The following is a 112,757-nucleotide window of genomic DNA, read 5'->3' as shown; positions in this document are numbered from 1 at the left end:
GGCGCCGACCCAGGTGGTGGTGGCCAACATTACCGACGCCCAGGCCGACTACGTCTCGGGCGTGACCAAAACCCTTGCGGAGCAAGGCTTCCGCGTCAGCTCGGATTTGCGTAACGAGAAGATCGGCTATAAAATCCGCGAGCATACGTTGCAGCGCGTGCCCTACCTGCTGGTCATTGGTGACCGCGAGAAGGAAAATGGGGCTGTGGCGGTGCGTACGCGTTCTGGCGAAGACCTGGGCAGCATGAGCCTGCAGGCCTTCATCGAGCGGCTCCAGGCCGAGGGCGCGTAAGCAAAGGTCCGGTCCGGGGGCACAGGCACCCGGACCGGTTCGATACCCTTGGGAGAACGTAATATCAGCACCCCTGACAACAAACAGAACCGCAAGAATCAGGAAATCCGTGTGCCGCGCGTCCGCGTGATCGGCAGTGACGGAGAAATGATCGGCGTGTTGTCGCGCGACGAAGCGCTGTCCATGGCCGAAGATGAAGGCCTGGACCTGGTCGAAATCCAGCCGCAGGCCGATCCGCCGGTCTGCAAGATCATGGACTTCGGCAAGTTCAAGTTCGAAGCGCAGAAGAAGGCCAGCGAGGCCAAGAAGAAGACCAAGCAGGTCGAGATCAAGGAAGTGAAGTTCCGTCCGGTCACGGACGAGGGCGACTACCAGATCAAGCTGCGCAAGATGCGCGGGTTCCTTGAAGAAGGCGACAAGATCAAGGTCAACATCCGTTTCCGTGGCCGTGAAATGAGCCACCAGGAACTGGGTCGCGAAATGGCCAACCGGATCGAGACCGATCTGGGCGAGGACATCGTCATTGAATCCCGTCCGCGCCTGGAAGGGCGTCAGATGGTCATGATGATCGCGCCGAAGAAGAAGACCTGAGGCCTGACGGGCCGCCTTCCGGGGCGCCTGGCTGAATGGTTCAGGGTAAAGGGACGCCACTGGCGTCCCTTTGCTTTTGCAGGATGCCGGTGAAATGCCGGCGCAAGGGGGGGGTGGGGCTGGTGGCAGGGCGGTTTTGCCTGTATCATGCCCGGCTCGACCCACCCAGGACGGGTCGTACGCCGATCATGGCAGGACGGAAAGAGCGGCCCAGGCCGCCGCCAGATCAGTCAGAAACCAGGGTCAAATCCCATCAAGGACATTGCAATGCCCAAGATCAAGACCAACCGGGCAGCGGCCAAGCGTTTCCGCAAGACCGCCTCGGGCAAGTACAAGTGCGGCCACGCCAACCGTAGCCACATCCTCACGAAGAAAGCGACCAAGCGTAAGCGTAATCTGCGTCAGACGGGCCATGTCCGTGCAGAAGACGCAGGCCGTCTGGACCGCATGCTCCCTTACCTCTGAGGAACTGAAAAATGGCACGAGTTAAGCGTGGCGTACAGGCGCGTCGCCGCCACAAGAAGATTCTGGATCTCGCCAAGGGCTATTACAACGCCCGCCGCAAGGTCTTCCGCGTCGCCAAGCAGGCGGTCATCAAGGCACAGCAGTACGCCTACATCGGCCGTAAGCAGAAGAAGCGCAACTTCCGTTCGCTGTGGATCACCCGCATCAATGCGGCTGCCCGCATCAATGGTCTGAGCTACAGCCGCTTCATGAACGGCCTGCTGAAGGCCGGCATCACCCTGGACCGTAAGGTCCTGGCTGACATCGCCGTGCACGACGCAGCCGGCTTTGCCGCGCTGGCCGAAAAGGCCAAGGGCGCGCTGGCGGCATAAGTCCTTCCCGATGCCGTTGCCGTTCATCCGGAACGGTGTCAGGTCAAGGCAATGCATGGGGAAGGGCGCAAGTCCTTCCCCATTCTTTTTTGGGTCCCGGCGTGGCCACGGCGACGCGGGGACGGCGGTGGCGACAGGGGTCGGCCCTTCGCCTGCCGCGATGGCAGATCGACTGGAGTTCCGGCCCCCCATGAGCGACATCCAATCCCTCACCACCCAGGCGCTGGCCGAGGTGGCTGCTGCACAGAGCCCCGACGTGCTGGAGCAACTGCGCGTGGCCCTGCTCGGCAAGAGCGGCAGCATCACTGCGCAGCTCAAGCAGCTCGGCGCCCTGCCGGCCGACGAGCGCAAGGCCGCCGGTGAAGCGATCAACCAGGCCCGCGACGCACTGACCCGCGCGCTGGGCGAGCGCAAGGCGCTGCTGGAGGATGCGGCACTGGATGCGCGCCTGGCCGCCGAAGCCATCGACATCACCCTGCCGGGCCGCAATGGCGAACGCGCCGGCCTGCACCCGATCACCCGTACCCTGGAGCGCATCACCGGCATCTTCGGCCGACTGGGCTACGAGTTGTCGGAAGGGCCGGAGATCGAGGATGACTGGCACAACTTCGAGGCGCTGAATTTCCCGCCGCACCACCCGGCGCGCGCCATGCATGACACCTTCTACTTCGGTGACGGCCGCCTGCTGCGCACTCATACCTCCGGTGTGCAGGTGCGCTACATGGGCGACCATGCGCCGCCGTTGCGCATGATCGCCGCCGGCAAGGTGTACCGCAGCGACAGCGACCAGACCCATTCGCCGATGTTCCATCAGGTGGAAGGCCTGCTGGTGGACGAGCACTCGACCTTCGCCGACCTGAAGGGCACGCTTGCCGAATTCGTCCGTGCCTTCTTCGAGCGCGACTTCGAGATGCGCTTCCGTCCCAGCTACTTCCCGTTCGTCGAGCCCGGTGCGGAAGTGGACATCGCCTGGCAGCAGCCCGATGGCAGCACCCGCTGGCTGGAAGTGCTCGGCTGCGGCATGGTCCATCCGAACGTGCTGCGCAGCGTCGGCATCGATCCTGAGCGCTACACCGGTTTCGCCTTCGGCATGGGCGTGGAGCGTTTCGCGATGCTGCGCTACGGCGTCAACGATCTGCGCGCGTTCTTCGAGAACGATGTGCGCTTCCTGAAGCAGTTCGCGTAACGCATTCGGCAACGCCGGGCCCAGCCTGGCGGACTCAAACATTCGACGGCCCAGGCGCCTGCGCCGGGTCCACCAGGGTGACAACATGAAATTCTCCGAAAACTGGCTGCGCAGCCACGTCCCCACCCGCGCGTCGCGCGATGAGCTGAGTGCGGTGCTGACCGCGATCGGCCTGGAAGTGGAAGACGTGACCGCGTTGGGCGAGGGCCTGCAGCACGTGGTGGTGGCGCGCATCGTCGAGGCCGTGCGCCATCCCGAAGCGGACCGCCTGCAGGTCTGCCGGGTCGATGCCGGGCAGGACGAGCTGCTGCAGATCGTCTGCGGCGCACCGAACGCGCGTCCGGGCCTGGTCGCGCCGCTGGCGATGGTCGGTGCGCAGATCGGCGAACTGAAGATCAAGCCGGCCAAGCTGCGGGGTGTCGAGTCCAACGGCATGCTGTGCTCGGCGAAGGAGCTGGGCCTGGACAACGATGCTTCCGGCCTGCTGGAACTGCCCGCGGATGCCCCGGTCGGCCAGACCCTGGTCGACTACCTGGGCCTGCCCGATGCCAGCATCGAGATCAAGCTGACCCCGAACCGTGCCGACTGTTTCAGCGTGCGCGGCATCGCCTACGACGTAGCGGCCGCCACCCGCAGCCAGGTGCTGGACTTCGCTGCAGCACCGGTCGCCGCCGTCGGCAGCCGCGAGCTGTCGATCCGGCTCGACGCCGGCGCCGAGGCGCCGCGTTACCTGGGGCGCGTCATCGAGGGCCTGAACCCTGCGGCGAAGACCCCGCTGTGGATGGCCGAGCGCCTGCGCCGCAGTGGCGTGCGTCCGGTGTCGCTGCTGGTCGACATCACCCAGTACGTGATGCTGGAACTGGGTCAGCCGATGCATGCCTATGACCTGGGCACCCTGCAGGGCAGCATCGCCGTGCGACGCGCACGCGCAGGCGAGAACCTGAAGCTGCTCGATGGCCGCGATGCCGTGCTGGACGACAGTTTCCTGGTCGTGACCGATGCTGATCGAGCGGTGGGCCTGGCGGGTCTGATGGGGGGCTTCGATTCCCGTGTGACCGACGCGACCACCAGCGTGTTCCTGGAGGCTGCGCACTTCGCACCGGCAGCGATCATGGGCCGTGGCCGCAAGCTGGGCCTGCACACCGATGCCGGCCACCGCTTCGAGCGCGGCGTCGATCCGGCGCTGCCGCGCATCGCCATCGAGTACGCCACCCGCCTGGTGCTGGACCTGGCCGGCGGCGCCCCGGCACCGGTCACCGAGGCCGTGCGCGAGGCTGACCTGCCCCAGCCGGCCACCATCGCGCTGCGCCGCGCGCGCATTACCCGCGTACTCGGCATCACCATCGAGGATGCCGAAGTGGAGCGCATCCTGCGCGCGCTGGGCATGGAGGTGGTGGCCACGGCCGACGGCTGGCAGGTCACCGCACCGAGCCGCCGTTTCGATATCGCCATCGAAGAGGACCTGATCGAAGAGCTGGCCCGCATCCATGGCTACGAGCAGATTCCCACCACCCTGCCGGGCGGGGCCGCGCGCGTGGCGATGCCGAGCGAGACCCAGCTCGACACCCTCAGCGTGCGTCGCCAGCTGATCGCGCGCGACCTGCAGGAAACCCTCAATTTCGCCTTCGTCGACGATGCGCTGCTGACCCAGTGGCAGCTGCGCGACGATCTGGTGCCGCTGGCCAATCCACTGTCGGCCGAACTGGCGGTGATGCGCCCGTCGCTGCTGCCGGGCCTGGTGGCCACGCTGGGCCGCAACGCCGCGCGCCAGCTGGGCCGGGTGCGCCTGTTCGAGATCGGCCGCGTGTTCGCCCGCCAGGCCGGGGAGGGCCAGCCGGCGCCGCTGGAAACTCCGCGTGTTGCTGCCGCGGTGTGCGGCGATGCGCAGGCGGTGCAGTGGGGTCTGCCTTCCCGCAAGGTCGATTTCCATGACCTGAAGGGTGATCTGGAGTCCCTGGCTGCTGCCAGTGGTGCCTCGCTGGAGTTCCGCCCGTCGAGCCGTGCGCATGGCCACCCGGCGCGCTCGGCCGAGGTGTTCCGCGACGGCGTTGCGATCGGCTGGATCGGCCAGATCCACCCGCGCCTGGCCAAGGCGATGGACATCGAGGCCGACGTCTACGCCTTCGAGCTGGACCTGGAGCCGCTGTCGGCGCGCCGCCTGCCGCGTGCCGGCGAGCTGTCGCGCTTCCCGGCGGTGCGCCGCGACCTGGCGTTCCTGGTGCCGGAGCAGGTGGCCTGGAGCGATCTGGCCGCCACGGTCCGCCAGGCTGCCGGCCCGCTCCTGCGCGAGCTGAACCTGTTCGACCGCTATGTGGGCCAGGGGGTCGAGCCGGGATTCAAGAGTCTCGCTATGGGCTTGATTTTGCAGGACAAGTCGCGCACTCTGACGGACCGCGACGTGGATGCGGTGGTGGCCGAGGCGGTCACCGCCATCGAGCGTGAACACCACGCCCGGATCCGCGGCTGAGCGGGCAGCACTCGGGGGTAGCAGGCAATGGCATTGACCAAGGCGGAGATGGCGGAAAAGCTGTTCGACGAAGTCGGTCTGAACAAGCGTGAAGCCAAGGAATTCGTCGACGCGTTTTTCGATGTGCTGCGTGAAGCATTGGAACAGGGACGTCAGGTGAAGCTGTCGGGCTTCGGCAATTTCGACCTGCGGCGCAAGAACCAGCGTCCGGGCCGCAATCCGAAGACCGGCGAGGAAATTCCGATTTCCGCCCGTACGGTGGTCACCTTCCGTCCGGGCCAGAAGCTCAAGGAAAGGGTGGAAGCTTATGCTGGATCCGGGCAGTAACCGCGAACTACCGCCGATCCCGGCCAAGCGCTACTTCACCATCGGTGAGGTGAGCGAGCTGTGCGACGTCAAGCCGCACGTGCTGCGCTACTGGGAAACCGAGTTTCCCAGCCTTGAGCCGGCCAAGCGCCGCGGCAACCGCCGCTACTACCAGCGCCATGACGTGCTGATGGTGCGGCAGATCCGCAGCCTGCTGTACGAACAGGGCTACACGATCGGCGGTGCCCGCCTGCGTCTGGAGGGCCCCGATGCCCGCGAGGAATCGGCGCTGAGCAACCAGATCATCAAGCAGGTGCGGATGGAGCTGGAAGAAGTGCTGCAATTGCTTCGCCGGTGACCCAAATCCCGCGTGATCCGCTATACTTCACGCCCCGCCGCACTGGCGGGAACATCGCAGCATCAGTCGGGGCGTAGCGCAGCCTGGTAGCGCATCTGCCTGGGGGGCAGAGGGTCGTCGGTTCGAATCCGGCCGTCCCGACCACTGTGATGGAACAGAAGGCCCGCGCAGCGATGCGTGGGCTTTTTTGTGGGTGAACCGATGGGCGATGCGGCCGCGTACGCCGGCCCATGCGTGACCGACATCCCGTATCATCGCTGCACATCCGATCGCATCGGTTTCTCCTTCCGTCTCTCTTCCGCGTCCGCTGGCGCAGCATGTGGCTGCGGTCATGGGCGTGCAGCGGGTCCGTGGAGGTGGATGCGCGGACCACGACGACCACAGGGGGTTGCGTTGATCAGCAGTACCGTCATTCATCGCTCGGCTGAGGCAGGTGCCGCCGAGGTGCAGGTCCTGGACACCACGTTCAAGGGCAAGCACGTCTTTGTCAGCTGGGGCCTGCGTGGGCCCGAGTTGACCCGCAGTGCCGACCCGGCCGCAACGGTGGCCGCGCGCCGCGCATTGCAGACCGTTTCCCGGCACAACGAGGGGCCGCGCAGCCCCGAGGTGTTCATCGCCAACCAGTCGGCGGTGGCGATCACGGTCTATCGCTTGTTGACCGAGGCCCGGTCCGGCGATGCGATCTTCTTTCTGTGCGACTCGCAGGCGGTGGTGGATTGGCTGGTCACGGCGCTGGAAGTGCAGGGGGCGGAGTGATCGCGTCCATGCCGGCCGTCTATCCCGCCAGCGCGGCGTCAACCGCTGCCTGGGCGTGCAGGCTGGTGGTGTCGAACAGCGGCACCGCACTGTCCTGCGGACGTACCAGCAGCATGATTTCGGTACAGCCGAGAATGATCGCTTCGGCACCACGCGCCACCAGCCGCGCGATCACGTCTGCGTAGACCTGTCGCGAGCGCTCGCTGACCACGCCGGCGATCAGCTCCTGGTAGATGATGTCGTGGACCTGCTGGCGATCTTCGGCCTCGGGTACCAGCACTTCCAGCCCGAAGCGACCGGCAAGGCGTCCCCGGTAGAAGTCCTGCTCCATGGTGAAGGCCGTACCGAGCAGGCCCACCCTGCGCCAACCGGCCGCCACGATGGCGGTGGCAGTCGGGTCGGCGATGTGCAGCAGCGGCAACGGGCAGGCTGCTTCGATCTGCGTGGTCAGCGCGTGCATCGTATTGGTGCAGATCAGCAGTACATCGGCGCCACCCGCCTGCAACCGCTCTGCCGCATCCACCATGTGCCGCGCAAGCGCGTCCCAGTCGCCGTCGTGCTGCAACTGCTTGATCGGAGCGAAATCCACCGACCACATCAGCAGCTGCGCCGAGTGCGCGGCCCCCAGGCGACGGCGCACCTCTTCGTTGATGAGGCGGTAGTACTGCGCCGAACTCTCCCAGCTCATGCCGCCGATCAGGCCCAGGGTCTTCATGTGCCGCTCCAGATGGGGAGGCGCCATTGCAGCACAGGCGGGCGGCGATGTCGCCGCGACCGCTGACAGGCGCGATAATGCGGCCATCGATGATCGAGGGCAGGGTGATGGGCGAATGCTGTGGCTGCGGCAGGACGATGGACCTGGCGGCGATGCAGGCGCGTCACCGCCGCGTGCTGCGGATCGTGCTGCTGGTCAACCTTGCCACGTTCGCGATGATGGTGCTGGCTGCCTGGTACAGCCATTCTTCGTCACTGCTGTCCGGTGCGCTGGATAATCTGGGCGACGCGGCCACCTATGCGCTCAGCCTCGCGGTGGTGGGTGCGGGCATCGTCGCCAAGGCACGTGTGGCGCTGTTCAAGGGGCTGCTGATCCTTGCCGCAGCGGTGGCCGTGGCGGTGCAGATCGGTTGGCGCCTGCTGCATCCGGAGTTGCCGCTGTTCGCCAGCATGGGCTTGGCCGCCCTGCTCAATCTGGCAGCCAATGCACTGTGCCTGTGGCTGCTCACACCCTATCGCAACGATGACGTCAACCTGGCGTCCGCCTGGGAGTGCTCGCGCAACGATCTGTACGAGGGCTCGGCGGTGCTGCTGGCTGCAGGGCTGGTGGCGCTGTTCGGTGCGGGCTGGCCCGATCTGCTGGTGGCGGCCGCACTGCTGGTGCTGTTTCTGCGGTCGGCGATGCGTGTGCTGGGTACGGCGTGGTCGGAGCTGCGCGCGGCACGGCAGGTTCATGCGTGAGTGGCCGCCTGTAACCGTCGCATCGGCATCGCGCTGTATGTGACGTCGCGGTGAGCCACCGCCTATGCTGGGACGGTTCTCTTTCGTGGATGGCCGAATGTCCCTGCAGACCTGGTGGTGGTTCCTGGCTACGGTGTTCGTGCTGTGTGGCACCCCTGGACCGAACATGCTGCATATCCTCGGACGCAGCGTCGGCCTGGGATTCCGCGCCAGCCTCCCGGCCATGGCCGGCTGCCTTCTGGCCATGCTGGCGGTACTGGCGGCCTCCGCCGCCGGGTTGAGCGCACTGCTGCACTCCTCACCCATGCTGTTTGAAGTGCTGCGCTATCTGGGCGTGGCCTACCTGGCCTGGCTGGGCCTGAAAGCGTGGCGCGACAGCAGCCGGCCGGCAGCGCCGGTGGACGTTGAGGCCCCGGCGACGGTGCTGCCAGCGGACGGAGCCTGGGCGGTATTCCGCGGCGGCCTGCTGGTGGGCCTGAGCAATCCCAAGCTGCTGCTGTTCGCCACGGCGTTCCTGCCGCAGTTCGTCGATCCCGCGCGGGGGCAGGCCGTGCAGTACAGCGTACTGGTGGCAACCTTCGCCAGCTGCGAGCTGTTCTGGTACGTGATGTATGCCGCCGGTGGCCATGGCCTGCGCCGTTGGCTCGGCCGGCCGTTCGCCCGGCGCTGGTTCGAGCGGCTGGTGGGCAGCGTGTTCCTGGCGTTCGCGGTGGCCCTGCTGCGCTTCCGGCCCCGTTGATCCGTATGCGGCTTCACGCCGCACGCGCGGCTCCCTCACGAGGCTGGCATCGGCTGCAGCCTAGGCTGATCGCACTGCTTTCAGTCCCTGTGGGGAAAGGATCGACATGATCAAGTGGGCCATCATCTTCGCCATCATCGGTGTGATCGCCGGCGTGCTCGGCTTCGGCGGCATCGCGGGTGCCGCGGTGGGTATCGCCAAGTTCCTGTTCTGGGCCGGCATCATCATTGCCGTGGTGCTGTTCCTGCTGGGCATGACCGTCGCGAAGAAGGTCAGCTAGCGGCTGCCTGCGTGGCAGCGCGCGCAGGCGTGCGCTGCCACGCGACACGCGCAGTCTCACGCGACACGCGCAGTCTTCAGTCTTCGATACGTGCGAAACGAGGCTGTGGGCCAAGTGCGCCCGGTACCTGTTCTACGAACATGGCGTACGGTCGCACCCACAATCCGCCTTCGCCATACAGTGCGCGGTACAGCACCATCGGCTGCAGGGTCTCGCTGCTGCGCACGATGTCGATCACTTCATACTCGCCGCCCTTGAAATGGCGATAGCGGCCGCGCGCAAGCGTGGGCAGGGGACTGAGCGCCGTCATGGGTGCGGCACTCATCTGCGCGCCGGCTGTGCCGGCATCGCGCAGTAGGCGTCGATCGCCTCGGCGGTGTTGGCCAGGCCCTGCGCCTGGGCCAGTTCCCAGGGGCGCTCGCAGCGCTGGCTGCGCTCGCACCACTGGTAGCCAGCCGAGCCGATGCAGCCATGGGCATCGCGATCACCGCCGACTACGGGGGCGGAAGTGGCTGCCGCTTCGCGCACGGGCGTCTGTTGCGGTGCCGCGCAGGCGGCCAGGGCCAGCAGCATCGGCGCCAGCATGAGGGCTTTCATCGAGGACACTCCGTGGCCTAAACCATCAGTGTGCGGCGGGCCAGCAGCAGCGGCAAGCGCTCAACTCATCGACGCGCGGATCAGTTCCTCGATCAGGACCAGGTAGCAGGCTGCGAAGTAGAACTTCAGCAGCGTCGAGCGCTGCGGCGGTTGGAAGGTGCGCATGTGGAAGGGGCCCCTGTTGGTGACGATAGTGTGAAGCCAAGCTGACTTCGTGACAAGAATCACGAAAGTCATGGGGTGAACGGGCTCAGGGATGTGACGAAGCGCGAATTCCGATCCGCCGGCGGGGATTTTTCGGACAAATCTGATAGGCCCTGCCTGAAGCGCTCGCTAGCCTGAACAGGTATCGGCGCTCTCACCTCCCGGCGCCGCGTCCATTCCCTCCGTTGGAGTCGATCATGGTGTTTACCGTCCACTGCAATGCCCAGCACTGGTTCGTGCTGGACCCCGAGGCGCGCACCACCGCCTCGTTCGCCCGCGGCGCCGATGCGTTCGATGTCGCCACCGAACTGGCCCAGGAACATCACCGCCGCACGGGCCAGCACTGCATCGTGCGTGTGGAGGCACTGGGGGGGGCAGTGGATGTACTGCGGGTCGGTGCCTAGCGGCCGACCCTGCGGCGCAGTCAGCCGCGGTTGAGCTGTTTGAATGGGGAAAGAACCGACGGTGCGTTGCCCTCTGTGCGCCGCGCCGCGAATCCCGGATGCTTGCCGCCACGCATTCATCTGGAGATCTCGATGGGCAACGCACTCACCTGGCGCACCCTGGCCTGCGCACTGCTGCCGATGCTGGCCGCCGCCGGGGGCGCGCAGGCGCAGAACTATGGTTATGACGACGATCGCCATGGCGGCCGCGACGGAGGCGGCATCGTGCGATGCGAATCGGTCAAGAACCGCAGCAATGAGTGCCGCCTGGAAGGACGGCCCCGGCTGATCCGCCAGCTGTCCGGCTCGCCGTGCGTGGAGGGCGAGACCTGGGGCCAGTCGCGCTCCGGCGTGTGGGTGACCCGGGGCTGCCGGGCCGAGTTCGTCGGCGAGTCGCGTCGTGGCGGCGGCTGGGGTGGTGGATGGGGCAACGGCAATGGCCGCGGTGGCGAAGTCATCGCCTGTCATTCCAATGGCCATCGACAGGAATACTGTGACACCCGCGTCCGCCGCAGCGTACGCCTGATCCGGCAGGACTCCCGCAGTGCCTGTATCGAGGGCCGGACCTGGGGCTGGGACCGCCGCGGCATCTGGGTCAGCGATGGGTGCCGCGCCCAGTTCCAGGTGAACTGATCCTTCTGGCCATCTGCGTCAAAATCAGAAAAATCTGATATTGCTCACAGTTTGAACGCCGTATCGTCTGCAATCAGGGCACGGGTGCCCTGATCGCATCGGCAGTCCGTGCCGGCACCGATGCACGCCTTCCGCCATCATCGATACGCTGCCTCAAGGAGTGAGCTGCATGTTGATCCGCCTTCAGTGCGAACAGCGCCAATGGCGCGTTCTGCACCCGGATAGACCGGAGCCGATCGAGTTCCGCGACGGCGCCCGGGCCTTCGATTTCGCCCAGGCCCTGGCCAGGCTGCACTTCGTGGACACCGGGCAGCGCGCCGCCGTGCGCGTGGAAGCCAGCGGCGCGTTCGTGGAAGCGATCAGCTACGGTTGAACAGGGACCGCGCGTCGTTCCGCAGCAGGCGTGGGAAACCGGGCGCCTGCCCGGTTCCACCCGGGGCGGTCAGCCCGCCGCGCTCAGCGGCGGAGTGGTGGCAGCCAGCTGCGGCCAGCGCTTGAGCACGGCCGCGCGGATCCCGGCGGCATCGATGCCGGCTTCAGCCAGCAGGTCCTCGCGGCTGGCATGATGCTGGTAGGCGTCGGGCAGGCCGAGATGCAGGATCGGTCGCAGCACCGCTTCGGCGTTGAGCAGCTCGGCCACGCCGGAACCGGCGCCACCGGCCACCACGTTGTCTTCGATGGTCACCAGGCCTTCGTGCTGGGCGGCCATTGCCAGCACCAGGTCGCGGTCCAGCGGCTTGATGAAGCGCATGTTGACCACGCTCAGGCCCAACTCGCGGCCCACCTGTTCGGCGGCGGCAACGGTGCTGCCGAACGCCAGCAGGGCGATGTGGCTGCCCTGCACGCGCAGCTCGCCCTTGCCGATCGGCAGCGTGGACAGGTCGCTGCCGGCGGCGACGCCGGTACCGCTGCCACGCGGGTAACGCACCGCAGCCGGACCAGCGTACTGCAGACCGGTGCTGAGCATCTGCCTGCACTCTGCCTCGTTCGACGGGGCCATCACCACCATGTTCGGCACGCAGCGCAGGAAGCTCAGGTCGAGGTTGCCGGCATGGGTCGCCCCATCCGGTCCGACCACGCCGGCGCGATCAATCGCGAACAGCACGTCGAGGTCCTGGATGGCCACGTCATGCACCAGCTGGTCGTACGCGCGCTGCAGGAAGGTGGAATAGATCGCCACCACCGGCTTGCCGCCCTGGGTGGCCATGCCGGCGGCCAGGGTGACCGCGTGCTGCTCGGCGATCGCCACGTCGAAGTAGCGCTGCGGGTATTCCTTGCTGAAGCGCACCAGGCCGGAGCCTTCGCGCATCGCCGGGGTGATGCCGTACAGGCGTGGCTCCGCGGCGGCAGCGTCGCACAGCCAGTCGCCGAACACGTCGGTGTAGGTCGGCTTCTTGGCGCCGGTCTTGGCCACCAGGCCCTTGTCGGGATCGAACGGGCCCACTGCGTGATAACCGATCTGGTCGCCTTCGGCAGGCTCGTAGCCCTTGCCCTTGGTGGTCATCACGTGCAGCAGCTTGGGGCCCTTGGAGGCGCGCAGCGTCTTCAGCGTGGACAGCAGGGCGGGCAGGTCATGGCCGTCGATCGGGCCGGTGTAGTGGAAGCCCATCTCCTCGAACATCGTGGAGGGCACGAACATGCCTTTCCAGTGCTCTTCCCAGCGCTTCACGAAGCGCGCCGGATTGTTCTTCTTGTCGCCCAGGATCTTCTTGCCGCCTTCGCGCAGTGCATTGAGCGTGCGGCTGCCGGTGGCGCGGCCGAGCATCTTGGTCAGCCCGCCGACGGCCTCGGAGATCGACATGTTGTTGTCGTTGAGGATCACCAGCAGATTCGGCTCCGGCTCCATGCCGCCCGCGTGCATCAGCGCCTCGAAGGCCATGCCGGCGGTCATCGCGCCGTCACCGATCACTGCCACGATCTTGCGGTCGTCGCCCTGTGACTGGCGGGCGATGGCCATGCCCAGTGCGGCGGAGATCGAGGTCGAGGAGTGACCGACCCCAAAGGTGTCGAACTCGCTTTCCTCGCGCTTGGGGAACGGCGCCACGCCGTCCTTCTGCTTGACGGTGTGGATCTCGTCACGGCGGCCGGTGAGGATCTTGTGCGGGTAGGTCTGATGGCCCACATCCCAGACCAGCTGGTCATGCGGGGTCTGGTACAGGTAGTGAAGGGCGACGGTGAGTTCGATCACGCCCAGGCCGGCGGCGAAATGTCCGCCGCTCTTGCCCACCGATTCGATGAGGTAGGCGCGCAGTTCGTCGGCGACCGCCCTCAGCTCGGATTCGTCGAACGTGCGCAGGTCATCCGGCGTCTGGATGTGCGCGAGGCGGGGATAGCGGGCAGAGTCGATCATCATGTTCGCACGTGTTCTGAACGACCATTTTCGCCCTCAAACGGGGGTGGGGCAAGCAAACGCCGCCGTCCGTGACAGGACGGTGAGGGTTGCCGGCCGGCAGGTTCAGGTGCTGAGCTTGGAACGCTTGGGCAGCTGCGCTTTCAGGAACGCCATCTGGTCGGCCAGGATGTTGCGGTTGGACAGGATCAGGTGCTCGATCCAGCTGGGCCGGTAGGGCACCGCCAGCAGCGGCATGCCGGCCTGCTGGGGGGTACGGTCACTCTTGCGCGAGTTGCAGTGGAAGCATGCGGTGACCACGTTTTCCCAGCAGTCCAGCCCGCCCTTGGACAGCGGCATGACGTGGTCGCGGGTCAGCGAGGGACGGTTGAACTGCTGGCCGCAATACAGGCACAGGTGCGAATCGCGGGCGAACAGGGCCGGGTTGGTCAGGTTCGGGGTAGGGTCGATGGCACGGGATCGCGCGTGGCCGCGCGCGGCGATGATCGGATGCAGGTCCAGGCCACTCTGCAGGCCGCTGAACCGGTTGGTTCCGCCGTGGATGTGCAGGCAGGGGTCGCCAAGGGTCCAGGCGACGGCCTCGCGGGCGTAGAGGCAAGCGGCATCCTGCCAGGTGATCCAGTCCAGTACGCGTCCGTGGGCGTCGAGCGAGAGCAGCCGGACCGAACCGGGGCGGTGCAACGTCGTGACGTTGGGCGATGCTTCGACGCCCGGAGCAGAAAGCGGGGCTCCGGCTTCGATCAGACCCAAGCGTGTAGTGTCTGTCTCCATCGGGAGAACAGCTTATACCTGAATGTTGACGATTTGTGTATCGCCCGTCGGCGATACGCAAATCGCAAGATTCAGGTCCGCGCATTCCTCCTGTCTCCCGCGCCGTTGGCGCGCCCCCCTTAACAAAGGGGGGCTTTTCTCCAGAAGGATGATCGAGGGCGGTCAGGCCGGGGTCGGATCCCTTTCCGAGGGAAAGGACTCTGACCCCTCATCCACGCATGGCGTGGATCTACCGGCGGGATGGGCTCAGGCGCCGAAGCGCTCGTCGTCCATCGCCATCAGCGGCGCGGCACCGGCCTGGATCGCGGCAGCATGGCTGAGCGTACGCGGCAGCACACGGGCGAAGTAGAAGCGCGCGGTTTCGCGCTTGCCCTGCGCGAATGCCGCGCCGTGCGCACTGGCGTCGGCGGCGGCGACACTGCGTGCCCACCAGTACGCCAGCACCACGTAGCCGGAATAGAACAGGTAGTCGTAGCTGGCCGCACCCAGCTCGTCCGGGTTGCCGGCGGCGCGCTGCAGCACGTCCATGGTCAGCTTGCCCCATTCGGCGGCCTTGGCGCGCAGCGGACCGATGAACTCGGCCAGCGCTTCGTTGCCCTCGTGTTCCCTGGCGAAGGCCTCGATCTCGGCCAGCATCAGCTTGAGGCCGGCCCCCTGGCTGGAGGCGGTCTTGCGGCCGATCAGGTCCAGCGCCTGGATGCCGGTGGTGCCTTCATACAGCGTGGTGATGCGTGCATCGCGCGCCAGCTGCTCCATGCCGTGTTCGCGGATGTAGCCGTGGCCACCGAAGCACTGCAGGGCGTTGTAGGTGTTCTCGATGCCCCATTCGGTCTGGCAGGCCTTGGAGATCGGGGTCAGGAAGCTCACCAGGGTGTCGGCGCGCTCGCGCTCGGCGGCGTCGTCGGCGCGGTGGGCGATGTCGATCAGGGTGGCCGCGTGCAGGGCCAGCAGGCGGCTGCCTTCCACCAGTGACTTCACCGTCAGCAGCATGCGGCGCACGTCCGGATGGACCAGGATCGGGTCGGCCGGCCTGTCCGGGAACTTCGCGCCGCTCAGGGCGCGCGACTGCAGACGCTCACGGCTGTACTTGAGCGCGTTCTGATAGGCGCGTTCGGACAGGCCGATGCCCTGCAGGCCGACGCCCAGGCGCGCAGTGTTCATCATGGTGAACATTGCCTGCAGGCCCTTGTGCGGCTGGCCGACCAGATAGCCCTGCGCGCCGTCGAAGTTCATCACGCAGGTGACCGAGCCCTTGATGCCCATCTTGTGCTCGATGGAGCCGCAGCGCAGCGCGTTGCGCTCGCCGACGTTGCCCTCGCGGTCGACCTTGAACTTCGGGGTGACGAACAGCGAGATTCCCTTTGCACCCGGAGGCGCGTCGGGCAGCTTGGCCAGCACCAGGTGCACGATGTTGCCGGTCAGGTCGTGCTCGCCGGCAGTGATGAAGATCTTGGTGCCGGTGATCGCGTAGCTGCCATCGGCGTTCGGCTCGGCCTTGGTCTTGAGCAGGCCCAGGTCGGTACCGCAGTGCGGTTCGGTCAGGCACATGGTGCCGGTCCAGCGGCCTTCGATCAGGGGCTTAAGGAAGGCGTCGTGCTGCCACGCTTCGCCGTGCTGCTTGAGCGCTTCAATGGCGCCGTGCGAGAGCAGCGGGAAATTGCCCCACGCCAGATTGGCAGCGTTGATCATTTCATTCAGCGGCACGCCCAGGGTGTGCGGCAGTCCCTGGCCGCCCAGCTCGGGTGCGGCGGTCAGGCCGGTCCAGCCGCCGTCGACGAACTGGTCATAGGCCTGCTTGAAGCCAGGCGGGGTGGTGACTTCGCCGGTGGCCTGGTCGAGCACGCAGCCGATTTCATCGCCCACGCTGTTGAGCGGGGCCAGCACGCTCGCGCTGAAACGGCCGGCTTCCTCCAGCACGGCATCGACCACGTCGGCGGTGGCGTCGGTGAAGCCCAGGCGGGCGAACAGCGGTTCGACCTTGAGCACGTCGTGCAGGGCGAAACGGAGGTCGGAAAGCGGGGCGGTGTAGCTGCTCATCGGATACGTCTCGATCAGGGACAGGGAGAACGGCGCGGTGCGCCGCGATGGAAAGCGGTGTTCAGCGCAGCACGCCCGGCAGGCCCGGCGCCTGGTTCAACGTGCTGCGGCTGCTGACGTCGAAGCTGCGCTGCTTCTTTTCCTGCGGCGTGGCTGTCACCGAACCTTTCAGGCCATAGGCCAGGGTGCGGTTGCCGGCCAGCGCATCGGCCACCACCAGGCGTGCGGCCGAGCTGGGCACCAGGTCGACCGTGATGACGTCGGCGGAGGTGCCGCCGATGGAGATGCCGGGACGGGCCTGCAGGGTGCCGGCTTCGCTGTCGCCGACGCTCAGCGCCAGGGACACATCGTCGAAGGTCATCGGCATCGAGCTGTAGTTCTGCAGGCGCAGCGCCACGGTCCAGTTGCCGTCGGCGCGGACGGTCAGCTGCTGCAGGCTGGCGGCCGGTTCCGAGACGCGCTTGACGATGCCGTCGCTGCAGGCGGCGAGGGCGAGGGTGCACAGGACGATCAAGACGGTACGGAAACGGTGCAACATGGGCGCAAGTCCTCTGAAGGGGGTGCGTTGGCGTAAGCATACTACGGCGTATGGTTCAGTGGATCGCCTGTGGCGACCCGCCGCAGAGGGTAGCGCGTGAAGATGGCGGCCGGGCACGCACAGCGCCGGAGCGGGCGCGTTGCGCGCAGCTGGAGGGCGGCTCAGTCGGCCGGTGCGTCGCGTATCGGCGCCATCAGGCGCAGCGGCGCCAGGTCGTAGCCCATCGCCTCGGCCTTGGCCTTCAGCTGTTCGAATCGTGCGCGGTCCATCTCCGGCAGGCGCGACAGGATCCACAGATACTTGCGGTCAGGGCCGCCGACCATCGCCCACTGGTAGTCCGGATCCAGCGCCAGCACCCAGTAGTCGGCCCAGACCAGCGGCACCCAGCTCAGCCAGTCGGGGACAAAGCGCACCTGCAACTGGCCGGGATGTCCGGCCACGGGCCGGGCCACGCCTTCAGCCACCACGCGTTCGCCGTCGCCATTGCGGCAGGCATTGGTGACGCTGATGCGGCCATCGCGGCGCAATGCATAGTGTGCGGTGATGTCGCCGACGCAGCGCTTCTGGAACGACACGGGCAGGTGGGCGATCTCGTGCCACTGGCCGGCATAGCGGTCGATGTCCAGTGCATCGACGGCACGCACGGGTTCGCTGGCGGTCGCGGACAGCGAAGCCAGCAGCAGGCAGGCGAACAGGGCAGGGCGCAGATGCATCGGCAGACTCCGGCAGGACACTGGAGCGTAGGGGGCGTGCTGTGTGCCGGTGTGAATGTTTCGTCAACCGCCTGCATGGCGCGCCGGAAACAAAAAAAGACCCGCATTTCTGCAGGTCTTCAAGCATGGTGGCCGAGGACGGAATCGAACCGCCGACACGGGGATTTTCAATCCCCTGCTCTACCAACTGAGCTACTCGGCCAGATTGTGCGGCAGACCGCGATCGACAGCGGTGGCCGGAAAAAAAAGACCTGCATTTCTGCAGGCCTTCGAACGTGGTGGCCGAGGACGGAATCGAACCGCCGACACGGGGATTTTCAATCCCCTGCTCTACCAACTGAGCTACTCGGCCACGTGTTTCGTTGCAGCGACGTCGCTGCCAAGGACGCGCATATTACGGAGGTCGGCTGTCTTCGGCAAGCATTTTGGAAAAAAACCTTCACATTGCCGTCTGCGCGGGCGCAAGTGGTTGATCCTGCGTCGTGCCGAGGTGGCGGCGCAGGTCGATGGCGGACGAGACGGGTGGTCGCGGCGGCTGCGAGGATCGTCGCCTGCAGCGGAAATCAGCGGGCCGCCCGCATCGGCAAACACGCAGGGGCAAGGCATGCGGCCGCGGTTGCATCAGGCAGGCGATGGAACGCTGTTTTCGCCGCCGCACGCGCCGATCGTCGCGGCGTATTGTCGCCCCTCCTGTCCAATGCTGTCCGCAGCAGAGTCCATCCCATGGCTGATCAACCGACCACCACCCGCATCGTGCTCGCCTCGCGGCCGCAGGGTGCGCCGATCGCTGCCAATTTCCGCCTGGAGCAGTCGCCGCTGCCGGCGCCGGCAGCAGGACAGGTGCTGCTGCGCAACCGCTATCTGTCGCTGGATCCGTATATGCGCGGGCGCATGGACGAGGGACCTTCCTATGCGCCTCCCGTTGCCGTGGGTGCGGTGATGGAAGGGCAGACCGTCGCCGAAGTGCTGCAGTCGAATGCGGCGGGAATCGCGGTGGGCGAGCTGTTCCTGGCGCCGGGTGGATGGCAGACCCATGCGGTGCTGGATGCGCAGGTGCTGGGGCGTCGGCTGGACCCGGCGGGCCTGCCGCTGAGCACGGCACTCGGCGTGTATGGCATGCCGGGATTCACCGCGTATTCCAGCCTGCATGAAATCGCCCGGCTGCAGCCGGGCGAGACGCTGGTGGTCGCCGCTGCGACCGGGCCGGTGGGGGCAACCGTCGCCCAGCTGGCCAAACTGCAGGGCGCCCGCGTGGTCGCCATTGCCGGCGGCGATGGCAAGCGTGCCTACCTGCAATCGCTTGGCGTGGATGTGGCGCTGGACCATCGCGCGGCTGATTTCGCCGCGCAGCTGCGCGCCGCCGTGCCGGACGGCATCGACGTCTACTTCGAGAATGTCGGCGGCCACGTACTCGACGCGGTGCTGCCACTGCTCAATGATTTCGCCCGCATTCCGGTCTGCGGCACCATCGCCACCTACAACGCGCGCGGCGTCGAGCATCCCGGGCCCGATCGCCTGCCGGCATTGTTCAGCCAGATCCTGCGGCAGCGGCTGACGATGCGCGGCTTCATCGTGCACGACTTCAGCCACCTGTGGCCGCAGTTCGAGCGCGAGATGGCGCACTGGCTTCGGGAAGGGCGCATCCAGTACCGCGAGGACGTGGTCGAAGGGCTGCAGAACGCACCGGATGCCTTCTTCGGGCTGCTGCAGGGGCGCAACTTCGGCAAGCTGGTGGTGAAGCTGGACTGAGCCCTCGCCGGTGTCCGCAGGGCATGGCCCGGCGCTGCCACGGCGCGAGAGCCGGCCACGGTCGGCATCCACCGGTCCTGATGGGGCGGCATCAGCCGTTGGCGGCGTTCTCCCGGCGCAGCAGTTCGCGCTTGCGGGCCACACCCCAGGCATAGCCGGACAGATCGCCATCGCGGCGCACCACGCGATGGCATGGCACTGCCACCGCCAGTGGATTGCTGGCGCAGGCACGCGCGACCGCGCGGCTGGAGCGCGGTGCGCCGATGCGCGCGGCAATGTCGGCATACGATGCGGTCTGCCCTTGGGGAATCTGCTGCAGCGCCTGCCAGACGCGCTGCTGGAAGGCGGTACCGCGGATGTCCAGTGGCAGTGTCGCGCCACGTGCCGGATCCTCGACCAGGCCGATCACCTGCGCCACCAGCTGCTCGTAGCCGCTGTCGGCGCCGACCAGCTCAGCCTGGCGGAAGCGTTGCTGCAACGACTGCAGCAGCGCTTCCGGATCGTCGCCGAGCAGGATCGCCACCACGCCGATGCTGCTGCTGGCCACCAGTACGCTGCCCAGCGAGCTTTCGGCGATGGCGAAATGGATCACCTCACCGCGTCCACCGCTGCGCCATTGCCGGGGCGTCATTCCCAGCAGGCGCGGCGCGTTCTCGTAGAAGCGGCCGCTGGAGCCGAAGCCGGCGTCGTGGAAGGCATCGGTGATGCGCGCCTGCTGTTGCAGTCCTGTGCGCAGCCGATCGGCACGCAGGGCCGCCGCATACTGCTTCGGGGTCAGTCCGGTGGCCTGCTTGAACAGGCGATGCAGCCGGGTCGGGCTGCAGCCCGCCAGTTCGGCAAGCTCCTGCAGCGAGGGTTCGTCGAGACGGGCCTGCAGGTGGCGGCAGACGCGTTCGACGCGGGCATCGGTAGTTGCGATGGCAGTGTCCATGCGTCGATTCTGGCACGTGCCCCGCTGGCGGAAACTCCGTTTCCTGCACGCGCCGGCAGGGCCCGGAAACGGAGTGTCAACGGGGCAGGGGCGCGACATCGTAGGGTCCACTTCACTGCCTGGACCCCGAACATGCGCCTGCACGACAAGATCGCCCTCATCACCGGTGCCAGCGCCGGCATCGGCCGCGCCTGCGCGCTGCGTTTCGCCGCCGAGGGCGCAAGGCTGGTGCTCAACGCGCGGCAGCCGGAGCCGTTGCAGGCGCTGGCCGATCAGATCCGTGCTGCCGGCGGCGAGGCGGTGGTGCATGCCGCCGATGTCGCCGGGCCGGACACTGCACAGGTGCTGGTCGACCTGGCGAAGCGGGCCTTCGGAGGCCTGGACATCGCGATCAACAATGCCGGGATGCTGGGGCCGGGCGTGCCCGCTGCGGAGTTTCCGGTGGACGCCTGGAGGCAGGTGATGGCCACCAACCTCGATGCAGCCTTCCACGCCGCGCGTGCGCAGTTGCCAGCCCTGCTGGCGCGGGGCGGCGGCTCGCTGGTGTTCGTCGGCACCATCGTCGGCCATACCGTCGGCTTGCCCGGCATGGCCGCCTACGCCTCGAGCAAGGCCGGGCTGATCGGCCTGAGCCAGGTGATCGCCGCCGAGTACGGCGTACGGGGCGTGCGTTGCAACGTGCTGCTGCCCGGCGGCACCGACACCGAGATGGGCCGGCAGGCTGCGCCAGACGAGGATGCGCTGGACTTCGTACGGTCGCTGCATGCGCTCAAGCGCCTGGCCGGGCCGGAAGAGATCGCCAACGCTGCGCTGTTCCTGGCCAGCGATGAAGGCAGCTTCGTGACCGGTAGTGCGATGCGCGTGGACGGCGGGATATCCATCAATCGCACCTGAGGGGACGGCCGGCGGCTGCACATGGCGTTCGCGCCGGACTGACCCGTCCGTTACCCGGCGACCTCTAGCGTGGCACCAGCGCCGGCCTCCGCCGGCGGCGGAGCCACGCATGAGCAGACACGAAAAGGACACGCCCGATCCACGCCAGGGGGTGCAGGAAAGCCGCCAGGGCCGGAAGCAGGACGACGTCGCCAAGCAGCGTCCGGGACAGCGCGACCAGCAGGTACGTGACACCCACTCGCGCAGTCCACGGCGCAAGGATGGTGGGCAGGAGCCTGCCTGACGCGTCATTGCTGCAAGCGCCCTCGGCCCGAGCCAGCGGCTGCCCGATGCTGGGTTTGTCGCCACCGGGCTCGGTCATGCGCAGGTCGCGCGTCTCATCGGCCCGTTAGCCCGGGGCGCGCAACGAAAAAGGCCGGACCCTGGGTGTCAGGAGTTCCGGCCTTTTTCATGCCCTGGTGGGCATGTGGATGGTGGAGCCAAGGAGGATCGAACTCCTGACCTCGTCATTGCGAACGACGCGCTCTCCCAGCTGAGCTATGGCCCCGTAGTGCGCTGTCATTGTATCGCTGGCGGTCGGCCTTGCCAAGCGACGCGCCCGGCCGTGGCCATAGGCAACTGTGCCGAGTCCGCCGGCTTTCGTGCGATTCCGTTGCGCGAAACGAAATCGTAACAATTTGGAGGATAATCCCCAGTCTGCGCAGCAGTTCCCCTTCTCGCCGCCCGGCCCGCGCAGGCCGCCCGGACGTCTCCTCAGAGCTTTCGATGCCTTCCCATACCGATTCCCGCCGTCTGTCGGGCATGTCGTCTTCCCTCGTTTCCTTCCGTCGCCATCCGCTCGCGCTGGCCTGCGCAGGCCTGGCGCTGGTCGGCAGCTTCGGCGCCGCGGCGCAGGACAGTGCGCCGACCCCCACCGGGCTGGATACCATCACCGTGACCGCCGAACACCGTGAGCAGAACCTGCAGGAGGTGCCGGTGTCGGTGGGCGTCGTGCAGGGCGAGCGCATGCGCGACTTCACCGCCGGCGGCGACGACACCCTGCTGGCGCTGTCCGGCCGCGTGCCGAGCCTGTATGCGGAAACCACCACCGGTCGTATCTTCCCGCGCTTCTACATCCGCGGGCTGGGCAACATCGATTTCTATCTGGGTGCTTCCCAGCCGGTGTCGATCATCCAGGATGACGTGGTGCTGGAGCACGTGGTGCTCAAGTCCAATCCGGTCTACGACGTGGACCAGGTGGAAGTGCTGCGCGGCCCGCAGGGTTCGCTGTTCGGCCGCAACACCACGGCCGGCATCGTCAAGTTCGACACGCTCAAGCCGACGCAGGACTACACCGGCCGCGTCAGCGCCAGCTACGCCAGTTACAACAGCGTGTCGATCGATGGCGGCTTTGGCGGTCCGATCAACGATATCGCCTCGTTCCGCGTGTCGGCCCTGTACCAGCATCGCGACGACTATGTCGACAACACCTACAGCGGCCCGAGTGCGGATGGCACCGTCAGCCCGAAGAAGAACGCCATGGGCGGTTTCGATGACCGCAACGTCCGCGCCCAGCTGCTGCTGACGCCGAGCGAGCAGTTCTCGATCCTGGCCTCGGCACACGCGCGCGATTACGAAGGCACCTCGACCCTGTTCCTGCGCGGTGCGCTGACCAAGGGTTCCAACCGCACCGACGTGCCGCGCGACCAGGTCGCCTACGACGAAGCCGACAACAACCCGCAGGCCTACAAGACCTACGGTGGCTCGGTGAAGGCGCGCTATGATTTCGGCGTGATCGACTTCACTTCGATCACCGCGTATGAAACCACCTCCGGTTACAGCCGTGGCGATACCGATGGCGGTGCTGCGGTGAACTATCCGGTCAACGGCGTGCCCAACGGCTACGGCCAGTCGATGGGCCGGATCCGCGACCTGGACCAGTGGACCCAGGAATTCCGTCTGGCCAGCCATGACGACAGCGCGTTGCAGTGGCAGGCCGGCGCGTTCTATTTCAACGGCAGCGACACCACCGACTTCTACCAGCGTGCCTGGTTCCTGCAGGGCGCTGCGCGCAATCCGAACAACTGGGTACGCCTGCGCAACAAGAACACCTCCTGGGCCGGTTTCGGCCAGCTCAGCTACGCCTTCACCGACAGGTTCACGGTGACCGCCGGCCTGCGCCAGACCCGCGACGAGAAGCACACCCGGCTGCTGAAGACCGCCGACACCGCTGCCGGGGTGGTGACCTACAAGGGCCGCACCGACGTCAGGATGTCCGATACCACGCCCAGCTGGGACCTGAGTGCGATGTACCAGATCACGCCGGACGTCAGCGTCTATGCGAAGGTGGCGCGCGGTTTCCGCGGGCCGACCATCCAGGGCCGTTCGGCCGTGTTCAATGCCGACTTCACCACCGCCGACTCGGAGACCATCCTGTCCTGGGAGGCCGGCGTGAAGAGCAGCCTGTGGGACAACCGCCTGCGCCTGAACGCCACCGCGTTCACCTACACCGTCAACGATATCCAGCTCAACGGCAACGATTCGGACGGCAACGGCGTGCTGTTCAACGCAGACAAGGCCAAGGCGTATGGTTTCGAAGCGGACATGGAACTGCGTCCGGTTCCCAACCTGACCCTGAGCGCCGGTGTCAGCCTGCTGCACAGCGAAATCAAGGACAAGCGCGTGTACGCGCAGGTCTGCGGCCTGAATGGCCAGGTGGTGTGCACGGTGGATGATCCGACCATCAAGGTGGGTGCGAACACCTTCGCGCAGATCGACGGCAACCCGTTGCCGAACGCACCGAAGTACAACGTCAACCTGGCCGCACGCTACGATTTCCCGGTCAGCGACGCGGCCACGATGTTCGTGTCCACCGACTGGAACAAGCAGGGCTATACCAGCTTCGTGCTGTATGACAGCAAGGAGTTCAACTCCAAGGGGGACTTCGAGGGCGGCCTGAAGATCGGTTACTCCGGCAACTACGGTGCCTATGAAGTCGCGCTGTTCGCACGCAACATCACCAACGAGAAGAATCTCAAGGGCGTGATCGAGAACTACATGGCCGCGGTGTACAACGAGCCGCGTACCGTGGGCGTGTCGCTGAACATGAACTGGTAATCGAACGGTTGCGGGAAGGGGCGGCCCGGTGATCCTGGCCGCCCCTTTCCGTTGCTGCAGCGGGTTGTCAGCGCACCGGCAACAATGGCTGCAGGCGCGATTCCAGCGCCTGCTGGCGCCATCCGGCCAGCGCCGACGGCCACTGGCGGTGCTCCAGGTAGCTTTCCAGGTGCTTGCGCGAGGCCAGTACGCCGTCCGCCAGGCCCAGCTCGCGGCTGCATTCGGCCACGGCGTCCTGCATTTTCTTCAGCGTCTTCTTGCTGCTGTCGGTGGGCTGGGTTGCCAGCGGCGCGTCCTGCTCATCGGCCAGCGGAGTGTCCAGGGCCTGCCACACGGCGGCTGTCAGCTTGCGCGGCGCCTTCGGGAACGGCTCGAACAGCTTGGCGAGCGCGTCGACATCGGCCGGTGGCGAGCGCGCCAGCAGGGCGGCAAGTTCGTTGTCCAGGATCCAGCTGCGCGGCCGGTCGCTCTGGCGTGCCTGCACATCGCGCCAGCGCAGCAGGCGCAGCAGGCGTCGCTGTGCCTCGGCATCGAGGAACTGGGCCGAGCGCATGGACAGGTGCGGCCAGCGGTCCTCATCGTTGGCGACGCTGGCCAACAGGCGTTCAGCGTCGTCGTGCAGCCACTGCTGGCGTCCCATCGCCTGCAGTCTCGCGTCGATCGCGTCATGCAGCGCGAACAGGTGCTCGACGTCATCGGCGGCATACTGCAGCTGCGACTCGGAGAGCGGGCGGCGCATCCAGTCCGAGCGGGTCTCGCCCTTGGCCAGGGTCACGCCGGTGATCTCCTGCACCAGCTTCTGGTAGCCCATCCCGGCACCGATGCCGGCCAGCGCCGCGCCGATCTGGGTATCGAACAGCGGTCGTGGCAGCACGCCGCAGGTCCATTTGAAGGCCACCAGATCCTCGCTGGCGCTGTGCATCACCTTGATGATCGACGTATCGGTCAGCCAGGGGGCCAGTGCTTCGGGCATGCCGGGAATCAGCGGATCGATCAGCAGGATGTCCTCGCCGACCGCCATCTGCACCAGCGCCAGTTGCGGCCAGAAGGTGCGTTCACGGATGAATTCGGTGTCCAGACCGATGCGGGTGGGACGCTGCTGGTAGTACGCATCCAGCTCGGCGGGGGTGGTGATCCAGATTGCCACGGGTCAGGGCCTGCTACTCGGGTTTGCTCAGGCAGGGGAGAATAGCCTAACGTCGGTCCGCGTCCGTGCCGAAGGAGGCTCTGCTTGCGTTTTCCGCTGTCGTCCGCGCTGTGCGCCAGCCTGGCCCTGGCTCTGGTCGCCTGCACCCCGTCACCGCCGACACCGGCAGGCAAGGCCGGCGAGGGTTCCGGCCAGGCGGCATCGCCGCCGGCGCCAGAGGATCGGCCGGCGGTGCAGGGCAGCGTGACCATCGCCGGTCAGGATGCCGCCGAAGACGTGCAGCAGTGGACGCCGCCCCGTGTCGATCGGGAGGGGCGCAGCCTGGCGCAGCTGCGCAGGGCCGCCGAGCAGGCGTTTGCCCAGGATCGGCTGTACGAGGATGGCGATGCCGCCATCCCGCTGTGGCTGGCGGTGCAGGAGGAGGTGCCTGACGACCGCCAGGCCCGTGCTGGTCTGCAGCGTGCCCGCCAGCGCCTGCTGCAGCAGACCGATGCCTTGCTGGTGCGGCCGCTGCAGCAGCGCGAGGCGCTGGCCGAAGCGGGACGCCAGGCGCTGGTGTTGCTGACCCTGGCCCCTGACGATGAAAAGGTGCGTGCCCTGCAGGCGCGGGTGGAGACCGCGCAACGCGTGGTGGCCTACAACCGGGCCGGCGAGGAGGACCTGCGCGCGGACCGGATCGGCGAGGACGGTGACGGCGCGATCGGCAGTTTCCGCGAGGCGTTGGCGCTTGACGAGGGCAACCGCCGCGCACGCCAGGGCCTTGCTGCGGCGGAGAGCGGCCTGATCCGGCGTGCCGAGGAGGCCGCCCGCCGCCGTGACTTCGCCAGTGCCGGCACCTGGCTGGCCGAAGCCAGCAAGGTCCGTGATTCCTCTCCGACCATCGCCGACGCCTTCGAGCGCATCGAGCAGATCCGGGCCAACACCCTGGCGCAGCTGCGCGACGAGGGCCTGCGCGACCTGGCGACGCCGCAGGGCCTGAAACCTGCACGCGAGAAGCTGGCCGAAGCACTGCGCATCGCGCTGCCCGGCGACGCGGTCGTGGCGCAGCTGCGCGAGCGCATCGATCTGGCAACCCATTACGGCAGCTTCCGTCCCGGCCAGGTGTTCAGCGACGCGATGCGCGATGGCGGGCGTGGCCCGCAGATGGTGGTGGTGCCGCATGGCGGCTTCCAGATGGGCGCAGGGGATGCCGAGCCCGGCGCCACCGATGCCGAGCGCCCTTCGCATTACGTGCGGTTTGACCGCGGTTTCGCGATGGCCATCACCGAGGTGACTGTCAGCGATTTCGAGCGCTACGTCAAAGCCACCAATGCCCGCCCACGCGCGACCCGTCGCGGTCATTCGGTGGTCTATGACGAGCGCAGCGGCAACTTCATCCGCCGCAGCGGTGTCGACTGGCGCTCGGATTACGACGGCGCGCGCGCGCTGGGCAATGCGCCAGTGATGCATGTGAGCGTGCGCGACGCGGAAAACTATGCCGCGTGGCTGTCCGAGCAGACCGGCTACAGCTACCGGCTGCCCAGCGAGGCCGAGTTCGAGTATGCGCTGCGCGCCGGCAGCAGCGGCCGTTATCCCTGGGGGGATACAGGCACGCCCCCGCCGGGCAGCGGCAACTTCACCGGCAGCAAGGATGTCTCGCCGTCTGGCCGGCATTGGCACAACGCGTTCATCGGCTATGGCGATGGCTGGTGGGGCCCGGCGCCGGTGGCGAACTTCCGGGCCAACGCGTTCGGCCTGCACGACATGGCCGGCAATCTCAGCGAATGGGTGGCCGACTGCTGGCATTCCAGCTACCGGCGTGCGCCCTCCGACGGCGTGGCCTGGTTCAACCCGGGTTGCCGGGCGCGGGTGATCCGCGGAGGCAACTGGGCGAACTCTCCCGAGCAGACCCGGGCGGCCTGGCGGCAGTCGCAGGACTCGGACACCACCAACGCCCGCATCGGGTTCCGCCTGGTACGCGGCATCTGAGCGGCCGGCTTCACCCGGCGCGGGCTCCGGCACACTAAGATTGCGCCGTGCCCGCCGGCCGGCGGGGCCAGCCGGAAGACCACTGCATGCGCAACGACCCATTTTCCCGCTCGCCGCAGGGCCCGCAGCGGCGTGGCCTGTTCGGCAACATCCGCTGGTGGGTACTGCTGCTGGCGGCGGGTTACGCGGCCTTTTACTGGTTTTCGAACCGGACGGTCGATCCCTATACCGGCGAGAAGGTCATGATCGACAGCAGCCTGGATGCCCAGCAGGAAACCGCGCTGGGCCTGCAGGCCTACCAGCAGATCCTGGCGCAGGAGCGGCCACTGGACCCGAACGCGCAGATCTCGCGTGACGTGCGTGCGATTGCCGAGCGGTTGATCGCCAAGGTCGATGTGGTGGAGACCGCATTGGCGCGGGAGCATGGCGTGGAGCCGGCCCATTTCGCGCGCAGCTTCCAGTGGGAGGTGAACGTGATCCCCTCCGAGCAGGCCAACGCCTTCTGCCTGCCGGGCGGGAAGATGGCGGTCTATACCGGTCTGGTGCCGGTGGCGCGGACCAAGGATGCGATGGCGGTGGTGATGGGGCATGAGATCGCCCATGCGCTGCTGCGCCATGGAGCGCAGCGCATGGCACAGCAGAAGCTGACCCAGATCGGGCAGATGGCCGGGGCTGCCAGTGGCATGGATGCGCAGCAGCAGCAGATGGTGATGTCGGCGATGGGTTATGGCTATCTGCTGCCCTACGCACGCAGCCACGAGACCCAGGCCGATGAGGTGGGGCTGATGCTGGCTGCGGCTGCCTGTTTCGATCCGCGCGAAGCGGTGCCGCTGTGGCAGCGGATGGGCCAGGCCAGTGGTGGTCAGTCGCCGCCGGAGTTTGCCTCCACCCATCCCAACCCGGGAACCCGGATCCAGAATCTGCAGGCCCTGATGCCGAAGGCGCTGGAGTACCGGAAGCAGTTCTGCGAGGCGGCCAGGTAGGAAGGCGCACGCCGGGCTGCGCCTTGGCCCCCGCTTACCTGACCGAGGTGACCTGCACGTCGATGACGCCGTCGCCCACGCGTGCCTGCAGTGCGTCGCCGGGCTGGACCTGTTCAACCTGTCGTACCAGTGCACCATCATCGGCACGGGTCACGATGCTGTAACCGCGTGCCACCGTGGCCAATGGGCTGACCGCCTCCAGGGACCGGGCCAGGCCGCGCAGGCGCAGCGCATCGCGTTGCAGCAGCCGCTGCATCGCTGCATGGGGGCGTCCGCGCAGGGCCGACAGGCGACGCTGCATCGCGTCCAGCTGGCGCTGCGGATGATGGCCGCGTAGCACCGCGGCGGCGTGGCGCAGGCGCGCGGCACGGCGCTCCTGCTGCTGGTTGAAGGCCGCGTGCAGCCGCCGGCCCAGCTCCAGCTGGCGGCGCCGCAACAGGTCCAGCCGGGCCTGCGGACTCTGCGCATTCAATCGCAACAGCGCACGGTCGGCGCGCTGCATGGCCTGTCCTACCGCGTGGCGCTGCAGCTGTGCCAGCCGCGCGGCATTGCGGCGCAGGCGCAGGGCCAGGTCACGCTGGTCGGGGACCAGCAGCTCGGCCGCCACCGACGGTGTCGGCGCGCGCAGGTCGGCGGCAAAATCACTCAGGCTGAAGTCGGTCTCGTGGCCGACGGCCGACACGACCGGCGTATCGCTGGCGGCGATCGCGCGCGCCAGCGCTTCGTCGTTGAACGCCCATAGATCTTCCAGTGAACCGCCGCCGCGGGTCAGCAGGATCACGTCGTAGCGACCACTGGCATCGGCTGCCTGCAGCAGGCGGGTGATCTGCGCGGCGGCGCTGGAGCCCTGCACCAGGGTCGGCAGCAGGTCCACCTCCAGCAGCGGGAAACGACGGCCCAGTACGCTCAGCACATCGCGCACGGCGGCGCCGGTCGGCGAGGTGATCACCGCCAGCCGCCGCACATGCGCGGGCAGCGCCCGCTTGCGTGCAGGATCGAACAGGCCTTCGGCGTCCAAGCGCGCCTTCAGCTCCTCGAACGCCCGCCGCAGCGCGCCTTCACCGGCTTCCTCCATGTGGTCGAGCACCATCTGGTACTCGCCGCGTGCGTCGTACAGGGTCACCCGGCCACGCACCAGCACGCGCATGCCCTCGCGCGGTACGAACTTCAGGTACTGCGCCTTCATCCGGAACATCGCCGCACGCAGCTGTGCCCGTGCGTCCTTCAGGGTGAAGTACAGGTGCCCGGACGCAGGGCGGGCCACGCTGCCCAGTTCGGCTTCGACCCAGATCGCCGGGAAGCTGCCTTCCAGCAGGTCGCGTGCCAGCGTGTTGAGCTGGCTGGGAGTGAGAATGTCGTTGTTACGTGGCTGCATGGGTACGGCGCGCTGCGGGTGGAGCGGGCACTCAGGATCGCACGTTGGCGCGCGCCGGGCACGCCCGGCTCAGGTCGTGCGGTGCTGTGCCAGTGCCCACTGCACGTGCTCGCGCACCAGCGGCGAGGGATCATCGATGCGGGTCTGCAGTGCGGCCAGGGTCTGCGGCGCTGTCGGCGCGTTGCCCAGTGCCACGGCGATGTTGCGCAGCCAGCGCTCATGGCCGCTGCGACGGATCGGGCTGCCCTCGGTGCGGCGCAGGAATTCCGCCTCGTCCCAGGCGAACAGCTGATCCAGGCGCGCGGTGTCCAGGTTGTTGCGTGCGCGGAAATCGGCTTCATCGGTGCGCTTGGCAAACTTGTTCCACGGGCAGACCAGCTGGCAGTCGTCGCAGCCGTAGATGCGATTGCCGATCAGTGGCCGCATGTCCTCGGGGATCGCGCCGTCATGCTCGATGGTCAGATAGGAAATGCAGCGGCGCGCATCCAGCCGGTGCGGGCCGGTGATGGCGCGCGTGGGGCAGATGTCGATGCAGCGCGTGCAGGTGCCGCAGTGCGCAGTGGCGGGCGCGTCGACCGGCAACGGCAGGTCGATGTAGATCTCGCCGATGAAGAACCATGAGCCCCCCTGGCGATCGATCAGGCAGGTGTGCTTGCCGATCCAGCCGAGCCCGGCGTTGCGGGCCAGGGCCCGTTCCAGCACCGGTGCCGAATCGACGAAAACGCGGTAGCCCAGTGGCGCGACTTCATCGTTGATCCGCGCAGCGAGCTTCTGCAGGCGGTTGCGCATCAGCTTGTGGTAGTCGCGCCCCAGCGCGTAGCGCGCTACGTAGGCGCGGCCGGGATCGGCCAGGGTCGCCCAGGCTTCGGTATCGTCGCGGTGGCTGTAGTCCATGCCCACGGAAATGACCCGCACCGTGCCCGGCAGCAGTTCGGCCGGGCGTGCGCGCAGCGTGCCGTGGCGTGCCATCCAGTCCATGGTCCCGTACAGGCCCTGGCCCAGCCAGTCGGCCAGGTGTGCCTCGTCCTCGCCCAGCTCGATGCCGGCAATGCCGCAGCGCTGGAAACCGTGTGCACGGGCCAGTTCGCGGATGCGCTGCACGGCCTGGACCGGGTCGGCTGGGGCAGGGGCGGGGACGGAGGACATGTGCACCAGTATAAAATCCCGGCATGCCCGATCTCTCTCTTCTGTTCGACACCGCTGCTGCGCGCGCGCTGGACGCCCGCGCGTCGGCGCTTGCCGGTGATGGTGGCTGGAGCCTGATGGCGCAGGCTGGCCTGGCGGGCTGGCAGTGCCTGCTGCAGCAATGGCCGGATGCCCGCAGTCTGTATGTGGTGGCTGGCGCCGGTAACAACGGCGGCGATGGCTACGTACTGGCGACCCATGCGCTGCAGGCGGGCCGCCAGGTGCAGGTGATCACCCTGCCGGGCAGGCTGCCCGCCACGCCGCTGGCGCAGCAGGCAGCGGCGGAATTCGCTGCCGCCGGCGGCAGCAGCATCGAATTCGACGGCCAGCTGCCGGTCGCCGACGTCGGCGTGGATGCGCTGTTCGGTCTCGGCCTGGATCGGGCCCCGGCCGGCATGGCGCAGGCGCTGATCGAAGCACTCAACGCCTCTCCGGCGCCGGTGCTGGCACTGGATGTACCCAGCGGTGTCGATGCCGATCAGGGCGGCGTGCCCGGCGTTGCGGTGCGCGCGGCGGTCACCCTGCAGTTCATTGTCTGCCACCGGGGCCTGTACACCGGCGACGCGCTGGATCATGTCGGCCAGCGTCGGCTGGCGCCGTTGGACCTGCCGCAGGCGGCGCGTGAAGGCATCGCGGCCAGCGCGGAACGCTGGGTCGGCGACCGTCTGCGGGCGCTGCTGCCGCCGCGCCGGGCCAATACCCACAAGGGCGAGTCCGGGCATGTGCTGTGTGTGGGCGGCAACCACGGCAGTGGCGGCGCAGCGGTGATGGCGGCCGAGGCCGCACTGCGTGCCGGTGCCGGACTGCTCAGTGTCGGCACCCGTCGTGAGCATGTGGGGGCGATGCTTGCGCGCCTGCCCGAGGCGATGGCGCATGCGCTGGAAGATGGCGCGGCGTTGCCTGCGCTGCTGGACCGCGCACGGGTCGTTGCGATCGGGCCGGGCCTTGGCCAGGACGACTGGGCGCGTGCGCTGCATGCCAGCGTGCTCGCCTGCGGGCGTCCGCTGGTGATAGACGCCGATGCCCTGAATCTGCTGGCGCAGAACCCGCACGCGGTGCCTGATGCCATCCTGACGCCGCATCCGGGAGAGGCTGCACGCCTGCTGGGCTGCAGTACCGCCGAGGTACAGGCCGATCGCTTCGGCAGCGCGCAGGCGCTGGCCGAGCGCTATCACGCCACGGTGGTGCTGAAGGGTGCCGGCAGTGTAGTCGCGGCACCTGCGCGGCTGCCGCGGCTGATCGCGGCCGGCAATCCGGGCATGGCGGTCGGCGGCATGGGAGATCTGCTGACCGGCGTCATTGCTGGACTGCGCGCGCAGGGATTGGACGCATTCGATGCCGCAGCAGGCGGCGCCCTGTTGCACGCGCTTGCCGGCGACGCCGCTGCCATCGACGGCGCGCGTGGTCTGCTTCCCACCGACCTGCTGGCGCCCCTGCGGCGGCTGGCCAATCCGGAACGCTCCCCATGAACGAATACTTCCTTGCCGACAGCGATGCCACCGAACGTCTCGGGCAGTGGCTGGCGGCCACGCGTCCGCCGCAGGCGTTGATCGAGCTGCGCGGCGACCTCGGCGCCGGCAAATCCACCACCGCGCGTGCGCTGCTGCGTGCGCTGGGCGTGCAGGGTGCGATCCGCAGCCCGACCTACACCCTGGTCGAGCGCTATCCGCTGGCCAGTGGTGGCGAGGCGTGGCATCTGGACCTGTACCGCATCGGCCAGGCCGGGGAACTGGATTTCCTGGGCCTGGACGAGGGCAGTGCGGTGCTGTGGCTGGTCGAGTGGCCGGAACGGGGGGCGGGCGCATTGCCGCCGACGGACCTGGTCGTGGCGCTGGAGATCGAGGGCCAGGGGCGCCGGGCGCGTCTCAGTGGGCTCAGCGACGCTGGCCGGGAATGGCTGCAGCGGCTGGCCGAAGGTGGGGACTTGCGGCCTGTTTCTGTCGCCTGACGAGAACAAAGATCGGCAGGTTACGGATTATTAAGGAAAAAGGTATTGCATTCCGTTCAGCGCGGTGATTGAATCCTGAGCCATGCGCCTGGGGAACCGTCTCATCGCCATCTGTGCCGCCGTCGGACTGGGTCTGGCGAGCCTCAGTGCGTGGGCGGGTGAAGTCCGTCAGGTACAGCTGAATACAGGCTCCACCGGCACCCGCGCGGAAATCTCGCTGGTCGGCAGTGGCGGCTACAAGACGCTGTCACTGGCCAACCCGAACCGGCTGGTGGTCGATTTCCCGGATTCCACTGCCGTGCGCAACCTGAAGATGCCGGCTGCGCAGGGCGTGGTGACGGCAGTGCGCACCGGACAACCGGTTCCGGGCACCTTCCGTGTTGTTTTCGATCTTGCGGAATCCGTGGCGCCGTTCCGCCCGCAGATGCAGCGCGAAGGAGAGGCGTCAAAGCTGGTGATCGAATGGCCGGGTGACAGCCCGGGCGTGGCCGCTGCGGCGCCGGCGCCGGCTCCGGTTGCCACGACCACGCAGACGACGGCACCCAGCATGCAGACGCGCAGCGACGCCGCCCGCGCTACCGCGTTGTTGACCGCGCAGGTGCAGCAGCAGGCCAGTGCCACGGCTGCCGCCCCGGCCGCGCCCACGCCGGCGCCGTCCACCGCGCCCGTGCAGGTGGCCGCTGCGGGCACCAGCGCCAGCAGCACCCCGCCGGCATCGTCGCCCGCGGCGATCCTGGCCGGCCAGCGCACCGCTGCGGTGGTGAGCAATCCGCCAGCGCCGGTACCGGCATCGCCGCCGCCCGAACCGCCGCGTCCGGCGATGCCCAGCGACGCTTCGCGCATCCGCATGCAGCCTGGCATGCGGCACCTGGTGGTGGCGATCGATCCCGGCCACGGCGGACAGGATCCGGGCGCGATCGGGCCCACCGGCAAGCGCGAGAAAGACGTCACCCTGGCGGTGGCGCGTGAGCTGGCCCGTCAGGTCAATGCCACGCCGGGCCTGAAAGCCTATCTGACCCGCGACAGCGACGTGTTCATCCCGCTGCCGATGCGCGCACAGAAGGCCCGCGCGAACAAGGCTGACATCTTCATCTCGATTCATGCGGACGCCGCCGAGAACCGCTCGGCGACCGGTTCATCGGTGTACGTGCTGTCCACCAAGGGTGCCTCGTCGCAGCGTGCGCGCTGGCTGGCGGACAAGGAAAACGCCGCCGATCTGGTCGGTGGTGTGCGCCTGCAGCAGACTGAAGGCACGCTGGCCAACGTTCTGCTCGATCTGGCGCAGAGCGGTTACATGAAAGCGTCCGAAGATGCGGCCGGTCATGTGCTGGGTGGACTGAAGCGGATCGGCAACAACCACAAGCCAAACATCGAGCGCGCCAACTTCGCGGTGCTGCGCACCTCGGACATGCCGGCGATGCTGGTGGAAACCGCCTTCATCTCCAATCCGGACGAGGAGCGCCGCCTGATCGACCCGGGCTACCAGCGCAAGATCGCCGGTGCGGTGCTCGATGGCGTGCACACGTTCTTCAGCCGGCAGCCGCCGCCGGGGACGCTCTACGCGGCCCGCGCACAGGCCGAGATCGACGCGGCTGCCACCATGGCCGGCGGCAGCAAGTAGGCCGCACCCTGTTGGACCGGCCATGCCTGGGGCGTGGCGCATCATCGGCATCGCACAGGTGATCCGGCTCGACTCTCCACGCGGTACCTCCGCTATCATCGGCGCATGAAGTCTGCTGCCTACCTTGCCCCATGAGCGCGCCCGGCCCGCGCCCGATCCGGCCTTTGCCGGACATCCTGATCAACCAGATCGCCGCCGGCGAGGTGGTCGAGCGCCCCGCGTCAGTGGTCAAGGAACTGGTCGAGAATGCGATCGATGCCGGCGCCAGCCGTGTCGACATCGACCTGGAAGAAGGCGGCGTGCGCCTGATCCGCATCCGCGACAACGGCAGTGGCATCGCAGCGGAGCAGCTGCCATTGGCCGTCTCGCGGCATGCCACCAGCAAGATCGCCAACCTGGACGATCTGGAGTCGGTGGCCACGCTCGGGTTCCGCGGCGAAGCGCTGCCATCGATCGCGTCGGTCAGTCGTTTCACCCTGGCGTCGCGCCGCGCAGATGACGAGCACGGTTCCGCGCTGCAGATCGATGGCGGCAAGATCGGCGAGGTCACGCCGCGCGCGCACGCACCGGGTACCACGGTGGAAGTGCGCGAGCTGTTCTACAACGTGCCCGCGCGACGCAAGTTCCTGCGCGCCGAGCGCACCGAACTGGGGCACATCGAAGAATGGCTGCGCTCGCTGGCGCTGGCGCGGCCGGACGTCGAGCTGCGGGTCTCGCACAATGGCAAGGCATCACGCCGCTACAAGCCGGGTGACCTGTATTCGGACGCGCGGCTGTCCGAGACACTGGGCGATGATTTCGCGCTGCAGGCGGTGCGCGTGGACCACAGCGGCGCGGGCCTGCGCCTGCACGGCTGGATCGCGCAGCCGCATTATTCGCGGGCCAGTACCGACCAGCAGTACCTGTACGTCAACGGCCGTTCGGTGCGCGACCGCAGCGTTGCCCACGCGGTGAAGATGGCCTACGGCGATGTGCTGTTCCATGGCCGGCAGCCGGCCTACGTGCTGTTCCTGGAACTCGACCCCACGCGCGTTGACGTCAACGTGCATCCGGCCAAGCACGAAGTGCGTTTCCGTGATGCGCGGCTGGTCCATGATTTCGTCTACCGCACGCTGAAGGACGCGCTGGCCGATACCCGAGCCGGCGTGTCGGCGCAGGAGATCGGTGCAGGTGCCGGGCAGGCAGCGGACGCCGGGGCAGCAGCGGCGGCATCGACCGTGGGCGCGTCCGGATTCGGTCTGGTCCGTGGTCCTGCTTCGGGGGCGGGCGGCGGTGGCGGATATCAGGGATGGCGCCCGCAGCAGCCGCTGGGCCTGCAGGTTGCCGATGCGCCGGCCGCCTACGCTGCGCTCTATGCCACGCCTGCTGCAGGCGAAGGCGGCACCGCGCAGCCTGCGATGCCGAGCGGAAACGGCCTGCCGGACACCCGTGCAGACGCGGGCGTGCCGCCCCTGGGGTATGCGATCGCGCAGCTGCATGGCATCTACATCCTGGCCGAGAATGCCGAAGGCCTGATCGTGGTCGACATGCACGCGGCGCACGAACGCATCGGCTACGAGCGGCTGAAGAACGCGCACGATGGTATCGGCCTGCAGTCGCAGCCGTTGCTCGTGCCGATCACGCTGGCGGTGGGCGAACGCGAAGCGGATACCGCAGAGAGCGAGGCCGCGACGCTGGCCTCGCTTGGTTTCGAGGTGACGCGGGCCGGCCCGGGCTCGCTGCATGTGCGCAGCATTCCCGCGCTGCTGGCCCACGCCGAGCCGGAGGGGCTGCTGCGCGATGTGCTGACCGACCTGCGTGAGCACGGCCAGAGCCGCCGCGTAGCGAGCGCGCGCGATGAACTGCTGTCGACCATGGCCTGCCATGGCGCTGTGCGAGCCAATCGCCGGCTGACGGTGCCGGAAATGAACGCCCTGCTGCGCGACATGGAGATCACCGAGCGATCCGGCCAGTGCAACCACGGCCGGCCGACCTGGGCCCGTTTTTCGCTGGCGGAGATCGACCGCTGGTTCCTGCGCGGACGTTGAGGGGAGCATCGATGGCGTATCGGGGAATGGGCGGCCTGCTGGCTGTCTTGTTGCTGGCAGCCTGCAGCCCGGCGCCGCCGCCGGCGCCTGCGATGGTGGAAGACCCGGCATACGCCGCCGCGCAGCAGCAATGGCGCGTGGCGCGTTATCAGGATCTGACGCGGCCTGATGGCTGGACGGCGCTGGTCGGGCTGCACTGGCTGCAGAACAGTTCGCACTTCGTTGGCAGCGGTGCAACCAATGGCATCCGCCTGGCAGTGGGGCCGGACAAGCTCGGCCTGCTGCGGCGCGAGGGCCGGCAATGGTGGTTCACGCCGGAAGCCGGGGCGGAGCTCACCCACAACGGCCAGCCGGTAAGGGGGCGCATCCGCATGGATACCGACAAGGATCCGCAGCCTACCCTGCTTGCCTTCGACGGTGGCAAGGGCCAGCTCAGCCTGATCCGGCGTGGTCCGCGCGATGCGCTGAGGGTCAAGCATGCCGACGCGCCTGCACGCCGGGACTTCGCCGGCCTGCAGTACTGGCCGGGAGGGCCCGACTGGCAGGTGCAGGCGCGCTTCGTTGCGCACGCACCGGGCAAGACCTTGCCGATCGTCGACATCACCGGACTGACCACCGACATGCCCAATGCCGGTGCGGTCGAGTTTGAGCGTGATGGCCGGACCTGGCGGCTGGAGGCGATCGGTGCCCCCGGCGAGCCCCTGTTCCTGATTTTCGCGGACCGCACCAGCGGCCGCGGCAGTTATCCCGCTGGCCGCTATCTGGATACCGGCACCCCCGGCGCCGATGGCCGCGTGCTCATCGATTTCAACCACGCCTACAACCCGCCCTGCGCGTTCACGCCCTACGCGACCTGCCCGTTGGCGCCGCCGGAGAACCGGCTGGACCTTCGCGTGGACGCGGGTGAAAAGGCCTACCACCTGCCTGAAGGAGAAGGCTGACATGATGATCAGACACCTGTTACACGCCGCCCTGTTGCTGCTGGCCTGCGCGGTGGCGCCACTGGCGCAGGCCCGCAATGCCCCGGCCGCTGAAGGTGCGTCGGTCAAGCCGCCGGTACCGCTGCTGTGGAAGGTCACCGGCCCCGGCGATTCACGGCTGTATCTGCTGGGCTCGTTCCATCTGTTGAAGCCGCAGGACTATCCGCTGTCGGCCGACGTGGAGCAGGCCTTCGGGGCCTCGCAGCGCGTGTTGTTCGAACTCTCGCCGGAAGACATGCAGTCGCCGCAGCTGGCCAGCCGCATGGTGCAGGCCGCCGTTCGCACCGACGGCAGCGAACTGAAGCGTGATCTCGATGCAGCGACCTGGCAGAAGCTGCAGGCCTTCGCCGCCGTGAACAAGCTGCCGCTGGCGCAGATGCAGGGCATGAAGCCCTGGTTTGTCGGCCTGAGCATTTCGGTGGGGCAGATGCAGAAGATGGGCCTGGACCCGGCGCTCGGTCTGGACCGTCACTTCATGGAGCGCGCACAGGCGACCGGGCGCAGCACCGGTGGTCTGGAGGACATCGATACGCAGATCGGCATGCTTGATGGGATGTCGGTGCAGGAGCAGCGGCAGATGCTGTCCGAAGCCCTCGATCAGGCCGACAAGGGTGATGAACAGGCGCGCATGCTGCACGACGCATGGCGCCGCGGTGACGAGCGCCTGCTGTGGACGAAAATGGCTGCCGAGATGCGCCAGCAGTATCCGCAGCTGTATCAGCGCATCAATACCGGCCGCAATGATGCCTGGGTGCCGAAGCTGGTGCCCTATCTGCAGGCGGGGCAGGGTGGCACGCTGGTGGTGGTTGGCACGCTGCATCTGCTCGGCAGCGATGGCGTGGTCGAGAAGCTCAGGGCGAAGGGCTACAAGGTCGAGCGCGTCTGCACGGCGTGCAAGGCGAAGCGCTGACGTCTGCCTGCGGATGACCCGCAGACGAAAACGGCGCGCCACTGGCGCGCCGTTTTCATGTCAGTCCCTGCCGTAGCTCAGCGGCGGGTCTTGCCGCCGGTGCCGGTGCCCGGTTCGTTCGGCTTGCTGCCGGTTCCGGTTCCCGGGCCGGTTCCGCCGGGGCGGGGGCCGCCGAAGCCGGTGCCCATGCTGCGCTGGAATTCCTGCCACAGCTCCAGGTTGCGTTCGGTCAGCTGGTTCATCATCGCCCACGGCGTCTGGCCCAGCAGGTTGCCCATCTGCTGGCGGAACTGCTGCTGCTGGTCCAGGAACACCTGCATGCTGCGTTCCAGGTAGTTGCCCATGAATCCCTGCAGGGAGTCGCCGTAGAAGCGGATCAGCTGGCTCAGCAACTGGGTGGAGAGCATCGGCTCGCCGTCCTGCTCCTGGTCGGCGATGATCTGCAGCAGGACCGAACGGGTAAGGTCGTCACCGCTCTTGGCGTCGCGGACCTCGAAGTCTTCACCGTCCAGTATCAGCTGGCGGACGTCCTCGATGGTGATGTAGCTGGAAATCTCGGTGTCGTAGAGACGGCGGTTCGGATACTTCTTGATGATGCGGGTCGCAGCCATGAAGCGGTCACTCGTCACAGTAGACGCGCAGCATGGCGCAGTGCAGCAGCCGTTGCAACCGCCCCAGCCCCCGCCAGGCTTGGCTTTCACGGCGGATCATGTTGCGCAACAAGGGTTTGCGTGTTGCGCAGCATGACCGCAGGCAGGTGCGGTCCGGCACGTGACCGGCCGCGCCCGCGCGGATCACCAGCCCATGTGGTGGCCGCCGTTGATGTCCAGGTTGCTGCCGGTGATCCACGAGGCCTCTTCGGCCACCAGGAAGGACACGCCGTAGGCGATCTCCTCCGGCTTGCCCAGGCGCCCGGTCGGAATGTCGGCGATGATCTTGGCCCGCACTTCCTCCGGCACGGCCATGACCATGTCCGTGGCGACGTAGCCCGGCGAAATGGTGTTGACGGTGATGCCGAAGCCCGCGTTCTCGCGCGCCAGTGAGATGGTGAAACCGTGCATGCCGGCCTTGGCGGCGGCGTAGTTGGCCTGGCCGTACTGGCCCTTCAGACCGTTGATCGAGCTGATCTGGATGACCCGGCCCCAGCCGCGGCGACGCATGCCTTCGATGACCGGGCGGGTGACGTTGAACACCGAGTTGAGGTTGGTGTTGATCACGTCATGCCACTGGTCCGCACGCATCCGGTGGAAGGTCGTATCGCGGGTGATGCCGGCGTTGTTGACCAGGATCTCGACCGGGCCCAGTTCGTTTTCGACGGCGCGCACCAGCGCTTCGGCACTGTCCGGATCGGACACGTCGCCGGCGAAGATGGACACGTTGAAGCCGCGTTCGGTCATCGCCTGCTGCCAGGCGCGGGCCTTGGTTTCATCGCGATAGTTGGTGGCGACCCGGTGGCCCTGGTCGGCCAGGCGTTGGCAGATGGCGGTACCGATGCCGCCGGTTCCGCCGGTGACCAGTGCGACGCGAGATGTCATGGAATGCAGTCCGGGTTTCAGGTGGGGGAAGGGGGATTCTGCAACATCGGCGCGGAAAGTGCGCCCGTCGGCAACAGGATGTCCGTGCGTGGCAGGCGGGCCGGATCGAATGCCTGCCGGGCCGCCGCGAGCAGGTCGTGCAGATCGTCGTGACCCTCGAGTGCGGCGGGCGACTGGCCGAGCAGGCCCCACAACTGACGCAGCACCGGCACCGGGCGGGCGCTGTCGACCGGCAGCGCGGCCAGCGACTTGGACAGCTTGTGCCCGGGCGCGTCCAGCAGCAGGGGCAGGTGCCAGTATCGCGGCACTGCCAGTCCGAGTGCCTGCTGCAGCAGGATCTGCCGCGCGGTGGAGTCGAGCAGGTCGGCGCCGCGCACCACGTCGGTGACGCCCTGCGCGGCATCGTCGACCACCACCGCCAGCTGGTAGGCCCAGCACCCGTCGGCGCGGCGCAGCACGAAATCACCCACCTCGGCGTGGACGTCCTGCACCTGACGGCCGCGCAGGCCATCGTCGAACTGCACCACGCTGCCGGCCGGTACGCGGAAGCGGACGGCAGGGTCCGGTCGGGGCTGCCGCGCGACGCAGCGATGGTGGATGCCCCCCCGGGCTGCCAGTTCGCTGCGGCTGCAGTGGCAGATGAAGGCCAGCCCGCTGGCCAGCAGCCTGTCCAGAGCCTGCTGGTAAGCATCGCCACGTTCGCTCTGCCACAGCACCGGACCATCGTGGGCCAGGCCGAATGCCGCCAGTGCCTGCAACTGCGCGTGCGCAGCCCCGGGCACGGTGCGTGGGGGATCGATGTCCTCGATGCGCAGCCGCCACAGGCCATGGTGATGGCGCGCGAGCAGCCAGCTGCCGAATGCAGCCAGCAGGGAGCCGGGGTGTAGCAGGCCGGTAGGCGAGGGCGCGAAGCGGCCGCAGGAAAGGGGGAGGTCATGCTGGCTGAATCGTCGGTCAGGTTGGTGCTTGAATTCAAGCTGACCGCACCGCAAATTGGCGGATATCGACCCCTTCCGAGCCGGAATTTCCCATGTTTACCCGCATCGCACTCTTTCTAGCCACCAACTTTGCAGTGCTGATCCTGGCCGGCATCGTGATGTCGCTGCTGGGGGTCAATCCGAACCAGATGAGCGGCCTGCTGGTGATGGCTGCGATTTTCGGCTTCGGCGGTTCCCTCATCTCGCTGCTGTTGTCCAAGTGGATGGCCAAGCGCTCCACCGGCGCGGTGGTGATCACCGAGCCACGCAACCAGACCGAGCGCTGGCTGCTGGCTACCGTCGAGCGCCAGGCCAAGGCGGCCGGCATCGGCATGCCCGAAGTGGCGGTCTACGATGGCCCGGAGATCAACGCATTCGCCACCGGCGCCAACCGCAACAACGCGCTGGTGGCGGTGTCCACCGGTCTGCTGCAGAACATGAGCGAAGATGAGGCCGAAGCCGTACTGGGCCACGAGATCGCCCACGTGGCGAATGGTGACATGATCACCATGGCGCTGCTGCAGGGTGTGCTGAATACCTTCGTGATCGTGCTGGCGCGCGTGGTCGGCGGCGTCATCGACAGCGCGCTGTCGGGCAACCGCGAAGGCGGCGGCCGCGGGTTCGCCTACTACATCATCGTGTTCGTGCTGGAGATGGTGTTCGGCCTGTTCGCGACCATGATCTCGATGTGGTTCTCGCGCCATCGCGAGTTCCGCGCCGATGCCGGTGGTGCCTCGCTGGCGGGTCGCCATAAGATGATCGCCGCGCTGGAGCGCCTGCAGCTCAACCACGGCCAGAGCACGCTGCCGACCCAGATCGCCGCCTTCGGCATCGCCGGTTCGACCGCGAAGAAGCTGTTCATGAGCCACCCGCCGCTGGAAGAGCGCATCGCCGCGCTGCGGGCCTCGACGGTGGTGTAAGCCTCCGGTTGCAACGCACTGCTACAGGAACGCCCGGCCCCGTGCCGGGCGTTTCTGTTTGCGCGTCGGCAGCATCGACGCGCGCCCGCAGGATCGTTTCCGCGACTGCGGAGGGGTGTCACTTTCAAGGTCGAAGGCGAAGCGGCCGCTTCGCTCGCCGGGCATGGCCCGGCGCTACCCGTCATCGTCGTGCAGCTGTGGTTCTTGACCTTGGGTCCGCCTTGAGCGAGCCGAGCACCGCAGGTCCGGCGAGGGCGAAGAGGTGCGGGTGTCTGAGCGCAGCGAGTTCCCGCACCGTCCCTCGACGGACCGAGGAGCGCAGGGAACCGGCGTGCACAGCACGTCGGCTCGCGTCCTGGCGGCGTGTTTCTTTGGTTACTTTCTTTGCACGAGCAAAGAAAGTGACAAGCACGATCACTGCGGATACGAAAACGGCACCTTCACAGGTGCCGTCTCCATGAACCGCTTTACAGGGAAGCTCAGAACTTCGCGTCGAACTCGGCCGCATAGCCCGTGTTGACCAGCACCTTCTGCAGCGACTCGGCCACCTTCAGGTTGCCCGCCACCACCTGCTGGGTTTCCGGACCGCGGTTGTCCATGCGTGCAAGCGGCGCTCCCTTGAAATCGCACACCTTGCCACCGGCCTCACGCACCAGCAGCACGCCGGCCGCGATGTCCCAGGCCTTCACCCCGGCCTCGAAGTAGGCGTCGGCGCGACCGCAGGCGACATAGGCCAGGTCCAGCGCAGCGGAACCGGTACGGCGGATGTCCTCGGCCTGCACCAGCAGGGCATCGACCGCCTTCAACTGGGCGCCGGCACGGGCGCGCTCGCGCGGAGCGAAGCCGGTCTGGATCATGGTGCCGCCCAGGTCCTTGCGATCCGCCACGCGGATGCGACGGTCGTTCAGCACGGCGCCCGCGCCACGGCTGGCGGTGAACAGCTCGTTGCGCAGCGGATCGAAGATGACCGCGTCGGTCGGCTCGCCGTTCTCGACCAGGGCGATCGATACACAGTAGTGGGGGACGCCGCGCAGGTAGTTGCTGGTGCCGTCCAGCGGATCGATGACCCACATGTGGCGATGTTCGCCCTGCACGCCGCCTTCCTCGCCAAACACGCCGTACTCGGGATACGCGCGCTTGAGCTCCTTGACGATGACCTTTTCCGCGTCCGCATCGACTTCGCTGGCGTAGTCCATCCGCCCCTTCTGCACCACGTTCAGTGCCTCGAGCTTGTTGATGTTGCGCAACAGGACGTTGCCGGCGAGGCGGGCGGCCTTGACCATGACGGTGACGGCGGGTTTCTGCATGGCGTGGGCTCCCGGAAAGGCAGAAGGGTAGGACTGGCGGGGGAAAAGAGCGGGTCCGGCGCAGTGGCCGGCCGCACAGTTTACCATTGGTCATCGTCCAGCTCGACCTTTTCCCTGTTCATGTCCCAGTTCCCCGCCGCCACCCGCCTCCGATTCGTCCTGGTCGGAACCCAGCATCCCGGCAACATGGGCGCCGCCGCCCGCGCCCTGAAGACCATGGGCCTGGCCCGCCTGGTACTGGTGGCCCCGGAAAAACCGCTGGACGAGGAGGCATTCCGCCGCTCGGCCGGCGCCGAGGACGTGCTCGGCGATGCGCCCGTGGTGGCCACCCTGGCCGAGGCCGTCGCCGACTGCCGTCTGGTGCTGGGGTGTACGGCCCGCGCACGCCGGGTCCAGCTGGAGGAGTACCTGCCCGCCGACGCAGCGGCCCGTGCGGTCGCCAAGGCCGGTGAGGGTGCCGAGGTGGCGCTGGTGTTTGGCCGGGAACGGACCGGCCTGACCAACGAGGAGCTGCAGCTGTGCCACGCGGCGGTGCACATTCCGTCCGATCCGGCGTTCAGTTCGCTCAACCTCGCCGCCGCCGTGCAGGTGTTGGCCTACGAGGTGCGCATGCAGCTGCTCGGCGCCCAGCCTGCCGTTGGCGCCGAACCGGGCTTTCGTGAGCAGGTGGCCAGCCACGAACAGATGGAGAGCTTCTTCGCCCAGCTTGGCGACACCCTGGACGAGATCGATTTCCACAAGGGCCGTGCGCCGGAGTCGGCGATGCGCAAGCTGCGCCGCCTGTTCCTGCGCAGCGAGCCGAGCGAGCAGGAAGTGCGGTTGCTGCGCGGCATCCTGGCTGATGCCCAGCGCATGGCGCGTCTGGCCAAGCCGGGCAGTCACAACGGCTGACGACGTTCTCATTTTTTCGGGTAGTCTGTCCGGATACCCAGGGGGGGATGAAACCGGTGTCGGGTCTGCGAACGGCAATGCAGGGGGCGCTGCTGAGCCTGGCCATGGTCCTGCTGGCCGGAACGGTGCGCGCTGCGCCGGATCCGGTGCTGGTGCTGGGCCGGATCAGCGACGATCCCAAGGCCCATTACCAGCAGCTGCAGCCGCTGCTGGACTACGTGGTGGCACGCATGCACGACGTCGGCATCCAGGAGGGGAGGATACTGATGGCGCGTGATCCGCAGCAGATGGCCAGCTATCTGCGGCGGGGGCAGGTCGACTGGGTCACGGAAACCGCCGGAACCGCAGTGGCGCTGGGTCAGCGCAGCGGTGCGCGGCCGTTGCTGCTGACCGAGCGCAATGGCGTGCGTGAGTACCAGACCGTATTCTTCGTGCGCCGCGACAGCCCGTTCCAGCGGCTGGAGGACCTGCGGGGCCACCGCCTTGCGCTGCAGAACACCGCATCCACCAGCGCCTACCTGGTGCCGGTGATGACGTTGCTGGGCCACGGGTTGTCCCCACAGATCCTCGCGGGTACGTGGGACGCTCCGGGCACGGACAGCGTCGGCTATGTGTTCGCCCGCAGCGAGCTGAACATCGCCACCTACGTGCACAAGGGCGTGGCCGATGGGGGTGCGGTGAGCAGCGTGGACTGGAACGATGAACGGCGCATGCCGCGGGCGTTCCGGCGCGACTTCCGCGAACTGTTGCGCACGGAGCCCTATCCTCGCTCCGTGGAGGTGGTGCGCGCCGACCTGGATGCACGCGTCCGTGACCGCCTGCAGGAGGTCCTGCTGCAGGCGGCCAGTGATCCACAGGCACAGGCGGCGCTTCACCGTTTTTTTGGTACTTCCGGTTTCCACCGCGTCGACGCGCATGCGCAGCAGCGGCTGGATGAATTGAAACAAGGATTGACGCGCGTGCGGATGGAAGTGGAATGAAGTGGCTCGGCTCGGGAATGCAGGCGCGGTTCCTGCTCGCGATGGGCGGGGCGATGCTTGTGGTGGTGGCGATCCTGGCGGTGCTGCTGGGGCGGCAGGCGGCGATGCAGAGCGAGGTGCGCAACCTCAGCGGCGGCGTCATCCATGAACTGTTCGACCGCAGCGTGCGCAGCCGCGGCGAAGCGATCGCCCGTGAGCTTTCCGATGCGCTGGCCAACCCGCTGTACTACCACGATCTGGACCAGGTCGGCGCACTGGTGCGCAGCACGTCGCGGCAGCCCGTGGTGCGCTATGTGCTGGTGTTCGACGAACGTGGCCGGCTGGTGCACGACGGTTCGGTGGAGGTCGCCGCCTTCGGTCAGCCGATGGGAGACCCCCTTGCACCGGGCGCGATCGCCGCGCGGACGCTGGTGGTGCAGCAGTCGCCAAAGGTGCTCGACAACACGATGCCGATCATGGTCGGCAACCAGCGCATCGGCGGCGTCCGCGTCGGCATGGCGCTGGACGAAGTTCAGCAGCGCGAGCAGGCCGCCAACGCAACGCTGGGCGAGCGCCTGCAGCAGGTCGGCAGCCGTCATCTGGGCTGGCTGCTGCTGATGCTCGGCCTGCTGGTGGTGATCGGCGTGGCGGTGATCTTCTACGTGCAGCGCACCCTGGTCGCGCCGATCCGCGACCTGGCGGTGGCGGCTCGTCGCATCGAAGCCGGCGACTACCAGGCGCCACTGCTGGAGAATACCCGCGACGACGAGGTCGGCGAGCTGGTGCGGGGGTTCGCCCGCATGCGTGATGCCATCGCCCGCCACGACCGCGAGGTGCGGCATATGGCCTACACCGACGCACTGACCGGCCTGACCAACCGGTTGGCGTTCCGCGAAGCCCTGGACCACCGGCTGATGGCCGCGCGTGCGTCCAAGCAGCGGTTGGGCCTGTTGTTTGCGGACATCGACGATTTCAAGCGGGTCAACGATACCCTCGGGCATGAAGCGGGCGACGAAGCACTGCTGCAGTTTGCCCAGCGGATCGGCCGCGCCGTCGCCGAGGCCGGGGGCGATGAGGCGCTGCTGGCCCGTTTTGGCGGCGACGAGTTCGTGATCCTGGTCGGCGACGGCGATGTCGCTGCCAATGCGCGGCTGCTGGCCGAGGTGCTGGTGCGCGAACTGGGCAAGCCGTTGGTGGTGCAGGGCAGGGAGCTGTTCCTGGGCACCTCCATCGGCGTGACCCTGTTCCCGGACGATGCCGCAGACGCGACCACACTGCTGAAGAACGGCGACATCGCCATGTACCAGGCGAAGATGGCCGGCAAGAATTGCTACCGGTATTACAGCCGGGCGATGGACCATGCTGTCGAGCGCCGCGTGCACATGGAACAGGAACTGCGCGGCGCCTGGGAGCGCGGCGAGCTGCGCCTGGCCTACCAGCCGATCTTCCGCACCCGCGACCGGCGGATGGTCGGCGTCGAGGTGCTGCTGCGCTGGCAGCACCCCACTCTGGGCACGATCCCGCCGTCGGTGTTCATCGAAGTGGCCGAGCAGAGCGGGCTGATCGAGGTGATCGGGCCGAAGGTGCTGCGCGCGGCCTGCATGGAAGCGTCGCAGTGGCCGCGCAGTGCGGGCGGCGATGATCTGTTCGTGTCGGTGAACGTGTCGCCCCGGCAGCTGCGTGGCGGCGAGCTGCCGTCACTGGTCGCACAGTGCCTGCATGAGTCGGGGCTGCCGGCTTCGCGCCTGCATCTGGAACTGACCGAGACCGCCGTGATCGGTGATGAGATGGTGGCCGCGCAGTTGCTGGACAAGCTGCATCGCACCGGCGTCAAGGTGTGGCTGGACGACTTCGGCACCGGCTTCTCGGGCTTGAGCCACCTGCGCCAGGTGCCCGTGGACGGCGTGAAGATCGACAAGAGTTTCATTGCCGACATGCAGCGTGATCCGGACGACCTGGCGCTGACCACGGCGATCATCGCCATGGCCCACGCGCTGGGCATCACGGTGGTTGCCGAGGGCATCGAGCAGCAGGCGCAATTCGAGCTGCTGGCCCAGCGCGGCTGCGATCTTGGCCAGGGCTACTGGCTGAGCCACCCGGTCACCGCGACCGAAGTGGTGCGGATGATCGAGTCCGGCGTCTGAATCCTGGTTCAGGGGTCAGATCCCTTTCTGCAGGAAACGGCTCTGACCCCGGCGGGATCGCTACAGCGGGCGCTTGCTCGGGTCGCCGGGGAGTTCCCGCACCAGCTTGGGAACCAGGTAGCCGGACAGGCGCGCGGTCAGGCCGGCGATCAGCTCCCTGGCGCGGGTGTCATCCACCTCGAAGTGGGCCACGCCCTCGACCCGGTCCAGCTGGTGCAGGTAATAGGGCAGCACGCCGGCGGCAAAGCTGCGTTCGCTCAGCTCCTGCAGCGCCTGCACGCTGTCGTTGACGCCACGCAGCAGCACTGCCTGGTTCAGAAGCTGTGCGCCGGTCCCACGCAGGCGCGCCATTGCCGCGTCCACGCTGGCATCGAACTCGTTGCGATGGTTGGCATGGACCACGATCGCCAGCGGCCACGGCAGGCTGCCCAGCCAGGCCAGCAGCTCGTCGTCGACCCGTTCCGGCAGCACGATCGGCAGCCGGGTGTGGATGCGCAGGCGACGGATGTGCGGAATCCGCCGCAGCGCGTCGGTCAGTTCGACCAGCTTGTGGGTGGCCAGCGACAGCGGATCCCCCCCGGACAGGATCACTTCGTCGATATCCGGATCGGCGGCGATGGCGTCCACCGCTTCCCACCAGCCGCCCTTGGCGGCATTCTCAGCGGCGTAGTCGAAGTGCCGGCGGAAACAGTAGCGGCAATTGATTGCACAGCTGCCGGTGGCGATCAGCAGCGCCCGGCCCCGGTACTTCTGGATGACCCCGGTCGCCTTCCTGGCCGCACCATCGCCCACCGCGTCGAAGCTGAACCCGGGAACGACCTGCATCTCGTCATCGACCGGCAGTACCTGGCGCAGCAGCGGGTCGGTCGCATCGCCCTTGCGCATGCGGGCCACGAATCCCTCCGGTACGCGCAGCGCGAACTGGGCCATGGCCGCCTCGGACACGCCCAGTGCGACCGGATCCAGCTCCAGCCGCGCCAGCAGTGCGTGCGGGTCGCGCAGCGCCTGGCGCCAGAGTTCCTGCCAGCGTGCGGGTGCACCCGGCGACGACGGGCGGGGAAAGGCGGAAAGCTGCATGGAGAGGGGGCCTGCGGTTATCATGGGGGCAGAAAAACAGTCGCCCACCGGCATCCGGTGGGCTTTCCATTCTACCGGCTCGCCGCACCCGCGGCGGTTTTGCCATTTGAGGAGCTTGAGCATGGCCACTGTGGGCATGAATGACGTCAAGAACGGGATGAAGATCCTGGTCAACAATGAACCGGCGGTCATCACCGATACCGAATACGTCAAGCCGGGCAAGGGCCAGGCGTTCACCCGCGTCAAGTACCGCTTCATCCGTTCGGGCCGCGTGGTCGAACTGACCATGAAGGCGACCGACGACCTGGAAGTGGCCGACGTGGTCGACACCGACATGAACTACATGTACAGCGATGGCGAGTATTGGCACTTCATGGATCCGGAGACCTTCGAGCAGGTCCAGGCCGACAAGGCCGGCATGGGCGGCGCCGAAAAGTGGCTGAAGGGCGAGGAAGCCTGCATCGTGACCCTGTTCAACGGTGCGCCGATCTTCGTGCAGCCGCCGAACTTCGTCGAGCTGAAGATCACCGAAACCGATCCGGGCGTCCGCGGTGACACCTCCGGCGGTGGCGGCAAGCCGGCCACGCTGGAAACCGGTGCCGTGGTCCGCGTGCCGCTGTTCGTCAACCAGGATGAAGTCATCCGGGTCGACACCCGTTCGGGCGAGTACTCCTCGCGCGTGAAGTAATCCGGCGCAGCCGGATGACCTGTGAGCCGGGCCCAGGCCCGGCTTTCCGGGCATCGCCCGGAACCCGTTGCCGGCGTCCACGGCGCCGCAACGGACAGCCGCCGGGCGTGGCCCGGCGCTACCGCCTCCCGTGAGGTTCTCCCCCCAGCCAAGTGAGCCTGCATGAGCGACAGCCCGCACCTCCCCGAAGCCTGCGACCTGCTCATCGAAGCCGGCTACGTCGTTCCGATCGAACCGCATGCCGTGGTGCTGGAAGACCATGCCGTAGCCGTGCGTGGCGGCGAGATCGTGGCCGTGCTGCCGCGTGCCGAAGCGCGGGCGCGCTTCCGTGCCGCGCAGGTGGTCAGCCGTCCGGACGCCGCGCTGATGCCGGGCCTGGTCAACGCGCACACGCACAACCCGATGACCCTGCTGCGCGGCGTTGCGGATGACCTGCCGCTGATGACCTGGCTGCAGGAGCACATCTGGCCGGTGGAAGCGGCGGTGATCGGCCCCGAGTTCGTCGCCGACGGCACCACGCTGGCGATTGCCGAGATGCTGCGCGGCGGCACCACCTGCGCCAACGAGAACTACTTCTTCGGCGACGTGCAGGCGGCGGTCTACAAGAAGCATGGTTTCCGCGCGCTGGTGGGGGCGGTCATCATCGATTTCCCGACCGCTTGGGCGAAGAGCGACGACGAGTACTTCGCCAAGGCCGGGGAACTGCACGACCAGTGGCGCAACGACAGTCTGATCGGCGTCGCGTTCGCACCACATGCGCCCTACACGGTCAGCGATGCCAATTTCGAGCGGGTGCGGATGCTGTCCGACCAGCTCGACATGCAGGTGCACCTGCATACCCATGAGACCGCGCAGGAAGTCAGCGACTCGATCAGGCTGCATGGCCAGCGTCCGCTGGCGCGACTCGATCGCCTCGGCCTGGTCAATGACCGGTTGATCGCGGTGCACATGACCCAGCTGACCGACGCGGAGATCCACCTGTGCGCCGAGCGTGGCGTCAGCGTGGTGCACTGCCCGGAATCGAACCTGAAACTGGCCTCCGGCTTCTGCCCCGCCTGCGCCCTGCAGCGCGCAGGCGTGAACCTGGCCATCGGTACCGATGGCTGTGCCAGCAACAACGACCTGGACATGTTCAGCGAGAACCGCACCGCGGCGATCCTGGCCAAGGCTGTCGCCAACGACGCCACTGCGCTGGACGCGGCCACCACGTTGCGCGCTTCCACGCTCGGTGGTGCCCGTGCGCTGGGCTTCGGCGAGCGGATCGGCTCGATCGAGGTGGGCAAGCAGGCCGATCTGGTCTGCGTGGACCTGTCCGCGCTGGAAACCCAGCCGCTGCACAACGTGCTTTCGCAACTGGTGTACGCCACCGGCCGGCAGCAGGTGAGCGACGTCTGGATTGCCGGCAAGCCCAAGCTGGTGCAGCGCGAGCTGGTCGGCATGGACCTGCCGGGCATCATCGCCAACGCGCGCCAGTGGCGCGAGCGCATCCGCCATATCCGCGCCTGAACCCCGGCGCTGCAAGGATTCCCCATGACTGCCCCGCATGCTTCCTCCAATTTCGATCAGGCCGAGCTGGACAAGTTCGCCGCACTGGCCAACCGCTGGTGGGACGCCGATGGTCCGCAGAAGCCGCTGCATGCACTGAACCCGGTGCGCCTGAAGTACGTGGCCGACCGCGTGCCGCTGCGCGGCGCACGCGTGCTCGACATCGGCTGCGGTGGCGGCCTGCTGAGCGAAGCACTGGCCCAGGCCGGCGCCGATGTCACCGCCATCGATCTGGCCCCGGAGCTGGTCAAGGTCGCGCGGCTGCACGCACTGGAAAGTGGTGCCAAGGTCGACTACCGGGTGCAGGCCGCCGAGGACCTGGCCGCTGAACAGCCGGGCAGCTTCGATGTGGTGACCTGCATGGAGATGCTCGAGCACGTGCCGGACCCCGGCGCGATCATCGAGGCCTGCAGGCGGCTGCTGAAGCCGGGGGGGCACCTGTTCCTGTCGACCATCAACCGCACGGCCGCCGCATTCGCGGTGGCCATTGTCGGTGCCGAATACGTGGCGCGCCTGTTGCCGAAGGGCACCCACCACTACCAGGAATTCATCAGGCCGGCCGAACTGGCACGCTGGTTGCGCGAGGCTGATCTGCAGCTGGCCGATGTCAGCGGCATGGCATACGAGCCGTGGCGCAACCGTGCCCGCCTCAGCACCCGCACCGACATCAACTACCTGGCCTACGCGGTCAAGCCGGCATGACCGCCACGCACTTCCCGCGCGCGGTGCTGTTCGACCTGGACGGCACCCTGCTGGACAGTGCGCCGGACTTCGTTGCCACCTGCGACGCCATGCTGGCCGAGCGTGGACGCGCGCCGATCGATCCGGCGCAGCTGCGCCCGGTGGTGTCCAAGGGCTCGCGGGCGATGATCGCGGCGGCCTTCCCGGACCTGGATGCGCATGCGCGCGACGCGCTGATCCCGGAGTTCCTGCAGCGCTATGAAGCGTTGATCGGCCAGCACGCGGTGCTGTTCGATGGCGTCGCCGGCATGCTCGCCGCGCTCGATGCTGCTGGAACGGTATGGGGCATCGTTACCAACAAGCCCGAGTACCTGGCGCGGTTGATCCTGCCGCAGCACGGTTGGCAGCAGCGCTGCGCCGTGCTGGTCGGCGGCGACAGCCTGGCCGAGCGCAAGCCGCACCCGCTGCCGCTGCTGCACGCTGCGCAGGCGATCGGTGTCGCGGCAAGCGACTGCGTGTATGTCGGCGACGACGAGCGCGACATCATCGCGGCGCGCGCCGCGGCCATGCCATCGGTGGCAGCGCTGTGGGGCTACCGCCTGCACAGCGACGACCCGTTGGCCTGGCAGGCCGATGTACTGGTCGAGAACGCCGCACTTCTGCAACTGGCCAGCCTGTGGCCAACCCGGCCGGCACGCCCGGCCCACCCGTAAGGACGATCGTAGTGAGCAGCACCGCGCTGGAAAGCTTCCTCGACAAATGGCGCAGCCGTTGGCCGGAATGGTCGGTGGCCGCGCCGTTCGTGGCCGAATCGCACCGTGAGTTGGCCGTAGCGTGGTTCGCGCTGCTGCAGGAATTCGACGACATGCTCAATACCAGCGGCGATCCGTTGCCGGCCGATGCCAAGCTGGCATGGTGGGGCGAGGAGCTGCGCAGCTGGGAAGGACAGCGTTCGCGCCATCCGTTGGGTCGTGTGCTGGAACCGGTGCGTGCGCCGTGGGCGCGGTTGGCGGAAACGCTGCCGGATCTGGTGGAGGCACGCACCGTCGCGCCGGATGCGGCCAGTGCCGAAGCCGCGCTGGCCCGCTACGCTGAAGCGGTCGCGGCCGTGGAAGTGGTGTTGTTCGATGACAGGCCGCGGACCGGTGCGGGCCGGGCCGTGCAGTTGCAGACGCTGGCCCAGCGCCTGCAGGACGCAGGCGTGGCCGGCGTGCCGCGCAGCCTGCTGGACGAGGACACCCGCTCCGCCGCGCAGCGCTGGGCGCAGCAACTGTTGAAGGGGTGGGGCACGCGCGTGCCCGGGCCGCGCCCGCGCCGCGTGTGGTCCAGCCTGGCCCGTGCACGCCTGACGGCCCAGGCGGCCGGCAAGCCGATCGAGGCGACCCCGCTGCGCACCCTGCTGCGGGTGTGGTGGGCCGCACGCGGCTGATTCCGTTGCCGCTGCGCTCGCCGGGCATGGCCCGGCGCTACCGGGTTGCAGGTTGTTGATTCCGTTGCCGCTGCGCCGCCGGGCATGGCCCGGCGCCACCGGGTCGCGTGTCGCTGATTCCGTTGCCGCTGCGCTCGCCGGGCATGGCCCGGCGCTACCGGGTTGCGCGTCGCTGATTCCGTTGCCGCTGCGCTCGCCGGGCATGGCCCGGCGCTACCGGGTTGCGCGTCGCTGATTCCGTCGCCGCTGCGCTCGCCGGGCATGGCCCGGCGCTACCGGGTTGCCGGTTGTTGATTCCGTTGCCGCTGCGCTCGCCGGGCATGGCCCGGCGCTACCGGGTTGCAGGTTGTTGATTCCGTTGCCGCTGCGCTCGCCGGGCATGGCCCGGCGCTACCGTTTGGTGGCTCTGGTAGCGCCGGGCCATGCCCGGCGAGGGGCGCGCGCGGGTTACTTCCGCTCCAGCACCAGCAGAGGATCGATGCGGGTGTCGAACCAGTTCATGCCCCAGTGCAGGTGTGGGCCGGTGGCACGGCCGGTGGCGCCGACTGCGGCGATCACCTGGCCTTGTTCCACACGGTCGCCAACTTTTACGTCGATGCGCGACAGATGCAGGAAGTTCGAGCTGACGCCGTAGCCATGGTCGATCAGCAGCGTGCCACCGGTCAGGTACAGGTCGGGGCCGGCAAAGGTGACCACCCCGGCGGCGGGTGCCTTCACCGGGGTGCCGGTGGGTACCGCGATGTCCATGCCGGAATGGCCGGCACCGGGCTGGCCGTTGTAGACGCGGGCATTGCCGAAGCGGCCGCTGATGCGGCCCTGCACCGGCCAGATGAAGGTCTGGGTGAAGTCGGTGCGGTCATCGTCGCGGGCACGCGCAGCGGTTACCTGTGCCTGCTCGCGCTTGATCCGTTCGGCAATGGCGGGCGGAGGATTGACCGTCTTCGGCGGTACACCGTTGACCCGTTCGGTCGGCCAGTCACGCGGCGTCACCGAGATGGTGGCCGTTTCGCTGCCGCCGTCCGGGCGCTGCACCTGCACGCGCAGCGGTCCCTTTTCATCACGGCCGATACCGAATACCACGCTGCCGTAACCGCTCACGCGCAGCGAGCGGCCGGCATACTGCACCCGGCTGCCGGCGGGAACCTTGCCGATCACCAGCGCGCCTTGCGACGCACTGGCAGGAAACACCACGCGGCTGTCGATCAGGCTGCCGATGCCATCCTGGGCCTGTGCCGCAGATACGGCCCAGAGGGGGGCGGCAACCAGCACCCCCAACATGAGGAACCCACGCATCAGCGGTCGTAGGTCAAGCGCTGGCCGGCCGGCTCGCCCACCAGCGTGCTGCCGTCCCACACCCGCTGGCCGTTGACCCAGGTGGAGGCGATGCGCGACCGGAAGGTCGTGCCTTCAAACGGCGACCAGCCGCACTTGGAGAGCACGTCCTCGCGCTTGACCGTGAACGGCACGTCTTCCACCAGCACGAGATCGGCGAAGTAGCCTTCGCGCAGGAAGCCGCGCTGCTCCACGTCGAACAGCTGGGCCGGGGCATGCGCGAATTTCTGCACCACCTGCTCACGGGTCAGTTTGCCCTCGTGCACGCGCTCCAGTGCGGCCACCAGCGCGTACTGCACCAGCGGCAGGCCGGACGGCGCCTGCGCATAGGGCTTCTGCTTCTCCTCCCAGGTGTGCGGGGCATGGTCGGTGGCCAGCACGTCCAGCACGTCGTCGGCCAGCGCGGCGGTGATCGCCTCGCGGTCGGCCACGTCCTTGAGGGCCGGATTGCACTTGATCAGGTTGCCCTTGGTGGCGTAATCCGGGCGGGCGAAGTGCAGGAAGTGCACGCAGGTTTCGGCGGTGATCTGCTTGCGGCTGCCATCGGCCCGGATCAGCGGGCCCTTCTCGAACAGTGCCAGTTCGTCGGCGGTGGAGATATGCAGGACGTGCAGGCGGGTGCCGTGCTTGCGTGCCAGCGACAGCGCCAGCCGCGTCGACTTGATGCAGGCTTCGCGCGAACGGATGTCCGGGTGCATGTCCGGGGTCAGCGCGTCGCCGTATTTTTCCTGGAAGGCTTTCAGGTTGGCATCGATCATCGGCGTGTCTTCACAGTGCGTGATGATCGGGGTCGGACACTCGCGGAAGATCGCGTCCAGTGTTTCCGGGTTGTCCACCAGCATGTTGCCGGTGGACGCGCCCATGAACACTTTCACGCCCGGCGCCTTCTTCGGATCGAGCTGGCGGATGGCCTCAAGATTGTCGTTGCTGGCCCCGTGGTAGAAGCCGTAGTTGGCCCAGGCGCGGCCACGCGCCAGTTCGTACTTGGCTTCCAGGATGGTGGAGTCCAGCGTCGGCGGATTGGTGTTGGGCATGTCCATGAAGCTGGTCAGGCCACCGGCCACGGCCGCTGCCGATTCACTGGCGATATCGCCCTTGTGGGTCAGGCCCGGCTCGCGGAAGTGCACCTGGTCGTCGATCATGCCGGGCAACAGCCAGCGGCCGGCGGCGTCCACCACCTGCTCGCCCTCGCGCGGCGCCAGCCCGGTGCCGATCTGCGCGATGCGACCGTTCTCGATGCGCAGGTCGCCGTCGAAGGTGCGGCCTTCATTGACCATGCGGGCATTGGTGATGAGCGTGGAGGACATGTCAGTGTTTTCCTGTGCAACGGCATGAAGGGGTGTCGGTGCGTTCGGGCACGAGGTCGACACCGCCGGGGTGGAAGGGGTGGCAGCGGCCGAGCCGGCGCGCGGCCAGCCAGCTGCCGCGTAGCGGGCCATGCAGGGAGATGGCTTCCATCGCGTATTCAGAACAGCTGGGCACGAAACGGCAGCGTGGCCCCAGCAGGGGGCTGATGAAGCGCTTGTAGAAGCGCAGCAGGGCAATGAGCAGGCGCGAGATCACCCAGTCATCTTATGCCAGTTGGCATGAAGGCCGCATTTGTGCAGGATGGGCCGTTGGTCGCATGTCGCCGATGGCCTGCGACCGGTACCGGCACCTTCGGGTGCCGGCCAGGTTCCGTACCGCGCGAGGCGGTCCGTGTTCGTCGGACTGCCCCTTGGGGGCCTTGACTCCAGGACTGAATGGAGTGGGGCTGTCGAGGTTGCTGCTGCGGGTCGGGTAGGCTATAAAGGCCCGCTTTCCCGGGCCCCGGGGAATCCAAGGAAGAGCGTTTCGTGGCTGCTAAAAAAACTGCAAAGAAGGCCGCAAAGGCCGCCAAGAAAACCGCCAAGCCTGTTGTGAAGAAGTTGGCGGCAAAGCCCGTTGTCAAGAAGCCGGCGGCCAAGCCGGCGACCAAGGCAGCGTCCTCGCAACCGGCGGCCAGGAAGGCCACCGCGAAAAAAACGCCGGCCAAGGCAAGCAAAGCGGCCGTCAAGAAGGCCGCTGCGCCGGTCAAGGCCAAACCTGCTGCTGCCAGCAAGAAGGCGCCGGCAGTGAAAAAGGCCGCCAGCAAGGCGGTGCCGGTGAAGAAGGCTGCTGCCAAACCGGCTGCGAAGAAGCCGGCAGCCAAGCCGGCGCCGAAGGCGGCGGTGAAAAAGCCGGTTGCATCGCCAGCGGCAAAGAAGGCCGCGGCGCTCAAGCCGGCGGCCAAGCCTGCCGCTGTAAAGAAGGTCACCAAGAATATCGCCACGCCGGCTGCCAAGCCGGCACCGGCCCCCGTAGTGAAGTCCGCACCGAAGCCTGCCGCAACGCAGGCTCCGGCCAAGCCTGTCCCGGCCAAGACCGCGGCAGGTGCTGCAGCCAAACCGGCATCCAAGCCGGCCTCGGCCGCTGCACCTTCCGCGTCGACCGCCCCGCAATCCAAGAATCCCGTGCCCGTTTCGAAATCGCCTGCCAAAACCGCCGTGAAATCCGATCCCGCTCCGAAGACCGTGTCGCGCCCTGTCGGCAAGGTCGCCGTGGCCGTCGCCGCCCGCTCGGCCGCCCCGGCCCCGCGCAGCAAGTACAAGGTCGTCGAGTACAAGACCGACGAGGCCACCGGCCGCCCGATCCTGCCGGCCGGTTACAAGCCGTCGTCGGAAGAGGAATACATGAGCCCGCTGCAGCAGGAGTACTTCCGCCAGCGCCTGCAGAACTGGCGCGCGGACCTGGTGGAGGAGTCCAAGCAGACCATCGAGAATCTGCGCGAGGAAGTGCGTGACATCGGCGACGAGGCCGAGCGTGCGACCCGTGAGACCGAGAACTCGCTGGAGCTGCGCACCCGCGACCGCTACCGCAAGCTGATCGGCAAGATCGACAGCACGCTCAAGCGCCTGGAAGCCGGTGATTACGGCTACTGTGTGGACACGGGTGAAGAGATCGGTCTGGAGCGCCTGGAAGCCCGTCTCACGGCCGAGCGCACCATCGACGCCCAGGAGCGTTGGGAGCACCTGCAGAAGCAGCAGGGCGACTGATTCCCGGTCGTTGTCTGGTCATGCAGAAAACCCGGCCTTGGCCGGGTTTTTTGTTGGGTTCACGTTGGCTGTGTAGAGCAGCGCCTTCCGGGTATCAGGTGGAGCCCGCGGGTGTAAGCTCGGCCGCGGTATCCATGCCGCGGACGGTCCTGCCCGGCCCCACCGACAGGCTCTCGACGCATCCCTGCGTGCGCGGCCGATGTAGAGCCGAGCCCACGCTCGGCTCAGGCCGAAGCCGGAGGGCAAGGAATAGCAAAAGCAAAAGCAAAAGCAGCCAAGCATGGCTTGGCTCTACCAGGAGCGGTCATGCGTGCGCTCGCGGCTGTTGGGTCCGCCTTGTAGCGAGCCGAGCACCGCAGGGCACTGGCGCGCAGCGCCGGCTCGCGGATGGCGGCGTGTTTCTTTGGTGACTTTCTTTGCACGAGCAAAGAAAGTTACACCCCGCCGCGGTCGCGGAAGAAGCCCGCCGGGCGCGGCCCGGCGCAACCGCTGCTTGGGCGCACGGAAATGCGCAGCCGAGCATGGGCTCGGCTCTACAGGTTCACTGCAGGTCGCGAAGATTCAACTTCCGCAGCGTCGGGTTCTTCCATGCCGTGATGCCGGCCACGCTCAGCACCGCGAAGCCCCCCAGCACCACTGCCGGTACCAGGCCCAGCAGTCGTGCCATCGTGCCGGCATAGAAGGCGCCCAGTTCGTTGGACGAACTGATGAAGATGCCGTTGATCGACGATACCCGCCCACGCATTTCCTCGGGCGTCGCCAGCTGCAGGATGGTCGAGCGGACCACCACCGACACGCCATCGAAGGCGCCGTAGAACAGCAGGATCAGCGCTGACAGCCAGAAGTGCTGCGACAGCCCGAAACCGATCACGCACAGCCCGAAGCCCGCGACCGCAGACAACAGCACCCAGCCGGCGTTGCGGTGCAGGGGGTGCCGGGCAAGCCACAGGCCCACGCCGATCGAGCCCAGAGCGGGCGCAGCGCGCAGGATGCCCAGCCCTTCGGGTCCATGGTGCAGGATCTCATGCAGGAAGGCGGGCAGCATTGCCACCACACCGCCCAGCAGCACCGAGAACATGTCCAGCGCCATCGCGCCGACCATGATGCGGTTGCCGACCACGAAGCGCGCACCTTCAGCGATGCTCTGGAAGATCGGTGCTGCGGGGCCGCTGTGCACCGGTTCCTCCACCTTCAGCGTGGCCAGGCAGGCCACTGCCACCAGCGCGAAGGCCGTCGCCACGCCATAGGACAGCCCCTTGCCTCCCAGGCCGACCAGTACGCCGCCCAGCGCCGGACCCACCACCATGCCGGCCTGGAACACCACGGCGCCCAGTCCCGCACCGCGTGCGAACTGCTCGCGCGCCAGCACGCGGGCGAACAATGCATTGTAGATCGGCGAAAGAAAGGCACGGACCATGCCGGTCAGTGCGATCGCCGCATAGATCGGCCATACGCCGTGGAACGGCAGCCAGCCCTTGGCCACGCTGGTCAGTACCAGTGCGGTGGCGATCAGGCCGGAGCAGGCGACCATTCCCAGCTTGCGCCGTGGTAGATGGTCGACCAGATAGCCGGCGAACGGGGCCACGCAGAAGAACGGCAGCACTTCGGCCAGACCGATCAGGCCCAGCGAGAACGGATTGCGGGTAACTTCGTAGATGTGCCAGCCGACGGTGACGGCCACCACCTGGTAGGACAACATGGCGAAGATGCGGTAGGCCAGCAGCTTGGCGAAGCCCGGCCGGGCCAGCAGGCCCAGCGCCGTGTCTTCGGCCGGGGCGGTCCCGCTCACGGGTGTCCGCGCTGCAGCTGGGCCTGCGCCGTCTCGCGGATGAAGGCCAGCATCGCTGCGACGCCGTTGCTGCGGGTCGGCGAAAGATGGCGGGCCAGGCCGATGTCCTGGATGTAGCTCGGCTGCGTGTCCAGGATTTCCTGTGCCGAGCGCCCGGAATAGACACGCAGGGCCAGGAAGATCAGGCCGGAGACGATCGCCGAATCACTGATGGCGTGGAAGCGCAGCGACTGCGCATTGCCTTCCGGAACGATCCAGACCATCGACTGGCAGCCGAGCAGGCGGTGTTCTTCGGTCTTCCACTCTTCGGGGAAGGCCGGCAGCTTGCGGCCGAGGTCGATCAGGTACTGGTAGCGCTCGGACCAGTCGCCGAAGAAGCCGAATTCCTCGGCGATGGCGGCCTGGGCCTCGGCGGTGGTGGGTTCAAGCGGAAACGGGGAGTCGATCACTGCAATCTCTTCGGTGGGGGCGTGGCGGGCGCGGATCAGCCGCGCTTGCGCGACCAGCGCACGCCCTGCGGGGTGTCTTCCAGCACGATGCCTTCGGCGGCCAGCTGGTCGCGGATGGCGTCGGAGCGGGCGAAGTCACGCGCCTTCTTGGCGGCGGCGCGTTCATCGATGAGGCCCTGGATGCGCGCATCCTCGCCATCATCGTGGGCAACGGTGCCGAACCACTGCGCCGGGTCGGCCTGCAGCAGGCCCAGCGCCAGACCCGCACCGAGCAGCTCGCCTTTCAGGCGCGCCTGTTCGGCCGGCTCGATGGCGCGGCGTGCTTCGGCGGCGATGCGCGCCAGTTCGGCCAGTGCCTGCGGCGTGTTGAGGTCGTCATCCAGGGTTGCCTCGATCGTGGCCGGGATCACCGCCACGGCCGGAACCGCGGCGAGCTCGCGCAGGGTGCCGTAGAGGCGGTCCAGCGTGCGCACCGACTGTTCGATCAGCGCGTCGGACCAGTCCAGCGGCTGCCGGTAGTGGGCCGACAGCAGGGCCAGGCGCAGCGCTTCCGGCGGGTGCTGGCGCACCAGGTCGTGCACGCGTTCGATGTTGCCCAGCGACTTGCTCATCTTGGCACCGCCGAAATTGAGCATGCCGTTGTGCAGCCAGAAGCGGGCGAAGATCTTTCCGCCATGGGCGCATTCGCTCTGCGCGATTTCGTTCTCGTGGTGCGGGAACTGCAGGTCGACACCACCGGCATGGATGTCGATGGTCTCGCCCAGATGGGCGGCAGCCATCGCCGAGCATTCGATGTGCCAGCCGGGGCGGCCACGGCCCCACGGCGACGCCCAGCCCGGCAGGTCGTCGGTGGACGGCTTCCACAGCACGAAATCGCCTGGATCGCGCTTGTACGGCGCGACATCGACGCGGGCGCCGGCCAGCATTTCTTCCGGGTCGCGGCGGGAGAGCTTGCCGTAGCCATCGAAGCTGGCAACGGCGAACAGCACGTGGCCCTCGGCGGCATAGGCATGACCGTTGGCGATGAGCTGCTCGATCATGGTGATGATCTGCGGCATGTGCGCGGTCACTTCCGGTTCGATGTCCGGCGGCACCACGCCCAGCGCGGCCATGTCCTCGCGGTAGGCGGCGGCGAAACGGTCGGTGATGGTGCTGATCGGCACCCCCTGTTCGCGCGCGGCCGTGTTGATCTTGTCATCCACGTCGGTGATGTTGCGGGCGTAGCGCAGGGCGCCGAAACGCCGCCGCAGCAGGTCGGCCAGCACGCCGAACACCACCGGACCACGAGCGTTGCCGATGTGCACGTAGTTGTAGACCGTCGGGCCGCACACATACAGGGTCGGACAGGCCGGGTCGAGCGGAATGAACGGTTCGAGCTGGCGTGTCAGGTTGTTGTGCAGGCGCAGGGTCATGGGGGTGTGGCTGGGGGACAAGCCTGCGATTTTAGAACGTGTCGGCCCCCTTTGGGGCGACCGCCTGCCACCGGTGGACCCAGGGGCCACCCAGGTGGGGTGGGCAGGAGCGGCGCGGACGGGTAATGTTCAGCCCCTTGCGCTCGTCACTGCCTACACTATTGCCGTGTCCTTGCTCCCGTCGCCAATGAAATCCACCGCGTTGCTGACCCTGGCCTGGCTGTCGGCGTTGCCGGCCGTGGCTCTGGCCCAGGAGGGGGAGCCCCGCAACCGGGTGGTGATCGTGGAGAACGTGAAGTTCGACTACGCCCAGGTGCTGAACGTCGAGCCGGTGTTCCAGACCCTGCGCGCGACCCGGACCGAGGAGCACTGCGAGCCGGTGTCGACCCGGACCCTGGCCCCGGTGAATGTCACCGGCGAGGAGCCGACGGAGGACAAGGGCCGGATCAGCCGCTTCTGGGACTCGGTGCGCTCGATGTTCAAGCGCAGCGACGAGGAGGCGGTGGACGAGACCGCAGCCGAGACGCCGGCCGCGCCCACCGGTCCCACCAACAACGGGCCGATGCTGACCCGCGACTGCCGGATCGTTCCCGTCGGGCGCGAGTTCCGTCGGCCCATCGCCTACGACGTGGATTACGTCTACAGGGGCACCAAGTACCGCTCGCGCCTGCCGGAAGACCCTGGCAACCGGCTCAAGGTCCGGGTCTCGATCACGCCCTGGGTCGGCCCGGAGCAGGGCACCGCCAGCAATCCCTGATTCTGGGACCCCGGCCCCTTGCGCCGGCGCCGGCCGCGTGCAAAGATGCCCGGCCATGAAGCTCACCGACTTCCAGCACGACAGCAGCGCAGCCCGACAGGCGTCGGGCATGACCTCGCGTGCCCGTCGACCGGAACCCCACATTCTCGCTGGGTAACCGGAGCTTTTTGCTGTTCGTCCGATAGAAACCCAGCCCGCCGGCTGGGTTTTTTCGTTTCCGCTTCCTGAAAGCTTCAACTGCAACGATTTCACCCCACCTTTGGTCTCCGCATTTCCCTTCCACCGCGTCGAACCTGACGCCGCCACGCAAGGAAAGATGATGTCCCCCAAGCACTTCCTGAACACCCAGGACTGGAGCCGCAGCGAGCTTGATGCGCTGCTGACCCAGGCAGCGCTGTTCAAGCGCAACAAGCTCGGCGACCAGCTCAAGGGCAAGTCGATCGCGCTGGTGTTCTTCAATCCGTCGATGCGCACCCGCACCAGCTTCGAGCTGGGCGCGTTCCAGCTGGGTGCGCACGCGGTGGTGCTGCAACCGGGCAAGGATGCGTGGCCGATCGAGTTCAACCTCGGTACGGTGATGGACGGCGATACCGAAGAACATATCGCCGAAGTGGCCAAGGTGCTGGGCCGCTACTGCGACATCATCGCCGTGCGCGCGTTCCCGAAGTTCGTGGACTGGGCCTATGACCGCCAGGACATCGTGCTCAACAGCTTCGCCAGGTATTCGCCGGTGCCGGTGATCAACATGGAGACCATCACCCACCCGTGCCAGGAACTGGCTCACGTGATGGCGCTGCAGGAGCACTTCGGCACCCAGGACCTGCGCGGCAAGAAGTACGTGCTGACCTGGACCTATCATCCCAAGCCGCTGAATACCGCCGTGGCCAACTCGGCGCTGACCATCGCCACCCGCATGGGCATGGACGTGACCCTGCTGTGCCCGACCGCCGACTACATTCTCGACGACCGCTACATGGGCTGGGCCGAGCAGAACGTGGCCGAGAGCGGCGGTTCGCTGAAGATCAGCCATGACATCGACAGCGCCTACGCCGGTGCCGATGTGGTCTACGCCAAGAGCTGGGGCGCGCTGCCGTTCTTCGGCAACTGGGAGCCGGAAAAGCCGATCCGCGACCAGTTCAAGCACTTCATCGTCGACGAACGCAAGATGGCACTGACCAACAACGGTGTCTTCAGCCACTGCCTGCCGCTGCGTCGCAACGTGAAGGCGACCGACGCGGTGATGGACTCGCCGCAGTGCATCGCCATCAACGAGGCCGAGAACCGCCTGCACGTACAGAAGGCGATCATGGCGGCGGTTGCCGGGCGCTGATTCTTCCCCAATTCAAAAACCCCGCCGGGCATGGCCCGGCGCTACCAGGACATTACCCCCATGAGCAACAAAGACGTCGTCCTCGCCTTCTCCGGTGGCCTCGATACCAGCTTCTGCGTGCCGTACCTGCAGGAGCGCGGCTACAACGTGCATACCGTGTTCGCCGACACCGGCGGCGTGGATGATGAAGAGCGTGATTTCATCGAGAAGCGTGCCGCCGAGCTGGGCGTGACCAGCCATGTCACCGTCAACGGTGGCCCGGCCATCTGGGAGGGCTTCGTCAAGCCGTTCGTGTGGGCGGGCGAGGGCTACCAGGGCCAGTACCCGCTGCTGGTCTCGGACCGCTACCTGATCGTCGATGCCGCGCTGAAGCGCGCCGCCGAGCTGGGCACCAACATCATCGCCCACGGCTGCACCGGCATGGGCAACGACCAGGTCCGCTTCGATCTGGCGGTGAAGGCGCTGGGCGACTACCAGATCATCGCGCCGATCCGCGAGATCCAGAAGGAGCACACCCAGACCCGCGCCTACGAACAGAAGTACCTGGAAGAGCGTGGTTTCGGCGTGCGCGCCAAGCAGCAGGCCTACACCATCAATGAGAACCTGCTGGGCGTGACCATGTCCGGTGGCGAGATCGACCGCTGGGAAGCTCCGGGCGAGGGTGCACGTGGCTGGTGCTCGCCGCGCAGTGAATGGCCGGAACAGGCGCTGACCGTCACCCTGAAGTTCGTCGAAGGCGAAGCGGTCGAGCTCGACGGCAAGGCATTGCCGGGCGACCAGATCCTGGCCCAGCTCAACAAGCTGTTCGCTCCCTACGGCGTGGGCCGTGGCGTGTACACCGGCGACACCGTGATCGGCCTGAAGGGCCGCATCGTGTTCGAGGCCCCCGGCCTGGTTTCGCTGCTGGCCGCCCACCGCGCGCTGGAAGACGCGGTGTTGACCAAGCAGCAGAACCGCTTCAAGCCGGACGTGGCGCGCAAGTGGGTGGAGCTGGTCTACGAAGGCTTCTATCACGACCCGCTGAAGACCGACATCGAAGCGTTCCTGAAGTCCTCGCAGGCCAAGGTCAACGGCGAAGTGGTACTGGAGACCCGTGGCGGGCGCGTGGACGCGGTGGCGGTGAAGTCGCCGCATCTGCTCAACACCAAGGGCGCCACCTATGCGCAGTCGGCCGACTGGGGCGTGGAAGAGGCGGAAGGCTTCATCAAGCTGTTCGGCATGAGCTCCACGCTGTACGCGCAGGTCAATCGCGGTTGACCGCGATTGCGCTGGGGCGCTCCAGCAGAGGCGATACGGTAGCGCCGGGCCATGCCCGGCGGAATTTCACAGGAACTGTTGATTCATGCTTGAACAGACACTCGATCACCTGCAGGCCCTGGTGTCCTTCGACACCCGCAACCCGCCGCGCGCGATCAGCACCGCGGGCATCTTCGATTACCTGCGCGCCAACCTGCCGGGTTTCACCGTTGAAGTGATCGATCACGGGGCCGGTGCGGTCAGCCTGTATGCCGTGCGCGGCACACCGAAGTACCTGTTCAACGTGCATCTGGACACGGTGCCGGATTCGCCACACTGGACTGCCGACCCGCACGTGATGCGCCGCCTGGACGATCGTGTGGTCGGCCTGGGCGTGTGTGACATCAAGGGCGCTGCGGCGGCGCTGATGGCTGCGGCCAATGCCAGTGACGGCGACGCCGCGTTCCTGTTCTCCAGCGACGAGGAAGCCAACGATCCACGCTGCATCGCCGCGTTCCTGGCCCGTGGCATTGCCTATGACGCGGTGCTGGTGGCCGAGCCGACCATGAGCGAGGCCGTGCTCGCGCACCGTGGCATCAGCTCGGTGCTGATGCAGTTCGCCGGCCGTGCGGGCCATGCGTCCGGCAGGCAGGATGCCGCCGCCAGTGCGCTGCACCAGGCGATGCGCTGGGGCAATCGGGCCCTGGATCATGTGGATTCCCTTGCATCTGCACGCTTCGGTGGCCTGACCGGCCTGCGTTTCAACATCGGGCGCGTCGAAGGCGGGATCAAGGCCAACATGATCGCACCGGCAGCCGAAGTGCGTTTCGGCTTCCGCCCCCTGCCCTCGATGGACATCGATGCGCTGCTGGCGACCTTCGCGGGTCTTGCCGAACCGGAAGCCGCGCTGTTCACCGAAACCTTCCGTGGCCCCAGCCTCCCGGCCGGTGACATCGCCGAAGCCGAGAACCGCCGTCTGCTGGCGCGTGACGTGGCCGATGCGCTGGAGCTGCCGATCGGCAACGCGGTGGACTTCTGGACCGAGGCCTCGCTGTTCTCCGCGGCAGGCTATACCACGCTGGTGTTCGGCCCCGGCGACATTGCCCAGGCCCACACGGCCGATGAGTTCGTGACGCTGGAGCAGCTGCAACGCTATACCGACGCCGTGCACCGCATCATCGGCGCCGGCGCCTGATCAACCCCACAACGCCGCCACGCCCCGGCATGGTGGAACTGCAACGCGGCGACCGCCGCCCGTGACGAAACCGAAATGTCTCCTGCCCTCCAGCCCCACCGCCAGACCCGCCAGACCATCGTGCGCCTGCTGTCCAGCATGGCCAGCGCGAAGGAGATCAGCCAGTACCTCAAGCGCTTCTCGCAGCTGGACGCCAAGCGCTTCGCCGTGGTCAAGGTCGGTGGCGCCGTGCTGCGCGACGATCTTGAAGCGCTGACTTCCTCGCTGTCCTTCCTGCAGGAAGTCGGGCTGACCCCGATCGTGCTGCACGGTGCCGGCCCTCAGCTGGACGCCGAGCTGTCTGCCGCCGGCATCGAGAAGCAGACCGTCAACGGCCTGCGCGTGACCTCGCCGGAAGCACTGGCGATCGTGCGCCGGGTGTTCCAGCAATCCAACCTGCGCCTGGTCGAAGCCCTGCAGCAGAATGGAGCGCGTGCCACCTCGATCACCGGTGGCGTGTTCGAGGCCGAGTACCTGGACGTGGACACCTACGGCCTGGTCGGTGAAGTGAAGAAGGTCAACCTGGCGCCGATCGAAGCCAGCCTGCGCGCCGGATCGATCCCGGTCATCACCAGCCTGGGTGAGACCGCCGGCGGACAGATCCTGAACGTCAATGCCGACTTTGCCGCCAACGAACTGGTGCAGGAACTGCAGCCGTACAAGATCATCTTCCTGACCGGTACCGGTGGCCTGCTGGACGAGGCGGGCAACGTCATCGATTCGATCAACCTGTCCACCGAGTACGACCACCTGATCGCACAGCCGTGGATCCACGGCGGCATGAAGGTCAAGATCGAACAGATCAAGGATCTGCTCGATCGCTTGCCGCTGGAATCGTCGGTGTCGATCACCCGCCCGGCCGATCTGGCCAAGGAACTGTTCACCCACAAGGGCTCAGGCACGCTGGTGCGCAAGGGCGAGAAGGTGCTGCGTGCGGCCACGTGGGACGAGTTGGATCTGCCACGCCTGAAGGGCCTGATCGAATCCAGCTTCGGCCGCACCCTGGTGCCGGACTACTTCCAGAAGACCAGGCTGCTGCGCGCGTACGTCAGCGAGAACTATCGGACGGCCGTCATCCTGACCAACGAGGCCGAAGGTGTCTATCTGGACAAGTTCGCCGTGCTCGATGATGCGCAGGGCGAGGGCCTGGGGCGTGCGGTCTGGAACGTGATGCTGGAGGAAACGCCTCAGCTGTTCTGGCGCTCGCGTCACGGCAATCCGATCAACCACTTCTACTACGCCGAATCCGACGGCTGCTACAAGCAGGATCAGTGGAAGGTGTTCTGGTTCGGTGCCGATGGCATCGACCGCATCCGCACCTATGTCGATCACTGCGCTGCACGCGCACCGAGCCTGCAGGGCTGAACGATGACCGTCACCGACACCTGGGCGACGGTGCCGACCCTGCGCGGCCAGCATGTGACGCTGCAGCCCTTGCAGCAGGGACACGTGGACGGCCTGCGTGCCGCGCTGGAAGGCAGCGGACTGGACCGGCTCTGGTACACCCAGGTGCCGGCGCCGGCACAGGCAGGCGCCTACGTACAGGCCGCACTGCAGGCGCAGGCGGAGGGCAGGGTGCTGCCCTTCGTCATCCGTGATGCCGCTGGCGACATCGTCGGCAGCACCCGCTTCTATGACCTCGATGCCGCCGTGCCCAGGCTCAGTCTCGGCTATACCTGGTATGCACCGCGCGCGCAGCGTACCGGTGCCAATACCGAGGCCAAGCTGTTGCTGCTGCAGCATGCCTTCGAGGTCATGGGCTGCATCAGCGTGGTGCTGGAAACCAGCTGGTTCAACACCACCTCGCGCACCGCCATCGCCCGCCTGGGGGCCAAGCAGGATGGCGTGCTGCGCAACCACAAGCGGCATGCCGACGGCACGCCGCGCGACACCGTCATCTTTTCCATCATCGATGCGGAATGGCAGGGCGTGAAGCGCCACCTGCAGTACCGTCTGGACAGCCACGCATGAACGATTCGATTTTCTCCCTGGGCATCATCGGTGCCCGCGGCCATACCGGTGCCGAACTGATCAAGCTCGTTGCCGCGCATCCGCGCCTGCGCCTGGCGTTCGTATCGTCGCGCGAACGTGCAGGGCAGCGCCTGTCTGACCATCACCCGGAAGTGCAGGGTGACCTGCGCTACGAGAACCTCGACGCCGAGGCGGTGGCGGCCAAGGGCGTGGACGCGGTGATCCTGGCGCTGCCCAATGGCCTGGCCGCACCGTTCGTGGCCGCGCTTGAAAGCGCCCGGCCCGATACGGTGATCGTGGACCTGTCGGCCGATTACCGCTTCGACCACAGCTGGTACTACGGTCTGCCGGAGCTGACCCGGGGTCGCTACACCGGGCAGAAGCACATCAGCAATCCTGGCTGCTACGCCACCGCGATGCAGCTGGCGATCCATCCGCTGCTGGACCTGCTGGCCGGGCCGCCGCAGTGCTTCGGCGTGTCCGGCTACTCCGGTGCGGGCACCACGCCCTCCGACAAGAACAACGTCGAGCTGCTGGCCGACAACCTGATGCCGTACGCGCTGACCAACCACGTGCACGAGCGCGAGGTGTCGGTGCAGCTGGGGGTGGCAGTGGAGTTCATGCCGCATGTGGCGCCCCATTTCCGCGGCATCACCCTGACCGCCAATCTGTGGTTGAACCGCGCACAGACGCGCGAGCAGATCGTCGAGCGTTTCCAGCAGGCCTATGCCGGCGAAGCACTCATCGAGGTGGTGGATGACGCGCCGTGGGTCAGCCGCATCGCCGGCCGCCACGGTGCCCAGATCGGTGGCTTCACCCTGGCCCCGGGTGGCAAGCGGGTAGTGGTGGTGGCGACCCTGGACAACCTGCTGAAGGGCGCGGCCACCCAGGCCATGCAGAATCTCAACCTTGCGCTGGGCATCGACGAACTGACGTCGATCCCGCACTGAACCCGCATCCGGAGCCCCCATGGCAGACCTTCTTTGGCAGAAACCCGGCGTCGCTGTCGACGCCCAGATCCAGACCTTCCTCGCCGGCGATGACGTGATCCTCGACCGTGAGTTCTTCCTGCATGACATCGCGGCCAGCGCCGCGCATGCACAGGGCCTGCAGCACATCGGCATCCTCGCCGCCAGCGAGCTGGAGGGCCTGCTGCGCGAGCTGGAGGTGCTGGCAGACGACTTCCGCGCAGGCCGTTTCGTGCTGGATACGCGCTATGAAGACGGTCACTCGGCGATCGAAGCGCGCCTGACCGAGCGGTTGGGTGATGCCGGCCGCAAGATCCACACCGGTCGCAGCCGCAATGACCAGATCCTGGTCGCCACGCGCCTGTGGCTGAAGGAAAAGCTGCAGCGCGTCGCCCAGCTCAGCGCCGAGGTGGCCAAGGTCGCGCTCGACCGCGCTCAGGCGGAAAAGGACCTGCCGGTGCCGGGCTATACGCACATCCAGCGAGCCGTCGTGTCCTCGGCGGGCATGTGGTGGGCCGGCTGGGCGGAAGCCTTCATCGACAATGCCATCCGTGCACGTGACACCCATGCGCTGGTCGATGCCAACCCGCTGGGTACCGCCGCCGGGTATGGCGTGAACCTGCCGCTGGACCGTGAACACACCACGGCTGCGCTCGGTTTCGCGCGCATGCAGGTATCACCGATCTATGCACAGCTGTCGCGCGGCAAGTTCGAGCTGGCCGCCCTGGAGGCGCTGGGTGGCGCTACCCTGGACCTGCGTCGCATCGCCTGGGACCTGTCGCTGTTCACCAGCGCCGAATTCGGCTTCGTCGCACTGCCGGCGCAGTACACCACCGGCAGCTCGATCATGCCGAACAAGCGCAACCCCGATGTGATCGAACTGATGCGTGCCACCCACGCCAGCGTTGCTGCGGCGCGCACCGAAATCGAACAGCTGCTGTCGCTGCCGTCCGGCTACCATCGTGATCTGCAGTCGTCCAAGGGGGCCATCTTCCACGGCTTCGGTCGCGGCCTGGCCGCGCTGGAACTGCTGCCGGCGCTGCTGGCCAATCTGGAATGGCGCGAGGACAGGCTGCGCGCGGCGATCGACTCCGGCATGTATGCCACCGACGTCGCGGTCGAGGCCGCCGTGGCCGGCGTGCCGTTCCGCGACGCCTACAAGGCCGCCGCGGCAGGTGCCGACAGCGCAGGGCAGGGACGCACGCCGGAGGGCAGCCTGGCCGCGCGTGTCTCGCCGGGTTCGGCATCGGACCTGCGCCTGGATGAGCTGCGCGCGCGCTGGCAGGCGCTGTCCTGATGGCGGGCACCGTCTATCTGGTCCTGGCCATGCGCCGGCCCGGCTTCAGTGCCGCCGCTGTGCAGCCGCATCTGGATTTCCTCGATGGACTGCGTGCGCAGGGCCAACTGCAGCTCACCGGTGGTTTCGCCGACGGCAGCGGCGGTGCCTACGTGCTGTGCAACGTGGAGAGCCTCGCACAGGCGCAGGCCATCGTCGCCACGGATCCGCTGGTGACGATGCAGGCCTCCGAGCTGACCGTGCACGAATGGAATACGCGCTGAGAGCCCGGCCATGACCCCGCACGCCGCCCCCGTCGCTTCGCCGTTTCCCGAACAGGCGCTGCCGCCATGGCGACGTGCCGTACTGAAGGTGGGCAGCAGCCTGCTCGCTGCCGATGGAGGCGGCCTGTCGCCACGCCACGCGCTTGGCCTGGCCCAGTTCGTCTCGGCCAATGTGCTGGCTGGCCGCGAAGTGGTGATCGTCTCGTCGGGCGCGGTCGCCGCCGGCCGCGCGATCCTGCCGCGTGCCGATGCGCCGGGCGCTGCGATGGCCGCGCGGCAGGCACTGGCTGCGCTTGGCCAGGCGCAGCTGATCGGCCTGTGGCAGCGCTTCTTCGAGCGCCCGGTCGCGCAGGTGCTGCTGACCCACGACGACCTGCGCAACCGCCGCCGCTACCTCAACGCCCGCGCCACCCTCACCGAACTGCTGCGGCTGGGTGCGCTGCCGGTGGTGAACGAGAACGACACCGTCTCGGTGGATGAACTCAAGCTCGGCGACAACGACAACCTGGCCGCGACCGTGGCGGCGCTGGTCGATGCCGACGCATTGTTCATCGCCACCGACATCGATGGCCTGTACAGCGCCGATCCGCGCACCGTGGCCGACGCACGGCCGCTGCACGATGTGCCGGAACTGGGCCCGGACGTGCTGGCGATGGCCGGCGGCGCCGGCTCGCGCGCGGGCACCGGGGGCATGCGTACCAAGCTGGAGGCCGCAGCCAAGGCCGGCCGGCTGGGTATCGAAACCTATCTGTTCAACGGCCGCAGCGGCGAGGTGGTGCGCGCGCTGGCGCAGGATCGCCTGTTCGGCACCCGGATCCATGCCGCACGCAGCCGTGAAGCGGCGCGCAAGCACTGGCTGCGCCATGCCCCCCTGGCCGATGGCGCGATCGTGATCGACGCCGGCGCGGCGCAGGCGATGCGTGAGAAGGGCGCCTCGCTGCTGCCCGGTGGCATCACCGGTGCCGACGGTGATTTCCGCCGGGGCGACATGGTGCAGGTGTGCTGGAACACCGCCGAAGGGCGGGTCTGCGTTGCCCGTGGTGTCAGCCAGTACGCGGCTGACGACGTGCGCCGCATCGCTGGCCGCCATTCGCGCGACATCCAGGCCGTACTGGGCTACAACTATGGGGGCAGCGTCGTCCATCGTGACGATCTGGTGCTGCCATGACCGGACCGCAGGACACCTCGATGAGTGACATCCAAGCACAGGCACGCGCCTGCCGTGACGCGGCCCAGGCGGTTGCAGGCCTCGACAGCGAAGCGCGGCGCGCGCTGCTGCAGGCCATGGCACAGGCACTGGAAGTGAATGCCGGCCAGATCCTGGCCGGCAATGCGCGCGACCTGGCCGCCGCGCGCGACAAGGGCGTCGGCAGTGCCATGCTGGACCGGCTGGCACTGGACCCGCCGCGTCTGCTGGCGATGGCCGACGCGGTGCGTGAGGTTGCCGCGTTGCCCGATCCAGTCGGGCAGGTGACCCGCGACGACGTCCGCCCCAATGGCATCCGCGTGCAGAAAGTGCGGGTGCCGCTGGGCGTGATCGCGATGATCTACGAGGCGCGCCCGAACGTGACCGCCGAAGCGGCCGCACTGTGCCTGAAGGCAGGCAACGGCGTGATCCTGCGTGGTGGCTCCGAGGCGATCCATTCCAATACCGCCATTGCCCAGGCATTGGCCTGTGCGTTGCAGGCCAACGGTGTTCCCCCCGCAGCGGTGACTGTACTGACCGACCTGCGGCGTGAGGCGATGCTGGAGCTGCTGCAGCTGCACGAGCTGATCGACCTGGCGATTCCGCGGGGCGGCGAAGGCCTGATCCGCTTTGTCGCCGAACACGCGCGCGTGCCGGTGATCAAGCACTACAAGGGCGTCTGCCATCTGTTCGTGGACGCCAGCGCCGATCTCGACCAGGCCGTCGGCCTGCTGGTCGATGGCAAGTGCAGCCGGCCGGCCGCATGCAATTCACTGGAGACGCTGCTGGTGCATCGGCGCGTGGCGGCGGAGTTCCTGCCGCGCGTGGCGCAGTCGCTTGGCGAACGGGGCGTACAACTGCGTGCGGATGCCCACGCGCGTCCGTTGCTGCCGGGCAGCACCGAGGCGACCGACGAGGACTACGCAGCCGAATTCCTCGATCTGGTGTTGGCCGTGCGCGTCGTCGATGATCTCGATGCGGCAATCGCGCATATCCGCCGCTACACCTCCGATCACACCGAAGTGATCGCGACCACCGATGCCGTCAATGCCGAGCGGTTCGTCAATGCGCTGCGCTCGGCGGTGGTGATGGTCAACGCGTCCTCGCGCTTTTCGGACGGCGGCCAGCTTGGGCTGGGCAGCGAGATCGGCATCTCCACCACGCGCCTGCATGCCTATGGTCCGATGGGGCTGGAGGCACTGACGGTCGAGCGCTTCGTGGTCCGCGGCGAGGGTCAGACGCGGGTCTGACCCGGCAGCCGCCAGGCCTGCGCCGGCGGCGAGCCGTTTTACCAGAGGTCTTCCAGCTTTCGCGGCTTGCAGGCCACCCACGATGCGCACAGCATCAGCGTGGCGCAGCCGAACAGGAAGCCGAACGGCAGCGTCCAGCCGTTGCTGACGGTATGCAGCCAACCGACCAGGAACGGACCCAGGCAGCTGAAGCTGTAACCCACGCCCTGCATGAAGCCGGACAGCGCGGCGGAACCGGTCGGGGTACGCGTGCGCAGGTTGATCAGGGTCAGCGCCAGCGGGAAGGTCGAGGGGCCCACGCCGAGCAGGCAGGCCCACAGCAGCGGCGCCTTCATGGGGGCCAGCAGCAGGCCGGCAAAGGCGATCACGAATGACGAATAGCCGATCAGGACCAGCGGGAACGGATTCTGCAGGCGCACCGCCATCGACGGAATGACCAGCGACGGCAACAGGCCCAGCGCCGAGAACACCGCCACCATCACCCCACCGAACGCAGGTGTGGCGCCGGCTTCGACCACGATGCGCGGCAGCCAGGTGAACATCGAATAGGTCATCAACGATGTCATGCCGAACATCAGCGTCATGCTCCAGCCCAACGAGGTGCGCCAGACCTTGCCGTGAGGCTGCGCGGTGGGATCGGCAGCGTCGGCCTGCGGCTTCGGCGCGCGCCTGGCCAGTACCAGCCACGGCAGCGCGGCGGCCAATGCCAGCAATGCCCACATGCCCAGCGATACGCGCCAGCCGGCCGCGCTGGCCACCGGCACCGCCAGCAGTGCCGGCAGCATGGTGCCCAGCTGCAGCACGCTGATGTAGAGCGTGCTCATGGTGCCGACCTTGTTGGCGAAATAGCGCTTCACCAGCGGCGGCACCACCACGTTGCCGATGCCCATTCCAGCCAGCGCGACGACCGCGCCCAGCAGCAGGGTGCCGACGTTGCCGGCGCTGGAGCGCAGCAGCAGGCCTGCCGTGGCCAGGATCATCGCCAGCAGGGTGGTGCGCTCCAGGCCCAGGCGCCGGGCCACGGCCGGCGTGGCCACGCCGAACAGCGCGAACGAGGCGGTCGGCAGCATGCCCAGTACGCCGGTCATGGTGGTGCCGAATCCGAACTGCTGGCCCAGTACGTCCAGCAGCGGGGTGATCGAGGTGACGGCAGTGCGCAGGTTGACCGCCGCCAGCAGGATGGCGGCGAATGCCAGAACGCGGCCGTGCAGCAGCGACGGCGATTCGGATGAGGAGGAGCTCATGGTGGTCCTTGCAGGTGTCGCACGCCGCCACAGTGGCGTGCAGCGCCGGCATCGGTCTACGCCGACGCGGCAGGTGGGGGAGTGGACATCATTGTACGTGGCTGGCGAGGCGAGGTCCCGTCGGCGCAATCTGTCGCTATCGGCACCTTCCGGCGCGCTGCGGCGCGCCTCTCCGGCGTTGCGTCCGGCGGGTCGCTGGACGGCAGACACAAAAAAACCCGGAGGACGATGGCGTCTTCCAGGCTTCTTGGTGACCACCGGAGTGGTCGGGGAGACAGGATTCGAACCTGCGACCTCTACGTCCCGAACGTAGCGCTCTACCAGACTGAGCTACACCCCGAAGGGAGCCGCCTATTCTAGCCGTTCACCCCGATGGCGGCAAGGGGTGAACGCCGTTTCCTTCACGCTGCCGGGGGCAGCGGCTCTTCAGGGAACAAAAAAGCCTGGACGACTTCACCAGGCTTCAATGCGACCACCGAAGTGGTCGGGGAGACAGGATTCGAACCTGCGACCTCTACGTCCCGAACGTAGCGCTCTACCAGACTGAGCTACACCCCGAAGGAGCCGCCTAAGATACCGTGTGAAGGCCTGGGCGGCAAGGTTTTTTTACATTTCAGCGACGATTCTCTGTGTCGATGCGGTTCTGTTCGCGGGCTTCGAACCACATGCCGTTGAGGATGGCGACCGTCGAGGCGAGGCCGGCGCCGAGGATCCAGGCGAAATACCACATGTTCGGTTCTCCTTGGGAGGCAGGGGATCAGTAGGCGTTGGGGTTGCTGCCCATTTCATCGCTGGTGGTCTTGCCCTTGAGCACGCGGTACACCCAGGTGGTGTAAGCGAGGATGATCGGCAGGAACACCACCGTGGCCAGCAGCATGATCCACAGGGTCAGATGGCTGGACGAGGCATCCCACACGGTCAGGCTGGAGGTGGGCTGGCTGGAGGACGGCAGCAGGAACGGGAAGATCGCGAAGCCGACGGTCAGGATGATGCCGGCGATGGCTGCGCCGGAGGCGATGAAGGCCAGGCCGCCGCGACGGGCACGCAGCAGCACCGCGCTGGCGAGCAGGCCAAGCAGGCCGACCAGCGGCGCCAGCAGGGTCGCCGGCATGGTGCTGTAGTTGCGCATCCAGCCGCCGGCCGCGCCCAGCTCGGCGCTCTTCAGCAGCGGGTTGGTGGCGCCGTCGGTGATCACCTGCGAGGTGATCTGGTAGCCCGGCAGGCCGAAGGCCACCCAGGCTCCCCCCACCGCGAACAGTGCGAAGGCGATCAGCGCGGCAATGCTGCCAAAGCGTGCCGAGCGTTCAGCCACCGGGCCATCGGTCTTGATCACCAGCATCGCGGCACCGTGGGCCACCAGCATGGAAACGCTGAGCAGGCCGGCCAGCAGCGCGAACGGCATCAGCAGCCCGAAGAACGAGCCGGTGTAGAAGATGCGCATGCTGTCATCGAAGTGGAACGGCACGCCCAGCAGGACGTTGCCCACCGCCACGCCCATGATCAGCGCAGGGATGAAGCCGCCGATGAACAGCGCCCAGTCCCAGGTGTTGCGCCAGCGCTCGCCCGGCATCTTGCTGCGGAACTTGAAGCCGACCGGGCGCAGGATCAGGGCAAACAGGATGACGAACATCGCCAGGTAGAAGCCTGAGAAGCTGACCGCGTACAGCGGCGGCCAGGCGGCGAAGATCGCACCACCACCCAGGATCAGCCACACCTGGTTGCCTTCCCATACCGGGCCGATGGTGTTGATCACCAGCCGGCGCTCGGCGTCGGTGCGGGCCACGAAAGGCAGCAGCGTGCCCACTCCCAGGTCGAAACCATCCATCACCGCGAAGCCGATCAGCAGGATGCCGAGCAGCAGCCACCAGATCACGCGCAGCGTGGTGTAGTCCAGAAGAATGAAATCCATCTTGGTTTTCTCCTGCCTCAGGCCTGGCCGGCGGCCGGCGCTGCGGCATTGTGGGAAGCATGCGGGCGGGGCGACTGCAGCGACGGCAGCACCTCGTCCGGACCCTTGCGGATCGCCTTGAGCATCAGCTTGATCTCGACCACGATCAGTGCGGTGTAGATCGCGGTGAAGCCGGCCAGGGTCAGCACGATCTGGTGCAGGGCCAGGCCCGATGCCGCGTAGAACGTCGGCAGCACGCCATCAACCGCCCAGGGCTGACGGCCGTACTCGGCCACGAACCAGCCGCATTCGATCGCGATCCACGGTGCCGGCAGCGTCCACAGGGCCAGCGTGAGGAACCAGCGCTTGTCCTGGAAGTTGTTGCGGCACGAGTAGTAGAAGGCCAATGCGAAGAAGGCGATCAGATAGAAGCCCAGGCCCGCCATCACGCGGAAGGTCCAGAACAGCGGCATCACGCGCGGCACGGTATCCATTGCCGCCTGCGAGATCTGTTCGGGGGTGGCGTTGAGGATGTCCTCGCGGTAGCGCTTGAGCAGCAGCCCATGGCCCAGATCCTGCCAGTGGCGGTCGAACATCTCACGGGCTTCGACGTCGTTCTTGTTGGCGCGCAGGCGCTCCAGCGCACCGTAGGCGAGCTGGCCGCCGCGTACGCGGTGCTCGGCGCGCTCCACCAGTTCCAGGATGCCCGGGATCGGCTGGTCCAGCGAACGGGTGGCGATCAGGCCCATCAGGTATGGGATCTTCACCGCATAGTCGTTCTGGTGCGTCTGCTGGTTGGGAATGCCGAAGGCGGTGAAGTCCGCCGGGGCACGCTCGGTCTCCCACATCGCCTCGATCGCGGCCAGCTTCATCTTCTGGTGCTCGCTGGCGGCGTAGCCACTCTCATCGCCCAGCACCACCACCGACAGCGATGACAGCAGGCCGAACGCAGCGGCCACCGCGAACGAACGGCGGGCCAGGTCCTTGTGCTTGTTGCGCAGCAGGAACAGGGCACTGATCGACATCACGAACACCGCGCCGGTCACGTAGCCGGCGCTGACGGTATGCACGAACTTGGCCTGCGCCACCGGGTTGAACACCACGGCCATGAAATCGACCACTTCCATGCGCATGGTTTCCGGGTTGAACACCGCGCCGGTGGGGTTCTGCATCCAGCCGTTGGCGATCAGGATCCACACCGCCGACAGGTTGGTGCCCAGCGCCATCAGCCAGGTGACCGTCAGGTGCTTGACCTTGCTCAGGCGGTTCCAGCCGAAGAAGAACAGGCCGACGAAGGTGGCTTCCAGGAAGAAGGCCATCAGCCCTTCGATCGCCAGCGGCGCACCGAAGATGTCACCCACATAATGGCTGTAGTACGACCAGTTCATGCCGAACTGGAATTCCATGACGATGCCGGTGGCCACGCCCATGGCGAAGTTGATGCCGAAAAGCACGCCCCAGAACAGGGTCATCCGGCGCCAGATCTCCTTGCCGGTCATCACGTAGACACTCTCCATGATGGCGACCATGAACGACAGGCCCAGGGTGAGTGGTACGAATAGGAAGTGGTACATCGCGGTCAGCGCGAATTGCAGCCGCGACAGTTCTACGACTGTCTGATCAATCATGGCCTGGCTACCTCGTTGGATAGTGCCGTTGCAGGTGGCGGGAAGGGTGGTCTACGACGTGAATGATGTGACCGACTACTTCAGACAGCCTTGATCCAGATCAATGTATGAACAGGTACGCGAAGAGATCGTATGCGGGCCCTGTGAAAACTGCGACCCCTGGCCGCAGGGGGAGGCTGTTGCCTGTGCCTACAATGCCATCCATCCTCCACTCCCTGTGAAGACCCTTTGAGCGCTGCCGAACCGACCGTCCTTTCGCCGGAAGCCGAGACGAACCGGCAGCGGCGTGCCCGCACCGCGTGGCTGGCCGACCTTGCGCGGGGGGCACGGGGCCGCCAGCGCCTGGCGGCCGTATGCATCAGCCTGTCCGGCGCGCTGCTGATCGGCCAGGCCGCCGCCATCGCCTGGCTGGTGCAGCAGGTTCTGGTGGAGCAGGCGCCGCTGTCCTCGGGCCTGCCGGTGCTGGCCGCACTGGCGCTGATCCTGTTGCTGCGCACGGCATTGGGCAGCGCGACCCAGGCTGCCGCCGGCGATGTTGCCGACACTGCCCGCCTGGCCCTGCGCGAGCGCGTGTTCGCGCGCCTGCTCGGCCACGGGCCGCTGTGGCTGCGGCAGCGCCGCACCGGCGAGCTGGGCGAGCTGCTGCTGCATCATGGTGATGCGATCGAGAATTATTACAGCGGTTTCCTGCCGGTGCGCACTGAAGTGGTGGTGGTGCCCGTGCTGATCCTGGCCGCGGTGGCCTGGGTGGATTGGGTGGTGGCGCTGATCCTGCTGTTCACGGCGCCGCTGGTGCCGTTCTTCATGATGCTGGTGGGGTGGGGCGCCGAAGCGGCAGGTCGCGCGCAGCTGGGTGAGCTGGCGCGCATGAGCGGCCATTTCGCCGACCGCATCAAGGGCCTGGGCCTGCTGCGCGTGTACGGACGGGGCGAGGCCGAGCTGGCGGGCATAGAAGCCGCTGCCGAGGGCGTGCGGCTGCGCACGATGAAAGTGCTGCGGATCGCGTTCCTGTCGTCCACGGTGCTGGAGTTCTTCGCTTCCGTCAGCGTGGCGATGGTCGCGCTGTACCTGGGCTTGAGCTATCTGGGCATGATGTCGCTGCATGCGGCCGTGCCGACGTTGGGCGCCGGCCTGTTCTGCCTGCTGCTGGCACCGGAATTCTATGCACCGCTGCGACGACTGGCCGCCCATTATCACGATCGTGCCAACGCGCTGGCCGCGGCAGCCGAAGTGGAGCGCCTGCTGCAGTCGTTGCCGGATGAGCAGGGACTGATCGAGAACGAGGTCGTGCCGCTGGCAGTGGAGCCGGCCGAGGCCGCACTGCCGCCGCTGCAGGCGCAGGGCCTGGTGCTGCGCCCGCTGGGCGCGTCGCAGGATGTGCTGCAGGGCGTGGATGTGCTGCTGGAGCCAGGCCAGCGGCTGGCACTGGTGGGTGCCAGCGGCAGCGGCAAGAGCACGCTGCTGGAGGCACTGGCCGGCTGGCTGCCGCCGCGCGAGGGCAGGCTGATGCTGCGCCCCGGCGTGCAGGTGGCCTATGCCAGCCAGCGCCCCTATCTGTTCCACGGCAGCATCGCCGACAACCTGCGGCTGGCCGATCCTGGCGCCAGTGATGCACGATTGCGCGCGGTGGCCGAGGCAGCGCAGGTGCTCACGTTCGCGCAGGGGCTGCCGCAGGGGCTGGATACGATCATCGGTGAACGCGGCTTCGGCCTGTCCGGAGGAGAGGCACGACGCATCGGCCTGGCCCGCCTGCTGCTGCGCGACCCGCAGGTGCTGTTGCTGGATGAGCCGACCGCCTTCCTCGATGCAGATACCGAGGCCGCGCTGCTGCGCAGTCTTGCCGCCTACGCGCGTGGTCGCAGCGTGGTGGTTGCCACCCACAGCCCGGCCGTGATCGCCTGGGCTGATCGCTGCCTGCTGCTGCCGGAAGGACGTCTGGTCGAGCCGGCACAGGCGGTGCACGCATGAGCCGCTCGCCCGATACGCTGCGTGCGGTGTTCCTGCAGCAGCGGCCGCGTCTGCTGCTGACCATGCTGCTGCTGTGGACCACGATGCTGGCAGGTACCGCCCTGCTTGGCCTGTCCGGTGGCTTCCTCACCGCAGCGGCGCTGGCCGGTGCCGCCGGTCTCGGCCAGGGCTTCAACTTCTTTTCGCCTTCGGCCGGCATCCGTGGCCTGACCATGGCACGCATCGTTTCCCGTTATTTCGAGAAGCTGGTTGGCCACGATGCCACGTTGCGCATCGCCCGTGACCTGCGGGTGTGGTTCTTCCGGCGCGCCCTGCCACTGGCGCCCGCGCGGCTGGGTGCCACCCGCACCGGCGAGCTGCTCGCGCGCCTGCTCGGTGATATCGGTGAAGTGGACGGCCTGCTGGTCCGCGCGCTGGGCCCGCTGGTCGCGCTGGGTGCCCTGTCGACGGTGGCCGTGCTGTCGGCGGCGATGATCCTGCCGTCCGCAGCGGTGCTGCTGGCGGTGCTGGCCGCGCTGATTGCCTTCGGTGTGCCGTGGCTGGGCGTGCGTGGCCGCGATGGCGAGGAAGCGGATCGCGCCGCGCATCGAGCCGCGCTGCGCACTGCCGCGTTTGAAGGACTGGAAGGCGCGGGTGATCTGGCGGCGCTGCATGCCGATGCGGCGTGGCAGCTGAAGGTGCGGGTGGCCGCCAAGCAGTTGGCCGCGCGTGATCGCCGTCGCCGCTGGCGCCTGATCGCCGCGTCGACACTGCACGGCAGCGTGGCCGGACTTGGCCTGGTGGCCATGCTGGCACTGGCCCTGCATGCGGCCGAGCAGCAGCGCATCGCCGCTGAAATGGCAGCCGGACTGGTGTTCCTGACGGTGGCGCTGATCGAGCTGTGGGCGGGGATGGGCCTGGCATGGCAGTCGTTGCAGTCCGGTCGCATCTCGGCCGATCGCCTGCAGTCCATCGTCGAGCAGCCGCCGGCCGTGGACGAACCGCTGGCACCGCAGCCGGTTCCGGTGCACGCACGCGTGCACTGGGATGACGTCCACTTCCAGTGGCCGGGGGCGGTACGCCCGGTGCTGCGCGGGCTGCAGCTGACGTTGGCGCCCGGCGAGCGCATCGCGATCCGTGGCGACAGTGGCTGCGGCAAGACCACGTTGTCCAGCCTGCTGCTGCGCCTGTGGGATCCGCAGCAGGGCCGGCTGACCTATGGCGGGCGGGACCTGCGTGATTTCGCCCAGGCCGATTGGCATCGGCAGCTGGCCTGGCTGCCGCAGAACGCCCCGGTGTTCGCCGGCAGCGTGGCGGAGAACCTGCGCCTGGGGGATCATGATGCCGACGATGCTGCACTGTGGGCCGTGTTGCACAGGGTGCGGCTGGGCGAGTGGGCCGAGCGCAATGGTGGCCTGCTGGCCTGGGTTGGCGAGAACGGTGCGACGATGTCCGCGGGTCAGGCGAGACGCCTGGCGCTGGCCCGCGCGCTGTTGCGCAACGCGCCGATCCTGTTGCTGGACGAACCGACCGAAGGCCTGGACGTGGACACGGCCCATGCGCTGCTGCAGGATCTGGCCGGTCTGCTGGACGGTCGCAGCCTGTTGATGATCACCCATGACGACCTGCCCGATGGCGTGGTCGACGCGCAGTACCGGTTGCGCGATGGCGTGCTGATCCGCGAGGCGTGAGCGGCGCGCCTCATCAGGAAAATTCGCGCAGCATCACGGCGATCGAGGCCACATTGGCCAGCACGCACAACCCGAACACCCACTGGAACGCGGCTTTGCGATGCTTGTGGCGGAACGTCGCCTGGCCCAGCAATGCGCCGGGCCAGCCGCCGGCGAAGGCCAGCAGCTGGAGTGTCCGTTCCGGAATGCGCCGCTGGTTGCGTTGCGCGGCGCGCTTGTCATGGCCATACAGGCCAAACGACACGGCACTGGCCAGCAGGCACCAGCCGCCCAGCCACAGGGGCAGAACGCCGCTGATCGTCAGTGCGATCAGCGCGCCGAAGGCGGCCAGCGCGAGATGACGCCGCCATCCCACTAGAGCGTGTCGAGGAAGCTGCGAACAGCCGGGCCGAACCGATCGAAATCGACCAGGAAGGCATCATGGCCCTGCGGCGAGTCCAGTCCGATGAAGCGTGCATCGGCGCCGCCGGCGCGCAGGCCGTCGGCCACCTGCTGCTGCTGCTGCACCGGGAACAGGATGTCGGTGTTGGCACCGATGGCCAGCGCCTTGTCCACACGGATCCTGGCCAGTCCAGCCATGACATCGCCATCGGCATACTCGGCCAGGTCGAACCAGTCCATCGAGCGGCTCAGGTACAGATAGCAGTTCGGATCGAAGAAGCGCACGAAGCGGCGCGCGTGGCCTTCGAGATAACTTTCGACCTGGAACTCCAGGCCGAACGGATCGTCGTCGGCCTGGTCCGAATCCAGGCGCACGCGACCGAAGCGGCCGTCCCATTCCAGCGCCGAGCGGTAGGTGATCACCCCCAGCTTGCGCGCCATGCGCATGCCGGATTCAGGGTACTGGGTGTCGTCGTAGCGGCCACTGTTCCAGCGTGGATCGAGACGGATCGCTTCCCGCTGCAGCGATCGGATGGCGATGGAGAACGGCAGCGCCTGCGCACTGCCGGAAATGTTGATGTGGCTGCGCGCGATTCCCGGATGCAGCATCAGCACCGCCAGCGCGGTCATGCCGCCCATCGAGTTGCCGATCACGCATGCCAGCCGTTCGATACCCAGCGCACGCACCACCTCGACGGCGGCGCGTGCGCCGTCTTCGATCGACAGTTCGGGAAAGTCGAGTCGGTACGGTTCGCCGGTCGCCGGATTGATCGATGCCGGTCCTGTCGAGCCCTTGCAGCTGCCCAGCGAGTTCACGCAGACCACGAACCAGTGGTCGGTATCGATCGGCTTGCCCGGCCCGAGCATCGCCTCCCACCAGCCCGGTGCGGGATTGCCTGCGTTGCCGGCGGCATGTGCGTCCGGCGACAGGCCGGTGACGATCAGGATCGCGTTGCCCCCATCGGCAGCCAGCGTGCCCCAGGTCTCGTAGGCCACGCGCGCACCGTGCAGGGCGCCGCCGCGCTTGAACGGGAAGGGCGAAGGCAGGGCATGGAAGCGGGTGCCGGGCGGAATGAATTCGGTCATGCGGGCATTCTAGCGGGGCCACATGTGGAGCTGGCGACACGCTGGTTTCCATCAGCGGGCGAATGTCGCACGCCAACCCTCTGTCGGGCAGGGCCCGGCGCTACCGATGGCAAGCGCACAGGTAGCGCCGGGCCGTGCCCGGCGAGCGCAGCGGTGCGGTGTTACGGAAACCGCAGTTCCACCACGTCCTCATGCGGCAGGGTCACCTTTACCGGCAGGCTCTGCAGGTCACCGTCGCCGCGATTGGCACTGCCACTGCGCGAGATCCGCGCCAGCACTTCCACCTCGCGATGCGCTGACAGGGGGGCGGTGGGCATTGGACTGTCGCCGTCGCCAAGTCCGACCGTGCCGGGAAAACCAGCCAGAGGCAGCTTGCGCACCGCGACCGGCATCGGCGGGCCGCCGACCGCACGTGCCAGCACGAAGATCTGCGCGCCCGCGGGCCATTGCGCATGCTGCACGGAGGTGGGCAGCTGCACACGCACCTGCAGCAGTGCAGGCCAGGTCGCCGGGGCCGGATCATGCGCCTGTGCGGCCGCTTCGCGGGCAATGGCGATCTGTGCCTGCAGCGCCTGCGCGGCACCCGGTTCCAGGTGCGGCAGCAGGCCGCTCCAGACATCGGCGGCTTCGTTGTTGCGGCCGCGCTGGCGCAGGGCGATGCCGAGCAGCCAGCTGGCCCGTTCGGCTTCGGGCGCCAGCGTGCGCGCCTGCTGCAGCCACGATACAGCGGTGTCGTCGAACTGCTTTCCGGCATCGGCCTGGGCGCGCGCCTGTGCCGCTTCCACCAGCACGCCCGGGTCGTCCGGTGCCAGTGCCACCGCGCGTGCGAAGGCTTCGGCGGCTGCGGCGGCGTTGCCCAGTTCGCTCTGCGAGCGGCCGAGCAGGGCCCAGCCGTCGGCACGTTGTGGATCGCGCTGCAGCGCGCCCTGCAGGGCCTGCACGCCCTCGCGCAGGGTCGCCACCGATGGCGCCGGCTGCACCCGTGCCGCCTGCGGGTTCCCCACCAGCTGGTACAGGCAGGCGCCGGCGATGCCCACGGCAACCACGGCGACGACGAAGCCGGTGCGGCCTTGCCGCCGCAGCGGCCACAACACCAGCAGCGCAGTGAGCGCAGCGCTGGCGGCAGCCGCGAAAAGCAGCCAATCGTTCACCAGTCCTCTCCCACGTCGGCCGATGTCGGCGGTGCGGCGGCCACGGTGCGGGCACGACGGCGGACGATGCCCACCACCACCAGCGCGCCGGCGCCCAGTACCAGCAGCGGACCACCCCACAGCAACCAGGTGCCCGGCTGCAGTGGGGGCTGGTAAAGCACGAAGTCGCCATAGCGGGCAACGAGGAAGCGCTTGATCTGCGTATCGTCATGGCCCTGCTGCATCAGCTGCAGTACCTCCCGGCGCAGGTCCTGGGCGATCTGGGCGTTGGAATCGGCCAGCGACTGGTTCTGGCACTGCACGCAGCGCAGCTGCGCGGCGAGGTCGTGGAAACGACGCTCCTCCGCTGCATCACGGAACTGCAGCGGCTTTGGGTCATGCAGTGGTTGCTGCGCCAGGCCGGGCAACGACCCGGCCAGCAGCAGTACCAGCAGCCCGCGCAGGCCGCTACGGAGCAACGCGCTGCGAACCGGCCGCATCGTACTGAGCCTTCTCGATCTTCTCCAGCGCCGGGATCAGCTTCTCGTCGACCACCTTCTGCGTCATCGCTCCGCTGTACTTCCAGCGCACGATGCCGCTGCCGTCGACGAGGAAGGTCTCCGGCGCGGCCGTTACGCCCCAGTCGATCGCGGTACGGCCTTCGATGTCGCTGAGCACGACCATGAACGGATTGCCCAGCTGTTCCAGCCAGTGCAGGGCATCGGTGGGGTCGTCTTTCCAGTTGTAGCCGATCACGCGCACGCGCTTGCTCTCGGCGAAACGGGTCAGTACCGGGTGTTCCTCGCGGCAGGCCGCGCACCAGCTGCCCCAGACGTTCAGCAGATAGGGCGCACCGCGCAGTTCTTCGCTGCGCACGATCATCTGCGGATCGTGCAGCACCGGCAGCGCGAAGGCGGGGGCGGGCTTGTCGATGAGGGCCGAAGGCAGCACGTCGCGCTGCGGGTCGCCCGACTTCATCACGCCGTAGATCATCAACCCGAGCAGGCCGAAGAAGAACAGCACGCCGATAACGATGGCGACCGGCGGCAGCGGGCGGGAGGGGCGCGGGGCGGGGGACTCGGACATGGAAACTCCTACGGACGACGGAAGCGGCGGTCAGCGGCGGTGATGAATCCACCCAGGGCCATCAGCAGCGCGCCCAGCCAGATCCAGCGCACGAACGGTTTGATGTGGACGCGGACCGCCCATGCATTGTTGCCCAGCGGCTCACCCAATGCCACGTAGACATCACCGCCGATGCGCGCATCGATGCCGGCCTCGGTCATCACCTGGCCACCGCTGGCGTACTGCCGCTTCTCCGGATGCAGCAGGGCCAGTTCGCGGTCGTCGCGGAACACCCGCAGATGACCGCGGTCGGCAATGAAGTTGGGGCCCTCGCGGTGATCCACGCCTTCGAAGCGCACTTCGTGACCGCCGACCACGATCTGCTGGCCCGGTGCCAGCGCCACTTCGCGCTGCACGTTCAGCGCTTCCACCAGCAACGCGCCCGCCAGAAACACGGCGACGCCGGCATGGGCAACGATCATGCCGAGCATTTCGGCAGTAAAGCGGCCATTGCCACGCAACCGCTGCCAGACGAAGCGGGCGGTGCCCAGCGCGACCCAGGCCGCCGCGGCGACGCCGATGCCGGCTTTCCATCCGTTCTGCGGCGCCTGCCACCAGGCCAGCGCACCGAGCAGTACCGCCAGACCGAACCAGGGGGCGAGCAGGGCCATGGCGCGCGAAGGCTGGTCGCGCTGCCATTTCACCAGCGGGCCGAAGGGCAGCAGCAGCACCAACGGCGCCATCAACAGCAGGAACAGGCTGCCGAAGTAGGGTGGGCCGACCGAAATCTTGCCCAGCGCCAGCGCATCGGCCAGCAGCGGGTACAGCGTGCCGAGCAGGACCATCGCGCAGGCGGTGGCCAGCAGCAGGTTGTTGGCCAGCAGCAGCGTTTCGCGCGAGGTTGCGGTGAAGCCGCGGCGGGCATCATCGGCGTCGATGCTCAGCTGGCCCGCGCGCAGCGCGTACAGCAGCAGGCTTCCACCCACCAGCAGTGACAGGAACACGAGGATGAACAGGCCCCGCGAAGGATCGGCGGCGAACGAGTGCACGCTGGTCAGCACGCCGGAGCGCACCAGGAACGTGCCCAGCAGCGACAGCGCGAATGCGGCGATCGCCAGCAGCAGGGTCCAGCTGCCGAAGGTGCCGCGCTTCTCGGTGACCGCTTGGGAGTGGATCAGTGCGGCGCCGACCAGCCATGGCATGAAGCTGGCGTTCTCGACCGGATCCCAGAACCACCAGCCGCCCCAGCCCAGTTCGTAGTAGGCCCACCAGCTGCCCAGGGCGATGCCCAGGGTCAGGAACGCCCAGGCGACATTGGTCCATGGCCGCGTCCAGCGCAGCCAGCGTGCGTCCACGCGTCCCTCCAGCAGCGCGGCCACGGCGAAGGCGAACGGCACCGCGAAACCCACGTAGCCCAGGTACAGCATCGGCGGGTGGATGATCAGCCCCGGATCCTGCAGCAGCGGATTGAGGTCACGGCCCTCCAGCGGGGCCGGGTTCAAGCGCAGGAACGGGTTGGAGGTGAAGATCAGGAAGGCGAGGAAGCCCACGCTGACGATGCCCATCACCGCCAGCACGCGCGCCTGCACGTGCCGGGGCAGGTGCCGTGAGAACAGCGCGACCGCTCCAGTCCACAGCGCCAGCACCAGCGCCCACATCAGCAGCGAGCCTTCGTGCGCGCCCCACACCGCCGAGTAGCGGTAGATGAGTGGCAGCAGCGAGTTGGAGTTCTCGGCCACGTAGCGCACCGAGAAGTCCTGCTGCACGAAGGTGGCGGTCAGCACCGCGAATGCACCGGCCACCAGCAGCAGCTGCGCGTAAGCGGCCGGCCGTGCCACCGCCATCCACGCCGCGTTGCCGCGATGGGCGCCGGCCAGCGGCAGGCCGGCCAGCAGCAGCGACGCCAGCAGTGCGCACAGCAGCAGGATCTGACCCAGTTCGGGCAGCACTCAGCGGACCTCGGGTGCCGTCACCGGCACGTCGTGCTTGAGATGGGCCTGGCCCATCTTGTCGGCCACTTCCTTCGGCACGTACTGCTCGTCATGCTTGGCCAGCACTTCGTCGGCGATGAACACGGCATTCTGCAGCGCGCCATCCTGCAGGCGGCCGCTGGCGACCACGGCCGTGCCTTCGGCGAACATGTCCGGCAGGATGCGCGAGGTCGTCACCGCCAGCTGGGCATCGCCATCGGTGACCAGGAAGTGGGCTTCCAGCGAGCCGGGCGGGCGGTTGAAGGAACCCTTCACCACCATGCCGCCGAGGCGGAACCGAGATTGCGGCTCGACGTCGCCACGCAGCACTTCGGAGGGCGTGTACAGGTAAGCAATGTTGCGCTCCAGTGCCATCGCCACCAGCGCGGTGGCCAGGCCGGAAGCGAGCAGGGCCAGCAGGACCCAGGCCAGGCGGCGGCGTTGGACCGGTGTCATCGTTCCAGCTCCGTGGACAGCGACGGTGGGACATCCTGGGCGCTGGCACGTGCCTGCTGCCGCTGCTGCCGGGCCTGTGCCATGCGCCGGGCGGCGCGCAGGCGCAGCCAGGAACCGAGCGCGTCGGCGCAGAGCACCAGCACGAACACCGCGTACGCACCGATCACGTAGGGCAGGTGGCTCATTGCGGGTTCTCCGCAGCAGCCTGCGCGGCGTCGATGCGGCCACCGACCCAGGCCTTGCCGGCCTCGCGGTCGAGATTGTCGGCGCGCGCCTTGGCCAGCACCGAACCGGCGAACCAGAACTTGGTACCGATCACCATCCACCACAGCGGGGCGATCATCGCACTGTCGATGGCCGATTCACCGAACACGTTGATCGACTGGCGCTGGTGCAACCCACCCCACCAGTCCACGGAATAGCGGATCACCGGCAGCAGGCTGACGCCGACGATGGCCAGCAGGCCGGCCGCACGGGCGGCACTGCGGCGGTCCTCGATGGCGTGGTACAGGCCGATCACGCCCAGATACAGGAACAGCAGCACCAGTTCGCTGGTCATTCGCGGGTCCCAGTCCCACCAGGTCCCCCACGTGCCCTTGCCCCAGATGCTGCCGGTGAGCAGGGTGATCAGCGTGAACCCCGCGCCCATCGGCGCGCACGCCATGGCCAGGATCTCGCAGACCTTGATCCGCCAGATCAGGGCAATGGCGGCGTACAGCGCCATCAGCGCGAATACGAACAGGCTCATCCAGGCGCTGGGCACATGGATGTAGAGGATGCGGAAACTGTCCAGCTGCCGGGCTTCCGGCGGCACCACCAGCAATGCCTGCCAGATTCCGACAAGCAGGACCGGCACGGCCGCGAGGTAGAACACCCGCGACCAGCGGGCGGCGAAACGATCGAACGTGGGCGGAGAACCGAGTTGGTGGAACCAGCGGACAATCGGATTCATGCGTGACGGCTATCCAGCAGGGGTGGATTGGCTCTCAGCTCGATCAACTCAGAGAAATACGAATCGCAGCGGCAGTCGCCAGCGGTGCCAGCACCAGTGCCACCAGCAGGCCTGCACCCAGCATCAGCAGCGCGCCGACCGGATCCTGTCCACGGCTGGCTGCAGCCAGGCTGCCTGCACCGAAGACCAGCACCGGTACGTACAACGGCAACGACAGCAACGCCACGAGAATACCAGAGCGCCGGATGCCCACGGTCAGTGCAGCGACCACACCACCGATCAGGCTCAGCAACGGTGTTCCCAGCAGCAACGATGCCAGCAACATCGGCAGCTGGTCATGCGGCAGATGCAGCATTTCCGCCAGCAGCGGGCTCAGTACGATCAGTGGCAGGGCCGTGGTGGCCCAGTGCAGCAGCACCCGCACCAGCACCAGCCACGCCAGTGGCACCGGTGCCAGCAGCCATTGCTCCAGCGAGCCATCCTCCGCGTCGGAGCGGAACAGCGAATCCAGCGCAAGCTGCCCGGCCAGCAGCACCGCCAGCCACAGCACCGCACCAGCGGTCGCCGCCAGCGGCTGTGGATCGCGTCCCTGTGCCAGTGCGAACAGCACCACTACCAGCAGGGCGAACAGCAGCGGCTGCAACGCATCGCCGCGGCGGCGCCAGAGCAGGCGCAGGTCACGCCTGACCAGGGCGCGCGCGGTCTGCCACAGGCCCGGTTCGGTACCCGGGGCGATCATGCCGCACCGCCGAGGTCGAGCTGGCGGGTACGCACCGGTGGTGCGGCGTAGGCCCCATGGGTGGTGACCAGGGCGGCGCCACCTGCACGCAGGTGTGCCGAAATCATCCGGTTGACCAGGGTGATGCCCTCCAGGTCGAGGTTGGCGTAGGGCTCGTCGAGCAGCCACAGCGGGGCGGGCGAGAGCCAGATGCGGGCCAGCGCCAGCCGCCGCTTCTGTCCGGCCGACAGGTGCCTCACCAGGGTGTCCTCATACCCGGCCAGGCCGACGATGGCCAGCGCATTGCCCGGCATCTGCCGCGCCCGGCGCCCGTGCAGGCCGCACAGGAAGTGCAGGTTCTCCAGTGTGTCCAGGTCCGGCTTCAGCGCGGGAAGATGGCTGAGATAGGCGACGTAGCGCGCCCGTTCGGCGTTGCTGGCGGGCCTGCCGTCGATCCGCACCTGGCCGGCGCCGGGTCGCGCAAGGCCGGCGAGCACGCGCAGCAGGGTGGTCTTGCCGGCACCGTTGCCGCCCTGCACGAGCAGCGCCTCGCCAGCATCCACGTGGAAGTCCAGCGGGCCGAACACGGGCGCGTCATTGCGCGAGAAGCTCAGGCCGCTGGCGGCCAGCAATGCAGGGGTGTCCAAGGGGCAGGGATCTTCATGCCGGAGTGCGGCGGCAATTGTAGCGATGAAATCCGCCCGGTAGCGCCGGGCCACGCCCGGCGAGCGTCAAGCGCGGTATCCCGCTGAAAGGGCATGTGCAAACAGCCGCCCGGCATGACCCGTCACGACCGGCCCGCGCCGCAGGCCGGGTCCAGATTTCGTACACTTCCAGCCCTTGTTCCCATTAGCCCAGGCCGATGCAACCCACCACCAAGCTGCCCAAGGTCGGTACCACCATCTTCACCGTCATGTCCCAGCTCGCTGCCGAGCACGGTGCAGTCAATCTGGGCCAGGGGTTTCCGGATTTTTCCGCGCCGCAGCGCCTGATCGACGAAACCGCCAGGGCGATGGCGGCCGGCCTGAACCAGTATCCGCCGATGACCGGTGTGGCGCCGCTGCGCCAGGCCATCGCGCAGAAGTCACTGGACCTGTATGGCGCCCAGGTCGACCCGGACACCGAAATCACCGTCACCAGCGGCGCGACCGAGGCCATCTTCAACGCCATCCACGCCGTGGTGCGTGCCGGCGAGGAGGTGATCGTGCTGGACCCCGCATATGACTGCTACGAGCCGGCCATCGAGCTGGCCGGCGCAACCGCCGTGCACGTGCCGCTGGACCCGCAGACGTTCGCCGTGGACTGGGACCGCGTGCGTGCGGCCATCACGCCGCGCACCCGCATGCTGATGGTCAACACCCCGCACAACCCCTCCGGTGCGATGCTGGACGAGGCCGACATGCAGGCGCTGGCCGACGTGCTGCGTGGCACGCAGATCTACCTGATTTCCGATGAGGTGTACGAGCACATCATCTACGATGGCCGCCGCCACGAATCGGTGCTGCGCTACCCGGAACTGCGCGAGCGGACCTTCGTCATCTCCAGCTTCGGCAAGACCTACCACTGCACCGGCTGGAAGATCGGTTATGCGGTGGCGCCGCCGCTGCTGACCGCGGAATTCCGCAAGGTGCACCAGTACAACACCTTCACCAGCTTCGGCCCGGCCCAGTATGGCTTTGCCGCGATGATCCGCGACGAACCGGAGCACCACCTGGAACTGGGCGCGTTCTACCAGGCCAAGCGTGACCGCTTCCGCGAGCAGCTGGCCGGTACGCGGCTGAGGCCGCTGCCGGTGCCGGGCGGCTACTTCCAGCTGGTCGATTACTCGGCCATCAGCGATCTGCCCGACCATGAGTTCGTGAAGTGGCTGACCATCGAGAAGGGCGTCACCGCCATCCCGCTGTCGCCGTTCTACGAAACCGCACCGACCGGCCAGCGCCTGGTACGGCTGTGCTTCGCCAAGAACGAGGCGACCCTGGACGCGGCGATCGAACGCCTGCGCCTGCTGTGAGCGGAGTGACGACCATGCAGGATCTGCGCATTTCCCTCGTCCAGGGCGACACCCGCTGGCATGACCCGGCCGGCAACCGCGCCTACTATGGCGCGCTGCTGGCGCCGCTCGCCGGCACCACCGATCTGGTGATCCTGCCGGAGACCTTCACCAGTGGCTTCTCCAACGAGGCCATTGCCCAGGCTGAAGGCATGGATGGACCCACCGTCGCCTGGGTGCGTGAACAGGCCAGGGCCTTGAACGCGGCGGTGGTCGGCAGCGTGCAGCTGCGCGACGGCGCGGGCGTGTACAACCGGCTGCTGTTCGCGACCCCTGATGGTGGACTGCAGTACTACGACAAGCGCCACCTGTTCCGCTATGGCGGCGAGCACGAGCGCTATGCCGCCGGCCGCGACCGCCTCTGCGTGGAGTGGAAGGGCTGGCGCATCAATCCGCAGGTCTGCTACGACCTGCGGTTCCCGGTGTTCTGCCGCAACCGCTACAACGTGGAACGGCCCGAACAGCTGGATTTCGATCTGCAGATCTTCGTTGCCAACTGGCCCTCGGCGCGTGCCTACGCGTGGAAGACACTGCTGCGCGCACGCGCCATCGAGAACCTGTGCTTCGTCGCTGCGGTCAACCGTGTCGGCGTGGACGGCAACCAGCTGCACTATGCCGGCGACAGCGCCGTGCTGGATTTTCTCGGCCAGCCGCAGGTGGAGATCCGCGAGCGCGAGCAGGTGGTGACCACCACCATTTCGGCCGACGCGCTGGCGCTGCACCGTGCGCGCTTCCCGGCGATGCTCGATGCCGACGCCTTCCATCTGGACGTGCAGGCCTGAGCGAAGGGCTGAACGCTGCCCGCATCACCGCGCGCGCCTGCATTCACCCTGCACGCGCGCGCTGCTAGATTCGCCGGCAGTCCGAACGCTGTGGAAGTCCTGCCGATGAACAAGTCCCTTGCCCTGCTGCTGGCGCTGGCCGCCACCTCCCTGGCTCCGGCCGCGCATGCCGGTGGCAACCTCGACTGCCACCTGCGCTACAACCTGTCCGGCTGGTCGCTGATCTACAAGACGGCCTCGGGCAGCGGCACCGTCAGCTGCAGCAACGGTGCCAGTCTGCCGGTGCGCATCCAGATGAAGGGCGGTGGCCTGACCGTTGGCAAATCGAAGATCACCGACGGGCGCGGCAGCTTCACCGGCGCCGTCAGCGTGGATGAACTGCTCGGTACCTACGCGTCGGTGGGGGCTCATGCCGGTGCGGTGAAATCCAGCAATGCGCAGGTGATGACCAAGGGCGACATCTCGCTGGCGCTGTCCGGTACCGGCAAGGGCTGGGACCTGGGTGTGGACGGCACGGCCTTCACCATCAGCCGGCGTTGACCGGTTCCCGTCGCGGCGGCACCCGATAACGAAAAACCCCGGCCAATGCCGGGGTTTTTCATGTCAGGCGTGCTGCCGATCAGCCGCCGCGCGGGCCGCCGCGACGGGGGCCACCCGGGCCACGATTGCCGCCGGGGCCGCCCGCACCGCGGTTGCCCCCCGGACCGCCGGGGCCGCGATTGCCACCGGGGCCACCCGGGCCACGGTTGCCGCCGCCGGGACCGCGGCTGCCCGGACGAGCACCCTGCGCCGGCTTCGGGCTGCCATACGGATTGAAGCCCGGGTTGGCGTGGTCGGACGGGAAGCTCGGGGCGTTGCCCGGATGCCCGTACGGATGCTTGTTGCCCTGCGCGCCCTGGCTGCGGTTGCCCGCGCCGGGACGGCCCTGGCCACCGGCGCCACCGCGACCCTGGCCGCCTGCGGCGCCCGGACCCTTCGGCTTGCCATAAGGACGGCCCTGGCCGCCGCCCGGACCACGTGCGCCCGGACCGGCGTTGCGGTGGCCGCTCGGGCCGGTGCTGACGCCATCGGGCACGTACCAGGTGCGGAACGCAGCCGGATTGCCTTCCGGCAGCGAACGGTCATTCTTCGGCTTGCGCTGCTTGAACGGCTTCTGCGACTGCTTGGCCGCGGCCTCGCCGCTGACCGTGAGGCCGCCCTTGAAGCCGCCCCCCTTGCCGTTGCGTCCACGGCCACGGTCTTCGCGCAGGGTGTCGAAACGGCGCAGTTCGCGCCCTTCGTCGGCCGTGCTGTGGCCATTGACATAGGCGTTGCCACGGCCACCTTCACGCACGCGCACGGTGGTCTTGGCGGCGCGGCGCTGGCCGATCACCGGCTGCAGGGTGAGGGCCGACGGAGCGCCTTCTTCCAGCTTCAGTTCAGCACGCAGCGCTTCGACCTGGGCGCTCGGCAGCTCGACCGACTGGCCACGGGCCAGTTCGCGCGGCAGGCTGACCCGGCCGTAGCGGGTGCGCTTGAGGCGACTGACCTGGCAGCCCTGCGATTCCCACAGGCGGCGCACTTCGCGGTTGCGGCCTTCCTTGACCACGACGCGGAACCAGTCGTGCGAATCGGTACCGCCGATGCGTTCGATCTCGTCGAACTTGGCCGGGCCGTCTTCCAGCGCGACGCCACGGGCAAGGCGGTCGACGATGGCATCGGCCACCTTTTCCTGGCCTTCCGGTGCACGCACGCGGACCACGTACTCGCGCTCGACCTCGAAGGACGGGTGCATCATCGCGTTGGCCAGTTCACCGTCGGTGGTCGCCAGCAGCAGGCCGGTGGTGTTGATGTCGAGGCGACCGATCGCGATCCAGCGCGCGCCCTTCAGCGGCGGCAGCGATTCGAACACGGTCGGACGGCCTTCGGGGTCTTCGCGGGTGGTCACTTCGCCTTCCGGCTTGTTGTAGACCAGCACGCGCGAGGGTTCGGACAGCGCCGTGGCGACGAAGCCGCGGCCGTCCAGTTCGATCTTGTCGCCGCTCTTGACCGACATGCCGGTCTGCGCAACTTCACCGTTGACCTTGACCAGGCCTTCGGCGATGCGCTGTTCCAGCGCGCGGCGCGAGCCAAGGCCAGCCTGGGCCAGGACCTTGTGCAGGCGTTCTTCCAACTTGAACTGTTCGGAGGTGGCTTCGCGCTTGAGCGAGAGCTTGTTCAACGACAGCTTGCGAGGGGTGTCACTCATCAGTTTTGCTCCGGCCGACGGTTTCGAGGTCGGCCTCTGGTTCGGAATCGGCTTGGTCAACAGCCACGGTCGTCGTCGCGACGGCGTTGTCTTCGCGTTCGTTCACTGGCACCGCGCGCTCGCCCGGCGCGGAATCGGGGTGCCCATCATCGAGGGGCGAAGGTGCTTGCTCATCGGTGGCCGCCGCAGGGACTGCGTCGGCGGAATACGGGGTGTTGCCACCGGCCAGGCCGGCATCATCATTGGCGGCCCCGTCCGGCTCGGCCGAAACGTCGGGGCCGTCGGCGCTGGCGGCGGCCGGTGCATCGCGGTCCAGGGCCAGCTGTGGTTCCAGCTCGCCCAGGTCCTTCAACTCCGACAGCGGCGGCAGCTCATCCAGGCGCTTGAGGCCGAAGTAATCCAGGAAGCCCTTGGTGGTGCCGAACAGTGCCGGCTTGCCGGGCACGTCGCGGTGGCCGACGACGCGGATCCATTCGCGTTCTTCCAGTGCCTGGATGATGTTGCTGCTGACAGCGACGCCGCGCACCTGCTCGATCTCGCCGCGGGTGATCGGTTGCCGGTAGGCGATCAGCGCCAGCGTTTCCAGGGTGGCACGGGTGTAGCGGGTCTTGCGTTCGGTCCACAGCCGGCTGATCCAGCCATGCACCTCGCCGGTGACCTGGTAGCGGAAGCCGGAGGCGACCTCGACCAGTTCCACGCCGCGGCCTTCGCAGCCTTCGCGCAGGTGCTCCAGCGCACGTTCGATGCTGCCCGGCGGTGCTGGTTCCTCCTCCGGGAACAGGTCCTTCAGCTGGGCCAGGGTCAGCGGCTGGCTGGAGGCCAGCAGGGCACCTTCGACAATGCGGTTGATCAGCGGTTGATCCATCGGCAGGCAGCGCTCACTCGTTCTCGTTGGCGGCGTCGTTGTCGTCGAACTCGCTGCTGAACTGCAGCGGGGCATTGGTGTTGCCGGCCGCCAGCGACTTCACGTAGATCGCCGCCAGCGGTTCCTCCTGGACGATGTCCAGCAGTTGCTCCTTGGCCAGTTCCAGCACGGCCAGGAAGGTGACCAGCACGCCCAGCTTGCCTTCTTCAGCAGTGAACAGGCTTTCAAAACGGTAGAACCTGCCGTCTTCCATGCGGCCGAGCACTTCGCCCATCCGCTGCCTCACGCTCAGCGCCTCGCGCTTGATCGCGTGGCCGCTGAACAGCTCGGCGCGCTTGAGCACATCGTGCAGTGCCAGCAGCATCTCCTTCAGGTCCACCGGCGGCGGCAGTTTCACCGTGGCGCGTTCGGGCATGAAGGCATGGGCCACCGTGGTGTCCCGGTCCTGGCGGGGCAGGGCATCGATGTCCTCCGCCGCCTGCTTGAAACGTTCGTACTCCTGCAGCCGGCGCACCAGTTCGGCGCGCGGATCGGCTTCATCGCCTTCGTCGCTGACCGGGCGCGGCAGCAGCATGCGCGACTTCACCTCGGCCAGGATCGCTGCCATCACCAGATACTCGGCCGCCAGTTCGAAGCGCAGCTCGCGCATCACGGTGATGTACTCCACGTACTGCCGGGTGATCTCGGCCACGGGGATGTCCAGCACGTCCAGGTTCTGCCGGCGGATCAGGTACAGCAGCAGGTCCAGCGGACCTTCGAAGGCATCCAGGATGACTTCCAGTGCGTCCGGCGGGATGTACAGGTCCTGCGGGATCTGCAGGACCGGTTGCCCATGCACGACGGCCAGCGGCATTTCCTGCTGCTGGGGGGCGGGCGGCCGGGTTGGCGGGTTCGCGTCGAGCGCGAGTTCGGAAGTCATCTAATGGACATCAGGATTGCAACGGACCAGTCGCGGCACCCGGCGCCGCGCGTGCACCGCGGGCCCCAAGGCACCAGGCGCGCCTGTCTCGGCGCGATTCCACACATATCAAACAGCAGGACGCGCCGCAGGAGACGGCAGCGACGGGACTACGGGGAGGTCGTCTACGTGGCCTGCCCGGAAGCGGCAGGTCGGTCGTCGGGGGCTGCGTTGGCCGCAAAAACCGACGGGTTGCTGCATCCAGCCACGTGCAATGGACTCTAGGGTAAGCCTTTGCCGCGCCAGTGTCCAGCTGCGGCCAGGGCGAGGGGGCTTTGGCTAGAATCGGCGGACCCGACAACGCGAGCGAGGAAATGCCGGTGTGGTATGTGATTGAAGGCTATGACGGCCAGGACGTGCTGACGCAACGGCTGCAGGCCCGGCCGGAACACCTGGCGCGGCTGCACGCGCTGCGTGATGAGGGGAGACTGCTGCTGGCCGGCCCTTGTCCGGCGATCGACAGCGAAGATCCAGGCCCGGCGGGGTTCAGTGGTTCGGTGGTGATCGCCCGCTTCGGGTCGCTGCCGGAGGCGCAGGCCTGGGCCAATGCGGACCCCTATGTGGCCGCAGGTGTCTACGTAAGGCTGCAGGTGCGGCCCTTCCGCCAGGTGCTGCCGTGAACGCGGACCGGATCGAGCGAATCCGTGATGCGCTGCAGCAGGCGCTGGCCCCGAGCGTGCTCGAGATCGAGGACGACAGTCATCGTCATGCCGGCCACGCTGGCGCGCGCGATGGCCGTGGCCATTTCAACGTGCATGTGGTCAGCGAGCGCTTTACCGGCCTCGGCCCGCTGGCCCGCCACCGCGCGGTATACGCGGCGTTGGGCGCGATGATGGAGACCGACATCCACGCGCTGTCCATCCGCGCGCTGGCACCGTCAGAACAGGGCTGAGCCCTTGTCCCGCACTGTCATTGCCGGTCCGTGCGTGGACCGTCAGGGACAGATTTCCATGTCCATTTCAGGACATTCGTCTAACGGACAGTTTACAAGCCCAGATGGAAACGCTTACATTCCGCGCCAATGCTGGTAGGTCCAAGCCGTGGAGGGCGGCTTCGTGAACAAGGCAGCCATTACAATCAAGGATGTCGCACGTGAAGCCCGGGTCTCCGTGGCCACGGTTTCCCGCGCGCTCAACGGGCATGAAAATGTCGCCGAACCGGTCCGCCAGCTTGTGCTGGAGGTGGCCGCACGGCTGCGTTACACCCCGCACGCCGCCGCCCGCAGCCTGAGCAGCCGCCGCACCAACACGGTCGGCGTGGTGCTGCCGGACCTGTACGGCGAGTTCTTCTCCGAGCTGATGCGCGGCATCGACGGCGTTGCCCGCAGTCGCCGCCAGCATCTGCTGGTGTCCAGCTACCACGGCGACCAGGAGCAGCAGGGTGCTGCCCTGCGCGCCATGCGCGGGCGTGTCGATGGCCTGCTGGTGCTCTCGCCCTATGCGGAGAGCCCCGGCTTCCTGACCGACAACTTGCCGCAGTCGCTGCCCACCGTACTGATCAACACCTACCTGCCTGGGCAGGATCATCCGGTGTTGAGCATCGACGACCACGCGGGCGCAATGGCGATGACCCGTCATCTGCTCGATGCCGGTCACCGGCGCATCGCGTTCATTTCTGGCCCGGACCTCAACTTCGACGCGCGCGAGCGCCTGCGCGGCTTCCGTGACGCGCTGGCGGCTGCCGGCGGCAGCGCCGAAGGCATCGAGCTGCCCGGTGATTTCGACGAAGCTTCCGGCCATCGCGCCGGTCAGGAGTTGTTGGCAGCCGGCACGCTGCCCGATGCCGTGTTCGCCGCCAACGACATGATGGCACTTGGCTGCCTGTACGCCTTCGCGCAGGCAGGCGTCCATGTTCCGTCCGATGTCGCCCTGGCGGGTTTTGATGACATTCCGCTGGCACGTTTCGTTCACCCGTCGCTGACCACCATGCAGGTCAGCATCGCCGAGCTCGGCGATCGGGCGATGACGCGCCTGATGCAGTTGATGGACGGCACCTCCACGGAAGGGGCCGGGGACAAGCAGACCCTGGTACCCCGTCTCGTTGTTCGCGATTCCACCACTCCGCCATCCGGCCGTTGAAGCCGGAGGCGTTCCTTCTTTTTTGATTGATCGCAGGGGACCGCACACGCGGTCGCCACCACCCGGAGATTGAGTTGATGATGCATTCTACTATCCGCACGCCGGCGCGCCGGCTGCTGAGCACCGCACTGGTCAGCTGCCTGATGCTGGCCGCCGCCCCGAACGCCCTGGCGCAGTCGGCCAACGCCAGCCTGCGCGGCCAGGTTGCCGGCGCACAGGCCGGTTCGGAGGTCACCGCCACCAACGTTGCGACCGGCACCGTGCGCCGCGGCACCGTCCGCGCCGACGGCAGCTACTCGCTGATGGGCCTGGACCCGGGCACCTACGACGTGGTGGCCAACGGCCAGACCCAGAAGGTCACCGTGACCGTGGCCTCCACCGCCACCCTGAACTTCGCTGGCGCTGCCAGCAGTACCCCGGGTTCAACCGCGGCCACCAACCTGGACACCGTCAACGTCGTCGCGCCGACCCTGCTGCAGGAAGTGCGCACGTCCGAAGTCGGCAAGACCGTCAGCCTGCAGCAGATCCAGACCACTCCGCAGGTGTCGCGCAACTTCCTGGAGTTCGCCGATGCGGTGCCGGGCCTGATCTTCACCCGTGATGCGAAGGGCAACACCTCGCTGCGCGGCGGCGCCACCAATGCCGATGGCACCAACGTGTACATCGATGGCGTGGGCCAGAAGAGCTACGTCAAGGGCGGCGGTGTGGCCGGCCAGTCCGGCAGCGCCGGCAACCCCTTCCCGCAGCTGGCCATTGGCGAATACAAGGTCATCAGCGGCAACTACAAGGCCGAGTACGGCCAGGTCTCGAGCGCTGCGGTGACCGCCGCGACCAAGTCCGGCACCAACGAATTCAAGGGTGAGGCGTTCTATCGCTACACCGACGAGGACATGCGTGCCAAGACCCCGGCCGAACGCCAGGGCGGCAAGGACAAGCAGGTGTCGGCCGAGAAGGAATACGGCTTCGCGCTGGGCGGCCCGATCATCCAGGACAAGGCCCACTTCTTCGTGACCTACGAAGCCAAGCGCTTCGACCTGCCGGTCACCATCGCACCGGACGGTGCGGTCACCGGTGCCGCCGGTCTGCTGCCGCCCGCCGGCGCCGCCGGTCTCGGCCCGGCCAGCCAGCCGTTCCAGCAGGACCTGATCTTCGGCAAGATCGACTTCGAGCCGACCGACAACGATCGCATCGAGCTGACCTTCCAGGACCGCGACGAAACGCAGTCGCAGTTCAGTGGCCAGACCTCGCCGGAAGCCGGCCGTGAAGTGGTCAATACCGACCGTCGTTACGCGCTGCGCTGGAACCACAGCGGCGAGCGCTACTACAACGAATTGATGGTCACCCACGAAGATTCGTTCAACAACCCGACCCCGCTGACCCTGGCCAACGGCATCACCTACACCGCGCCGGACGGTCCTGAAGACCGCACGATCGTGAAGATCGGTGGCGCCTCGGCACTGGACTCGCAGGTGAAGGGCCAGAAGGGCTGGTCGATCGAAGACAACCTGACCCTGGATGGCATCCAGTGGGCTGGCGACCACACCATCAAGATGGGCGTGAAGTACAAGCAGATCGACCTGTACGCTTCCGATGCGGCGCAGATCAACCCAACCTTCACCTACACCCTGGGTGATCCGGACTTCCCGGATTCCATTCCGTACAAGGCGCAGTTCGTCAAGCCGGTGACCGGCGTGTCGGGCGTGTCCGGCGAAGTACGCTCCAAGTCCAAGCAGTACGGCGTGTTCATCCAGGACGACTGGCAGGTCAATGACCACCTGCAGCTGAACATCGGCCTGCGCTGGGACTACGAGAAGACCCCGTCCTACCTGGACTTCGTGACCCCGCAGCAGGTGGTCGATGCCATCTATTCGCAGGATCCGCGCGCACCCGCCGGCCAGACCTACGCCGATTCGCTGGCGCTGGGCGGCCTGGACATCAGCGACTACATCAGCAACGGTCACAACCGCAAGGCATTCAAGGATGCCTGGCAGCCGCGTCTGGGCTTCTCGTATGACATCAACGCCGACGAGCAGCATGTGATCCACGGTGGTGCCGGCCGTTCCTACGACCGCGACCTGTTCGACAACCTGCAGCTGGAGACCACCAAGCTGGCCCTGCCGCAGCCGACGATCTACTTCCGCAACCCGGCCACCGGGACCTGCATCAACGGTCAGGCCGCCTGCTACGACTGGAATCCGAACCTGCTCAACGGCATCGGCAACCTGCAGGCGCTGGTGGGATCGACCAGCAACGCCGGCCTGGAGGTCGACCTGCTGAACAACAAGCTGAAGGCGCCGTACTCGGATCAGTTCAGCCTGGGCATGAGCAACCAGATCGGTGACTGGCTGACCGATGCCACCATCGCCCGCACCCTGAGCTACGACGGCTTCGCCTTCACCCTGGGCAACCGTTACCCGACCGGCCAGTTCTTCGATGATCCGCGCCTGTGCGGCGGTACCGAGCCGGGCCTGAGCCAGGCCTGGAGCTGCAACGTGCCGGGCTTCGGCAGCCTGATCATCGGCCAGCAGGGCATCAAGACCCGTGCCACGCAGGTGCTGCTGTCGGCGCAGAAGCCGTTCACCAAGGAAAGCGGCTGGGGCACCTCGATCGCCTACACCTGGACCACCGCCCGCCACAACCGCGACATCAACGAGAAGTACGCCTTCGACCGTGGCCTGATCGGCGATTACCCGACCATCCGTTCCAACGGCGCTCCCCGTCACCGCCTGGTGGTGACCGGTTCGTACGCGGGCTTCTGGGGCATCACCTTCGGCGGCAAGATCACCCTGGCAACGCCGACGGCCGTCAACGACTGGTACCCCGTGCCGCAGGCCAGCGGCTACACCCTGCCGACCCCGCAGGCGGCCGTGCCCAACGCCAACGGCAAGTTCCTGGTGGGTGGCAAGATCTTCGGCTACCGCTCGGTCGACCTGCAGGCGACGAAGACGTTCAAGATGCCGGGTGATACCGAGCTGTACGCCCGCCTGGACATCATCAACGTGTTCGATTTCGACAACTTCTCCACCTACAACTACGTCAAGACCAACGGCAAGCTGCAGGCCAGCTACAACGAGACCGGTGACATCATCGGTACGCCCCGCCAGATCAAGGCGGAAGTGGGCTTCCGCTTCTAAGCGGGTACGCCTGCTGCAGGAGTCGATGCCGCCGGTTCGCCGGCGGCATCGGCAACTGCGATGATCGCGCTGTCAGGCCACGTTCCCGTGGCTTTTTTAAATGTGTGGTTTGTAAACGATTTCAGATCATTGGACGTTATGCTTTCCCATCGATCAGTCCACCGGAGGAACCGCGCCATGCAGGCACGCCACCTGTTGTCCGCCGCAGCGATGACCCTGGCCATCGCCGCCTGCAAGCCGGCCCAGCAGGAGCCCGCCAAACCCCGGCCGCCGGTGATCCTGATCGAGGCCGATGCACCGCCGCGGCCGATGAAGCCGGAACTGCCGCCGCTGTTCGATGACATTGAACGCCGCACCTTCCAGTTCTTCTGGGACACCACCAATGAAGTGAACGGCCTGACACCGGACCGCTATCCGTCACGCCCGTTCGCCAGCATCGCCTCGGTCGGCTTCGCGCTCACCGCCTATCCGATCGGCATCGAGAATGGCTGGGTCAGCCGCAACCAGGCGATCGACCGCACGCTGACGACGCTGAAATTCTTCCGTGACGTGCCCATGGGCCCGCAGCGCACCGGCAAGGCCGGCTACAAGGGCTTCTACTATCACTTCCTGGACATGCAGGAAGGCCGCCGTTACGACAGCTGGGTCGAACTGTCGTCGGTGGATACCGCGCTGCTGATGATGGGCGTGCTGTTCGCGCAGTCCTATTACGACGGCGATGATCCGCGCGAGAAGGAAATCCGGCAGATTGCCGATACCCTGTACAGGAAGATCGACTGGCCGTGGCTGCAGCAGCGCGCGCCGCTGATCTCGATGGGCTGGTTCCCCGAAAGCGGCTTCATCGACCACGACTGGATGGGCTACAACGAGGCGATGATGGTGTACATCCTTGCCCTCGGCTCGCCCACCCATCCGGTCAGCCCCGACGCATGGACGGTGTGGACCCGGACCTACGACAACGATTGGGGCGTCTACCAGGGCCAGGAATACCTGTCCTTCGGGCCACTGTTCGGCCACCAGTACAGCCATGTCTGGATCGATTTCCGCGATATCCAGGATGCCTACATGCGCGAGCGCGGCAGCACCTACTTCCTCAACAGCCGCTCGGCCGCGTTGGCCCAGCGCGAGTACGCCATCGCCAACCCGATGCAGTGGAAGGAGTACGGTGAGAACGTGTGGGGACTGACCGCCAGCGATGGTCCGCAGAACACCACCCAGGAATATCGCGGCGAGCAGCGCCAGTTCCGCCACTACTCCTCGCGCGGCGCCGGCCTGCGCGAGAACTTCGACGACGGCACCATCGCGCCGACCGCGGCGGTGGCCTCGATCGTGTTCGCCCCGGAGCAGGTCATTCCGGCCACGCTGGAGATGCACAAGCGCTTCGGCGATTACATCTATTCCAGCTACGGCTTCCTGGATTCGTTCAATCCCAGCTTCAGCTACGACATTCCGATCAAGACCGGGCGCCTGGTGCCGGATCGTGGCTGGGTCGCCAGCGACTACATCGCCATCGACCAGGGCCCGATCCTGACCATGATCGCCAATTACCGCAGCGACTTCGTGTGGGAAGTCATGAAGAAGAACCCCTACATCCGCAAGGGGCTGGAGCGCGCCGGATTCAGCGGCGGCTGGCTGGCCCCCGAGGGCTCGTTCCAGCCGCTGGAACTGCAGAAGGACGAGAAGGCTGCATCGGCGCGCGCGGTCGGCATCGCCGAGTCACGCGCGGCCGCCGCACAGGAACAGAAGAACAATGCCAACCGCACCACAGGCCAGGGAAAGTAACGCTGTGCAGAACTGGCTCCATCGCATGCGCCGCTGGGCGCTGCCGGCCCTGGCCGCGCTGGTCGTGGCGGGCTGCGCCCGTACCGAACCGGGCACCACCACCGTGCGCTTCTGGGCGATGGGGCGCGAAGCGGAAGTGGTCAGCGAACTGATCCACGAGTTCGAGGCCGAGAATCCCGGCATCAAGGTGGATGTGCAGAACATCCCATGGACCGCGGCGCACGAGAAGCTGCTCACCGCGTTCGCCGCCGATGGCCTGCCCGATGTCTGCCAGCTGGGCAACACCTGGGTTCCCGAATTCGCCGAGCTCGATGCGCTGACGCCGCTGCAACCGTTCGTGCAGCGCTCGGCGGTGGTCGACCCGAAGGATTACTTCCAGGGCATCTGGGATACCAACGTGATCCATGGCGAGCTGGTGGGCGTGCCGTGGTACGTCGATACCCGCCTGATCTATTACCGCAAGGACCTGCTGGCCAAGGCCGGTTACGACCACCCGCCGCGGACCTGGCAGGAGTGGAACGAACAGATGGCGGCGATCAAGCGCATGCAGGGGCCGAACCGCTATGCCGTGCTGATGCCGATCAACGAGTTCGAGCAGCAGCTGTCACTGGCGCTGCAGCAACCCGATCCGCTGCTGCGCGACGACGATACCCGTGGCAACTTCTCCAGCCCGGGCTTCCGCCGCACGCTGGCTTTCTACGCCAACATGTTCGAGCAGGGCTGGGCGCCGAAGATGTCCGAGACGCAGATCTCCAATGTCTGGGATGAATTCTTCCGCGGCTTCAACGTGTTCTACATCTCCGGCCCCTGGAACATCCGCGAGTTCAAGAAGCTGCAGCCGAAGGCGCTGGAAGGGCAGTGGGGCACCGCCGCGTTGCCGGGCCCGGATGGCCCCGGTGCGGGCATCGCCGGCGGTACCAGCCTGGTGATCTTCCGCAAATCGCAGCAGAAGCAAGCCTCCTGGAAGCTGATCGAGTTCCTGTCGCGCCCGGAAATCCAGGCCCGTTTCCATTCGATCATCGGTGATCTGCCGCCGCGTCGCAGTGCCTGGGATGCACCGTCCCTGGCCGGTGATCCGCTGGCGGCGGCGTTCCGCGACCAACTGGAGCGGGTCAGGCCGACGCCGAAGGTGCTTGAGTGGGAGCGCATCGTGCAGGAAATGCGCATCGTCACCGAAAAGGTGGTGCGCGGCGGGATGCCCCAGGACGACGCCGTGGCCGAGCTGGACCAGCGCGTGGACAAGGTGCTGGCCAAGCGTCGCTGGATGCATGAACAACAACGCCTGCAGGAGCGCGCGCCTTCGCCGACGCGCTCAAGCAGCACCCTGGCCGATGGGAGCGCGCAATGAAACGAACTTCGCTGGCCGGATGGATCTTCGCAGGCCCATCGCTGATCGTGCTGGGGGTGTTCTTCGGCCTGCCGGTCGCCTCGGCGCTGGCGCTCAGCGTCACCGACTTCGACCTGTACGCATTGGCCGACAGCAGCAACCTGCGTTTCGTCGGCCTCGGCAACTACATCGACCTGCTGCAGACGCCGATGTTCTGGAAGTCGCTGTGGAACACCAGCTACTTCGTGCTGATCGGTGTGCCGCTGTCGATCGGTGTGTCACTGGGCGCGGCGATGCTGCTGAACGCGCCTGCCGCGCGTTTCAAGGCGCTGTTCCGCACCGCGCTGTTCGCGCCGGTGGTGACCACGCTGGTGGCGGTGGCGGTGATCTGGCGCTACCTGTTCCATACCAGCTACGGCCTGGTCAACTACGGCCTGGGCCATCTGGGCATCAGCCCGATCGACTGGCTGGGCGATCCGAACTGGGCGATGCCCACCATCATGCTGTTCGCGGTGTGGAAGAACTTCGGCTACAACATGGTGATCTTCCTGGCCGGCCTGCAGGCGATCCCGCATGATCTGTACGAAGCGGCGCGGATCGACGGTGCCTCGCGCTGGAAGCAGTTCCTGCACATCACCCTGCCCATGCTCGGCCCGGTGCTGCTCGTGGTCGGAGTGATCACCGTCTCCGGCTACTTCCAGCTGTTCGCCGAGCCTTACGTGATGACGCGTGGCGACCCGCTGCAGAGCACGGTCAGCGTGCTGTATTTCATGTTCGAGGAAGGCTTCAAGTGGTGGAACCTGGGACGCGCCTCCGCGGTGGCATTCCTGCTGTTCCTGATCATCCTGGCGGTGACCACCGTGATGCTGCGCTTTGGCCGCAGGAGGCAGTTGGTATGAGTCGTGAAATCGGCCAGTCGCGCTGGCATCCGTGGTGGATCAACGGCGCGTTGCTGGTGCTGGCCCTGGTCAGCCTGGCGCCGCTGCTATGGATGGTCTCGGTCTCGTTCATGCCGCAGGGCGAGGCCAGCCATTTCCCGCCTCCGCTGTTGCCCTCGCAGGTGACCACCCACAACTACCACGAGCTGTTCGCGCGTACCGGCATGGGCGGCAATTTCGCCAACAGCCTGCTGGTGTCGCTGGCGATCACGCTGGGTTCGCTGCTGCTCAATACGATGGCCGGCTATGCGTTCGCCAAGCTGAATTTCGTTGGCCGTGAGCGCCTGTTCCAGATGTTGATGGCGGCGCTGGTCATTCCCGCCCAGGTGGCGATGCTGCCGCTGTTCCTGCTGATGAAGCAGCTGGGGCTGGTCAACAGCTTCGGTGGCGTGATCGTGCCGGCGCTGGCGAGCGTGTTCGGCATCTTCCTGGTGCGGCAGTACGCGCGGTCGATCCCGGACGAACTGCTGGAGGCCGCGCGCATCGACGGGGCAGGGGAGCTGCGCATCTTCTTCCAGATCGTGCTGCCGATGCTCAAGCCGGTGCTGGTGACCCTGGCGATCTTCACCTTCATGGGCGCATGGAACGATTTCATGTGGCCGCTGATCGTGTTGACCGATCAGGAGCACTACACTTTGCCGGTGGCCCTGGCCACCCTCTCGCGCGAACACATCATGGACGTGGAAATGATGATGGCCGGCGCGGTGGTTACCGTGGTTCCGGTGCTGGCACTGTTCCTGGTGCTGCAGCGGTACTACATCCAAGGATTGTTGCTGGGGAGCGTGAAGGGATGAAGGGTGCGATCGCCGTTGGACTGGGCCTGTTGTGGACCTCCCTGGCGATCGCCGCCCCTCCGGCGCTGCCGGCGCCGAAGGTGCTGGACGACTTCGACGATGTCAGTGCCTGGAAGCTGGTGCTGTCCGACCAGGTCAGCGGCTCGCTGCGCCCGGTCAGCGGCGCGGGTGGCGGCCGCGCGCTGTGCCTGGATTACGACTTCCACAACGTATCGGGCTACGTCGGCATCCGTCGCGCGCTGACGGTCGAGTATCCGGTCAACTACCGCTTCGGCTTCCAGCTGCGCGGTGATTCACCGGCCAATGATCTGCAGTTCAAGCTGATCGACGCCAGCGGTGACAACGTGTGGTGGGTCAACCGCGCCGGTTACAGTTTTCCCAGGTCGTGGACGCCGGTCGAGTACCGGCGTCGGCAGATCGACAAGGCGTGGGGGCCGTCGCCGGAGAAGGAAATGGCGCGCAGCGCCGCAGTCGAGTTCACGATCTACAGCAAGGTCGGCGGACGCGGCACGGTGTGCTTCGACAGACTGACCCTGCAGGGCCTTCCCGCGCGGGACGAATCGCCGCTGCGGCCGGAGGTGATTGCCGACACCGCCACGGCGCTGCAGGACCGGATGGTGGACGGCAAGAGCGATACCTTCTGGATCAGCGGTGGGGTGAAGCAGCAGACCATCAGCCTGGACCTGCACAAGAGCCGCGAGATCGGCGGCGCGGTGATCGACTGGCTGCCGGACCTGCAGGCGACCCGCTACACCGTGCGCACGTCCGTGGACGGACGCGACTGGCGCACGGCACGCGAAGTGACCGCCGGTGGGGGTGGCCGTGACTGGCTGGCGCTGCCGGATACCGATGCACGCTATGTGCGCTTCGACCTGCAGGCAGGTCCGAACTGGCGCTATGGCATCCGTGACATCACGCTCAAGCCGCTGGACTTCGCAGCCACGCCCAATGCATTCCTGTCGTCGGTTGCGGCTGACCTCCCACGCGGTGCGGTACCGCGCGCGTTCGTGGGCGAACAGCCGTACTGGACCCTGCTGGGTCTGGATGGCGGCCAGCAACAGGCGCTGATCAGCGAAGACGGTGCGCTGGAGCCTGCCAAGGGCAGCTTCAGCATCGAGCCGTTCGTCCGCCTGGATGGCAAGCTGATCGCCTGGAGTGATGTGGCCATCACCCAGTCGCTGCAGGATCGCTACCTGCCCATCGCCAATGTCGACTGGGTGCATGAGAAGGTGGGGCTGGCGGTCACCGGATTCGTGCAGGGCACGCCCGAGCGTGCGCAGCTGATCGGTCGCTACCGCCTGAGCAATCCGGACAAGGTGGCCCACGAGTACACGCTGGCGTTGGCCATCCGCCCCTGGCAGGTCAATCCGCCAACCCAGTTCCTCAACACCACCGGCGGCTTCAGCCGCATCGACAGCCTCGACGTCGGCGAGCAGCTGGTCCGCATCAATGGCGAGCCACGCATCTACCCGCTGCAGGTACCTGATGCGCGTTTTGCCACCTCTTTCGACGGCAAGCTCGATGCCATGCACCTCGCCTCGGGCAAGCTGCCGGCGACGACCACGGTGAAGGACAGCACTGGCATGGCGTCGGGCGCGCTGCTGTACACGATCACCCTGGAACCCGGGCAAAGCCGCGAAGTGGCGGTGGTACTGCCGCAGACCGGTGGCTGGGCGCCGCAGGCCGTGGACGTGGCAAAGGCGCAGCAGCAGGTTGCCGACATGTGGCGTGCCAAGCTCGGCGTGGTGTCGCTGCAGGTTCCGAAGGCGGGCCAGCCGATGGTCGACACGCTGCGCACCGCGGTAGCGCACATGCTGATCTCGCGCGTCGGGCCAAGCCTGCAGCCGGGCACGCGCTCGTATGCGCGCAGCTGGATCCGCGACGGCGCGATGATCTCCGAAGGGTTGCTGCGCATGGGCCGCAGCGACGCGGTGCGTGACTACCTCAACTGGTATGCGCCGTTCCAGTTCGAGAATGGCAAGGTGCCGTGCTGCGTCGACGCACGTGGCAGCGACCCGGTGCCGGAGAACGACAGCCATGGTGAGTTGATCTACAACATCGCCGAGTATGGCCGCTACACCGGCGACAGCACGTTCATGGAACTGATGTGGCCGCATGTGCAGGGGGCCTACCAGTACATGGAGCAGCTGCGTGCCAGCGAGCGCACCGAGGAGAACCGTGCACGCAACCCGGCCTTCTACGGGATGATGCCGGCCTCGATCAGCCACGAAGGTTACTCGGCCAAGCCGATGCATTCGTACTGGGACAACTTCTGGGCGCTGCGTGGCTACAAGGACGCTGCGCTGCTGGCGACGCAACTGGGAAAGGTGGAGGCGATGCATATCGCCGAGTCACGCGACCAGTTCCGCGACGACCTGCAGGCATCGCTGCTGTCGGCCATGCAGCAGCACAACATCGATTACCTGCCGGGCTCGGCGGAGCTGGGCGATTTCGACGCGACATCGACGACCATCGCACTGGCGCCCGGGGGCGAGCAGGGCCGGCTGCCGCAGCAGGCCCTGGAAGCAACCTTCGAGCGTTACTGGAAGGAATTCGTCGCGCGTCGCGATGGCAAGCGCGAATGGAAGGACTACACGCCGTATGAGTGGCGCAACGTCGCCGCCTTCGTGCGCCTGGGCTGGCGCGACCGCGCCTGGCAGGCGACCGAGTTCTTCTTCAAGGACCGTGCCCCGCAGGCATGGAACCAATGGGCGGAAGTGGTCTCGCGGACACCGCGCAAGCCGTTCTTCGTCGGCGACCTGCCGCATGCATGGGTCGCGTCGGATTTCGTGCGCTCGGCGCTGGACATGTTCGCCTATAGCCGCGACATGGATGAGTCACTGGTGCTGGCCGGCGGCGTTCCAACAGCCTGGCTGCAGGGTGACGGCATTGCGGTGCAGGGCCTGCGTACGCCGCAGGGGCAGTTGAACTATCGGCTGCGGCGCAGTGACAAGCTGCTGGTGCTGGAGGTGCAGCCCGGCCTGGTGCCACCGGCTGGAGGCGTCGTGCTTCCGTGGCCCTATGCGGGCGAACCGGGTGACGCCACCATCAATGGCGCGCCGGGTGAATGGATCGACCGCGAACTGCATGTGCACGAACTGCCGGCCCGCGTCGAGATCGAAGTGCCGGCGGCGGTGCGTCGCTCCGAGCGCAAGGGACAGTAAGCATGGGTAGGAAGGCATGGCGTGCGCGCGCGGCAGCGTGCGCACTAAGCATGGCGATCGCGCTGGCGCTGCCTGCCGCGGCGGTGGCGGACGTGCCACGGGCGGACGATGGGGACGCAGCCGCCCGCTCGCCTGGCATGGGCATGGTCACCTTCAACCTGCACCACGACCGCGAGGACTGGCCCAGCCGGCGTCGTACCATCCTGGCAGAACTCCAAGCGCCTGCAACCTGATGCGATCGCGCTGCAGGAAGTGATCCAGCGGCGCAACGTGCGCAACCAGGCGCAATGGCTCGCCAGCCAGCTGGGTTACCGATATGTGTTCGTGTCCACCGATCCGGTCGGCGCGCCCAAGCGCTACGGCAACGCACTGTTGACGCGACAGCCGATCCTCGCCCAGGGCGAGCACCTGCTGCTGCCGCTGGACGACTACCGCACCGTGGCGCACCTGCGCATCGAGGTGGAGGGCCGGCCAGTCAACCTCTATGCAACCCATCTCAATGAGCGCAGCGATGAAAGCGGCAAGCGCATCCGGCGGACGCAGGTGGAAGATCTGCTGCGCTTCATCGCCGCAACGTCGGATGGCGCGCCGGTGGTGATCGCAGGCGACTTCAACGCACTGGTCGATGCGGGTGACCTGAGCGAGCTGCGCAGCCACTATGGCGACAGCTATGGCAGCGTGCATGTGAACACCGACCTGGCGGCTGTCAGCACCCTCAACCGGCATTACTACCAGGCGCCCTCGCGGATCGATCACATCTTCTTCCAGCAGGATCAGCTGGTTGCACGGGAGGCCAGGCTTCTGTTCGACCAGCCGGATGACAGCGGGCGCTGGGCTTCGGATCATTACGGCGTCTGGACGCGATTGCAGTTCGCGCCGAAACCCTGAACAACGACCAAGCGGCCTATCCCCGGTCGGCACGATACAGCCCGATGCACAAACAGAAACGGCGGGGATCATCGATCCCCGCCGTTCTGCTGTCACCCGATCAACGAGCGGTCAGTTGGCCGGCGGCGTGCGCTTGGCGGCCTCGTCGTCCTCTTCGTCAGCCTTGGCTTCGGCCGCCTGGGCGGCAGCATCGGCATGGCCATCCGCGACCGGGTCGAGGGTCGGCGTCACGACGGCATCGGCGACCGGCGCAGGGGCGTCCACCGGCGGGGCTTCCACGGCTACTGGTGCGACCGGGGCTTCGGCAACCACGACAGGTTCGACGACCGGCTTCACTTCAACCACCGGGGCAGCCTCAACGGCCACCGGCGCGGTATCAGGCACGGGCGTTGCCTCAACAGCCGCCGGCTTCGATTCCACGACGGGTGCAGGCTCGACCACGACCGGCTTCACGTCCACCACAGGGGCCGCTTCGGCCACTACCGGCGTTGCTTCGATCACCGGTGCGGCGTCCGCCGACGGGGTTGCCGCCGCCACGGGCTGTGCGGGTGTCGCGGCGTCGATGGCGTCGAGCATGCTGGTCTGCACCGGCGAGGGCGCCGGTTCTGCCTTGGCAGCGGTCTCGACCGGTGCCGGAGGCGCGGCGGTCACCGGCGCGGCTTCAACCACGGCACTGCTGACCACGGCGGCCGGTGCGGCGGCGACAGCGGCCGCAACGCGGGCCGGCTTCTCGCCTTCGACGATGGACGGCTCGGCGTCGTCATCGAAGTCGAACTCCGGCTGCGAGCGGGCGGGCTGCGTGGCTGCAACCGGTGCTGACCCGGCAGCGTGGTCGACACGCGGCTCGGCGCTGTCGGTGCTGTCGGCGTCATCGCCTTCGTCACCGTCATCCTGGTCTTCGCCCAGCGGATCGGTGCCGGCCGCATTCTCGGCGCCACCACGGCGGCGGCGGCGGCCACCACGACGACCACGACGACGGCGGGTCGCGCCTTCGCCGGCCTGCTCGCCCGTGGTGTCGGCAGGTGCCTCTTCGCCCGTCACGGCAGTGGCGTCACCTTCAACGGCGGTGACAGGCGCGACTTCGGCCGGCGCCGCGGCTTCGACCGGCGGCTGTGCGACCACCGGCGCGACCGGCGCCGTAGCTTCCCGCGCGGTCACCGCAGCAGCGGTGATGGCACTTGCCGCCACCGCAGCGGATGCCGTCGCCGTGTCGGTCTGGGCTTCTGCGGCACCACGCTGCGGCTTCTCGGCCGGCTTGTCGCCGTCCTGCTGCGGACGCGGCTGCTTCGGCTGCTTGAGTTTCGGCTGCTGCTGCGGGTTCTGGCCCTGCTGCTCGTTGCGCGGCTTGTTCTGCTGCTGCGGCTGCTGGCCGTCCTTCTGCTTGCCCTGCGGCTGGCCGTTGCCGTTCGTGTTGCCATTGCCACCCTGACGGCCGTCCTTGCGCTGTTCGCCGCGATCCTTGCGGTTGCCGCCCTCCTTCTGCTGCTGCGCATTGCCGTTGCCGCGATTGTCGTCGCGACGGTCCTTGCGGTCCTTGTTGCGATCCTTGTTGCGCTCCCTGCGGCCACCGTCCTGCTGCGGCTGGCGGGCGGCCGGCGGCGCCGGGGCGGGTGCCGGCTCACCACCGAACACGCGCTTGATCCAACCGATCACGCCACCGCCGGTCGACGGGGCGGCGGGCGCAGCCACCACCGGCGCGGGTGCCGCGGCAGCCGGCTCCACTTCCTCACGCACCGGGGCGGGGGAGGTGTGCTTGACCTGGGTCACCACCGGCGGCGGGATGTTCAGCTGGCCCTTGGTGAGGGCGTGCACAGGCAGCTTGCGCGGAGTGCCACGCTGGTAGCTCGGACGGCTGCTTTCCTCGCCCAGTTCGTTCTCACGCAGGCGGGTGACCGTGTAGTGCGGGGTGTGCAGCTGCTCGTCGGCGACGATCACGATCGGCGCTTCATGGCGCTGTTCGATTTCGCGCAGCGCGCTGCGCTTCTCGTTCAGCAGGTAATTGGCGATCTCCACCGGCGCCTGCACCAGCACCTGCCCGGTGTTCTCCTTCATCGCGTGCTCTTCGGCCACGCGGATGATCGACAGCGACAGCGACTCGACGCTGCGCATGCGGCCGTGGCCATCACAGCGCGGGCAGACGATCTGGCTCGATTCGCCCAAGCTCGGGCGCAGGCGCTGGCGGCTCATTTCCAGCAGGCCGAAGCGCGAGATGCGGCCGACCTGAACGCGTGCGCGGTCGTACTTCAGCGCGTTGGCCAGGCGGTTCTCGACCTCGCGCTGATGCTTGTTGGAGGACATGTCGATGAAGTCGATCACCACCAGGCCGCCCAGATCGCGCAGGCGCAGCTGGCGGGCCACTTCCTCGGCCGCTTCCAGATTGGTCTGGAAGGCGGTGTCCTCGATGTCGCTGCCCTTGGTCGCGCGCGAGGAGTTCACGTCGACGGCGGTCAGTGCTTCGGTCTGGTCGACCACGATCGAGCCGCCCGACGGCAGGCGCACGTTGCGCTCGTAGGCGCCTTCGATCTGCGATTCGATCTGGAAGCGGTTGAACAGCGGGATGTCGTCCTTGTAATGCTTGAGCTTGCGCAGGGTCTGCGGCATCACCTGCTGCATGAACTCCTTGGCGTGCTCGTACATCTCCTCGGTGTCCACCAGGATCTCGCCGATGTCGGCGCGCAGGTAGTCACGCAGGGCGCGCACGATCAGGCGCGATTCCTGGTAGATCAGGAACGGGGCCGGCTTGCTCAGCGCCGCCTCGGCGATCGCCCGCCAGACGCTGAGCAGGTAGTCCAGATCCCACTGCAGCTCTTCCGCATCGCGGCCGACGCCGGCGGTACGGATGATCACGCCCATGTCGTCGGGAATGTTCAGCTTGTCCAGTGCGTCCTTCAGGGCAGCCCGGTCTTCGCCCTCGATGCGGCGGGAGACGCCGCCGGCACTTGGCGAGTTCGGCATCAGCACCATGTAGCGGCCGGCCAGGGAGATGAACGTGGTCAGGGCGGCGCCCTTGTTGCCACGCTCTTCCTTGTCGACCTGGACCACCACTTCCTGGCCTTCCTTGAGCAGCTCGCGGATGCCGGCCTTGTTGTGGTCGACACCGGCCTGGAAGTAGTCGCGGGAGATTTCCTTCAGCGGCAGGAAGCCATGGCGGCCACCGCCATATTCGACGAAGGCGGCTTCCAGCGAGGGCTCGATGCGGAAGATCCGGCCCTTGTAGATGTTGGACTTCTTCTGTTCCTTCGACGGCTGCTCGATGTCGATGTCATACAACGACTGGCCATCCACGATGGCAACACGCAGCTCTTCAGCCTGCGTGGCGTTGATCAGCATTCGCTTCATTGTTGCGTTCCTCGCAAGCGGCTACCGCGCGGAACGCCATGGGGTTTCGCCTCTGGATACGGCTCGCCCCCCATTCGCGCAAGCGCGGGGAGGGGGGCTTGGGTTTCCAGCGCTACGACACCACGGCAGGCCGCGGGAGCGCTTCACTCATATGGTTTTTGGGGTGTTGCAGGGCCGCAGGCAGCTGTCAGCCAGGCTGGAGCGCCACGCGGGACATGTTCAGCACGGT

104 protein-coding genes, 6 tRNA genes and 1 pseudogene (1 of these 111 cut by a window edge) are annotated in these 112,757 nt (G+C 67.4%); 64 read left to right on the top strand and 47 right to left on the bottom strand.

Annotated elements, in window-relative coordinates; translation table 11 throughout:
* From thrS to ACZK08_RS13610, 10 genes are all read left to right on the top strand, one after another.
* Positions 1-292: the 3' portion of a threonine--tRNA ligase gene (thrS, locus tag ACZK08_RS13655; protein WP_065175534.1), read on the top strand. The gene continues 1,610 nt to the left of window position 1, outside the view; the window shows 292 of its 1,902 coding nt (coding positions 1,611-1,902); its start codon lies beyond the left edge, outside the window; the stop codon is at positions 290-292.
* Positions 293-340: 48 nt separating this feature from the next.
* The gene (gene infC / locus ACZK08_RS13650) at positions 341-883 is read left to right on the top strand and encodes a translation initiation factor IF-3 (protein ID WP_079222586.1); all 543 of its coding nucleotides are present in this window, start codon (positions 341-343) and stop codon (positions 881-883) included.
* Between the two features lie 267 nt (positions 884-1,150).
* Positions 1,151-1,348 carry a 50S ribosomal protein L35 gene (gene rpmI / locus ACZK08_RS13645; RefSeq protein WP_005410436.1) on the top strand — a complete coding sequence of 66 codons (198 nt, stop codon included), beginning with the start codon at positions 1,151-1,153 and terminating at the stop codon, positions 1,346-1,348.
* An 11-nt stretch (positions 1,349-1,359) separates the two neighbouring features.
* A complete protein-coding gene (gene rplT / locus ACZK08_RS13640) occupies positions 1,360-1,719 on the top strand; it encodes a 50S ribosomal protein L20 (protein ID WP_005410435.1) in 360 nt (119 codons plus the stop codon).
* Between the two features lie 190 nt (positions 1,720-1,909).
* Positions 1,910-2,905: a phenylalanine--tRNA ligase subunit alpha gene (locus ACZK08_RS13635; RefSeq protein WP_065181862.1), complete on the top strand. Its 996-nt coding sequence runs from the start codon at positions 1,910-1,912 to the stop codon at positions 2,903-2,905.
* An 85-nt stretch (positions 2,906-2,990) separates the two neighbouring features.
* The gene (gene pheT, locus ACZK08_RS13630) at positions 2,991-5,372 is read left to right on the top strand and encodes a phenylalanine--tRNA ligase subunit beta (protein ID WP_065181863.1); all 2,382 of its coding nucleotides are present in this window, start codon (positions 2,991-2,993) and stop codon (positions 5,370-5,372) included.
* Between the two features lie 27 nt (positions 5,373-5,399).
* On the top strand, positions 5,400-5,699 hold the full coding sequence (locus tag ACZK08_RS13625) for an integration host factor subunit alpha (RefSeq protein WP_005410432.1): 300 nt from the start codon (positions 5,400-5,402) through the stop codon (positions 5,697-5,699).
* The gene (locus ACZK08_RS13620) at positions 5,680-6,036 is read left to right on the top strand and encodes a MerR family transcriptional regulator (RefSeq protein ID WP_053518690.1); all 357 of its coding nucleotides are present in this window, start codon (positions 5,680-5,682) and stop codon (positions 6,034-6,036) included. Before ACZK08_RS13625 ends, ACZK08_RS13620 begins: the two co-directional genes overlap by 20 nt.
* A 67-nt stretch (positions 6,037-6,103) precedes the next feature.
* Positions 6,104-6,180: transfer RNA gene (locus ACZK08_RS13615), tRNA-Pro, on the top strand.
* Between the two features lie 216 nt (positions 6,181-6,396).
* Positions 6,397-6,792, top strand: coding sequence for a hypothetical protein (locus ACZK08_RS13610; RefSeq protein ID WP_065181907.1), 396 nt, complete (start codon positions 6,397-6,399; stop codon positions 6,790-6,792).
* Between the two features lie 19 nt (positions 6,793-6,811).
* On the opposite strand, the gene ACZK08_RS13605 is transcribed toward ACZK08_RS13610, so the two are convergent.
* Positions 6,812-7,507: an aspartate/glutamate racemase family protein gene (locus ACZK08_RS13605; protein WP_065181908.1), complete on the bottom strand. Its 696-nt coding sequence runs from the start codon at positions 7,505-7,507 to the stop codon at positions 6,812-6,814.
* Between the two features lie 107 nt (positions 7,508-7,614).
* Here ACZK08_RS13605 and ACZK08_RS13600 point away from each other — a divergent pair, with 107 nt between their 5' ends.
* The 3 genes from ACZK08_RS13600 to ACZK08_RS13590 all read left to right on the top strand — a co-directional run bounded on the left by ACZK08_RS13600 (position 7,615) and on the right by ACZK08_RS13590 (position 9,266).
* Positions 7,615-8,247, top strand: coding sequence for a cation efflux transmembrane domain-containing protein (locus ACZK08_RS13600; protein ID WP_081284394.1), 633 nt, complete (start codon positions 7,615-7,617; stop codon positions 8,245-8,247).
* Positions 8,248-8,344: 97 nt separating this feature from the next.
* Positions 8,345-8,986: a LysE family translocator gene (locus ACZK08_RS13595; protein WP_065175529.1), complete on the top strand. Its 642-nt coding sequence runs from the start codon at positions 8,345-8,347 to the stop codon at positions 8,984-8,986.
* A gap of 106 nt (positions 8,987-9,092) precedes the next feature.
* Complete coding sequence (locus ACZK08_RS13590; RefSeq protein ID WP_006380555.1) at positions 9,093-9,266, top strand: DUF1328 domain-containing protein; 174 nt, start codon at positions 9,093-9,095, stop codon at positions 9,264-9,266.
* 76 nt (positions 9,267-9,342) lie between these two features.
* Here the strand turns inward: ACZK08_RS13590 and ACZK08_RS13585 are convergent, their stop codons facing one another.
* Positions 9,343-9,576 carry a DUF1653 domain-containing protein gene (locus tag ACZK08_RS13585; protein WP_053518695.1) on the bottom strand — a complete coding sequence of 78 codons (234 nt, stop codon included), beginning with the start codon at positions 9,574-9,576 and terminating at the stop codon, positions 9,343-9,345.
* 11 nt (positions 9,577-9,587) lie between these two features.
* On the bottom strand, positions 9,588-9,863 hold the full coding sequence (locus ACZK08_RS13580; protein WP_053518696.1) for a hypothetical protein: 276 nt from the start codon (positions 9,861-9,863) through the stop codon (positions 9,588-9,590).
* 401 nt (positions 9,864-10,264) lie between these two features.
* Between ACZK08_RS13580 and ACZK08_RS13575 the strand changes: the two genes are divergently transcribed.
* The 3 genes from ACZK08_RS13575 (at position 10,265) to ACZK08_RS13565 (ending at position 11,516) form a co-directional block, all read left to right on the top strand.
* The gene (locus tag ACZK08_RS13575) at positions 10,265-10,471 is read left to right on the top strand and encodes a hypothetical protein (protein ID WP_065181909.1); all 207 of its coding nucleotides are present in this window, start codon (positions 10,265-10,267) and stop codon (positions 10,469-10,471) included.
* Positions 10,472-10,603: 132 nt separating this feature from the next.
* Positions 10,604-11,143: a DUF3011 domain-containing protein gene (locus tag ACZK08_RS13570; RefSeq protein WP_053518699.1), complete on the top strand. Its 540-nt coding sequence runs from the start codon at positions 10,604-10,606 to the stop codon at positions 11,141-11,143.
* Positions 11,144-11,312: 169 nt separating this feature from the next.
* The gene (locus ACZK08_RS13565) at positions 11,313-11,516 is read left to right on the top strand and encodes a hypothetical protein (protein ID WP_053518700.1); all 204 of its coding nucleotides are present in this window, start codon (positions 11,313-11,315) and stop codon (positions 11,514-11,516) included.
* Between the two features lie 69 nt (positions 11,517-11,585).
* Here ACZK08_RS13565 and dxs read toward each other — a convergent pair whose 3' ends face one another.
* The 7 genes from dxs to ACZK08_RS13530 form a co-directional block, all read right to left on the bottom strand.
* Positions 11,586-13,493: a 1-deoxy-D-xylulose-5-phosphate synthase gene (dxs, locus tag ACZK08_RS13560; RefSeq protein ID WP_065181991.1), complete on the bottom strand. Its 1,908-nt coding sequence runs from the start codon at positions 13,491-13,493 to the stop codon at positions 11,586-11,588.
* 105 nt (positions 13,494-13,598) lie between these two features.
* Complete coding sequence (locus tag ACZK08_RS13555; RefSeq protein ID WP_053518701.1) at positions 13,599-14,264, bottom strand: HNH endonuclease; 666 nt, start codon at positions 14,262-14,264, stop codon at positions 13,599-13,601.
* Positions 14,265-14,510: 246 nt separating this feature from the next.
* Positions 14,511-16,301: an acyl-CoA dehydrogenase C-terminal domain-containing protein gene (locus ACZK08_RS13550; RefSeq protein ID WP_053518703.1), complete on the bottom strand. Its 1,791-nt coding sequence runs from the start codon at positions 16,299-16,301 to the stop codon at positions 14,511-14,513.
* Between the two features lie 61 nt (positions 16,302-16,362).
* Positions 16,363-16,839, bottom strand: a complete 477-nt coding sequence (locus ACZK08_RS13545) for an LEA/WHy family protein (RefSeq protein ID WP_065181910.1) — start codon at positions 16,837-16,839, stop codon at positions 16,363-16,365.
* A gap of 161 nt (positions 16,840-17,000) precedes the next feature.
* The gene (locus tag ACZK08_RS13540) at positions 17,001-17,552 is read right to left on the bottom strand and encodes a lipocalin family protein (protein ID WP_053518705.1); all 552 of its coding nucleotides are present in this window, start codon (positions 17,550-17,552) and stop codon (positions 17,001-17,003) included.
* A 126-nt stretch (positions 17,553-17,678) separates the two neighbouring features.
* Positions 17,679-17,754 (bottom strand) — tRNA-Phe (locus tag ACZK08_RS13535).
* Positions 17,755-17,828: 74 nt separating this feature from the next.
* A tRNA-Phe gene (locus tag ACZK08_RS13530) sits at positions 17,829-17,904 on the bottom strand.
* 371 nt (positions 17,905-18,275) lie between these two features.
* On the opposite strand from ACZK08_RS13530, the gene ACZK08_RS13525 reads away from it, so the two are divergent.
* A complete protein-coding gene (locus ACZK08_RS13525) occupies positions 18,276-19,301 on the top strand; it encodes an NADP-dependent oxidoreductase (protein ID WP_065181911.1) in 1,026 nt (341 codons plus the stop codon).
* 91 nt (positions 19,302-19,392) lie between these two features.
* On the opposite strand, the gene ACZK08_RS13520 is transcribed toward ACZK08_RS13525, so the two are convergent.
* Positions 19,393-20,232 (bottom strand): bifunctional transcriptional activator/DNA repair enzyme AdaA, encoded by an 840-nt coding sequence (locus ACZK08_RS13520; protein WP_065175524.1) that lies wholly within the window; start codon positions 20,230-20,232, stop codon positions 19,393-19,395.
* 132 nt (positions 20,233-20,364) lie between these two features.
* Between ACZK08_RS13520 and ACZK08_RS13515 the strand changes: the two genes are divergently transcribed.
* On the top strand, positions 20,365-21,126 hold the full coding sequence (locus ACZK08_RS13515) for an SDR family oxidoreductase (protein ID WP_065181912.1): 762 nt from the start codon (positions 20,365-20,367) through the stop codon (positions 21,124-21,126).
* A gap of 109 nt (positions 21,127-21,235) precedes the next feature.
* Entirely contained in the window at positions 21,236-21,409 is a 174-nt protein-coding gene (locus ACZK08_RS13510) for a hypothetical protein (protein WP_196768742.1), read from the top strand.
* Positions 21,410-21,597: 188 nt separating this feature from the next.
* Here ACZK08_RS13510 and ACZK08_RS13505 read toward each other — a convergent pair.
* Positions 21,598-21,673, bottom strand: a tRNA-Ala gene (locus ACZK08_RS13505).
* Positions 21,674-21,927: 254 nt separating this feature from the next.
* Between ACZK08_RS13505 and ACZK08_RS13500 the strand changes: the two genes are divergently transcribed.
* Positions 21,928-24,222 (top strand): TonB-dependent receptor, encoded by a 2,295-nt coding sequence (locus tag ACZK08_RS13500; protein WP_331250510.1) that lies wholly within the window; start codon positions 21,928-21,930, stop codon positions 24,220-24,222.
* 67 nt (positions 24,223-24,289) lie between these two features.
* Here the strand turns inward: ACZK08_RS13500 and rnd are convergent, their stop codons facing one another.
* Positions 24,290-25,369, bottom strand: coding sequence for a ribonuclease D (gene rnd / locus ACZK08_RS13495; RefSeq protein ID WP_053520336.1), 1,080 nt, complete (start codon positions 25,367-25,369; stop codon positions 24,290-24,292).
* A gap of 84 nt (positions 25,370-25,453) precedes the next feature.
* Here rnd and ACZK08_RS13490 point away from each other — a divergent pair, with 84 nt between their 5' ends.
* Positions 25,454-27,337 carry a formylglycine-generating enzyme family protein gene (locus ACZK08_RS13490; RefSeq protein ID WP_065181915.1) on the top strand — a complete coding sequence of 628 codons (1,884 nt, stop codon included), beginning with the start codon at positions 25,454-25,456 and terminating at the stop codon, positions 27,335-27,337.
* 86 nt (positions 27,338-27,423) lie between these two features.
* Complete coding sequence (locus ACZK08_RS13485) at positions 27,424-28,320, top strand: M48 family metallopeptidase (protein WP_053520218.1); 897 nt, start codon at positions 27,424-27,426, stop codon at positions 28,318-28,320.
* Positions 28,321-28,354: 34 nt separating this feature from the next.
* Here ACZK08_RS13485 and xseA read toward each other — a convergent pair whose 3' ends face one another.
* Positions 28,355-29,695, bottom strand: a complete 1,341-nt coding sequence (gene xseA, locus ACZK08_RS13480) for an exodeoxyribonuclease VII large subunit (protein WP_053520217.1) — start codon at positions 29,693-29,695, stop codon at positions 28,355-28,357.
* A gap of 69 nt (positions 29,696-29,764) precedes the next feature.
* A complete protein-coding gene (queG, locus tag ACZK08_RS13475; RefSeq protein WP_065181916.1) occupies positions 29,765-30,841 on the bottom strand; it encodes a tRNA epoxyqueuosine(34) reductase QueG in 1,077 nt (358 codons plus the stop codon).
* Positions 30,842-30,864: 23 nt separating this feature from the next.
* Between queG and ACZK08_RS13470 the strand changes: the two genes are divergently transcribed.
* From ACZK08_RS13470 to ACZK08_RS13445, 6 genes are all read left to right on the top strand, one after another.
* Complete coding sequence (locus tag ACZK08_RS13470; RefSeq protein ID WP_065181917.1) at positions 30,865-32,349, top strand: bifunctional ADP-dependent NAD(P)H-hydrate dehydratase/NAD(P)H-hydrate epimerase; 1,485 nt, start codon at positions 30,865-30,867, stop codon at positions 32,347-32,349.
* A complete protein-coding gene (gene tsaE, locus ACZK08_RS13465; protein ID WP_065181918.1) occupies positions 32,346-32,828 on the top strand; it encodes a tRNA (adenosine(37)-N6)-threonylcarbamoyltransferase complex ATPase subunit type 1 TsaE in 483 nt (160 codons plus the stop codon). The genes ACZK08_RS13470 and tsaE overlap by 4 nt, the downstream gene beginning before the upstream one ends.
* 82 nt (positions 32,829-32,910) lie before the next feature.
* Positions 32,911-34,449, top strand: coding sequence for an N-acetylmuramoyl-L-alanine amidase (locus ACZK08_RS13460; protein WP_065181919.1), 1,539 nt, complete (start codon positions 32,911-32,913; stop codon positions 34,447-34,449).
* A 131-nt stretch (positions 34,450-34,580) separates the two neighbouring features.
* Positions 34,581-36,476, top strand: coding sequence for a DNA mismatch repair endonuclease MutL (gene mutL, locus ACZK08_RS13455; protein ID WP_065181920.1), 1,896 nt, complete (start codon positions 34,581-34,583; stop codon positions 36,474-36,476).
* An 11-nt stretch (positions 36,477-36,487) separates the two neighbouring features.
* Positions 36,488-37,417 carry a DUF1684 domain-containing protein gene (locus ACZK08_RS13450; protein ID WP_065181921.1) on the top strand — a complete coding sequence of 310 codons (930 nt, stop codon included), beginning with the start codon at positions 36,488-36,490 and terminating at the stop codon, positions 37,415-37,417.
* Position 37,418: 1 nt separating this feature from the next.
* Positions 37,419-38,366, top strand: a complete 948-nt coding sequence (locus ACZK08_RS13445) for a TraB/GumN family protein (protein ID WP_065181922.1) — start codon at positions 37,419-37,421, stop codon at positions 38,364-38,366.
* A 77-nt stretch (positions 38,367-38,443) separates the two neighbouring features.
* Here ACZK08_RS13445 and phaR read toward each other — a convergent pair whose 3' ends face one another.
* From phaR to gluQRS, 3 genes are all read right to left on the bottom strand, one after another.
* Entirely contained in the window at positions 38,444-38,977 is a 534-nt protein-coding gene (gene phaR, locus ACZK08_RS13440; RefSeq protein ID WP_065175511.1) for a polyhydroxyalkanoate synthesis repressor PhaR, read from the bottom strand.
* A gap of 183 nt (positions 38,978-39,160) precedes the next feature.
* Positions 39,161-39,901 carry an acetoacetyl-CoA reductase gene (gene phbB, locus ACZK08_RS13435; protein ID WP_053520095.1) on the bottom strand — a complete coding sequence of 247 codons (741 nt, stop codon included), beginning with the start codon at positions 39,899-39,901 and terminating at the stop codon, positions 39,161-39,163.
* 17 nt (positions 39,902-39,918) lie between these two features.
* Positions 39,919-40,791: a tRNA glutamyl-Q(34) synthetase GluQRS gene (gluQRS, locus tag ACZK08_RS13430; RefSeq protein WP_478452722.1), complete on the bottom strand. Its 873-nt coding sequence runs from the start codon at positions 40,789-40,791 to the stop codon at positions 39,919-39,921.
* 140 nt (positions 40,792-40,931) lie between these two features.
* Here gluQRS and htpX point away from each other — a divergent pair, with 140 nt between their 5' ends.
* Positions 40,932-41,798 (top strand): protease HtpX, encoded by an 867-nt coding sequence (gene htpX, locus ACZK08_RS13425; protein ID WP_065181924.1) that lies wholly within the window; start codon positions 40,932-40,934, stop codon positions 41,796-41,798.
* Between the two features lie 479 nt (positions 41,799-42,277).
* On the opposite strand, the gene ACZK08_RS13420 is transcribed toward htpX, so the two are convergent.
* Positions 42,278-43,105 (bottom strand): inositol monophosphatase family protein, encoded by an 828-nt coding sequence (locus ACZK08_RS13420; RefSeq protein ID WP_053520092.1) that lies wholly within the window; start codon positions 43,103-43,105, stop codon positions 42,278-42,280.
* Positions 43,106-43,225: 120 nt separating this feature from the next.
* Between ACZK08_RS13420 and ACZK08_RS13415 the strand changes: the two genes are divergently transcribed.
* The 3 genes from ACZK08_RS13415 to ACZK08_RS13405 are packed head-to-tail and all read left to right on the top strand — an operon-like array spanning position 43,226 to position 47,099.
* Positions 43,226-43,996 carry an RNA methyltransferase gene (locus ACZK08_RS13415; RefSeq protein ID WP_053520091.1) on the top strand — a complete coding sequence of 257 codons (771 nt, stop codon included), beginning with the start codon at positions 43,226-43,228 and terminating at the stop codon, positions 43,994-43,996.
* A gap of 47 nt (positions 43,997-44,043) precedes the next feature.
* Complete coding sequence (locus ACZK08_RS13410) at positions 44,044-44,976, top strand: phosphate/phosphite/phosphonate ABC transporter substrate-binding protein (protein WP_478452236.1); 933 nt, start codon at positions 44,044-44,046, stop codon at positions 44,974-44,976.
* Positions 44,973-47,099, top strand: coding sequence for a putative bifunctional diguanylate cyclase/phosphodiesterase (locus tag ACZK08_RS13405; protein ID WP_053520089.1), 2,127 nt, complete (start codon positions 44,973-44,975; stop codon positions 47,097-47,099). Before ACZK08_RS13410 ends, ACZK08_RS13405 begins: the two co-directional genes overlap by 4 nt.
* A gap of 60 nt (positions 47,100-47,159) precedes the next feature.
* Here ACZK08_RS13405 and epmB read toward each other — a convergent pair whose 3' ends face one another.
* Positions 47,160-48,176 (bottom strand): EF-P beta-lysylation protein EpmB, encoded by a 1,017-nt coding sequence (gene epmB, locus ACZK08_RS13400; RefSeq protein ID WP_065181925.1) that lies wholly within the window; start codon positions 48,174-48,176, stop codon positions 47,160-47,162.
* Between the two features lie 121 nt (positions 48,177-48,297).
* Between epmB and efp the strand changes: the two genes are divergently transcribed.
* The 5 genes from efp (at position 48,298) to ACZK08_RS13375 (ending at position 52,519) form a co-directional block, all read left to right on the top strand.
* Positions 48,298-48,864 (top strand): elongation factor P, encoded by a 567-nt coding sequence (efp, locus tag ACZK08_RS13395; RefSeq protein WP_053520087.1) that lies wholly within the window; start codon positions 48,298-48,300, stop codon positions 48,862-48,864.
* Between the two features lie 162 nt (positions 48,865-49,026).
* Positions 49,027-50,370 carry a TRZ/ATZ family hydrolase gene (locus ACZK08_RS13390; RefSeq protein WP_053520086.1) on the top strand — a complete coding sequence of 448 codons (1,344 nt, stop codon included), beginning with the start codon at positions 49,027-49,029 and terminating at the stop codon, positions 50,368-50,370.
* Between the two features lie 24 nt (positions 50,371-50,394).
* Positions 50,395-51,111, top strand: a complete 717-nt coding sequence (gene ubiG, locus ACZK08_RS13385) for a bifunctional 2-polyprenyl-6-hydroxyphenol methylase/3-demethylubiquinol 3-O-methyltransferase UbiG (RefSeq protein WP_065175506.1) — start codon at positions 50,395-50,397, stop codon at positions 51,109-51,111.
* The gene (locus ACZK08_RS13380; RefSeq protein WP_065181926.1) at positions 51,108-51,803 is read left to right on the top strand and encodes a phosphoglycolate phosphatase; all 696 of its coding nucleotides are present in this window, start codon (positions 51,108-51,110) and stop codon (positions 51,801-51,803) included. The genes ubiG and ACZK08_RS13380 overlap by 4 nt, the downstream gene beginning before the upstream one ends.
* An 11-nt stretch (positions 51,804-51,814) precedes the next feature.
* Entirely contained in the window at positions 51,815-52,519 is a 705-nt protein-coding gene (locus tag ACZK08_RS13375; RefSeq protein WP_065181927.1) for a squalene/phytoene synthase family protein, read from the top strand.
* Between the two features lie 447 nt (positions 52,520-52,966).
* Here ACZK08_RS13375 and ACZK08_RS13370 read toward each other — a convergent pair whose 3' ends face one another.
* From ACZK08_RS13370 to yidD, 3 genes are read right to left on the bottom strand one after another with little or no spacing between them, the layout of a single operon-like run.
* Positions 52,967-53,812: a M23 family metallopeptidase gene (locus ACZK08_RS13370; RefSeq protein WP_065181928.1), complete on the bottom strand. Its 846-nt coding sequence runs from the start codon at positions 53,810-53,812 to the stop codon at positions 52,967-52,969.
* A complete protein-coding gene (locus ACZK08_RS13365) occupies positions 53,812-55,158 on the bottom strand; it encodes a dihydroorotase (RefSeq protein ID WP_065181929.1) in 1,347 nt (448 codons plus the stop codon). Before ACZK08_RS13365 ends, ACZK08_RS13370 begins: the two co-directional genes overlap by 1 nt.
* Before the next feature lies 1 nt (position 55,159).
* The gene (yidD, locus tag ACZK08_RS13360) at positions 55,160-55,414 is read right to left on the bottom strand and encodes a membrane protein insertion efficiency factor YidD (RefSeq protein ID WP_053519683.1); all 255 of its coding nucleotides are present in this window, start codon (positions 55,412-55,414) and stop codon (positions 55,160-55,162) included.
* A 272-nt stretch (positions 55,415-55,686) separates the two neighbouring features.
* On the opposite strand from yidD, the gene dksA reads away from it, so the two are divergent.
* Positions 55,687-56,904, top strand: a complete 1,218-nt coding sequence (gene dksA, locus ACZK08_RS13355; protein ID WP_065181930.1) for an RNA polymerase-binding protein DksA — start codon at positions 55,687-55,689, stop codon at positions 56,902-56,904.
* A 541-nt stretch (positions 56,905-57,445) separates the two neighbouring features.
* Here dksA and ACZK08_RS13350 read toward each other — a convergent pair.
* The 3 genes from ACZK08_RS13350 to cysS are packed head-to-tail and all read right to left on the bottom strand — an operon-like array spanning position 57,446 to position 60,554.
* Positions 57,446-58,693 (bottom strand): MFS transporter, encoded by a 1,248-nt coding sequence (locus ACZK08_RS13350; protein ID WP_065181931.1) that lies wholly within the window; start codon positions 58,691-58,693, stop codon positions 57,446-57,448.
* On the bottom strand, positions 58,690-59,142 hold the full coding sequence (locus ACZK08_RS13345; protein ID WP_053519686.1) for a SufE family protein: 453 nt from the start codon (positions 59,140-59,142) through the stop codon (positions 58,690-58,692). Before ACZK08_RS13345 ends, ACZK08_RS13350 begins: the two co-directional genes overlap by 4 nt.
* Before the next feature lie 35 nt (positions 59,143-59,177).
* The gene (gene cysS, locus ACZK08_RS13340; RefSeq protein ID WP_065181932.1) at positions 59,178-60,554 is read right to left on the bottom strand and encodes a cysteine--tRNA ligase; all 1,377 of its coding nucleotides are present in this window, start codon (positions 60,552-60,554) and stop codon (positions 59,178-59,180) included.
* A gap of 187 nt (positions 60,555-60,741) precedes the next feature.
* Between cysS and ACZK08_RS13335 the strand changes: the two genes are divergently transcribed.
* The 11 genes from ACZK08_RS13335 to ACZK08_RS13285 all read left to right on the top strand — a co-directional run bounded on the left by ACZK08_RS13335 (position 60,742) and on the right by ACZK08_RS13285 (position 72,046).
* On the top strand, positions 60,742-61,311 hold the full coding sequence (locus ACZK08_RS13335; protein WP_053519688.1) for a glycine zipper 2TM domain-containing protein: 570 nt from the start codon (positions 60,742-60,744) through the stop codon (positions 61,309-61,311).
* Between the two features lie 319 nt (positions 61,312-61,630).
* Complete coding sequence (locus ACZK08_RS13330; protein WP_053519689.1) at positions 61,631-62,641, top strand: N-acetylornithine carbamoyltransferase; 1,011 nt, start codon at positions 61,631-61,633, stop codon at positions 62,639-62,641.
* A gap of 60 nt (positions 62,642-62,701) precedes the next feature.
* Entirely contained in the window at positions 62,702-63,898 is a 1,197-nt protein-coding gene (locus ACZK08_RS13325) for an argininosuccinate synthase (protein WP_053519690.1), read from the top strand.
* 85 nt (positions 63,899-63,983) lie between these two features.
* Entirely contained in the window at positions 63,984-65,072 is a 1,089-nt protein-coding gene (locus ACZK08_RS13320; protein ID WP_065181933.1) for an acetylornithine deacetylase, read from the top strand.
* A gap of 75 nt (positions 65,073-65,147) precedes the next feature.
* Positions 65,148-66,476 carry an acetylglutamate kinase gene (locus ACZK08_RS13315; protein WP_053519692.1) on the top strand — a complete coding sequence of 443 codons (1,329 nt, stop codon included), beginning with the start codon at positions 65,148-65,150 and terminating at the stop codon, positions 66,474-66,476.
* A 3-nt stretch (positions 66,477-66,479) separates the two neighbouring features.
* The gene (locus tag ACZK08_RS13310; protein WP_065175501.1) at positions 66,480-67,082 is read left to right on the top strand and encodes a GNAT family N-acetyltransferase; all 603 of its coding nucleotides are present in this window, start codon (positions 66,480-66,482) and stop codon (positions 67,080-67,082) included.
* Positions 67,079-68,032, top strand: coding sequence for an N-acetyl-gamma-glutamyl-phosphate reductase (argC, locus tag ACZK08_RS13305; RefSeq protein ID WP_065181934.1), 954 nt, complete (start codon positions 67,079-67,081; stop codon positions 68,030-68,032). Before ACZK08_RS13310 ends, argC begins: the two co-directional genes overlap by 4 nt.
* 19 nt (positions 68,033-68,051) lie before the next feature.
* Complete coding sequence (gene argH, locus ACZK08_RS13300; RefSeq protein ID WP_065181935.1) at positions 68,052-69,347, top strand: argininosuccinate lyase; 1,296 nt, start codon at positions 68,052-68,054, stop codon at positions 69,345-69,347.
* The gene (locus tag ACZK08_RS13295) at positions 69,347-69,610 is read left to right on the top strand and encodes a YciI family protein (protein ID WP_065181936.1); all 264 of its coding nucleotides are present in this window, start codon (positions 69,347-69,349) and stop codon (positions 69,608-69,610) included. The genes argH and ACZK08_RS13295 overlap by 1 nt, the downstream gene beginning before the upstream one ends.
* A 10-nt stretch (positions 69,611-69,620) precedes the next feature.
* On the top strand, positions 69,621-70,778 hold the full coding sequence (gene proB / locus ACZK08_RS13290) for a glutamate 5-kinase (RefSeq protein WP_053519697.1): 1,158 nt from the start codon (positions 69,621-69,623) through the stop codon (positions 70,776-70,778).
* Complete coding sequence (locus tag ACZK08_RS13285) at positions 70,775-72,046, top strand: glutamate-5-semialdehyde dehydrogenase (RefSeq protein WP_065181937.1); 1,272 nt, start codon at positions 70,775-70,777, stop codon at positions 72,044-72,046. The genes proB and ACZK08_RS13285 overlap by 4 nt, the downstream gene beginning before the upstream one ends.
* A gap of 38 nt (positions 72,047-72,084) precedes the next feature.
* On the opposite strand, the gene ACZK08_RS13280 is transcribed toward ACZK08_RS13285, so the two are convergent.
* The 6 genes from ACZK08_RS13280 to ACZK08_RS13255 form a co-directional block, all read right to left on the bottom strand.
* Entirely contained in the window at positions 72,085-73,290 is a 1,206-nt protein-coding gene (locus ACZK08_RS13280) for a CynX/NimT family MFS transporter (protein WP_053519699.1), read from the bottom strand.
* A gap of 263 nt (positions 73,291-73,553) precedes the next feature.
* Positions 73,554-73,630, bottom strand: a tRNA-Pro gene (locus tag ACZK08_RS13275).
* Positions 73,631-73,771: 141 nt separating this feature from the next.
* Positions 73,772-73,848, bottom strand: a tRNA-Pro gene (locus ACZK08_RS13270).
* A 55-nt stretch (positions 73,849-73,903) separates the two neighbouring features.
* On the bottom strand, positions 73,904-74,020 hold the full coding sequence (gene cydX / locus ACZK08_RS13265) for a cytochrome bd-I oxidase subunit CydX (protein WP_053520342.1): 117 nt from the start codon (positions 74,018-74,020) through the stop codon (positions 73,904-73,906).
* 27 nt (positions 74,021-74,047) lie between these two features.
* A complete protein-coding gene (gene cydB / locus ACZK08_RS13260; protein ID WP_053520343.1) occupies positions 74,048-75,199 on the bottom strand; it encodes a cytochrome d ubiquinol oxidase subunit II in 1,152 nt (383 codons plus the stop codon).
* 17 nt (positions 75,200-75,216) lie between these two features.
* Positions 75,217-76,806, bottom strand: coding sequence for a cytochrome ubiquinol oxidase subunit I (locus ACZK08_RS13255; RefSeq protein ID WP_053520344.1), 1,590 nt, complete (start codon positions 76,804-76,806; stop codon positions 75,217-75,219).
* 228 nt (positions 76,807-77,034) lie between these two features.
* On the opposite strand from ACZK08_RS13255, the gene cydD reads away from it, so the two are divergent.
* Complete coding sequence (cydD, locus tag ACZK08_RS13250; RefSeq protein ID WP_065181938.1) at positions 77,035-78,774, top strand: thiol reductant ABC exporter subunit CydD; 1,740 nt, start codon at positions 77,035-77,037, stop codon at positions 78,772-78,774.
* Complete coding sequence (gene cydC, locus ACZK08_RS13245; protein WP_478452232.1) at positions 78,771-80,444, top strand: thiol reductant ABC exporter subunit CydC; 1,674 nt, start codon at positions 78,771-78,773, stop codon at positions 80,442-80,444. The genes cydD and cydC overlap by 4 nt, the downstream gene beginning before the upstream one ends.
* Positions 80,445-80,457: 13 nt before the next feature.
* Here cydC and ACZK08_RS13240 read toward each other — a convergent pair whose 3' ends face one another.
* From ACZK08_RS13240 to ccmA, 11 genes are all read right to left on the bottom strand, one after another.
* Positions 80,458-80,799, bottom strand: a complete 342-nt coding sequence (locus ACZK08_RS13240) for a DUF1294 domain-containing protein (RefSeq protein ID WP_065181940.1) — start codon at positions 80,797-80,799, stop codon at positions 80,458-80,460.
* The gene (metX, locus tag ACZK08_RS13235; RefSeq protein WP_065181941.1) at positions 80,799-81,911 is read right to left on the bottom strand and encodes a homoserine O-acetyltransferase MetX; all 1,113 of its coding nucleotides are present in this window, start codon (positions 81,909-81,911) and stop codon (positions 80,799-80,801) included. The genes ACZK08_RS13240 and metX overlap by 1 nt, the downstream gene beginning before the upstream one ends.
* A 161-nt stretch (positions 81,912-82,072) precedes the next feature.
* Positions 82,073-83,065 (bottom strand): tetratricopeptide repeat protein, encoded by a 993-nt coding sequence (locus tag ACZK08_RS13230; protein ID WP_065181992.1) that lies wholly within the window; start codon positions 83,063-83,065, stop codon positions 82,073-82,075.
* Complete coding sequence (locus tag ACZK08_RS13225) at positions 83,059-83,505, bottom strand: cytochrome c-type biogenesis protein (protein ID WP_053516933.1); 447 nt, start codon at positions 83,503-83,505, stop codon at positions 83,059-83,061. The genes ACZK08_RS13230 and ACZK08_RS13225 overlap by 7 nt, the downstream gene beginning before the upstream one ends.
* A gap of 4 nt (positions 83,506-83,509) precedes the next feature.
* Positions 83,510-84,127 (bottom strand): DsbE family thiol:disulfide interchange protein, encoded by a 618-nt coding sequence (locus tag ACZK08_RS13220; RefSeq protein WP_065181942.1) that lies wholly within the window; start codon positions 84,125-84,127, stop codon positions 83,510-83,512.
* Positions 84,128-84,135: 8 nt separating this feature from the next.
* A complete protein-coding gene (locus ACZK08_RS13215) occupies positions 84,136-86,055 on the bottom strand; it encodes a heme lyase CcmF/NrfE family subunit (protein WP_065181943.1) in 1,920 nt (639 codons plus the stop codon).
* Entirely contained in the window at positions 86,056-86,532 is a 477-nt protein-coding gene (gene ccmE / locus ACZK08_RS13210) for a cytochrome c maturation protein CcmE (RefSeq protein ID WP_053516868.1), read from the bottom strand. It lies immediately after the preceding gene.
* Positions 86,529-86,717 carry a heme exporter protein CcmD gene (gene ccmD / locus ACZK08_RS13205; RefSeq protein ID WP_053516869.1) on the bottom strand — a complete coding sequence of 63 codons (189 nt, stop codon included), beginning with the start codon at positions 86,715-86,717 and terminating at the stop codon, positions 86,529-86,531. The genes ccmE and ccmD overlap by 4 nt, the downstream gene beginning before the upstream one ends.
* Positions 86,714-87,484, bottom strand: a complete 771-nt coding sequence (gene ccmC / locus ACZK08_RS13200) for a heme ABC transporter permease CcmC (protein ID WP_065181944.1) — start codon at positions 87,482-87,484, stop codon at positions 86,714-86,716. Before ccmC ends, ccmD begins: the two co-directional genes overlap by 4 nt.
* A 43-nt stretch (positions 87,485-87,527) precedes the next feature.
* Positions 87,528-88,223, bottom strand: coding sequence for a heme exporter protein CcmB (gene ccmB / locus ACZK08_RS13195; protein ID WP_053516872.1), 696 nt, complete (start codon positions 88,221-88,223; stop codon positions 87,528-87,530).
* The gene (gene ccmA, locus ACZK08_RS13190; protein ID WP_428992327.1) at positions 88,220-88,921 is read right to left on the bottom strand and encodes a heme ABC exporter ATP-binding protein CcmA; all 702 of its coding nucleotides are present in this window, start codon (positions 88,919-88,921) and stop codon (positions 88,220-88,222) included. The genes ccmB and ccmA overlap by 4 nt, the downstream gene beginning before the upstream one ends.
* A 143-nt stretch (positions 88,922-89,064) precedes the next feature.
* On the opposite strand from ccmA, the gene ACZK08_RS13185 reads away from it, so the two are divergent.
* The 3 genes from ACZK08_RS13185 (at position 89,065) to ACZK08_RS13175 (ending at position 91,574) form a co-directional block, all read left to right on the top strand.
* The gene (locus tag ACZK08_RS13185; RefSeq protein ID WP_065181945.1) at positions 89,065-90,213 is read left to right on the top strand and encodes a pyridoxal phosphate-dependent aminotransferase; all 1,149 of its coding nucleotides are present in this window, start codon (positions 89,065-89,067) and stop codon (positions 90,211-90,213) included.
* Positions 90,214-90,227: 14 nt separating this feature from the next.
* Positions 90,228-91,034 (top strand): amidohydrolase, encoded by an 807-nt coding sequence (locus ACZK08_RS13180; protein WP_053516876.1) that lies wholly within the window; start codon positions 90,228-90,230, stop codon positions 91,032-91,034.
* A gap of 105 nt (positions 91,035-91,139) precedes the next feature.
* Entirely contained in the window at positions 91,140-91,574 is a 435-nt protein-coding gene (locus ACZK08_RS13175; RefSeq protein ID WP_065181946.1) for a hypothetical protein, read from the top strand.
* 79 nt (positions 91,575-91,653) lie between these two features.
* On the opposite strand, the gene ACZK08_RS13170 is transcribed toward ACZK08_RS13175, so the two are convergent.
* Genes ACZK08_RS13170 through ACZK08_RS13160 form a run of 3 tightly spaced genes read right to left on the bottom strand, consistent with a single transcriptional unit; the run spans position 91,654 to position 95,045 of the window.
* Positions 91,654-93,261: a pseudouridine synthase gene (locus ACZK08_RS13170; protein ID WP_053516879.1), complete on the bottom strand. Its 1,608-nt coding sequence runs from the start codon at positions 93,259-93,261 to the stop codon at positions 91,654-91,656.
* Positions 93,254-94,126, bottom strand: coding sequence for an SMC-Scp complex subunit ScpB (scpB, locus tag ACZK08_RS13165; protein WP_053516880.1), 873 nt, complete (start codon positions 94,124-94,126; stop codon positions 93,254-93,256). The genes ACZK08_RS13170 and scpB overlap by 8 nt, the downstream gene beginning before the upstream one ends.
* Positions 94,127-94,139: 13 nt before the next feature.
* Positions 94,140-95,045, bottom strand: coding sequence for a segregation and condensation protein A (locus ACZK08_RS13160; RefSeq protein ID WP_053516881.1), 906 nt, complete (start codon positions 95,043-95,045; stop codon positions 94,140-94,142).
* A gap of 359 nt (positions 95,046-95,404) precedes the next feature.
* On the opposite strand from ACZK08_RS13160, the gene ACZK08_RS13155 reads away from it, so the two are divergent.
* From ACZK08_RS13155 to ACZK08_RS13110, 10 genes and pseudogenes are all read left to right on the top strand, one after another.
* Positions 95,405-95,704 carry a YciI family protein gene (locus tag ACZK08_RS13155; protein WP_065181993.1) on the top strand — a complete coding sequence of 100 codons (300 nt, stop codon included), beginning with the start codon at positions 95,405-95,407 and terminating at the stop codon, positions 95,702-95,704.
* Positions 95,701-95,976 (top strand): BolA family protein, encoded by a 276-nt coding sequence (locus ACZK08_RS13150; protein ID WP_065181947.1) that lies wholly within the window; start codon positions 95,701-95,703, stop codon positions 95,974-95,976. The genes ACZK08_RS13155 and ACZK08_RS13150 overlap by 4 nt, the downstream gene beginning before the upstream one ends.
* A gap of 148 nt (positions 95,977-96,124) precedes the next feature.
* On the top strand, positions 96,125-97,162 hold the full coding sequence (locus ACZK08_RS13145) for a LacI family DNA-binding transcriptional regulator (protein WP_053516884.1): 1,038 nt from the start codon (positions 96,125-96,127) through the stop codon (positions 97,160-97,162).
* Positions 97,163-97,239: 77 nt separating this feature from the next.
* Positions 97,240-100,296, top strand: a complete 3,057-nt coding sequence (locus tag ACZK08_RS13140; RefSeq protein WP_053516885.1) for a TonB-dependent receptor — start codon at positions 97,240-97,242, stop codon at positions 100,294-100,296.
* 177 nt (positions 100,297-100,473) lie between these two features.
* Positions 100,474-102,078, top strand: a complete 1,605-nt coding sequence (locus ACZK08_RS13135; protein ID WP_065181948.1) for a glucoamylase family protein — start codon at positions 100,474-100,476, stop codon at positions 102,076-102,078.
* Positions 102,079-102,103: 25 nt separating this feature from the next.
* Positions 102,104-103,426, top strand: a complete 1,323-nt coding sequence (locus ACZK08_RS13130) for a sugar ABC transporter substrate-binding protein (protein ID WP_065175484.1) — start codon at positions 102,104-102,106, stop codon at positions 103,424-103,426.
* On the top strand, positions 103,423-104,304 hold the full coding sequence (locus ACZK08_RS13125; protein WP_065175483.1) for a carbohydrate ABC transporter permease: 882 nt from the start codon (positions 103,423-103,425) through the stop codon (positions 104,302-104,304). Before ACZK08_RS13130 ends, ACZK08_RS13125 begins: the two co-directional genes overlap by 4 nt.
* Positions 104,301-105,137, top strand: a complete 837-nt coding sequence (locus ACZK08_RS13120) for a carbohydrate ABC transporter permease (protein ID WP_065181949.1) — start codon at positions 104,301-104,303, stop codon at positions 105,135-105,137. Before ACZK08_RS13125 ends, ACZK08_RS13120 begins: the two co-directional genes overlap by 4 nt.
* Positions 105,134-108,301: a discoidin domain-containing protein gene (locus ACZK08_RS13115; RefSeq protein WP_065181950.1), complete on the top strand. Its 3,168-nt coding sequence runs from the start codon at positions 105,134-105,136 to the stop codon at positions 108,299-108,301. Before ACZK08_RS13120 ends, ACZK08_RS13115 begins: the two co-directional genes overlap by 4 nt.
* Positions 108,302-108,303: 2 nt before the next feature.
* A pseudogene (locus ACZK08_RS13110) lies at positions 108,304-109,189 on the top strand (endonuclease/exonuclease/phosphatase family protein).
* A gap of 111 nt (positions 109,190-109,300) precedes the next feature.
* Here ACZK08_RS13110 and rne read toward each other — a convergent pair.
* On the bottom strand, positions 109,301-112,528 hold the full coding sequence (gene rne / locus ACZK08_RS13105; protein WP_065181952.1) for a ribonuclease E: 3,228 nt from the start codon (positions 112,526-112,528) through the stop codon (positions 109,301-109,303).
* Positions 112,529-112,757 lie beyond the last annotated feature (229 nt).

The organism is Stenotrophomonas sp. 112478_Sma, from assembly GCF_056479905.1.
The sequence above is the reverse complement of the archived record's forward strand: the minus strand, read 5'-3'. Positions and strand labels throughout refer to the sequence as shown.

Bases quoted from the DNA above. Each gene is read 5' to 3' on its own strand.
- ACZK08_RS13635 (WP_065181862.1), top strand. From the start codon at position 1,910: ATGAGCGACATCCAATCCCTCACCACCCAGGCGCTGGCCGAGGTGGCT.
- ACZK08_RS13585 (WP_053518695.1), bottom strand. From the start codon at position 9,576: ATGACGGCGCTCAGTCCCCTGCCCACGCTTGCGCGCGGCCGCTATCGC.
- ACZK08_RS13310 (WP_065175501.1), top strand. From the start codon at position 66,480: ATGACCGTCACCGACACCTGGGCGACGGTGCCGACCCTGCGCGGCCAG.
- argC (WP_065181934.1), top strand. From the start codon at position 67,079: ATGAACGATTCGATTTTCTCCCTGGGCATCATCGGTGCCCGCGGCCAT.
- queG (WP_065181916.1), bottom strand. From the start codon at position 30,841: ATGTCCTCCGTCCCCGCCCCTGCCCCAGCCGACCCGGTCCAGGCCGTG.
- rplT (WP_005410435.1), top strand. From the start codon at position 1,360: ATGGCACGAGTTAAGCGTGGCGTACAGGCGCGTCGCCGCCACAAGAAG.
- ACZK08_RS13365 (WP_065181929.1), bottom strand. From the start codon at position 55,158: ATGTCCTCCACGCTCATCACCAATGCCCGCATGGTCAATGAAGGCCGC.
- ACZK08_RS13330 (WP_053519689.1), top strand. From the start codon at position 61,631: ATGTCCCCCAAGCACTTCCTGAACACCCAGGACTGGAGCCGCAGCGAG.
- epmB (WP_065181925.1), bottom strand. From the start codon at position 48,176: ATGCAGCTTTCCGCCTTTCCCCGCCCGTCGTCGCCGGGTGCACCCGCA.
- ACZK08_RS13570 (WP_053518699.1), top strand. From the start codon at position 10,604: ATGGGCAACGCACTCACCTGGCGCACCCTGGCCTGCGCACTGCTGCCG.
- phaR (WP_065175511.1), bottom strand. From the start codon at position 38,977: ATGGCTGCGACCCGCATCATCAAGAAGTATCCGAACCGCCGTCTCTAC.
- proB (WP_053519697.1), top strand. From the start codon at position 69,621: ATGACCCCGCACGCCGCCCCCGTCGCTTCGCCGTTTCCCGAACAGGCG.
- argH (WP_065181935.1), top strand. From the start codon at position 68,052: ATGGCAGACCTTCTTTGGCAGAAACCCGGCGTCGCTGTCGACGCCCAG.
- ACZK08_RS13460 (WP_065181919.1), top strand. From the start codon at position 32,911: ATGCGCCTGGGGAACCGTCTCATCGCCATCTGTGCCGCCGTCGGACTG.
- ACZK08_RS13295 (WP_065181936.1), top strand. From the start codon at position 69,347: ATGGCGGGCACCGTCTATCTGGTCCTGGCCATGCGCCGGCCCGGCTTC.
- xseA (WP_053520217.1), bottom strand. From the start codon at position 29,695: ATGCAGCCACGTAACAACGACATTCTCACTCCCAGCCAGCTCAACACG.
- ACZK08_RS13335 (WP_053519688.1), top strand. From the start codon at position 60,742: ATGAAATCCACCGCGTTGCTGACCCTGGCCTGGCTGTCGGCGTTGCCG.
- dxs (WP_065181991.1), bottom strand. From the start codon at position 13,493: ATGATCGACTCTGCCCGCTATCCCCGCCTCGCGCACATCCAGACGCCG.
- ACZK08_RS13255 (WP_053520344.1), bottom strand. From the start codon at position 76,806: ATGATTGATCAGACAGTCGTAGAACTGTCGCGGCTGCAATTCGCGCTG.
- ccmD (WP_053516869.1), bottom strand. From the start codon at position 86,717: ATGAGCCACCTGCCCTACGTGATCGGTGCGTACGCGGTGTTCGTGCTG.
- cydC (WP_478452232.1), top strand. From the start codon at position 78,771: ATGAGCCGCTCGCCCGATACGCTGCGTGCGGTGTTCCTGCAGCAGCGG.
- ACZK08_RS13510 (WP_196768742.1), top strand. From the start codon at position 21,236: ATGAGCAGACACGAAAAGGACACGCCCGATCCACGCCAGGGGGTGCAG.
- ACZK08_RS13135 (WP_065181948.1), top strand. From the start codon at position 100,474: ATGCAGGCACGCCACCTGTTGTCCGCCGCAGCGATGACCCTGGCCATC.
- ACZK08_RS13600 (WP_081284394.1), top strand. From the start codon at position 7,615: ATGGGCGAATGCTGTGGCTGCGGCAGGACGATGGACCTGGCGGCGATG.
- ACZK08_RS13540 (WP_053518705.1), bottom strand. From the start codon at position 17,552: ATGCATCTGCGCCCTGCCCTGTTCGCCTGCCTGCTGCTGGCTTCGCTG.
- ACZK08_RS13370 (WP_065181928.1), bottom strand. From the start codon at position 53,812: ATGCGTGGGTTCCTCATGTTGGGGGTGCTGGTTGCCGCCCCCCTCTGG.
- cysS (WP_065181932.1), bottom strand. From the start codon at position 60,554: ATGACCCTGCGCCTGCACAACAACCTGACACGCCAGCTCGAACCGTTC.
- ACZK08_RS13525 (WP_065181911.1), top strand. From the start codon at position 18,276: ATGGCTGATCAACCGACCACCACCCGCATCGTGCTCGCCTCGCGGCCG.
- rpmI (WP_005410436.1), top strand. From the start codon at position 1,151: ATGCCCAAGATCAAGACCAACCGGGCAGCGGCCAAGCGTTTCCGCAAG.
- ACZK08_RS13545 (WP_065181910.1), bottom strand. From the start codon at position 16,839: ATGTTGCACCGTTTCCGTACCGTCTTGATCGTCCTGTGCACCCTCGCC.
- ACZK08_RS13515 (WP_065181912.1), top strand. From the start codon at position 20,365: ATGCGCCTGCACGACAAGATCGCCCTCATCACCGGTGCCAGCGCCGGC.
- ACZK08_RS13125 (WP_065175483.1), top strand. From the start codon at position 103,423: ATGAAACGAACTTCGCTGGCCGGATGGATCTTCGCAGGCCCATCGCTG.
- ACZK08_RS13620 (WP_053518690.1), top strand. From the start codon at position 5,680: ATGCTGGATCCGGGCAGTAACCGCGAACTACCGCCGATCCCGGCCAAG.
- ACZK08_RS13555 (WP_053518701.1), bottom strand. From the start codon at position 14,264: ATGGAGACAGACACTACACGCTTGGGTCTGATCGAAGCCGGAGCCCCG.
- ubiG (WP_065175506.1), top strand. From the start codon at position 50,395: ATGACTGCCCCGCATGCTTCCTCCAATTTCGATCAGGCCGAGCTGGAC.
- ACZK08_RS13175 (WP_065181946.1), top strand. From the start codon at position 91,140: ATGAACAAGTCCCTTGCCCTGCTGCTGGCGCTGGCCGCCACCTCCCTG.
- pheT (WP_065181863.1), top strand. From the start codon at position 2,991: ATGAAATTCTCCGAAAACTGGCTGCGCAGCCACGTCCCCACCCGCGCG.
- ccmB (WP_053516872.1), bottom strand. From the start codon at position 88,223: ATGATCGCCCCGGGTACCGAACCGGGCCTGTGGCAGACCGCGCGCGCC.
- ACZK08_RS13520 (WP_065175524.1), bottom strand. From the start codon at position 20,232: ATGGACACTGCCATCGCAACTACCGATGCCCGCGTCGAACGCGTCTGC.
- ccmE (WP_053516868.1), bottom strand. From the start codon at position 86,532: ATGACACCGGTCCAACGCCGCCGCCTGGCCTGGGTCCTGCTGGCCCTG.
- ACZK08_RS13450 (WP_065181921.1), top strand. From the start codon at position 36,488: ATGGCGTATCGGGGAATGGGCGGCCTGCTGGCTGTCTTGTTGCTGGCA.
- ACZK08_RS13470 (WP_065181917.1), top strand. From the start codon at position 30,865: ATGCCCGATCTCTCTCTTCTGTTCGACACCGCTGCTGCGCGCGCGCTG.
- ACZK08_RS13550 (WP_053518703.1), bottom strand. From the start codon at position 16,301: ATGAGCAGCTACACCGCCCCGCTTTCCGACCTCCGTTTCGCCCTGCAC.
- ACZK08_RS13280 (WP_053519699.1), bottom strand. From the start codon at position 73,290: ATGAGCTCCTCCTCATCCGAATCGCCGTCGCTGCTGCACGGCCGCGTT.
- ACZK08_RS13315 (WP_053519692.1), top strand. From the start codon at position 65,148: ATGTCTCCTGCCCTCCAGCCCCACCGCCAGACCCGCCAGACCATCGTG.
- ACZK08_RS13590 (WP_006380555.1), top strand. From the start codon at position 9,093: ATGATCAAGTGGGCCATCATCTTCGCCATCATCGGTGTGATCGCCGGC.
- ccmC (WP_065181944.1), bottom strand. From the start codon at position 87,484: ATGAATCCGATTGTCCGCTGGTTCCACCAACTCGGTTCTCCGCCCACG.
- ACZK08_RS13120 (WP_065181949.1), top strand. From the start codon at position 104,301: ATGAGTCGTGAAATCGGCCAGTCGCGCTGGCATCCGTGGTGGATCAAC.
- mutL (WP_065181920.1), top strand. From the start codon at position 34,581: ATGAGCGCGCCCGGCCCGCGCCCGATCCGGCCTTTGCCGGACATCCTG.
- ACZK08_RS13380 (WP_065181926.1), top strand. From the start codon at position 51,108: ATGACCGCCACGCACTTCCCGCGCGCGGTGCTGTTCGACCTGGACGGC.
- ACZK08_RS13115 (WP_065181950.1), top strand. From the start codon at position 105,134: ATGAAGGGTGCGATCGCCGTTGGACTGGGCCTGTTGTGGACCTCCCTG.
- efp (WP_053520087.1), top strand. From the start codon at position 48,298: ATGGCCACTGTGGGCATGAATGACGTCAAGAACGGGATGAAGATCCTG.
- htpX (WP_065181924.1), top strand. From the start codon at position 40,932: ATGTTTACCCGCATCGCACTCTTTCTAGCCACCAACTTTGCAGTGCTG.
- ACZK08_RS13595 (WP_065175529.1), top strand. From the start codon at position 8,345: ATGTCCCTGCAGACCTGGTGGTGGTTCCTGGCTACGGTGTTCGTGCTG.
- ACZK08_RS13415 (WP_053520091.1), top strand. From the start codon at position 43,226: ATGTCCCAGTTCCCCGCCGCCACCCGCCTCCGATTCGTCCTGGTCGGA.
- ACZK08_RS13180 (WP_053516876.1), top strand. From the start codon at position 90,228: ATGCAGGATCTGCGCATTTCCCTCGTCCAGGGCGACACCCGCTGGCAT.
- rne (WP_065181952.1), bottom strand. From the start codon at position 112,528: ATGAAGCGAATGCTGATCAACGCCACGCAGGCTGAAGAGCTGCGTGTT.
- ACZK08_RS13565 (WP_053518700.1), top strand. From the start codon at position 11,313: ATGTTGATCCGCCTTCAGTGCGAACAGCGCCAATGGCGCGTTCTGCAC.
- ACZK08_RS13220 (WP_065181942.1), bottom strand. From the start codon at position 84,127: ATGTCCGAGTCCCCCGCCCCGCGCCCCTCCCGCCCGCTGCCGCCGGTC.
- ACZK08_RS13285 (WP_065181937.1), top strand. From the start codon at position 70,775: ATGACCGGACCGCAGGACACCTCGATGAGTGACATCCAAGCACAGGCA.
- ACZK08_RS13500 (WP_331250510.1), top strand. From the start codon at position 21,928: ATGTCGTCTTCCCTCGTTTCCTTCCGTCGCCATCCGCTCGCGCTGGCC.
- cydB (WP_053520343.1), bottom strand. From the start codon at position 75,199: ATGGATTTCATTCTTCTGGACTACACCACGCTGCGCGTGATCTGGTGG.
- ACZK08_RS13325 (WP_053519690.1), top strand. From the start codon at position 62,702: ATGAGCAACAAAGACGTCGTCCTCGCCTTCTCCGGTGGCCTCGATACC.
- cydX (WP_053520342.1), bottom strand. From the start codon at position 74,020: ATGTGGTATTTCGCCTGGATCCTCGGCGCCGGCCTCGCCTCGACGGTC.
- ACZK08_RS13610 (WP_065181907.1), top strand. From the start codon at position 6,397: ATGCGCGGACCACGACGACCACAGGGGGTTGCGTTGATCAGCAGTACC.
- ACZK08_RS13445 (WP_065181922.1), top strand. From the start codon at position 37,419: ATGATGATCAGACACCTGTTACACGCCGCCCTGTTGCTGCTGGCCTGC.
- ACZK08_RS13420 (WP_053520092.1), bottom strand. From the start codon at position 43,105: ATGCAGAAACCCGCCGTCACCGTCATGGTCAAGGCCGCCCGCCTCGCC.
- metX (WP_065181941.1), bottom strand. From the start codon at position 81,911: ATGACCGAATTCATTCCGCCCGGCACCCGCTTCCATGCCCTGCCTTCG.
- ACZK08_RS13130 (WP_065175484.1), top strand. From the start codon at position 102,104: ATGCGCCGCTGGGCGCTGCCGGCCCTGGCCGCGCTGGTCGTGGCGGGC.
- ACZK08_RS13485 (WP_053520218.1), top strand. From the start codon at position 27,424: ATGCGCAACGACCCATTTTCCCGCTCGCCGCAGGGCCCGCAGCGGCGT.
- ACZK08_RS13140 (WP_053516885.1), top strand. From the start codon at position 97,240: ATGATGCATTCTACTATCCGCACGCCGGCGCGCCGGCTGCTGAGCACC.
- ACZK08_RS13405 (WP_053520089.1), top strand. From the start codon at position 44,973: ATGAAGTGGCTCGGCTCGGGAATGCAGGCGCGGTTCCTGCTCGCGATG.
- scpB (WP_053516880.1), bottom strand. From the start codon at position 94,126: ATGGATCAACCGCTGATCAACCGCATTGTCGAAGGTGCCCTGCTGGCC.
- ACZK08_RS13160 (WP_053516881.1), bottom strand. From the start codon at position 95,045: ATGACTTCCGAACTCGCGCTCGACGCGAACCCGCCAACCCGGCCGCCC.
- tsaE (WP_065181918.1), top strand. From the start codon at position 32,346: ATGAACGAATACTTCCTTGCCGACAGCGATGCCACCGAACGTCTCGGG.
- ACZK08_RS13170 (WP_053516879.1), bottom strand. From the start codon at position 93,261: ATGAGTGACACCCCTCGCAAGCTGTCGTTGAACAAGCTCTCGCTCAAG.
- ACZK08_RS13185 (WP_065181945.1), top strand. From the start codon at position 89,065: ATGCAACCCACCACCAAGCTGCCCAAGGTCGGTACCACCATCTTCACC.
- ACZK08_RS13625 (WP_005410432.1), top strand. From the start codon at position 5,400: ATGGCATTGACCAAGGCGGAGATGGCGGAAAAGCTGTTCGACGAAGTC.
- ACZK08_RS13390 (WP_053520086.1), top strand. From the start codon at position 49,027: ATGAGCGACAGCCCGCACCTCCCCGAAGCCTGCGACCTGCTCATCGAA.
- ACZK08_RS13320 (WP_065181933.1), top strand. From the start codon at position 63,984: ATGCTTGAACAGACACTCGATCACCTGCAGGCCCTGGTGTCCTTCGAC.
- ACZK08_RS13410 (WP_478452236.1), top strand. From the start codon at position 44,044: ATGAAACCGGTGTCGGGTCTGCGAACGGCAATGCAGGGGGCGCTGCTG.
- ACZK08_RS13605 (WP_065181908.1), bottom strand. From the start codon at position 7,507: ATGAAGACCCTGGGCCTGATCGGCGGCATGAGCTGGGAGAGTTCGGCG.
- ACZK08_RS13575 (WP_065181909.1), top strand. From the start codon at position 10,265: ATGGTGTTTACCGTCCACTGCAATGCCCAGCACTGGTTCGTGCTGGAC.
- phbB (WP_053520095.1), bottom strand. From the start codon at position 39,901: ATGACATCTCGCGTCGCACTGGTCACCGGCGGAACCGGCGGCATCGGT.
- ACZK08_RS13580 (WP_053518696.1), bottom strand. From the start codon at position 9,863: ATGAAAGCCCTCATGCTGGCGCCGATGCTGCTGGCCCTGGCCGCCTGC.